The sequence below is a fragment of the Enterobacter sp. SENG-6 genome (assembly GCF_001605945.1).
Classification (GTDB): domain Bacteria; phylum Pseudomonadota; class Gammaproteobacteria; order Enterobacterales; family Enterobacteriaceae; genus Enterobacter; species Enterobacter cloacae.
The window spans coordinates 1-80,823 of the sequence record NZ_LOMM01000066.1 but is presented as its reverse complement, the minus strand read 5'-3'; the positions used below and the strand labels follow the sequence as shown (position 1 = coordinate 80,823).

Genomic DNA, 80,823 nt, shown 5'->3' with positions numbered 1-80,823 from the left:
TCCGTATGTCACTGGTTCGAGTCCAGTCAGAGGAGCCAAATTTGAAAAGCCTGCTTTTGAAGCAGGCTTTTTGCTTTTGTGCGTTCTGGAAAACTGCCGGGTGGCGGCTTCGCCTTACCCGGCCTACGGGACTGTAGGCCCGGTAAGCGCAGCGCCACCGGGCAAAGCAAGCTTAACCGGCATCCCGGATCGACGTTCCAGCTCTGCGCCCGCCCCCTCGTTTATTAGCTGTGCCCGCAACGCGGGGGTAATCGGCAGCGGCACTTTATTGGTTGATTCAAATTCTGCGCGGTTACGCGACAGCGGTTCGTGCACTTCCACCCAGCGGCTGCCGTCTGGCTCCGTCGTCACTTTTACAGGCTGATCGATAAGCTGCACGCGCGTGCCTGGCGACACATTGTCGAAAAGGTATTTGATATCGTTATTACGCAGACGAATGCAGCCCTGACTGACGCGCAGGCCGATGCCGAAATTCGAGTTGGTACCGTGAATGGCATAAAGCCTGCCAATATAGAGCGCATACAACCCCATCGGGTTATCCGGCCCGGCGGGCACGAATGCGGGCAACGTTTTTCCCTCTTTTGCATATTCACGCCGGGTGTTTGGCGTGGGCGACCAGGTTGGTCCTTCCTGCTTGCGCTCGACGGCTGTCACCCAGTTGCGTGGCGTTTCGCGCCCGGCCTGGCCAATACCAATGGGAAACACCTCAACGGTATTGCTGCCTGGCGGATAATAGTAAAGGCGCATTTCCGCCACGTTCACCACGATGCCTTTGCGAACCGTATCGGGAAGAATGAGCTGCTGAGGTACCACCAGTCGGGTACCGGATTGCGGTAAAAACGGATCAACACCGGGGTTTGCCTCAAGCATGTTGCTCAGCCCCTGCCCGTGCTGCGCGGCAAACGCTTCAAGCGGCAAGGTGTTGTGGTCCGGTACGGTAATAACCTGCGTGCTGCCCACCAGCCGACTCCCGGCGGGCGGCAAAGGATAACTCACCGCCTGGACACTCTGGCTTATGAGCAAGGCAGCCAGACAGCCCAGCACATTTCTACGACGCATATTCCCTTCCTTAGTCGCTTCACTATTTGCTAAGCATAGCGTAGCCGCTTTGCATTACCCATCAGGAAATAAAATCAGTTTCCTCGTGCCGCCCGTCGCGGTAGTCTCATAGATCGCGTCGTTATGACGATGGCTTTGTGAGTAACCTTTTCTTATACCAATAAATAAAAAATCAGTGCAGACAGGACAACTATGGACTCCACCCTCATCTCCACACGTCCCGGCGAGGGGACGCCTTGCCTTAACCGTGCCCGCCGCGCCGCCTTTGGCAGCTTCGCGGGGGCCGTCGTGGACTGGTATGATTTTTTGCTCTACGGCATCACCGCCGCTCTGGTCTTTAACCGCGAATTCTTTCCGCAAATTAGCCCCGCCATGGGCACGCTCGCCGCGTTTGCCACCTTTGGCGTCGGCTTCCTGTTCCGCCCGCTGGGCGGGGTGATCTTCGGCCACTTTGGCGACCGACTTGGCCGCAAACGCATGCTGATGCTCACCGTCTGGATGATGGGGATCGCCACTGCGCTCATCGGTATTTTGCCGTCGTTTGCCACGATTGGCTGGTGGGCTCCGGTACTGCTGGTCACCCTGCGCGCCATTCAGGGTTTTGCGGTGGGCGGCGAATGGGGCGGCGCGGCGCTGTTATCGGTCGAAAACGCACCGAAAAATAAAAAGGCGTTCTACAGCAGCGGTGTTCAGGTTGGGTACGGCGTGGGTCTGTTGCTCTCCACCGGGCTGGTGTCGCTTATCAGCCACTTCACGACCGATGAGCAGTTTCTGAGCTGGGGCTGGCGCATTCCCTTCATCTTCAGCATCGTGCTGGTTATCGCCGCGCTGTGGATCCGTAACGGAATGGAAGAGTCCGCCGAGTTTGAACAGCAGCGGGAAAACCCCGTTGCCAGAAAACGGCTGCCGGTGATGGAGGCGCTCATTCGTCATCCTGGCGCTTTTCTGAAAATTATCGCCCTGCGCCTGTGCGAGCTGCTGACGATGTATATCGTCACCGCGTTTGCCCTCAACTATTCCACGCAGAACCTCGGCCTCCCCCGTGAGCTGTTCCTGAATATCGGTCTGCTGGTGGGCGGGATCAGCTGTCTGACAATCCCCTGCTTCGCCTGGCTTGCGGATCGGTTTGGCCGCCGCCGCGTCTATATTACCGGTGCGCTGATTGGCTCCCTCAGCGCCTGGCCGTTCTTTATGGCGCTGGAGGCACAGTCGGTCTTCTGGATAGTCTTCTTTGCCATTATGCTCGCCAACATTGCCCACGATATGGTGGTCTGCGTGCAGCAACCGATGTTTACCGAACTGTTCGGCGCAAGCTACCGCTACAGCGGGGCGGGCGTAGGATACCAGGTGGCGAGCGTCGTGGGCGGCGGATTTACGCCGTTTATTGCCGCCGCGCTGGTGACGTTCTCCGGCGGAAACTGGCACAGCGTGGCAGGCTACCTGCTGGCAGGCTGCCTGCTGTCGGCCGCCACGGCGCTGGTGATGAAAGAGACACACCATCCCTGATCTCCCTTTTGTTTCACAGGCGTGTGACATACTATCGGGTATAGCAGCACACCTGTGGAACAAGGAGACAGACATGAATAATAAGGGCTCCAGCCTGACCCCGGCTCAGGCACTGGAAAAACTCGACGCGCTGTACGAACAGTCCGTCAATGCGCTGCGCAGCGCCATCAGTGAGTACATCGAAACAGGGAAACTTCCCGACGAAAAGGCCAGAACCCAGGGCCTTTTTGTTTATCCATCGCTCTCTGTCACTTGGGACGGCAGCGCCAGTACCACGCCAAAGACCCGTGCCTACGCGCGTTTTACCCACTCCGGCTGCTACAGCACCACCGTGACCCGCCCTGCATTGTTCCGTCCTTATCTTGAGGAGCAACTCACTCTGCTCTATCAGGATTACGGCGCGCACATTGCCGTTGAGCCATCACAGCATGAAATCCCCTATCCGTACGTAATTGACGGTTCGGCGTTAACGCTCGATCGCTCCATGAGCGCAGGGCTGACGCGCCATTTCCCGACGACCGAGCTGTCGCAGATTGGCGATGAGACCGCCGACGGCATTTATCACCCGGCAGAGTTTTCCCCCTTGTCACATTTTGACGCCCGCCGGGTGGATTTCTCCCTGGCGCGCCTGCGTCACTACACCGGGACGCCAGCCGAGCATTTCCAGCCGTTCGTACTGTTTACCAACTACACCCGCTATGTCGACGAATTTGTCCGCTGGGGCTGTAGCCAGATCCTTGACCCGGAGAGCCCTTATATCGCCCTCTCCTGCGCCGGTGGGATCTGGATCACCGCCGAAACCGAAGCGCCTGAGCAGGCTATCTCCGATCTGGCATGGAAGCAGCACCAGATGCCAGCCTGGCACCTGATCACCGCCGACGGCCAGGGCATCACGCTTATCAACATCGGTGTGGGTCCGTCAAACGCCAAGACCATCTGCGACCATCTGGCGGTGCTGCGCCCGGACGTCTGGCTGATGATTGGTCATTGCGGTGGGTTGCGTGAAAGCCAGCTGATTGGCGACTACGTGCTGGCCCACGCCTACCTGCGTGATGACCACGTGCTTGACGCCGTTCTCCCGCCGGACATCCCGATCCCAAGCATTGCCGAAGTGCAGCGCGCGCTGTATGACGCCACCAAAGAGGTGAGCGGCATGCCGGGTGAAGAGGTCAAACAGCGTCTGCGTACCGGCACGGTCGTCACGACAGATGACCGTAACTGGGAGCTGCGTTATTCCGCCTCTGCCCTGCGCTTCAACCTGAGCCGCGCGGTGGCGATTGATATGGAAAGCGCCACCATTGCCGCTCAGGGTTATCGCTTCCGTGTGCCTTACGGTACGCTGCTGTGCGTTTCCGATAAACCGCTGCACGGTGAAATCAAGCTTCCGGGACAGGCAAACCGGTTCTACGAAGGGGCTATCTCCGAACACCTGCAAATCGGCATTCGCGCCATTGATTTGCTGCGGGCAGAAGGTGACCGGCTGCACTCACGCAAGCTGCGTACCTTTAACGAACCGCCATTCCGCTGATAACAATAAGGAAAAATAATGCACACCCCATCACCGTTATCGGCCCTGCGTCAGTGGCTACAGGAAAATAAGCTCGACGGGATGCTCGTCCCACGCGCGGATGCCTGGCAGAGCGAATACTGCGCGCCGTATGATGAAAAACTGGCCTGGCTGACCGGCTTTGATGGCTCGGCGGGGCTGGCTCTGGTGCTAAAAGACAAAGCCCTGCTTTTTGTCGATGGCCGCTATCAGGTTCAGGCCCGCGTGCAGGTCAACATGGATGAAGTAGAGATCCACCATCTGCACAATGAGCCGCTGGCACAATGGCTGACAGCCAACATTGAGGCTGGCACGCGGATTGGTTTTGAAGCGCTGCTGATGACCAATGCCGATTATGAGACGCTATCTGCGACACCGTGTGAAATGGTGCCGCTTAACCAGTCACCGTTTGATACGTTATGGACCGATCGCCCTGCCGCTCCGGCGGGGCTCATCCGCGAGATGCCCGTTGAAATCAGTGGTGAAAGCAGCGCCGATAAACGTCAGCGCGTTGCCGCCGTGCTGGCCGCGAACAATGCCGATTATCTGGCCGTGACCCTGCCGGATAACATCGCCTGGCTGCTTAACGTGCGCGGTTCAGATATTCCCACCAGCCCGGTTCCGCTCTCTTTTGCCCTGCTCAGTCGGGACGGTAGCGTTGAATGGTTCGTTAACGACAATAAGCTAAGCAACCTGCCTGATAGCGTGCGAAACGCTTTCACCATTGCGCCGCAGGATGCCTTTATTGAACGCTGCCAGCGCCTTTCTCACGGTAAACGGGTGATGGTAGATGCCGATTCAGCGCCGGTGGCTCTGCGTTTTGCCATTGAGCCACACGGTGACATTCTCTGGCGCACCGACCCCATCACGCTGATGAAGGCCAATAAAAATCCGGTAGAACTGGCGGGTTACCGGGAGTGTCATCATCAGGACGGTGCCGCGTGGGTCAATTTCCTGGCCTGGCTGAGCCGTGAAGTGCCCGCACGTGCGGCAGCAGGCCAGCCGCTGACCGAGCTGGAGGCCCAGGCACAGCAACTCGCGTTTCGCGAGTTGCAGCCAGGCTTTATTGAGCAAAGTTTTGCGACCATTTCGGCCTCATCCAGCAATGCGGCGATGTGCCACTACCACTCAAGCGAAGCCAGCAACAAACCCATCGGCCATGACCACTTTTATCTAAATGATTCTGGTGGTCAGTACCATAATGGTACCACTGACGCCACGCGTACCCTGGCGTGGGGCAAGGTCAGCCCACCGCAGCGCTTACACTACACCGCCGTGCTGAAAGGTTTTCTGTCGCTGATTACCCTGCAGTTCCCGTCCGGCACCCAGGGGCATCAGCTTGATGCCTTCGCGCGTCGGCCGCTGTGGGAGATGGGACTGGATTTCGATCACGGAACGGGCCATGGCGTGGGTCATCAGTTGCTTATCCATGAGAACCCGCATCGCATCGCTAAAAAGGTCAACCCGTGGCCGCTGGTGGCGGGCAATATTATGACTATCGAGCCGGGATACTATCTGGCGGATAGCCATGGGATCCGCATTGAAAATCAGGTGGAGATTGTGGAAAGCTCTCCAGGATTCTGCAAATTTGCCTCGTTGACGCTGATCCCAATCGATCTTAGCCAGGTCGAACTCAATCTGTTAAACGAGCAGGAAAAGCAGTGGCTGGATGAGTATCATCAGCAGGTGCGCGAAGCGCTGTCACCGCTGGTGGAGAGCGACGCGCGTCCGTGGCTGGTGGAAGCGACGGCGCCGATTCGTGTTAACCGGTAGTGCGGTTTATTGCCCGGTGGCGCTGCGCTTACCGGGCCTACAGTCTCGTAGGCCGGGTAAGGCGAAGCCGCCACCCGGCAGTTTTCCAGAACGTACAAAAGCAAAAAGCCTGCTTTAAAAGCAGGCTTTTCAAATTTGGCTCCTCTGACTGGACTCGAACCAGTGACATACGGATTAACAGTCCGCCGTTCTACCGACTGAACTACAGAGGAATCGTGTGAACGGGGCGCATATTATCGATGCTACCCGGTGTTGTCAAAGGCAGAATGCAGATTTCCGATCGTTTGCCGATTTATTCAACATTTCGCACATTTGTCAGGCATTGTGCCGCGGATATTTCCAGAGCCAGCGCCCACTTACCATACGCCAGTAGAACAATGCCCCACGCACGGCCCAGTCAAGGAACATCCCCAGCCAGACACCGACGACCCCCATACCGAGCATGACCCCCAACGTATAACCCGCTACCACACGGCAACCCCACATGCCGAGCATAGACACCCACATCGCAAAGCGGGCATCGCGTGCCCCTTTTAACCCGGCAGGCAGTACCCAGGACGCCGCCCAGATCGGCATAAAAGCTGCATTGAGCCAAATCAGGATTTTAACGACCTCTTTAACATCATCTTCGTGGGTATAGAACGAGGCCATCAGCCCGGCAAAGGGCGCGCTCCCCCACGCAATTATCGTCAGACCAATGGTCGACAGCCAGAAGACATGGCGCAGTTGGCGCTCCGCCTGCCCTATCTGCCCTTTGCCGAGCCGTTTACCGGTGATAATGGTGGAGGCCGACCCTAAGGCGTTACCCGGCAGGTTAATCAGCGAGGCGATGGAGAAGGCAATAAAGTTACCGGCAATCACATCTGTCCCCATACCGGCAACAAACATCTGGGTAAGCAGTTTACCGCCGTTGAACAGTACCGACTCGATACTGGCAGGAATACCAATCCCCATCACTTCCCAGATAATGGCGAAGTTAAAGGGCCGGAAGTAGCTTTTTAACGTGAGGCGCAGCGATGGCGTGATCCCCGCCATCAACACCCCGAGGATGGCTGCCGCACCAATGTAGCGGGAGATTGTCAGCCCCAGCCCTGCGCCAACAAACCCCATTCCCTCCCAGGAGAAAACACCGTAGATCAGGACGCTACTGATCATGATATTCAGGATGTTCATTCCGCCGTTGATCAGCAGCGGAATTTTTGTGTTGCCCGCCCCGCGCAGCGCGCCGCTACCGATCAGCGCGATAGCCGCAGCAGGATAGCTTAAGACCGTCATTTCCAGATAGGTCAGCGCCAGATCCTTAACTTCATTCGTCGCTTCACCCGCGACAAAGTCAATAATCTCTTTGCCGAAATAGTGGATCACCGCCGCCAGGATGATCGAAAAAAGGGTCATGATCATCAGCGACTGCCGGGCGGCTTCGCGTGCACGCTTCGGATCCAGCTTGCCCAGGCTAAAGGCCACCACCACCGTGGTACCAAGATCGATTGCGGCAAAGAAAGACATCACCACCATGTTAAAACTGTCCGCCAGCCCGACCCCGGCCATCGCCTCTTTACCCAGCCAGCTCACCAGGAAGGTGCTCAACACCCCCATCAGCAGAACGCAGGTATTCTCCAGAAAAATAGGTACGGCAAGCGGGGTGATTTCACGCCAGAACAGAACACGATAACTTTTACGTTTTGCATACCATGGCGTGCGCATAATCGCCTGGCGGAGAGTGGCAGTAACGTTCAAAATGGACCTTAGCGAGAAAAGTTGAAACTCCATTTCAAATGATGGGGGAGAAAAGCTCATCCTGCAAAGTATTTTCCATAAAAAGATGTCTGGATTTGCAACAAACTGATGACAGAATCGGCAATCGATCGCTAATCACTAAGATCAGGTTTGACAAAACTTTTTTGGCCGCTAAGATAAGCCTCCACAACGATTCCTCTGTAGTTCAGTCGGTAGAACGGCGGACTGTTAATCCGTATGTCACTGGTTCGAGTCCAGTCAGAGGAGCCACATTCTGAAAAGCCCGCTTTTAAAGCGGGCTTTTTGCTTTTCTGGTGAGGAAAAATGGACGCTTTGTTTGTCTACGGTACGTTACGCCCGGGCCATTCAAATGCATATATTCTCGAAAGCATCGGCGGTGAATGGCAGGCCGGTTTTGTCACCGGGACATTTTATGCGCGTGGCTGGGGCGCTGCGGCAGATTTTCCGGGTATCGTGCTGCACGCCGATGGCCCGCGCGTTGAGGGTTATCTGTTTATCTCCAGTAACCTTGAGGCACACTGGCCGATGCTGGACGAATTTGAAGACGGCTACGATCGGGTCGAGGTCATGGTGACCACCGCCGAAGGTGACCAGGTTAAGGCCTGGATCTATCAGCTTCAGCCGCGCTCTGCGTAATAAAAAAGGCTCTCTGTCACCAGAGAGCCTTTTTTGCAATCAGCAGCGATTATTCGCTTTTGGCTTCAGCGTTTTTGATTTCGCCCATCACTTTCAGCTTTTTGGAGATGTCACGACGCTCTTTAGACAGCTCAGCGTTTTTGATGATGTAGTCATCAACGCGGTCTTCGTAGTCGCTCTTCATGCTGGCGATGATGCCCTGAATAGCTTCAACGCTCATACCTGGCTTAATGTAGTCGCTCAGGTTATCCAGCAGCAGAACACGTTTCTGGTTGTCACGGATCTTCTTCTCAACGTCCTGGATTTCACGCTGCAGTTTGTTTTTGCGGCGGAACAGGCGGACGAATTCCAGAACATCCTGGAACGAAGGCTTGGTAGTTTCCATTTTTACACCCCTGATAATGTGAGATTCGGATTCGTTAAAACAACCGTTGTACCAATAACCTTACTGACAGCGGCTGCGAATGACAATGAGTATATCGTTTAAAACTATCATAACCCCAATTGATGCTGAATCGAAGCAGCAGCCGTCACATATGGCAATAGCTGCTCTTTATTTGCGCAGTGCGCGGCAAATGAGATGCGACAGCAACTCAAGCTGACGCGCCAGCTCCATGCTCAGCCAGACGTAACCATGGATTGGGGTTTCCGCTACGTTATCGCCCTGTCGCTCGTTGATCAGCTGTTTCAGTTCGGCAACGATCTCATTCAGACGCTCGCTGTTTGCGAGGATGGGCTGCGGGTTACCTTCATAAAGGGCATGAGCGATGGTCAGCAGGGTTTGCTGCGTCATCTGCTGCGTCTCCTTCAGCGTCTGCGCGTTCAGCATTAACAGATGGCTGGGGCGCGAGGCCCAGTGCGCGTTGATTTGCAATTCAAGCATGCAGACCAGATTGCGGCTCACGGTCTGGATAGCTTCGAAAATCGATTTCTGAATATGGGTCTCTTTGCTGGCAGGGGTAATCAGACCGCGCATTTTGACCACGTCATTAAGGATCTGCTGAAGGTGCTTCTCCAGCCGGGGACGTTCGACAAGATTAGGTGAAAAACCGGCCTGGTAGACACGGTTAAAAGCGGTGACATAATTTGCCATCTGAATGCGCCAGTGCAGGAAAGCGCGCTGCGGCCAGATACCGGTGAAAAGCATCGCCAGCAGTGAACCAAGGATAACATCCCCGCTTCGCCACAGTGCCGTGGTCATATCACCCGCTGGCGCGCCGACCACCACCGCGAGGGTGATACCAATCAGCAGTGCCTGATAGGGCTTTTTACCCAGCGCCAGCCAGCCGCAGAGGAACATGGCGACACCGCACCAGGCCAGCATCACCGGAAATGAAATAAGCTCCAGCTTCAGGGCAATCAACCCAAGGGCTGAACCAAAAACCGTACCGCCAATGCGTTCGAAGGCACGCGGGACAACGTTCCCCCAGAACGAGATAGGCCCCATGACGACCACCAGCGTGATCAGTGGCCACGTTCCTTCAGGAACATCCAGTAAACGGACCAGCACAAACGTCAGAACGAATGCCAGCGCGATACGGCACCCATGAACCACGCGGTAGTGTTTATACAACCGAATTTCGAAAGACGTTAATGATTTGTCGGGACGCACACCCGCTCTCCAGCTACACGGCAAATCACAATTGTACTGTGTTTTCAGCCGGGCGGATCACACCCGGCTGAAAAACCCTGTATTTAACAGGACTACCCCGCTTTATGCTCTACAGCGATAAACATTTCGATGTCCCAGTACCCGTCGGCGTTGCCATCATTGAGATAGCGCTCGAAGCACGGTTTCAGAGCCATCTGGAATTTGTTGTCCTGCAAAAGGGAGTTAAAGAACTGGTACCACGGCGTGGCGAAGTCATAGTTTTCAACACGTGCTTTCGCAACGGCGTAATCTCCGGCCGCAATTTCCGTCATCATCACCCCTTCGCTGTTTTCCGGGATAACGAAATCATCCGGTACCGTAACGGCCGTATCGCAGCGCAATTTTTCTGCCGGGACTTCGTCCGGGTTATCGTAATAAACCGCAACCCACTCCAGCGGCTGAATGTGTCGGCCATCGACCCACATGACCAGCTGTTCAAAGCCCTGTTTTACCGTGTGTTCCCATGGCCCGACCAGGTGAAAACCGGCAATCTTACGTTTCTTTTCCTGCCTGATGCTGTAGTCCATACTGCCTCCGTTTATCACTGTATATTTATACACTATAAAGCAGAATTTCTATAATCGGCAATCAAGGAGTGTTTATTATGTGAGCAGACTCGCAACCCTGCCAGTCTGCCCAGAAAGGTTAGATTTTGTGGTGCAGATAATCACTCAGACGGGAGAAAAGGCCACCTTTATCAACGCGCTCCAGCGTCACCAGCGGCCAGTGAGCGACCACTTTATCGCGGTCGTATAACTGGATCTCGCCTACCCGCTGATGGGCGGCTATCGGCGCTTCCAGCTCTTTTGTATCCAGCACGTATTTTGCCTTGATGTTCGGTACTTCTGCTTTCGGTAATGCCAGCCAGAAATCCTGGTCGGTGCCCAGGTTCACCTGTTCTTTATCGCCGTACCAGATCCGCTCGGTGCCCACTTTTTTACCGTTGTGCAGGATCTGCACGGTATCAAAATTCTGTTGTCCCCAGTGCAGCAGTTTACGGGCCTGATCCTCACGCCCTTTCGGACTGTCTGCCCCCATCACTACGGCGATCAAGCGACGCTGACCGTCCACGGCGGAAGCAATCAGGTTAAATCCGGCCCCTGACGTGTGCCCCGTTTTCAGTCCATCCACGTTCATGGTCTTATCCCAGAGCAGACCGTTACGGTTTTGCTGCGTGATCCCATTCCAGGTCAGGCTCTTTTCACTGTACATGTGGTAAAACTCAGGCTCGCCGTGGATGATGGCTCTGGACAGCACGGCCAGGTCATACGCAGAGCTGTGCTGGCCTGGGGCATCCAGACCATGAACGGTTTCGAAGTGCGTATCGCGCAGATTCAGCTTTTGCACATAGTCGTTCATCATCTTCACGAACTGCGGCTGACCACCGGCCACGTGATCCGCCAGCGCCACACAGGCGTCGTTACCGGAATCAACAATCAGACCGCGGCTGAGGTCGCGCACAGAAACGCGGTCACCCTCTTTCAGGAACATCAGTGACGAACCGTCAAAGACAGGGTTACCTTTTGCCCACGCGTCGCGCCCGACGGTGACAATGTCATCCGGGGAAATGCGGTGGCTATCAATAGCGCGGTCAACAACGTAGCCGGTCATCAGCTTGGTGAGACTCGCCGGGTTGCGTTGTTGATGTTCGTTGCCCGCCGTTAAGATTTGACCCGTAGTGTAATCCATCAGTACCCAGGAGCCGGCCTGAATGGCCGGAGGCTGCGGCGAAAAATCCAGCGGTTCGGCCGCAAAAGCAGATGAGACACTCGAAGCGAGTAAAGAAACAGCAATAAACAGACGGCGTTTCAACGGTATATCCTCAGGTCATTAAAAATCGATGACCTTTTTACGGGAGTTCTGGTGTCGTTACCTGGCTTAATTGCAAAAAAATGTGACAGGAAGCATGTTTTTCCCGGAAGCACGCTCGCAAATTTGCGGTATGACGGCGCTTTTTATTCGGTCTGTCCCTCACGATCGTTTACCATAGTGACGTCACTTTTTAACAGGATGGTATTACTGGTGTCTGACTCTGCCGCACGCCCGACTTTTTTATTCCACGACTACGAAACCTTTGGCACCCACCCGGCGCTGGACCGACCGGCGCAGTTTGCCGCCATCCGCACTGATGACGAATTCAATATTATTGGTGAGCCAGAAGTCTTTTACTGCAAACCTGCCGATGACTACCTGCCGCAGCCCGGCGCGGTCATGGTCACGGGGATAACCCCCCAGGAAGCGCGGGAAAAAGGCGTTAACGAGGCAGAGTTCGCCCGCCGTATCCAAGATCTGTTCACCGTTCCCCATACCTGCGTGGTCGGGTATAACAATATCCGTTTCGATGATGAAGTGACGCGCAACATCTTCTACCGCAACTTCTACGATCCCTACGCCTGGAGCTGGCAGAACCGCAATTCGCGCTGGGATTTGCTGGATATCATGCGCGCCTGTTATGCCCTGCGTCCGGAGGGGATTAACTGGCCAGAGAACGAAGACGGATTGCCAAGCTTCCGGCTGGAGCACCTGACGCGCGCCAACGGCATTGAGCACAGTAATGCCCACGACGCGATGGCCGACGTCTACGCCACCATTGCCATGGCGAAGCTCGTTAAAACCGCACAACCACGCCTGTTTGAGTATCTGTTGAGTCATCGCAGTAAGCAGAAACTGATGACGCTGATTGATGTGCCGCAGATGAAACCGCTGGTGCATATCTCCGGCATGTTTGGTGCCTGGCGCGGCAACACCAGCTGGGTGGCACCGCTGGCCTGGCACCCGGATAACCGTAACGCGGTCATCATGGTGGATTTAGCCGGGGATATCTCCCCGCTGCTGGAGCTCGACAGCGATACCTTGCGTGAGCGCCTCTATACCCCGAAAGATGCGCTGGGAGACCTGCCCGCGGTGCCGGTCAAACTGGTGCATATCAATAAATGTCCCGTGCTGGCGCAGGCCAATACGCTGCGCCCGGAAGATGCCGACAGGCTCGGGATCAACCGCCAGCACTGCCTGGATAACCTTAAAATACTGCGCGAAAATCCGCAGGTGCGCGAGAAAGTCGTCGCCATATTTGCCGAAGCCGAGCCATTCGTGCCGTCCGAAAATGTGGATGCGCAGCTGTATAACGGCTTCTTCAGCGATGCCGACCGTGCTGCGATGAACATCGTCCTGCAAACCGAACCGCGTAACCTGCCCGCGCTGGACATCACCTTTGCGGATAAACGCATTGAGAAGCTGATGTTTAACTACCGCGCGCGTAACTATCCCGGCACGCTGGATGAAGCTGAGCAGGAACGCTGGTTGCAGCATCGCCGTAATGTGTTTACGCCTGAATATCTGCACGGCTATGCGCAGGAGCTGGAGATGCTTTACGGCCAATACGAAGGGAATGAAGAGAAGCAGGCGCTGCTGAAAGCACTGTTCAAGTACGTACAAGAGATAGTCTGAAATTCAACGATAAAAAAACCGGAGGCGATGGTCTCCGGTTTTTTTTGCCCGGTGGCACTGAGCTTACGCAGGCCTACGGGTTTTGTCGGTCGGGTAAGCGTAGCCGCCACCCGACACGGTATTACGCAACGTCTTCGTACTGAGGAACCGGGTTACGGAAGCTCTTCGTCACGCAGGCCAGGTAAACCAGACCAATACCACCCCAGATCAGCCCCAGAATCATAGAGCTCTCTTCCAGGTTAATCCACAATGCACCGACCGTCAGCGCACCGCACATTGGCAGAACCAGGTAATTGAAGTGGTCTTTCAGCGTTTTGTTGCGCTTCTCACGGATCCAGAACTGCGAGATCACGGAGAGGTTAACAAAGGTAAAGGCCACCAGCGCACCAAAGTTAATCAGTGCCGTTGCCGTCACCAGGTCAAATTTAATGGCCATCAGGGCGATTGCGCCAACCAGCAATACGTTCCACGCCGGAGTACGCCATTTCGGATGAACGTAGCCGAAGAAACGGGTTGGGAACACTCCGTCACGACCCATAACATACATCAGGCGAGAAACCCCTGCATGCGCAGCCATACCAGAAGCCAGAACGGTAACGCTGGAGAAGATCAGTACGCCCCACTGGAAGGTTTTCCCTGCTACATACAGCATGATTTCAGGCTGTGAAGCATCCGGCTCTTTGAAACGAGAGATATCCGGGAAGTAGAGCTGCAGGAAGTAGGAGGCACCAATGAAGATCATGCCACCAATCAACGCAGTCAGGAAAATGGCTCGTGGGATCACGCGTTCTGCATCTTTGGTCTCTTCAGACAGAGAAGAGATACCGTCGAAGCCCAGGAACGAGAAGCACAGAATAGTCGCACCGGTGATCATCGGCACCACATGTGCCCCTTCAGACCAGAACGGACGAGAGCTGACCAGCGTGCCCGCGCCTTCACCGTGAGAAACACCGTAAATGATCAAACCCACAATAACCGCAACAATACCCATTTGCAGAATAACAATCAGGGTGTTGAAGTTCGCCACGGTCTTAATGCTGCGCAGGTTAGAAATGGTCATAAAGGCCACTAACGCAACAACAAAGAGCCACGACGGTACGGAAGGTACCAGCGCTTCGAAGTAAATTTTTGCCAGCAGAATGTTGATCATCGGCATGAACAGGTAGTCCAGCAGCGATGACCAGCCCACCATAAAGCCAACCGCCGGGCTAATGGATTTCTGGGCATAGGTGTAGGCAGAGCCTGCAGACGGGAAACGGCGAACCAGTTTACCGTAGCTCAGCGCTGTAAAGAGAATAGCGACCAGTGCAAAGGCATACGCCGTTGCCACGTGACCGTCAGTAAGGCCTGATACGATACCGAATGTATCGAACAGCGTCATTGGTTGCATATAGGCAAGGCCCATCATAACAACCGGAATCAACGTAAGTGTTTTACGTAATTCCACGCGAGAGGTGTTTGGAGTTGCGTTATGCGACATAGTTATTCTCCTTTACGGTGATAACCGCCACGTAAGCGAAAAATTGCCCCATTTCTTTCTTCCTCAGCGACAACAACTGTCGGATTTTAGTAAATATCTATCCGGTACGAAGCCCGGCCTCTTGGTTTTTAGTTTCGTTTCATACATGCAAAAAAAAATAACCGACGCCTTTTATATCGTCGATTATTCCTTTGGTTGCTGCGGCGCATTTTGCCCCACATCAGATACAAAACGCAATACTTTACAAAGGCATTGTAAATATTCCTGCGCTAACTGGCTGATTTGTGGACGCTGCTCTGCGTATAGACAGCGGCGATAGCACTATTTGCTAAAATTTCGTCCCGCCACCAGGCGCTGGCTAACCCCGCCGTTTGTTCATTCCAGCCAACCCAGACCGATTCATTACTGCTTTGAGCCAGCACCTGTTTTTCAATCAGCGCGCCGCTATCAAGAAATCGCTGCGCCAGATAGCGAGGTAAATAGCCGCAACCCAGCCCACTGATTTGCAATTCCAGCTTGGTTTTAAAATCAAAAACGGTGATGGCCTCCTGCTCATCAAGCAGCTGCGACGATACTGCACATTCCGGCCGTGAGCTGTCGCCCACCACAATGGCACGGTAACCTTTAATAACGCGCCGGTTAATGGGCTCGGGCTCCCGGGCCAGCGGATGATGCGGAGCAACCGCAAAAACTTGCTCAAGTATCCCGAGGCGGGCAAACCCAAAATCGCTCAGTTGAGGAGGTTCATGTAATGCGCCGACGATGATATCCGCCCTCCCCTGAACCAAGGCCTCCCAGGAGCCGCCCAGTACACCATTAATGAAAATCAGCCGGGTCACGCTGTGGCGCTGATAAAACGCTTCAATCAGCGGCGTCAGAAGGGAAAACGGAAAAGTATCGTCAACGCCAATCACCAGTTCATTTTCCCAGCCCTGATGAAGTTTGATGGCCTGTTTTTCCAGTTCGCGGACGGTGTGCAGCACTTCACGCCCTTTTTCCAGCAGCATTTGTCCGGTGCGGGTAAAGCGGGCCCGGTGGCCAGAGCGATCGAGGATCTGGATATTCAGATCGCTTTCCAGTTTATGAACCGTGTAGCTCAGCGCTGAAGGGGTTTTGTAGAGCTTCGCTGAGGCAGCCGCAAAGCTGCCTTCTTTTTCCAGTGCATCCAGAATAATGAGAACATCCAGCAGCGGTTTCATGTTCGCCCCCTTCCGGTGTGCGATAGATTCCGCCGGAGGGCTTATGCCATGGGCATCACCAGCGGATCGGGATACTGATACTCAAAACCCAGCTCATGACAAATGCGGTTGCCATCAACAATTTTGCCTTTGCTTTCGTCCTTTGTCTCACCAAAAACGGGTGGCGCCAGGCCCAACTGACGCGCCATCAGCGGGTAAAATGTGCTTCGCGCAGGATGAGAGGGTGCACATATATTATAGATGTGCCCGCCCTTTGGAGCCTGTAAGAGGAGCTCAATTGCCCCGACAACATCGTCTAGATGCACCAGATTCACCACATGTTGCCCATCGGGGGCAGACTTGCCGGCAAAAAAGCGTCCCGGGTGTCGTCCTGGGCCAACCAGCCCCGCCAGACGCAGGATATCAACCTGCGTTCCCGGCAGGTTGTGCAGCCAGTCTTCCAGCTCTTTCAACACTTTTCCGCTCGCGGTAACAGGACGGCGCTCGGTAGTCTCCTTCACCACACCTTCAACATCACCGTAGACCGAGGTTGAGCTGGTAAAAATAATACGCGGCACATCGTGTGCCAGCGCGCTGTCGACAATCTCCTGCATCGCCTGCAGATAGAACGATTCGCCCGGACCGCTGCGACGCGCGGGAAGCGTAATGACCAGCGCATCCACATTCATCAGCGTGTCCAGATCGTCAGTATCACATACCAGCTCTGGTTCAAGACGCAGCTCGACGCCATCAATACCGCACATGCGCGCCGCCTCCACGCCATCCGCCGTGGTTTTGCTCCCGGTCACATGCCAGCCTTTCGCGGCTAATGACATCGCCAGCGGCATTCCCAGCCATCCTAAACCGACAATCGCGACCTTTTTCATGTGAATTCTCCTGACTCTCACTCGTCTCTCATAAGGCTACGCCAGCGCAGCAGAACACACAATTCATAGCATCAATATGAAATGAATTAATGATCAAAAAAAGCCCTTGCAATGTGTCACACAACTGGTTTAGGTTAAAAGACATCAAATGAATAAGCATTCATCGAGAATTTTTATGACACGCGTTCAATTTAAACACCACCATCATCACCATCATCCTGACTAGTCTTTCAGGCGATGTGTGCTGGAAGACGTTTGGATCTTCCAGTGGTGCATGAACGCATGAAAAAGCCCCCGGAAGATCTTCTTCCGGGGGCTTTTTTTTGGACCAAATTCAGACAGATTAAAACAGGTTAACGAGGAACACAGAATGTTAGATAACTCACGTTTACGCATAGCTATTCAAAAATCAGGCCGTTTAAGTGATGATTCACGCGAACTGCTGGCCCGCTGCGGGATTAAAATCAACCTGCACACCCAGCGCCTGATTGCCCTGGCTGAAAACATGCCCATCGACATTCTGCGCGTGCGTGATGACGATATCCCGGGACTGGTAATGGACGGTGTCGTTGACCTTGGCATCATCGGTGAAAACGTACTGGAAGAAGAGCTTCTGACCCGTCGCGCTCAGGGTGAAGATCCGCGTTACTTCACCCTGCGTCGCCTGGACTTCGGCGGCTGCCGCCTGTCGCTGGCAACACCGGTTGATGAAGCCTGGGATGGCCCGGCCGCGCTGAACGGCAAACGCATCGCTACCTCCTACCCTCACCTGTTAAAACGCTATCTGGATCAGAAAGGCGTGCAGTTTAAATCCTGTCTGCTGAATGGTTCTGTTGAAGTCGCGCCGCGTGCGGGCCTGGCGGATGCCATTTGCGACCTCGTCTCGACCGGTGCCACCCTGGAAGCGAACGGCCTGCGCGAAGTGGAAGTTATTTACCGCTCCAAAGCATGCCTGATCCAGCGTGACGGCGAAATGGCTGACGCCAAGCAGCAGTTGATCGACAAACTGCTGACCCGTATTCAGGGCGTGATTCAGGCGCGTGAATCCAAGTACATCATGATGCATGCACCAACCGAACGTCTGGACGAAGTGATCGCCCTGCTGCCAGGTGCTGAGCGCCCTACCATTCTGCCACTGGCGGGCGATCAGCAGCGTGTGGCGATGCATATGGTCAGTAGCGAAACGCTGTTCTGGGAAACCATGGAAAAACTGAAGGCACTGGGCGCAAGCTCCATTCTGGTGCTGCCAATTGAGAAGATGATGGAGTAATTGCCATGAGCTTTAACACGATCATCACCTGGAATGAGTGTACTGACGAACAGCAGCGCGAGCTGTTAATGCGCCCGGCCATCAGCGCCTCCGAAAGCATCACCCGTACCGTGACGGAGATCCTGAATAACGTCAAAACCCGTGGCGATGACGCGCTGCGGGAATACAGCGCGAAGTTTGATAAAACGGAAGTCGGTGCGTTAAAGGTAACCGGGCTGGAGATCGCCGAGGCGGAAAGCCGTCTTGGGGACGAGATCAAACAGGCGATGGCCGTCGCGGTGAAAAACATCGAGACCTTCCACGTCGCGCAGAAATTGCAGACCGTTGATGTGGAAACGCTGCCGGGCGTGCGTTGCCAGCAGGTGACCCGTCCGGTCGCCTCGGTGGGCCTCTACATCCCTGGCGGCTCCGCCCCGCTGTTCTCAACCGTATTAATGTTGGCCACCCCGGCGCGTATTGCCGGTTGCCAGAAAGTGGTGCTCTGCTCCCCACCACCGATTGCCGATGAAATTCTCTATGCTGCAAAACTCTGCGGCGTGCAGGAAGTGTTTAAAGTCGGCGGCGCGCAGGCGATTTCTGCCCTCGCGTTTGGCACTGAATCTATCCCGAAGGTCGACAAAATTTTCGGCCCGGGCAATGCCTTTGTCACCGAAGCCAAGCGCCAGGTCAGCCAGCGTCTTGATGGTGCGGCCATTGATATGCCCGCGGGTCCGTCGGAAGTGCTGGTGATTGCCGACAGCGGCGCCACGCCGGATTTTGTGGCGTCTGACCTGTTATCCCAGGCGGAACACGGCCCGGATTCGCAGGTGATTTTACTGACGCCAGATGCCGATATGGCCAAACGCGTGAGTGAAGCCGTAGAGCGTCAGCTTGCCGATTTACCCCGCGCCGACACGGCACGCCAGGCGTTATCCGCCAGCCGCCTGATTGTGGCACGCGATCTTGACCAGTGCATCGCTATCTCCAACCAGTACGGCCCGGAGCACCTGATTATTCAGACCCGCAACGCGCGCGACCTGGTCGACAGCATCACCAGCGCAGGTTCGGTTTTCCTCGGCGACTGGTCCCCGGAATCCGCTGGCGATTACGCCTCCGGCACCAACCACGTTCTGCCGACGTATGGTTACACCTCGACCTGTTCCAGCCTGGGTCTGGCCGATTTCCAGAAACGCATGACCGTGCAGGAACTCTCCCGTGAAGGGTTTGCCTCGCTGGCGTCCACCATTGAGACGCTGGCCGCCGCCGAGCGCCTTACCGCCCACAAAAACGCCGTTACGCTGCGCGTTGCAGCCCTGAAGGAGCAAGCATGAACATTGAAGAATTAGCGCGGGAAAATGTCCGTCGACTGACGCCTTATCAGTCTGCTCGTCGCCTGGGCGGCAACGGTGATGTCTGGCTGAACGCCAACGAATTCCCGACAGCGGTACAGTTTGAGCTGTCGCAGCAGACGCTGAACCGTTATCCGGAGTGCCAGCCAAAAGCAGTGATTGAAAACTATGCGCAATATGCGGGCGTGAAGCCGGAGCAGGTGCTGGTCAGCCGCGGTGCGGATGAAGGCATTGAGCTGTTGATCCGCGCGTTCTGCGAGCCAGGTAAAGATGCGGTGATGTATTGCCAGCCTACCTACGGCATGTACAGCGTCAGCGCGGAAACCTTTGGCGTGGCGTGCCGTAACGTGCTCTCCATGGAGAACTGGCAGCTGGACCTGCAGGGAATTGCCGACAAACTGGACGGCGTGAAGGTGGTCTTTGTCTGTAGCCCCAACAACCCGACCGGGCAAATTATCAACCCTCAGGATATCCGTACCCTGCTGGAGATGACCCGCGGCAAAGCACTGGTGGTCGCCGACGAAGCCTATATTGAGTTTTGTCCTCAGGCGACGCTGGCCGGCTGGCTGGAAGAGTACCCACACCTGGTGGTGCTGCGTACGCTGTCGAAAGCCTTTGCGCTTGCAGGTCTGCGCTGCGGGTTTACGCTGGCCAATAAAGCGGTGATTGATCTGCTGCTGAAAGTGATCGCCCCGTATCCGCTTTCTACTCCCGTGGCTGACATTGCCGCTCAGGCCCTGACCCCGCAAGGGATCAATGCGATGCGTGAGCGTGTGGCGCAAATCCTGGAAGAACGACAGTACCTGGTGACCGCCCTGAAAGCGATCCCTTGCGTAGAGCAGGTGTTCGACTCTGAAACCAACTACCTCCTGGTTCGCTTTACCGCCTCCAGTGCCGTATTTAAATCTTTATGGGATCAGGGCATTATCTTACGTGATCAAAATAAACAACCTTCTCTGAGCGGCTGCCTGCGTATTACCGTAGGTACCCGTGCAGAGAGCCAGCGCGTGATTGACGCACTGAAAGCGGAGAAAGTATGAGCCAGAAGATCCTCTTTATCGACCGAGACGGCACCCTCATTTCGGAGCCACCAACCGATTTTCAGGTCGATCGTTTCGACAAACTGGCTTTTGAACCAGACGTGATCCCGGTGCTGCTGAAACTGCAGAAAGCCGGATATAAGCTGGTGATGATCACCAACCAGGACGGTCTGGGTACCGACAGCTTCCCGCAGGCCGACTTTGACGGGCCGCATAATCTGATGATGCAGGTACTCACCTCTCAGGGGGTGGTATTTGATGAGGTGCTGATTTGCCCACATCTGCCTGCCGATGCGTGCGACTGCCGCAAGCCGAAGGTGAAACTGGTAGAGCGCTATCTGCTGGAAGATGTCCTGGATAAAGCTAACAGCTACGTTATTGGCGATCGCGCCACCGACATTACGCTTGCCGAGAATATGGGCATCACCGGGCTGCGCTACAACCGCGACGATCTCAACTGGGCGAAGATTGGCGAGCAGCTCACCAAACGTGACCGCTACTCGCACGTAGAACGCAACACCAAAGAGACACAGATTGACGTGAAGGTGTGGCTGGATCGCGAAGGCGGCAGCAAGATCCACACTGGGGTGGGTTTCTTCGACCACATGCTGGATCAGATTGCCACCCACGGCGGCTTCCGCATGGAGATTACGGTAAAAGGCGATCTTTACATTGACGATCACCACACCGTTGAAGACACCGGTCTGGCGCTGGGCGAAGCGCTGAAGCTGGCCCTGGGCGACAAACGTGGCATCAACCGTTTTGGGTTTGTTCTGCCAATGGATGAGTGCCTGGCGCGCTGTGCGATGGATATCTCTGGTCGTCCTCACCTGGAATATAAAGCCGATTTCACCTACCAGCGCGTGGGCGATCTCAGCACCGAAATGGTGGAGCATTTCTTCCGTTCATTGTCCTACACCATGGGCCTGACGCTGCACCTGAAGACCAAAGGCAAGAACGACCACCACCGTGTGGAGAGCCTGTTCAAGGCCTTTGGCCGTACCCTGCGCCAGGCAATTCGTGTGGAAGGTGACGCCCTGCCCTCATCAAAAGGAGTGCTGTAATGAATGTGGTGATTCTGGATACCGGATGCGCCAACCTGAACTCCGTGAAATCGGCCATTGCGCGCCACGGCTACGAGCCGGTGGTGAGCCGCGACCCGGACGTCGTGCTGCGCGCAGACAAACTCTTCCTGCCTGGTGTAGGCACCGCGCAGGCGGCGATGGATCAGATCCACGAGCGTGAACTGGTCGATCTCATCAAAGCCTGTACCCAGCCAGTGCTCGGGATTTGCCTGGGTATGCAGCTGCTCGGCCGTCGTAGTGAAGAGAGCAACGGCGTCGAACTGCTGGGTATTATTGAAGAAGACGTGCCAAAAATGGCCGATCACGGTTTACCACTGCCACATATGGGCTGGAACCGCGTTTATGCGAAAGCGGGTGACAGACTGTTTCGCGGCATTGAGGATGGCGCTTACTTCTACTTCGTGCACAGCTACGCCATGCCGGTGAATCCTTACACCATCGCCCAGTGCAATTATGGCGAGGCGTTTACCGCGGCAGTGCAGAAAGATAACTTCTTCGGCGTGCAGTTTCACCCGGAACGTTCGGGTGCCGCAGGCGCTCAGCTGCTGAAAAACTTCCTGGAGATGTGATGATTATTCCCGCTTTAGACTTAATTGACGGCACGGTTGTTCGTCTTCATCAGGGTGATTACGGCCAGCAGCGCGACTACGGTAACGATCCGCTGCCCCGCCTGCAGGATTATGCCGCTCAGGGTGCGCAGGTGTTGCACCTGGTGGATTTAACGGGCGCGAAAGATCCGGCAAAACGCCAGATCCCACTGTTAAAAAAACTGGTGGCGGGCGTGGATGTCCCCGTACAGGTTGGTGGCGGTGTGCGCACGGAAGATGACGTTGCGGCACTGCTGGACGCCGGCGTGGCGCGCGTGGTGGTCGGTTCAACCGCGGTGAAAGATCCTGAGACCGTCAAAGGCTGGTTCCGCCGCTTCGGCGCCGACGCGCTGGTGCTGGCACTGGACGTGCGTATTGATGAACAGGGTAATAAACAGGTGGCTGTCAGCGGCTGGCAGGAAAACTCCGGCGTGACGCTGGAAGCGTTGGTCGAGATGTATCTGCCCGTTGGCCTGAAGCACGTGCTGTGCACGGATATCTCCCGCGACGGCACGCTGGCAGGCTCTAACGTTTCTTTATATCAAGAAGTTTGCGCCCGCTATCCGCAGGTGGCGTTTCAGTCCTCTGGCGGCATAGGTGATATTAACGACATCGCCGCACTGCGCGGAACCGGCGTGAAGGGTGTGATTGTGGGCCGGGCCCTGCTGGAAGGAAAATTTACTGTGACGGAGGCGATTCAATGCTGGCAAAACGGATAATCCCTTGCCTGGACGTACGTGACGGCCAGGTCGTAAAAGGCGTGCAGTTCCGCAACCACGAGATCATCGGCGACATCGTCCCACTGGCAAAACGCTATGCCGATGAAGGTGCAGACGAACTGGTATTTTATGATATCACCGCCTCCAGCGATGGCCGCGTGGTGGACAAAAGCTGGGTCGCGCGCGTCGCAGAAGTCATTGATATTCCGTTCTGCGTGGCGGGCGGGATTAAGTCTGCAGAAGATGCGGCGAAAATCCTCTCCTTTGGTGCCGACAAAATTTCAATCAACTCCCCTGCGCTGGCCGACCCGGAGTTGATTACCCGTCTGGCCGATCGCTTTGGCGTGCAGTGTATTGTTGTCGGGATCGACACCTGGTATGACGCGGCCACCGGCAAGTATCACGTCAACCAGTATACCGGCGACGAAAGCCGTACCCGCGTGACCCAATGGGAGACGCTGGACTGGGTCCAGGAAGTGCAGAAACGTGGCGCGGGCGAAATCGTGCTGAACATGATGAACCAGGACGGCGTGCGTAACGGGTATGACCTCGAGCAGCTGAAAAAAGTGCGTGAGGTTTGTCATGTCCCGCTGATCGCCTCCGGCGGTGCGGGCACTATGGAGCATTTTCTGGAAGCCTTCCGCGATGCAAACGTTGACGGCGCGCTGGCGGCTTCCGTGTTCCACAAACAGATTATCAATATTGGTGAGTTAAAAACGTACCTGGCCGACCAGGGCGTGGAGATCAGGGTATGTTAACAGAGCAACAACAGGCGCAGCTGGACTGGGAAAAAACGGACGGATTACTGCCCGTGGTTGTCCAGCATGCCGTTTCCGGTGAAGTGCTGATGCTGGGATACATGAACCAGGAGGCGCTGGCGAAAACGGTCGACAGCGGCAAAGTGACCTTCTTCTCGCGCACGAAACAGCGCCTGTGGACCAAAGGGGAAACCTCTGGCCACTTCCTGAATGTGGTTAGCATTACGCCGGATTGTGACAACGATACTCTGCTGGTTCTGGCTAACCCCATCGGTCCGACCTGCCATAAAGGTACCAGCAGCTGCTTCGGAGAGGCAAGCCACCAGTGGTTGTTCCTGTATCAACTGGAGCAGTTACTGGCTGAGCGTAAAACGGCAGATCCTTCCAGCTCGTATACGGCGAAGCTTTATGCAAGCGGCACCAAGCGTATTGCGCAGAAAGTGGGTGAAGAAGGCGTTGAGACCGCGCTGGCCGCGACGGTGCATGACCGCGAAGAGCTGACCAACGAAGCGTCTGATTTGATGTATCACCTGCTGGTGCTGCTGCAGGATCAAGAGCTGGATTTGACGGCGGTGATTGAGAATCTTCGTAAGCGGCATAAATAAAAAAACCGGGGAATTTCCCCGGTTTTTTTATATAGGCCCGTGCAGCTAAGGTACTGCCGGACAAAAAGTCTTAGTCTTTTCGCTGATAGTTGCGGAGTGCCTGACGCCCCAATACCACACCCGATCCGATAATCCCACCGAGTAACACAGCCAGGATAAGAATAACTGCCTTTTTCGGGCTGTCGCGTCGAACAGGGAGATCCGGTTTCATCACGTAACGATAGACATGAATAGTGTCAGGGTTAACGTTCAGGTTCTGAATGTCCAACAAATTTTGTCTGGTCTGGTAATACGCCGGTGGAAAGACCAGCGGACGAGAAGCCTCGTTTTCAATCATAGATTTAAGCGCTTCGCTTCCCAAAAGAAACATAGTTTCCTGTGTTACGTCCTGGGTTTGCTGAATCTGCGGCGCGTTAATTTTAGCGGCTTCAGCATTCTTGAGGGCTTCAGTAATCTGCTTGACACGTAGATCTTTTTGTTCCTGTGATATCTTCACCTGGTTTTCCAGAGAATCGTTCAGGGTTTTTATCTGCTGCTTAATGTTGTCCTTAAGGTCAACGGAAAGCTCCTTCGCCGTCTGCTCATCAACCAACTGAATGAACTGCGCCAGTTGCTTTTGTGCGGCCTGCGCTGATTCACCGGTATAGGTAACACTTAATGGTAACGGCTGGCCGTTGACAGTCGGTGCAATAGTCAGCTTTTCAGGGCTCTCCTGATTCTCAAGTGCCTGAGATAAAGCAGAAAATGAGGAATTAAAACGACCAATTGCGCGCGTTTGAATATCTAACATTGAGGGCGCTGCGCTACCATAGAGAATATTCAAGGCATTTGAATAACTTGCAATTTGCGCTGCATCAGGCTGCGCAATAATGGCAGTTGAAATCCATTTTTCTTTTGCGACAGATAAATAGCCAACAGCAACAACGATAAAAACGACAATGAAAGCAACTACGGTCCACTTTCCACGCCACAGCTGCAACACTAAATCAAGTAAATCAATTTGCTCCGGGTCATTGTTTCGGTTGACCTGGCTATAGTTGTTTTGCGTCATACAATCCCTAACAGATGAAAAAGGGCAAACATAGTAATGTCTGCATAGTGTATCTCTTACTGGAGATTTTTCTATAAGAATCCGATGAGTTATATCGGAAAGATGGGTTATGTAACTTGCGCCCTTCGCGCTATCATAGACTCAATTCGGTGCTCGATGGCATCGGTAAGAACATGTGTTTATGAGGGAAGATATGAAGTTTCTGGTAACAGGTGCAGCTGGTTTTATCGGTGCGAATGTCAGTAAACGGCTCCTGGATGCGGGCCATCAGGTTGCTGGCATTGATAATCTTAATGATTACTACGATGTCAGTCTTAAACTGGCACGCCTGGAACTGCTTAAAGCCGATAATTTTACTTTCCACCAATTAGATTTAGCCGATCGCGAAGGCATGGCAGCCCTATTCGCCGAGGAGAGATTTGATCGCGTGATCCATCTGGCCGCTCAGGCAGGTGTTCGCTACTCTCTGGAAAATCCTCACGTTTACGCCGAAGCTAACCTTGTCGGTCATCTCAATGTCCTTGAAGGGTGTCGCCACAATAAGATTCAACACCTTGTATATGCTTCGTCCAGCTCCGTATATGGTCTTAACCGCAAGATGCCCTTCTCAACCGACGACTCGGTAGATCACCCAGTTTCGCTCTACGCGGCCACCAAAAAAGCCAACGAGTTGATGTCCCATACCTATTCGCACCTCTACAATTTGCCCACCACCGGCCTGCGTTTCTTTACTGTGTATGGTCCGTGGGGACGCCCGGACATGGCGCTATTTAAGTTTACGAAGGCGATGCTTGAGGGCAAAAGCATTGATGTATATAACTACGGGAAGATGAAGCGCGACTTCACTTACATTGATGATATTGCTGAAGCGATTATTCGCCTGCAGGAGATTATTCCTCAACCCGACATAAACTGGACCGTTGAGACCGGCTCACCTGCAACCAGCTCAGCGCCTTACCGGGTTTACAACATCGGTAACAGTTCACCAGTAGAACTGATGGATTACATCACTGCCCTGGAAGAAGCGCTCGGAAAAGAAGCAGAGAAAAACATGATGCCGATCCAGCCAGGTGATGTACTGGAGACCAGCGCGGATACTACACCGCTCTTTAACGTCACTGGCTTTAAGCCTCAGACATCAGTGAAAGAGGGAGTAAAAAACTTCGTCGACTGGTATCGTAAGTACTATAACGTGTAAAAACTCTTAAAATTAACGAGATTTCATTATTCAGAATGAATTTGAGGTTTAAAAGAATGAAAGGCAAATCGCACGAAGTTACCATCACTCAAGCAGAAAGCATTACCGGAAAGAACATCCGGTTAAGGAATGTCGCACCTTCTGATGCTGAATTTATCGTCAAAATCAGAACAAATGAAAAAAAAGGGCGTTTTATTAGCGCTACATCTAGTGACGTTAGTAAGCAAAGAAATTGGCTTGAAAATTATTTGACCAGTGAAGGGCAGGCCTACTTCCTGATTACCGATCTTGATAATAAGCCACTAGGAACAGTTCGAATGTATGATCAGCAAGGAGACTCGTTCTGTTGGGGATCATGGGTAGTCGCTGAAGATGCCCCTTCATACTGTGCAATAGAATCGGCGCTTTTACTCTATACATACGCCCTCGATTTAGGATTTAAAAAAGCACACTTCGATGTCAGGAAAGGCAATCTCTCAGTAATCAAGTTTCACGAACGATTTGGGGCAGAACGCACGGGGGAGACCGAGGAGGATTATCTTTACAGAATTTCGAAAGAGAAAATTCTGGCAACATTAGATAAATATAAGAAATATCTTCCAAAGAAAATTGAGATTGTTCGTTAGTTAAGAAGGGTGGATACCCACCCTTCCTATATTTTCTATTGTTAGTCATTACCAAATAGATCGCGAGTGTAGACTTTATCCGCCACATTCGTCAATTCATCAGCCATACGATTAGAGATAATCACATCAGCTTCCTGCTTGAAGGCTTCCAGGTCACGCACCACACGAGAGTGGAAGAATTCATCTTCCTTCATTACTGGTTCGTAGATGATAACTGTAACACCTTTTGCCTTGATTCGTTTCATGATCCCCTGAATCGAAGAAGCACGGAAGTTGTCAGAACCACTCTTCATAATCAGGCGATATACACCAACTACTTTCGGGTGACGCGCGAGAATAGAATCGGCGATAAAGTCTTTACGCGTACGATTAGCATCAACGATGGCGGAGATCAAATTGTTCGGCACCTGATCGTAGTTTGCCAACAGTTGCTTAGTATCTTTTGGTAAGCAATAACCACCGTAGCCAAAGGATGGATTGTTATAATGATTGCCGATACGTGGATCAAGGCAAACGCCTTCAATAATCTGCTTTGAATTTAATCCTAAACTTTCAGCATAGCTGTCGAGTTCATTAAAATAGGCAACACGCATCGCAAGATATGTATTGGCGAAAAGCTTGATTGCTTCTGCTTCTGTAGAGTCAGTAAACAGCGTAGCGATATTCTGTTTAATTGCGCCTTCCTGCAGCAGCGCAGCAAAACGTTTAGCACGCTCGGAACGTTCTCCAATTACAATACGTGACGGATGGAGGTTATCATACAGGGCTCGTCCTTCACGAAGGAATTCCGGCGAGAAGAAAATATTGTCAATACCAAGTTTTTCTTTAATTGACTTAGTAAAGCCTACCGGAATCGTCGATTTGATTACCATCACCGCTTTCGGATTGATTTCGGTGACATCGCGAATTACAGCTTCAACGGAAGAAGTATTGAAGTAGTTATTTTTTGGATCGTAGTCTGTAGGTGTCGCAATGATGACATAATCCGCATCGCGGTATGCATCTTCTTTATCTGTCGTCGCGCGGAAATTCAGCGGTTTATTGCTGAGATAGTCCTGGATTTCTTTGTCGACAATCGGCGATTTTTTCTGATTGAGCATGTCCACTTTGGTCTGCACGATATCCAATGCAACTACTTCATGATTCTGAGCAATCAGTATGCCGTTAGAAAGGCCGACATACCCTGTTCCGGAGATTGTTATTTTCATTCGCTAATGACTTCTGTGAGTTAACTGTACTGATGGTCGCCTGACCATCGCGATAAACATAACTGTTTGGCTTTGTACCTCCTGGCAAACAGAACTGTCAAGGCAAACCAGGAAGATTCACTTCGAGGGAGGTGAGATTCAGACTACTTCGAATAACATGCGGCATGTGTTTGCATAAAAAAAACCCGGAGACAAGCTCCGGGTTGTGATTACAAAGCGTTACTTCATTCCATCCATTCGGTATGGAACACACCTTCTTTATCTGTACGTTTATACGTATGCGCACCGAAGTAGTCACGCTGCGCCTGGATCAGGTTGGCAGGCAGTACGGCAGCGCGATAGCTGTCGTAGTACGCCACTGCAGCGGAGAAGGTCGGCACAGGAATACCATTCTGTACAGCGTATGCAACCACATCACGCAGCGCCTGCTGGTATTCGTCAGCAATCTTCTTAAAGTAAGGTGCCAGAAGCAGGTTCGCGATACCTGCATTTTCAGCATAGGCATCGGTGATTTTCTGCAGGAACTGGGCGCGGATGATGCAACCTGCACGGAAGATCTTCGCGATTTCACCGTAGTTCAGATCCCAGTTGTTTTCGTCAGAAGCCGCGCGCAACTGAGAGAAACCTTGCGCGTAAGAGACGATTTTGCCCAGGTACAGAGCACGACGAACCTTCTCAACGAATTCCGCTTTGTCACCAGCTGGTTTAGCCTGCGGACCAGACAGCACTTTGGAAGCCGCAACGCGCTGATCTTTCAGAGAAGAGATGTAGCGAGCAAATACGGATTCGGTGATCAGAGACAGCGGTTCGCCCAGGTCCAGAGAGCTCTGGCTGGTCCATTTGCCGGTACCTTTGTTCGCCGCTTCGTCAAGAATCACATCGACCAGGTATTTACCCTCTTCATCTTTCTTCGTGAAGATATCTTTGGTGATGTCGATCAGATAGCTGTTCAGCTCGCCTTTGTTCCACTCAGTGAAGGTCTCTGCGAGTTCTTCGTTTGAGAGGTTCAGGCCCCTCTTCAGCAGAGAGTAGGCTTCAGCAATCAGCTGCATATCGCCGTATTCGATGCCGTTGTGAACCATCTTAACATAGTGGCCTGCACCGTCCGGACCGATATAGGTCACACACGGCTCACCATCTTCCGCAACCGCAGCGATTTTAGTCAGGATTGGCGCAACAAGCTCGTACGCTTCTTTCTGGCCGCCAGGCATGATAGATGGGCCTTTCAGCGCGCCCTCTTCACCACCGGAAACACCGGTACCGATGAAGTTGAAACCTTCAGCAGAGAGTTCACGGTTACGACGAATGGTGTCCTGGAAGAAGGTGTTGCCACCATCAATGATGATGTCGCCTTTGTCCAGATAAGGTTTCAGGGAATCGATGGCTGCATCGGTACCTGCGCCCGCTTTCACCATTAACAGGATACGACGAGGCGTTTCCAGAGATTCAACAAACTCTTTAACCGTATAGAAAGGAACCAGTTTCTTGCCCGGATTCTCAGCGATGACTTCTTCGGTCTTATCACGGGAGCGGTTGAAAACGGAGACGGTATAACCACGGCTTTCGATGTTGAGCGCCAGGTTGCGCCCCATCACTGCCATACCGACAACGCCGATCTGTTGCTTGGACATTACATACTCCTGTCAGGTGTGGTCGCCGCGACTGAGCGCGGCTTGAAATGTGGCTTAGATGTTAACTCAGGAATAGACGAGATGAATAGCAGATATTGCTCTAAACATCTTTCTTTGAATGTTCATCGAATGCAAGCATCTAGAACATATGGACACTTTCATGACGAAAGAATTTCAGACTATTCAGCTAATTCAACTAACAATATTACCATATTCTTTTCTGATAAAACCTGTAATACCTTTAAAGACATATTTAAGCCGGGTGATTTTTTTGTCAAAAAACACAATAATTACTATTGGCTTTATGAGTAGTTTAAAAAACTGGGATACTCGCCATGCCAAAGGGACATAATGCCTGTTCATCATGTATAATATATTACGATACTGGTAATAATGTCGAATAGGTGCACCATAACCTGCATTAATAGCTTTAACCCGACCGTTACCTAATCTATGATTCAAAACTGCATTTTTTACGATAAAAATATTGACACCTAAACTTGCCGCACGCCAACCCCATTCGTAATCGACACAGTCAATGAATAATTTCTCTTCATGCAGACCGACAAGATCGAAGATACTTTTATTTATAAGTGTACCTGAACTGATCATATCACGATAAGCGAAAATACCATCGATTACTGGCTTTTGAAAATACGATAAAGTTTGACCATTTTCAGCGATGGCATTAGCACAAACAACAGGTATTGTGCCCGTTTTATGTACAAGTAAATTCCTTGCATCTAATAATTTTTTTAACATATCAGAAGATGGAAGGCTATCATCATCTAATAGCAGAACATCATCACACCCCTCTCTTAAAGCCAAAAGAATTCCTTCGTTTTGAGCTTTGGCAATACCCACATTACCATACATATCAATGAATGACGCATTTAGTGTATTACAAATATTTTGTATAGCTGACTTCTTTTCAAAATCAGTTGAATTATCGGAGACAAAATATTTTAACCCATGCCCCTCTAAGGAGGTTAAAATTAAGCCCAGGCGTTCTATATCTGAGTTATAAGTTACGATCACGATGCCGGTAAGCATTCTTTGTTGCACCTTTAGAAATAGTTATCAATACAAGAGATACGAAAAGTATGATATAGATATCAACCATGTAGGCAATACCAACAGAAGGATTAAGGATTAGAGGCAATGAGCGGCAATACAGTGCTGCAACAAATGCAACAACTACAGCAGAAGAGTTATCGCAATATAATTTCCAGCTATTGACCACCCCAATAACATAACCAATAACAGCAGAGAAAAGCAGCCCTCCTACATACCCAAAATATGCATAACCTGCAAGGTCAAAATGGTTGGTCGGTCCTCGCATTACCGGATCATCGGGATACCAGTATAACCATATCTGTCTGCCGACATCCAAATTCGAAAAATCTATATCGAAAAGTTTAGCCATTACTGAGTTACCAAAGGTATTAGACAGCAACTGTAGCCATGGATGTTCAACAATAACCGTATCGATAACATGTTCAGTTAAAGATAAATAGTAAGCATCTCCATTTGCCAATATACGTAACAAGAGGAGTTCCAATGCAACGGGGGCTCCGGGGATATACTGCGATGACGTATAACCAATCATCACTGACAATTTAGAAATGAAATAAAGAGAAAACAATAAAAAACATGATGCAATTATTAGTATTAAAAAAAGCGATCTGAGGTTAAATTTAAATGTTTTTCTTGTTGTAATGAACCCGACAACACAAAGTACGTAAATTTGCTCCAGGAAAGCAAACTTCGCGCCTGAAATAAGAGCTCCAATCGCAGATATAAGTAAGGCGATAATTAAAAAACGTTTTTTACGACCGCGAAGATAATAATAGAAATACCAACCAGCTAGAACTACTCGCAGTGCATCCATTAAACGCACAATAATTCCAAGTCCTCTATTCGCTTCAAAGCGAGAGGTAAAAAACATCGTTAGTGAAACCTGAGAAAGATAAAATACAAATAATGACAAATAAAGAATGGAAAGAAATTTCAGAAGAAACCTTTCCTGATCCATTATTGAAATACTAAGTCGGTTAAATAACGAGCGATTATATTTAGCTTTGGAACCTGAAGAGAAGCAGAAAATTAAAAAGAAAAATGTGCCACTTAAAAATAAATAACTAAAAAGGTAAAAATCAACTAATTCATGGACAAATAAAATTAAAATTATTGCATAGCCAGTGCCGTACGTAAAAGCATAATAATAATGAAAAGGATCCATAATATTCTTTACTTTCCAGTTTGATAGGAAGAAAAGACTGATGGATAAAAGAAGTGCATATGTTACATATTCAAGATAATTGCTGAACAAAAAATCAAAGAAAATATAATCTCTCATTTTTTCTTCCTATGGTACCACTGAATTATCTCTGCACCTAGATTATAAATTGTCATCAAAAGAACTTTTTCTCGTACAACGCTATTAAGAACATGACGTACAGATTTCAAATCCCGGGACTTCACCGCCAAAAGTAAATAAAATGCATACTGCCGAGAAATTGCTGTATCGTATAGTTCAGATGGCGCCAATTCTTTCATTGCCATCTCAATCATAGATAGCTGTTTTGGCAGATTCTTATATGCATTTGAATCATGCTGTCGATATTTTGCAACATTAACGTTGTCATAAAAAAAATAATCGCCATTAGACAAAGAAAATTTCTGAAATAGTTTAACAAACATAGGATAATCATCCCACGCAAGTTTTACGTCCCATCCTCCAATAATTTGCAATGCACTTTTTTTAAATATTGTGGCTTGTAATAATAAAGGCTTAGGATAATTGGTAAAAATTTTTTCGCGCAAGACATTATCGTTATATGCAAAGAAATCTTTATGCTGCTTTTTATATGCTACTTCTGTAGGTGTCTTACCGGTGTGATAGATCCATGCGTTACCCATCATAAATTGAGCGCCATTATTACTGCATAATTCACGATAAAGGGCAGTAAACCCATGTGCATCAACCACATCGTCTGATGCAATAAAATATATGTAATCTGAATGTGCCAGTTTCAGACCAGTATTAAGCGAATCAATTAGACCAACATTTTTATCTTTTATGATGACATTGGTATAATCAAATGCCTCGTGCTTAGCTATGGTATCCTGAATGATTTTCGCTGATGAATCTTTTGAACAATCATCAATGATGATCACTTCTTTTGGGATATTTAAACCATACACAGAGGTTAAGGTTTCACTTATATACTTCTCATGATTGTATGAAAGAACAACAATTGATATCACGATTACTCCAGAATAATTTATTACTCAATTTTATTGCTACGAAATAACTCGTTTAAGATTAAAGAATACAACGATTAAGTACATTATGTAATTTATAACATAAGCAATATTTGCGCCTGAAACGCCAAATTTCTCTATAAAGAAAAGACTTAAGAGTACCCAAGTAAATCCAAATATAATTTCTGTACTTATGAAGTATTTGGTTGCTTTTTTCGCTAACATCGGATATGCATATAACCAACTAATGACTTTTATAACATCACCAATTAATTGTATAGCGAATAACTCTCTCGCAGGTAAAAAATCCCGAGTGAATAATATAATAATCACATAATCACGAAGAAAGTAGATAAACAATGCAGCAAGTATAATTAAAGGTAATACAAATAAAACAACCGAATTTATTTCTTTTTTTATTTCATCCGGACTATTTATAGAAGCTAGCCTTGGCAAATAGTAAACTGAAAGCGCCATCGTTAGAACACCTAAGTAGACTTCTGAAATTTTCCATACTGCTTGCCATTGTCCTGCAGAATCCCATCCAGTATGTGAAACAAGAGAGTTTCTAATAAAAATCAAAGCAAAAGGAATAATCACTGCGCTAACAGCGGTCATTAGTACAAATTCTAAAATATTCTTGTTTGCTTTGCGGTCAGTTCGTCCGAACCAATAAGAAAACTTCATCCATGCTTGTCTGCAATTAATTATAAAGGCAATCAGACCTATAAATACGTACTGTAATGAAGCTGCAACCAAAGCGCCGTTTATCCCCCAGCATACTATCATAATGGAGATAAGGCCTCCTGAGAGCACCGCTGAAAGCATCCCCGTTAGAATATAAAACTTATAGTTCTGCAACCCATTTAACACTGATGTAATAGCAGTACCAAATGAAGTTATTGGTAACGTCAATATAGTAATAACAACGATCCATCGATATTGAATATCATGGAAAATCCATTCAGCTATATTTGATGAAAAAAATAAAAGAAACGGAGTAAAACACAGCGTAATAATAAATGTGTAATAAATTGATGCTCGCCACCAGGGCGAGCATTTCTCATAACTATCGTAATTTTCCGCAGTGTATTTTACTATACCTGTGCCTGTAGGGGCGTTGGCTATTCCATTAACACCTGTAACTAAACTCTGCAATTGTCCTAATAATGCCATACCTGTTGGTCCGGTATATAGCGCAATTAGTTTTGCTATTATAAACCCGATCCCAATCTTAACTAATGTCATTACACCGGACATAGCCGTTATGCCCAATAACTTTTTCATCCGGTATAGCCATTCAATATTTTTATAATATAATTTACATTATCATCGTTAAGCGTTGAGTCTAACGGTATTGATAACACTTCATTATGCATGGCTTCTGATATTGGTAAGCTTAAATGATTCCAGGAGGAATAAGCTTGTTGCTTATGCGGTGGAATTGGATAATGAATAAGAGTCTGGATGTTGTTCTGGGACAAATATCCCTGCAATTTATCACGATTATTTGTACGGATAACAAATAAATGCCATACATGGCTTTTTTCATCACCAGACGCAATTTCCGGTAAAGTAATGTGAGGATTTATAATAGATTTACGATATTTTTGTGAAATTTTTTGGCGAGAAATAGTCTCATCATTCAAATGCCGCAATTTTACTCTTAACATTGCTGCCTGAATCTCATCCAGACGGCTATTTACACCTTCGTAGATATTCTGATATTTCTTATGAGAGCCATAATTTCTTAATGCCTTTACTACCTCAAAAAATTCATTATCACTAGTAGTAATAGCACCTGCATCTCCCAGAGCGCCAAGATTCTTGCCTGGATAAAAACTAAAGCCCGCTGCATTTCCCCAGTTGCCTGCATTGCGGTCACACATGGAAGCACCATGTGACTGAGCACAGTCCTCAAGAACCAGCAGTCCATGTTCATGTGCGATATCCATTATTTCCTGCATCGGGCTCAATTGGCCATAAAGGTGTACAGGTAGAATCGCTTTCGTTTTCGGTGAAATAGCTTTTTTAATATTCTCGACAGAAAGGTTATAACTTTTCTCAGAAGGCTCAACCAGGACAGGAATGAGGTTATTAGCGGTAATTGACAATATGGATGCGATATACGTATTTGCCTGAACAATAACCTCGTCACCTTCTTTTAATTTGCCCATTAAAATCCAGGCTTTGAGCGAGAGAGTCAAGGCGTCCAGACCGTTGGCAACACCCAGGCAATACTTTGATCCTACATAACGTGCGAATTCTGACTCAAAATTGCTGAGCTCATCACCCATTATATACCAACCAGATTGGATCACTCGTGAGCATGCTTCCTTTAATTCCTCTTCATACTTACTATTGAGTTCTTTTAAATTTAAAAAATTAATCATTTTAGTCTCTTAAGCTTTGCTGTTTTCGTTAGCATGAATGGTGAATGTATCATAATCACGGATATAATCTTTTTCATCATAATGACTGTCTGCTAATACCATAAGAACACAATCACTTGAGAAATCATACATTTCACGCCAAATACATGACTCTATAAGAAGGCCTTGTGCTGGATTATCGAGCACCACCTCAATACGCTCCGTCCCATCATCTAACAGGAAACGACACGAACCTTTTACTGCAATAGCTACCTGCTTTAATTTCTTATGGGCGTGAAAGCCTCTCCGAACCCCCTCTTTAGTATCAAAGATGTAATAAACTCTTTTAATACTAAAAGGTATATTATTTTCTTCTTCTAAAGCGACTAACGAACCGCGGTCATCACCATGCTTTTGAAGTGGGATAAAATTTATTTTCATTATTTACCTTGAATATTTAGTGAAGCAAATGCTGAGCCATTTTGATCTTTCTCAGAAATAATATATTCCATTTGTGGCCATTCTATATTCAAGTCTTTATCATTCCATTTAATACAACGCTCATGAGTTGGCGAGTAATAATCAGTAGTTTTATAGAGAAATTCAGCATATTGACTTAAGGTAAGAAAGCCATGCGCAAATCCAGGCGGGATCCAAAGCTGTTTATTATTTTCCTCGGATAATACAACACCAACCCACTGTCCATAGGTAAGAGAACCTTTACGAATATCGACAGCCACATCAAAAACTTCTCCGGATACACATCTGACCAATTTTCCTTGTGCGAAAGGAGCCTCCTGATAATGTAATCCGCGTAACACTCCTTTAACTGAGCGGGATTGATTATCTTGTTTGAAGCTTACATCAGAATTTATTTTCTCTTTGAAATTTTTCTCATTGAAGCTTTCAAAGAAATAACCTCTTTCATCATTAAATACTCGAGGTTCGATAATCATGACACCATGGAGTGAAGTATTAGTAATTTTCATCAAACCCTCTATTCAAAACATGTAATACATAGAATAAATACTATTTTCGCGTAACATCGTAAATTCGCTTCAGAGCCCAAAGCGGCAATAATCTAGGAATGCTTCTTAAAATGAAATAATAGTATGACGTAAATATATTCTGAAAGTGCGTCTTTCTTTTGAGCTGCGCAAGCTTATATTCACTTGCAATATACTTTATACCTCGTCGTCGAACCAGCATATCGGCTCCAACTCTGACCAATACTAATGGCACGTCAAGATTACCTGCCTTAAATCCATTCCCCAGTAGCCTAAGCCATAAATTATAATCTTCCATAAGATAATGGTGCTGATATCCGCCAACAGCCTGAATACTCGATTTCTTAAAAATAACCGTCATATGATTAAACGGATTTTTAAGTCTTGCGAATTTTTTTATCTCATCGTTTATGAGGGGTACTTTCCTTTCAGAGACAATATTATTTTTATTTCCGATGAATTCATAAGTGCAACTTCCTGATATATCAATATCAGGATTCATTTCCATAAACTTTGTTTGTAGTTCAAAACGATTGCTTTTACATATATCATCTGTATCCATTCGCATAATATAATCGAAAGAACAATGCTTCATTCCTTCATTAAGCGCCTCTCCTAATCCTACATTATTTTTTAAAGCAACTATTTTAATTGGTAAGGACGATAACCACTTATCTACTACTGCTTTTAAAGCCTTATTAATTGGACCATCATAGACAAGCACAATCTCATCTGCCTGTAGCGTTTGAGAGGCCAAACTTTCTAAACATTCATCCAGGTAGGCAGATTTCTCCTTGTCATAAAGCGACATCAACACACTAAAACGCATATTATCCCCGCACAGCCGTACTGGTTTACTCATAAACACCAATGTTGTTTAATATAAGAGCAATTAGTTTAATAAAATAACCTGATATAACATCCTTGTTTTTATAAAGAGATGAACTACAAAAACAGGTTCTTATATTTTCTTATCAATCATTTTCAAAAGATATTGGCCATAATTATTTTTTGCTAGCGGTTTAGCGAGTTTCGCTATTTGGTCAGCATTAATAAACCCTTTACGATAGGCAATTTCTTCTGGACATGAAACCTTTAATCCCTGGCGTTCTTCAATAGTCGCAATAAAGTTACTTGCTTCTATCAAGCTTTGGTGAGTCCCTGTATCCAGCCAGGCATAACCACGTCCCATCATGGCAACTGAAAGTTTACCTTGTTCCATATATATACGGTTGATATCAGTAATTTCAAGTTCGCCACGTGCGGACGGTTTTAAATTCTTCGCCATCTCAACAACACTATTATCATAGAAATAAAGTCCTGTCACAGCATAATTACTCTTTGGTTTAAGCGGTTTTTCTTCGAGACTGATGGCCGTACCATTTTGATCGAATTCTACTACGCCGTAACGTTCTGGATCGTTCACGTGATACGCGAATACTGTCGCGCCACTGTCTTTATTAACGGCGGTATCCATCAGTTTTGGCAAATCGTGCCCATAAAAGATATTATCCCCTAGAACCAAGGCACAATCATCATTTCCGATAAATTCTTCACCGATGATAAACGCCTGCGCGAGGCCATCCGGGCTTGGCTGAATTTTATATTGTAAGTTTAACCCCCACTGACTACCATCACCCAGAAGTTGTTCAAAACGCGGAGTATCCTGTGGAGTACTAATAATCAAAATATCTCGAATACCAGCCAGCATTAATGTTGACAATGGATAGTAAATCATCGGTTTATCATAGATTGGCAGTAATTGTTTGCTGACAGCCATTGTTACCGGATACAGGCGAGTACCAGAACCACCTGCGAGAATAATACCTTTACGCGTTTTCATTTTATCATCTCTTAATTTACGAGATGCCCATTCCCGGGCATCTTATTCATTATTAAATCGCAGTTGCCGTAAACCATTCTGTCAGCATGCGTTTAACACCTATTTCCCATTGTGGAAGAACCAAGTTGAAACTCTGCTGGAATTTCTGTGTATTCAAGCGTGAATTTGCAGGGCGCTTCGCTGACGTTGGGTAAGCACTGGTGGGTACTCCATGAAGCTGCGTTAATGCCAGTTCAATACCCGCTTTTCTCGCTTCGTCAAAGACCAGCGAGGCGTAGTCGAACCATGTTGTAGTTCCACTTGCGACAAGGTGATAAGTACCGGCTACCTCTGGCTTTTCCAATGCAACCCGAATAGCATGAGCTGTACAGTCTGCTAACAATTCAGCACCCGTAGGCGCACCAACTTGGTCGTTAATTACCGAGAGTTCATTGCGCTCTTTGGCAAGTCGCAGCATGGTACGCGCAAAATTATTCCCTTTAGCCGCATAAACCCAGCTGGTGCGGAAAATTAAATGGCGCGTGCAGTTGTCGCTCAATGCTTTTTCGCCAGCAAGTTTAGTTTCACCATAAACATTTAATGGCGAAGTAGCATCCGTTTCCAGCCAAGGCGTATCCCCATTCCCCGGGAATACATAATCTGTGGAATAATGAACAACCCAAGCCCCCACTTTCTGAGCCTCTTTAGCAATCGCCTCAACACTCGTTGCATTCAGCAACTGAGCGAATTCAGGTTCTGACTCGGCCTTATCAACTGCAGTGTGCGCAGCCGCGTTGACGATCACATCAGGCTTAATACGGCGCACAGTTTCTGCAATGCCTTCAGGATCACTGAAATCACCGCAATAGTCCCGCGAATGGACGTCAACAGCAATCAAATTACCCAGTGGCACAAGAGCACGCTGTAGCTCCCATCCCACCTGCCCTGTTTTGCCAAACAACAGGATGTTCATTAAGTACGATCCCCATAATTTTCTTCAATCCACAATTTGTAATTACCGCTTTTCACGTTCTCTACCCACTGTGTGTTCGCCAGGTACCATTCTACGGTTTTGCGAATGCCACTTTCGAAGGTTTCCTGAGGCTTCCAGCCCAGCTCCTGGCCAATTTTTTTTGCGTCAATCGCGTAGCGGCGGTCATGACCCGGACGGTCAGCAACATAGGTTATCTGGTCGCGATAGGAGCCTTCCTTCGGCACAATTTCATCTAATAAGGAGCAGATGGTATTTACCACATCAAGATTTTGTTTTTCATTGTGGCCACCGATGTTGTAGGTTTCGCCAATCTTGCCTTGCGTCACCACGGTATATAACGCGCGAGCGTGATCTTCAACGTATAGCCAATCGCGGATCTGATCACCTTTACCGTAAACCGGCAGGGGATTTCCATCCAGCGCATTGAGGATTACCAGCGGGATAAGTTTTTCCGGGAAGTGGTAGGGACCGTAGTTGTTAGAACAGTTAGTAACAATCGTAGGGAAACCATAGGTGCGCAGCCAAGCACGGACTAAATGATCGCTGGATGCTTTAGAAGCAGAGTACGGGCTGCTTGGGGCATAGGCGGTGTTTTCAGTAAACAACGGCAGTTCATAACCCTTTGCAACTTCGTCCGGATGTGGAAGATCGCCATACACTTCATCTGTTGAAATGTGGTGGAACCGAAATACCGATTTTTTCTCAGAACTTAACTCGGACCAGTACTTGCGGCTTGCTTCCAGCAGCACATAGGTACCGACAATGTTAGTCTCGATAAAAGCTGCCGGGCCAGTAATTGAGCGATCAACGTGGCTCTCAGCGGCCAGATGCATCACAGCATCCGGCTGGTACTCTGCAAAAATACGCGCCATGGCATCGCTGTCACAGATATCGGCATGCTCAAAATGATAACGATCGCTCTGCGCAACGTCAGCCAGAGATTCAAGATTCCCTGCGTAAGTCAGTTTATCAACGTTAATAACAGAGTCTTGCGTATCATTAATAATGTGTCGTACCACTGCAGACCCAATGAAGCCTGCTCCACCAGTGACCAGAATTTTCACGTTTATTTCACTCTTAAGGTTTTCAGAAACAGTTTATTACATGCCAACACCCTGTAAACTTTCGAGAAGCTCCAGGGTGGAGAAGATAAAAGTCTGCTATGTCAACTTACCTTTTCATTCCAGAGTAAGTCGCAGATACCATCGGTTGGATTGAACGCTGCGGGTGCCTGCAATAGTATTTCACGCACGCGTTCGTAGTCGAACTCGCTGCAGGCATTGTCGAGGTCCTGGAGAATAATGTTCATCTCACTCCACGGCAACATCACTTCATTAGCGGTCCTGATACGTGGGTGCTGTGTTGTAGAAACATTGTCGCCGATAAGTAACTCTTCATACAGTTTCTCTCCCGGACGCAGACCCGTCGTTTTTATCGCAATATCACCATAAGGATTTTTATCATCACGTACCGTGAGCCCCTGGAGGGTAATCATGCGATGTGCAAGATCGATAATCTTGACAGGTTCCCCCATATCCAGAACAAAAACATCACCGCCGGTACCCATTGCTCCCGCCTGTATTACCAACTGCGCTGCTTCAGGGATCGTCATAAAGTAACGCGTAATATTCTCATGGGTCAGTGTCACAGGACCACCCGCAGCAATCTGTTTTTCAAACAACGGCACAACAGAACCCGACGAACCTAATACGTTGCCGAAGCGAACCATGCTAAAACAAGTATTGCTGGATTCTTTCGCCAGCGCCTGCAGCACTAGCTCAGCCATTCGTTTTGTCGCCCCCATTGTATTGGTAGGCCGCACGGCTTTATCAGTCGAAATTAAGACAAAGTTTTCTACACCGCAACTCGCTGCAGCCTGAGCGCAACTAAGCGTACCAAAGATATTATTGCGCACTCCGTCAAGAACATTGAACTCGACAAGCGGTACATGCTTGTACGCCGCAGCGTGATAAATCGTATTGACGTTGAATGTGTTGATTAATCTCTCGAGATGCTCTTTATCTTGTACGTTACCGAGAATTGGGTAAATTTTAACCTCATGATTCTGGCTGAGATTCAGATTACGCAGTTCCGAATCAATGGAGCACAGTGAGAACTCTGACAACTCGAACAGAATAAGCTGGTTCGGCTTATTTTTAATTATCTGTCTGCAAAGCTCAGAACCAATCGATCCCCCCGCCCCGGTAACCATAACCGTTTTTCCGTTGATATTTCGGGAAACCAACTCCGGAATCGGTGAGACGGGATCACGACCCAGCAGATCGGTAATAACCACTTTGCGCAACGAATCAATACGCGCTTTACCCTCTACCAGATCGACCATTCCTGGAATGGAGAGCACCTCGCACGGCAAACCTTCCAGTGTTTTAATGACTTCGTTTTTCCTTGCTCGACTGGCACTTGGCATGGCGAGCAGAATTTTCTTCGCTTCGTATTTCTCAACCAACCATGGCAGTTTTTCCGGCGCGAAAACGCTGACGCCGTGAATCACCTGCCCTTGCAAAGCGCGGTTGTCATCGACAAAAGCAACAGGATAATATTCGTCCATCTGGCTCAGCGCTGGCAGTAGCTGACGGCCCGATGCACCGGCACCATAAATCACCACTCGAGTGCCCAGATTTAACCCACGATTTACCAACATCCTCATACCAAGCCGCGAGCCGGCAATGAGCAGTAAACCGAACGAGAAATAAATGAATGGAATCGTTCTCGGCAAATAGAGATTGGTATAAAACGCTGCGATAATCAGCAAAATGGATGATATAACCATCCCTACTGTAACTACTAGTAATATTTTTGCAGTAATATAGCGAATGACGGCGCGATAAAGACCTAGCTTAACAAATATCGTCAGAGTGACGATAATTATTGAAAATATAAATAACCAATGTTCCCTGCTATCTATTGGAGTCATTGAATCGATGCGTACCCAAAATGCAAACCAAAATGCACATAAAAGAAGCACAACATCTATCGCAAGTGTAATAATACGTTTTATCGGTCTGGATAAAGATATTAAATAATTTAGCATACTAAAAACTGGTCGCCTCGTTAAAGCTTGCATTCAGTTTATAAAATAGTACCAGCTGAACACACTGAGTAATCATCTACTATTGCATTATAACCACCCACTGTACCCGCCTGCAGAAACGCTGATTTCCCAATAACAGCGCCGCCAGCAAGATGAACACCAACTCCTAAGTGGGCAAAATCACCTAAAGTAGAATCATGATCTACTGTCGAATGGCTATTTACGATCGTACCCGCACCTAATTTCACGTTGGCACCAACCACTGCCCCCGCTAATACAACAGAGCCGTCAGCAATTGTCGCTGATGGACTAATGAATGCAAAGGGATGTATAAGTGTTACGGGGTGAATACCTAAGCTGACAAGTTGCTGGTAGAGCTGTTCTCTTATTTTATTATTTCCAATACCAATAGCTACTTTACTGGCCTTTTCGATATGTAACTGTAGTTCTGAAATTTTTCCAATAATGAGTTTCTTTATGTCATGGAAAGGAGATGCATTATCGTCAAGAAAAACGATATCCGTATATCCCAGGAGTCTCGCCATCTCGCAGAGCGTACGCCCATGACCACCCGCCCCCAAAATCACCAATTTATGCATTTACGTTGCTCTCTTTGTCTTTAACGCCTGCACCGCATTTGAGCGCAACAGCTAAAAGGGGGAGCCAGGCGATAATCAGCCCAACAACACCATCAATTTTGGTTGAGGCAATAAGGAAGGCGATCGGGAAGAGCCACAGCAGGTTGACGGCAATCGCCATCATTGTCACCGGAACGTGGGTGCCATATTTTCTGGCAAGGATTTGATAGCCATGGCTGGCATGCGCTTCATAGACTTTTTTGCCCGCTACAACTCTCCTCAGCAAAGTTGTAGTGGCATCGACGATAAATACGCCCAGCAAGCATAATTCTGCAATAAAGAAATGCGTATCTATTTTCGCAACATGGAGGATCATCAATCCGATGGTTATCCCAAGGAAACCACTCCCGGCATCGCCCATGAAAATTTTCGCTACCGGGAAGTTCCAGACAATAAAGCCGGCAGCGGCACCGATAAGAGCTAGCGTAAGCGGATAAATACTCCCAGGCACGTCTGTGTACTGATTAACAACAATCAACACTGCGCTACATGAAGCAAATGTGATTGCCTCTGCACTGGCTAATCCATTAATTCCATCCATGAAATTATATAAATTCAGCATCCAGACCAGATATACGCAACCGAGAATCATACCAATCCAGGATAAGGAAAGATCGTAACCTAACAGTGTAACTACAGGGAAAGATCCCAAGAAATAGATGCCAATTGCCGCGGCCATAAAATGCATTAATAGACGCCAGCGAGCCGCGATATGACCATGATCGTCAAGGAAACCAATGATGGCAACCATTAACCCTGGAATAAATAAACCTAAGAAGCTATCTAATGTCAGCACGCGGCTGAAATAAAACCATACTAACGCCACCAGGAGCGTAAGGACAATAGCCACCCCGCCACCTCGCGGCGTCGGCACAGAATGCGAGCTCCGCTGGTTTGGACGGTCGATAACATTATGCTTTATCGCATATACACGTAACCCCCAGGTCAGCATGCATGATACTAAAAAAGCGAATATTACAATCCCTAAATTCACCATTATTTATTACCTTCGATATAATATTTCGCCGTTTTTTTCATAGTTTCATGAAGTGTTATCGGGGGTGTCCAGTGCAAATGTTCCCGCGATTTTGTGGCATCGACTTCCAGATTGCCAAATAACTGTTCGAAAATTCCACCTTTACCAATTGCGGATAGCAATACCTTCAGGATGAATTTAGGAAAATAGATATTTTTCGCGTTAATCCCCATACCTGAAGCAAAAGCGTTAATCATATCTTCGGTTGAAGGTTGTTCCATATCAGCGAGAAGATAGAGTTGATTTTTGGATTTTTCATTAACGACGCATTCATTGATAAAGCTAACGACATTACCTAATGATACAAGTGCCCGCTTGTTCCCGACATTTTTAAATGGCAACGGCAAGTTCTTCGACACCAGTTTTAAAAGACGCTGTATATTACCCGGAGCATTTTCACCACAAATTAATGCCGGACGGACAATAGTGATTGCCATATCACTCTCTGCGAAGCTTTTAAGTAAACTCTGCTCAGCTTCTAGCTTCGAAATTGCGTAATCAGAGGTTGGCCGGGGCTCCGACGCTTCAGAAAAAGGGATTCCCGCAGTAGCATTACCGTTGACACCGATCGAGCTTACAAAAATAAAATGTTTAACACCACTGGTCGCGGCATCTGTCGCTAATTTCATGGTCGCGTCGTGATTAACCCGACGAAATTCCGCCAAAGCATCCTGTGCATCATCATTAAGAATATGTGCCCTTCCTGCAGTATGAATGACTGTGTCGCATCCCTGAAGAAGATTTACCCAGTTGGTATCGGCTGAGATATCACCCAGGTTGTAAATTCCCTGTTCAGGGTTCTCCTGCTTGCGAGTTGTTACTAGTACCTCGTGTCCCGATGATTTCAACGCCCGGACTAAAGCAGTACCAAGAAACCCGGTTCCGCCCGTCACCAATACTTTCATTGATATCCCCTATCTGCTCAATCTGATATTTTTTTGCCCACGAGGAGTGCAGAATCGCGAGAAACTGTACAGACCTCGCTATTCCATTGAGAATGCCGGGCACGCTACCGCCCCTGGCTTAACAGCTACCAGTGCACTGAGCGAAGTTTGAATAAATGATTTTTCTGGTCTGGATTCAGACAAAAACTGGCGTTAATTGTCGTCCTAAATGACCTCAGAAACAAGTACAAATCGTTACAAATCTGACCAGATTTAAATCAGATAAATCCATGTTATCATTAGAATTAATAACAAAAAACGGCAGCTACCATTTTGGTTATGTTTCAACATACCCAAATGATGACTGCCGCTTGTGCAAATCAAGTAAGATAAAATCAGTCGTTAGCTAACAACTTCTCAATCCGGCTTCTGAACTTCGCCCCTTCCTTCAGGTTGCGCAGCCCATAGTTCACAAACGCCTGCATGTAGCCCAACTTCTTACCGCAGTCGTAGCTCTCACCGGTCATCAGCATCGCGTCAACAGACTGCTTCTTCGCCAGCTCGGCAATCGCATCGGTCAACTGGATACGATCCCAGGCGCCTGGCTCGGTTTTTTCCAGCTCGGCCCAGATATCTGCGTTCAGGACATAACGGCCAACCGCCATCAGGTCAGAATCCAGTGTCTGCGGCTGATCCGGTTTTTCGATGAACTCAACGATGCGGCTCACCTGCCCTTCTGTCTCCAGCGCTTCTTTAGTCTGGATAACAGAGTACTCGGACAGATCGCCTTTCATGCGTTTCGCCAGCACCTGGCTGCGGCCTGTTTCGTTGAAACGCGCCACCATCGCCGCCAGGTTATAGCGCAGCGGATCCGCAGAAGCGGTATCAATGATGATATCCGGCAGGACCACGATAAACGGGTTGTCGCCAACAACAGGGCGAGCACACAGGATGGAGTGGCCCAGGCCCAGCGGCTGCGCCTGACGCACGTTCATGATGGTCACGCCAGGAGGACAAATGGACTGCACTTCCGCCAGCAGTTGACGTTTAACACGCTGCTCCAGCAGCGCTTCGAGTTCGTAAGAGGTGTCGAAGTGGTTTTCAACCGCATTCTTGGACGAGTGCGTAACCAGAACGATTTCTTTGATCCCTGCAGCAACAATCTCGTCGACGATGTATTGAATCATCGGCTTGTCGACGATCGGTAGCATCTCTTTAGGAATGGCTTTTGTGGCTGGCAGCATATGCATGCCCAGTCCGGCTACCGGAATGACTGCTTTCAAATTAATCATTATTTCTTCCACCTTAAAATGGTTGACGAATTATAGCTCTTAAACCTGTTTTCGCCAGTATGATTTGCCGTAATCCTGAAATGATATTACGCCTTAGCACCACAAATTACAGTAGTTGTAATCTGAATAGAATGCGATTCCGTGCCAGGAATAGTCGCAAAAAGCCCACTGACGATTATCTGTGCGGCAGCGCAAAATTCAGCCGTTCCGTATTCACCACATGCTGATCTACCCGGTCAATATCCACCGAGCTCTGCCCTTTCTCATTCACTGCTTTGATGTTTGCCAGTGACAGCAACGTCTCGTCTTTCGCCATAAACTTACCCCGCACATCCTTACGCAGGTCGAAGTTCAGCTTCAGCGCGGGTCCGATTGCTGCTTCCTGCATCACGTTGATATTGCGTAAGAAAAGGTGCTGAGGTTTGTTATGCAGCTCAAGCGTCGCGCGCTGCATCTCGACGTTGGTGATGGCCACAAACGAGGTCGCATTACCGGATGAAATTTGTATGCCGCGCAGCTTATAGGCAAGCTGGCTATTATCCAGACGAATATCGTTAAGCTTGAAGTTCTGCGGAATCGACAGGTAGTCACCTTTAATCACGCCGTAACCGATTAACATGCCGGCACTATTGACCATATCGACATTATCAATAACGAAATTATCACAGCCATAAATTGCTACCGTGGCATTGTCTATTCCCGCCTTTTTACTGAAATCAGGCGTAATATTTTTGGCCTTAATATTGCGGATAATAAAGTGTTTACCGTTCTCAACGTGCACCAGCTGGCGGCAGTTGCTGCCGGTGATATTGGCAACCACAAAGTTCTTCACGGTCTGTTTTTCCGGGTAGTCGTTGTCGTAGGTACTGCCCGCAAGGCCAATACCAATCCCCCAGTTAATCTTCCCGTTGGTGCAGTTGATGTTGTCGATCACATGGTCGGAGATCAGAATATTGCGGTCATTGATGGCCACATTCCACTCGATCGCATCGCCCTGCAGGTGGCTGAATTTGCTGTTGGTGATGCGGGCGCCATCCACCTGGTTGTGAAACCCCTGGCGCAGGATGGCGTAATTGGCCTGGCTCACGCGGATGTTATCAATAACCAGATTACGCATCACGCTGGGCTTTTTGCCGCCAATGTAGATTTGCGTTACCGGGCCAAATCCGCTCATCGCCAGCCCTTTGATGACACAGTCAGAGCCACGAACGTCAAGGGTAATATTTTCGGTACGGCCTTCGCCCTCACCGATGACTTTGCTGCCCTCCTGCAGGACAAAGCGCCCCCGGCCATTGCCGGTTAACGCCCCGCGAATCAGCAGCGTTTTGCCGTCAGGAATGAAAATGCCCGTGTTGATGTTTTTGCAGGTGAGCCCTGCAGGCACTACGACGGTGTCGCCTTCGTTAAACGCCTGCTTAAAGGCGGCGATCCAGTCGTTGTTATTGTACTGATTTACAGAGACCGTCTTTCCGGTTGCCGCCCGCGCAACGCGGGGCGACAGTAGCGGCATTGCCGCCAGGACGGACAGAGAAGAGACAAAGCTGCGTCGGGTAATCTTTTTCAGCATACAACCTCGGCGTTACAACGTTTGCAGCAGGCTCGCTAACTGGCGATTGATCACCTGCTGGTTAAAATCTGCCTCGACTTTTTGTCGGGCATTGTGCAGCACGGGCTCCAGCGCCTGCTGGTCGATATCGCTAAACGCGGCCAGCCGATCGGCCAGGGCCATGGCGTTATTTTCGGGGACCAGCCAGCCGGAATGATCTGACTTGATCAGCTCCGGGATCCCGCTGTGCAGGGTCGATACCACCGGGATCCCCACCGCCATCGCCTCCATCAGCGCCACCGGTATGCCTTCCATGTCGCCATCGGCGCCGGTAACGGACGGCAGCAGAAACACGTCGGCTTCATCGAGCATGGCCTTCACCTCGTGGCTCGGCTTAAAGCCCGGCATCTCCACGTGCGTTTCCAGCTCATACTGTTCAATAAGCGTACGCAGACGACGCTCCCACGGGCCGATACCGAGTATGCGATAACGGAAATCCACCCCGCGCGCCTTGAGCTGGCGGCAGGCTTCAATCGCCACATGCAGCCCTTTTTTCTCGGTCAGTCGGGCAACGGAGATAATCTGCAGCGGTTTACCCGGCACCTTGACCGGACGGCGGGTAAAACGCGCCAAATCCACCCCCATCCGCGAGACGGTGATTTTCTCGCCCGGGCAGCCCATCTTTTTGAGGCGTCCGGCCCACAGGTCGCTGATGGGCAGCATCATGTCGCCGCGCTGGAACAGCTGCTGATACTCCGGCGTGTAGTGGTTCAGCACTTCACGGCTGGAGATATCAATGCCGTGGAAGATCGTGGCGATCTTCCCGTCAATCACCCCCAGCTCGCGCAGTTTGGCTGCGGTCACCCCTGCCGGGCCAAAGTGGGCGATAAAGACATCAGCGCGGTACGGCTGCGCCGTTTGTCCGCAGATGGCCGACAGGATCAGATTGCGCGACTCCGCGCCATAGCGGGAGATGTTCAGCGCTCGCCAGGTCGACGCGCGATGGAGCCCGCGTAAGGTCTGGCTGGCACGGTAGCGCAGCTTGTTCACTTTTCCGGATGGCTCATCCTGCAGCCAGCGGGTTTTCGCCTCCAGCCCATACTGGATATACGCCGCATGGGTATTTTGCGTATCGCCCTTTTGCAGGGCGATAATTTCCACGTCATATCCCATATCAATAAACGCGGTGATTTGATTGAGTACAAAGGTTTCAGACGACAGTGGGAATTTCAGTAAGAAGAAACCAACCTTCATTTCCCCTCCCGCACGCGGTCAAGCACCGACTTCACCATCCCCATTCCCTTTTCGCGCTCGGCTTTCACCGCCACGGCCAGGCGCTCATTCACGGCGGGCAGTTGCCCAAGGGTGTCGCCCACCATTGCGCCGAGCGAGCCATCCAGCAGATGACGGATATCCACGGCCATTTCCGGCATCCCCAGCTGCTGCATAATCCCGGCAGACTTGTGCTCATAGTTGATGGCAATGGCTGGCGTGCCAAAGTTCATCGAGATGATGGCAGAGTGCAGACGGGTACCCACGGTCAGGTCACAGGCTGAGAGCAGTTTGCCCATCTCCAGATCGTTCAGTTCGTCCATCACCACGTGATACCGGGACGGATCGTTCACCAGATGGCGCAGGTTCAGCGCCACCATGCGATCATCCTTGTTGTAGCTATCGATACCGGTACAGGTGGAGAGCGCCAGCACCTGATAACCGCTGTCCAGCACGCGGTTAACGACCTCGGCAAAGGCCTTCTCGTAGGCGGCCTGAGTGGTACCTAAGCGCTTATCAAAAGGTGCCAGCTCGCGCAGGGTAATGGCGACGGTTTTCTGTTTTGCCGCCACGTCCAGCCAGTGCTGCACCGCGTAGCTCGGCTGGAAGCTGTCGTCCTGGTGATCCACCAGCCACGCGGTATCCACCCCGTGCTCGACTTTCGAAGTGTCGATCTCGCTGCGCTTCATCATGTCGAGGCTGACTGACTCACGCAAAATCAGGGCATCGCAGTGGCCAAACACATAGTTTGCCAGCTGGTTGAACTGAGGTTCCTGGAATGGCCCGACACTGTGACCAATCATAAACAGCGGCTTCTTCGCCATAAAGGTGCAGAGGGCATGCTCAAACTGCGGCACGCCGTAGAGATCGACGAAGAACGAACCGCCCACCTGAATGATCGCGTCATAGCCGGACAGCAGACGCACAAAATCGGTAAAGCCCTGCGCGATGGCGATGTTGCGCAGCTTGCCGGTGTCGGTTACGCGAGAAAGCAGCACCTGATGCTGGTAGCGGCGACGCAACACTTTCTTCACGCGGCCCATCACGCCCGCAGCGTTATTGTGCTGTTTCATCTGGCTGTAGAGCGGGTCGCCCATCACCGGGCGGTTCAGTAACCAGGATGAGCTGACCGGGTAACGGCTCATCACGTCCACTTCTGTCTCAGGCTTAAGGGTGTTAATTGCATCCAGTAAACCGCGCAGGATGGCGCTGTCGCCACGGTTGCCGCAGGTATGGTTGCCAAGAATTAATAATTTCATAATGGCCTCTTAAATAACTAGCCTGCGCGAAGCAGCGTTTTCATTTTTTCGTTACGGCAAAACTGGCGCTTCATCTCCACCACCAGCGAATTGCGTGACAGCACAATCATCACCCCAAACGCCAGTGCGCCCGCAGCAACCTGCACTGCCAGCAGCGCGGCCAGCGGCAAATGGCCCTTCAGGAGCACGCCCAGACCGTAGCTCACCACCAGGGTCGGCAAGGAGAGATAAAACGGCAGCCACAGGCTCAGGATGTACTGACGGTAGCTGGAGCCCAGCACTGGCTTGATCATGATGAAGTAGCTCAGCACGGTGTTGATGATTTGCACCAGCAGAAAGCCCAGCGTGACGCCAATGGCGCCCGCCATGTGTCCGCCGACGATAATTGCCGGAATAAACAGGAAGGTTTTAAATACGTTGAATTTAAAGCTGATATCCACGCGCGCTTTCGCCATCAGCAGGGAGCCAATCGGGTTACCCACGGAGCGCAGCAGCCCCACCACGCAGAGCAACTGCAGGATCGGGATGATGCTGTTCCACTTCTCGCCAAATACCAGCGGCACAAAGTTGCTCGACACCACCATCAGACCCAGCAGTACCGGGAAGTTAATAATGCCGACCACGGAGAGCAGCTTGTAGAAGTTGACGCGCAGCTTTTCAGTGTCGTCCTGAATTTTGGCGAACGCCGGGAACAGCACGCGGGTGATAATCGGGTTGAGCTTCATCGGCGGGACGACCGCAACGTTGTAGGCCAGGTTATAGCCCCCCGCGACGCTCGCCCCCAGAATGCGCGCCAGCACCAGCGTGGAAAGATTGGTATTGACGTAGTTGATGATGCTGTCGGCCGTCAGCCAGGCGCCAAAACGCAGGTTCGAGGAGACGGACGCCAGGGAAAAATGCAGCCCCGGGCGGTAGATCTTGCGGCCAAAGTAGCCGAACAGCAGCGTGCGCACGGCAGAGTTAACCAGGTAACCGAGGATGGCGGTCATCGCCAGCGGCCAGAAATGGGCGCTCACCACCGTGAAGGTAAAGCCCGCCAGCACGGCGCTGGTTTCAATCATGCCGATCTTGTTGAACTCCAGCTCTTTTTGCATCAGCGCGCGGAACTGCTGCCCGTGCGGGATCACCACAAAGGCAAACGACAGCGTGCGCATCAGCGGGGCCAGATCCGGGTTGTGCAGCACGCTGGCGATCACATCGCTCAGCAGGAACACCAGCACAAAAACAAATATCCCCAGCCCCACGTTCAGCCAGTAGAGCGTGGTCAGCTCCAGCTGGCTAATCTCTTTGCGCTGGATAATCGAGTTGGCGATACCGAAGTCAGACAGCGTGTCGGCCAGCGCGATAATCACCAGCGAGACGGTCAGCAGACCGAACTGATGATTATCGATAATGCGCGCCAGCACGGTCATCTGCACCAGCCCCAGGCCAATGATGACGATAGTCGCCATCGCTGACCACTTGGCGCCGCTGATGGTTTTTTCACGTAAGCTCATCTTAGTACGCCGCTTTGTTCACGAAACCTTTGAAGATGGTCAGAAAAACAATTTTGATATCGAACCAGAGGCTCCACTCACGGATGTACTCAAGGTCGAATTCAATGCGTTTTTCCATTTTTTCCAGCGTGTCGGTTTCACCGCGCCAGCCGTTGATTTGCGCCCAGCCGGTAATGCCTGGTTTCACTTTATGGCGCAGCATGTAGCCTTCAATCAGCGAGCGGTACTGCTCGTTATGGGCAACCGCGTGCGGACGTGGCCCGACAATCGACATACCGCCGGTAAAGACGTTGATAAACTGCGGCAGCTCGTCCAGCGAGGTGCGGCGCAGGAAATTCCCCACGCGAGTCACGCGCGGATCGTTCTGCGTAGCCTGCGTCACCACTTTGTCGTTCTCCATCACCTTCATGGAGCGGAATTTCCACACCATGATCGGCTTACCGTCCATGCCGTAGCGCGTCTGACGGAAGATGACCGGGCCGGGAGAGCTCAGCTTCACCGCCAGGGCAATGCAGCACAGCACCGGAGAGATCAGCAGAAGGATCAGTGAAGAGAGCACAATGTCTTCCAGACGTTTGAGAACACGGTTGATTCCTGACAGCGGCGTGTCGTACAGCGGCACTACCGGTACACCGTTCACCTCTTCGATACGGGAATGGAGAATGTTGAAGGTAAAGACGTCCGGAATGAGGATCACGGAACAGGTGGTGTCCGCCAGGTCGCGCATCAGTTTCTTAATGCGGGACTCCTCTTTCATCTGCATGGCAATGTAGACGTTGTGAATTTTGCCCGCTTTCGCATCGTCAATAAGCTGATCGTAGTTGCCCGCCCAGTCCGACGGCACGCCACCCGGTTTCGCGTCGTGGTAGATCCCAACCACTTCAAAACCTAACCACGGCTCTTTGCGGAAGCTATCAAGCAGCACCTGGCCCACAGGCAGATCGCCGGCAACGGCGACATAGCGGCGGTTGTAACCACGGTTACGCAACCAGCCCGCGCCAAAGCGGATAAGGGAGCGGCAAACCACCATGCCGACGCTGGTTAACAGATACCAGCACAGATACGTCACCAGACGATTATCAAAATCATGGCTGAACGCCACCAGGCCCGCGCTGAAGATCAGGCTTAAGGTCCAGTTCTGCAGCAACAGCATCAGTTCGGTGGTCATCTTGACGCCACGCCACGAACGATAGAAATCCGTCATCCCGCCGATCATCTGAAACACGACCAGCGCAATCAGTGCCATCAGCAGATGCATGTATAAGAACGATTGCCCGCTGATCCAACACACCGCCCACAATCCGCCGACCATGATGGTGATATCAGAAAAACGCTGCACCATAGAGATTAACGATGCATTCGTTCTCGCTCGTTCGCGCTTTTTTAGATTCGTCATCGTTGTTCCTGTATTCGGTTTCCCCTCCCACCGGGAGGGGCAAATATTACTGATTCAACAGCGCCAGAATGTCCTTCGTTCGGGCTTCCATCAGCGCGGTGTCGGCGCGGGATTCCACGTTCAGGCGCACCACCGGCTCGGTATTGGACGAGCGCAGGTTAAAGCGCCACTGCGGGAACGCCATGCTGATACCGTCGGTACGGTCAATTTCCAGCGCGTGAATTGCAAAGTGCTGTTCCACGCGGGCAATGGCTTCAGCCGGCTGTGCCAGTTTGCTGTTGATCTCTCCACTTGCCGGGAAGGCCGCCATACGGTCGCGCACCAGCTCGCCCAGGGTCTGACCTTTCAGGCACAGCAGTTCGGTCACCAGCAGCCACGGGATCATCCCGCTGTCGCAGTAGGCAAAATCGCGGAAGTAGTGATGGGCGCTCATCTCGCCGCCGTAGATGGCGTCTTCTTCGCGCATACGCTCTTTAATAAACGCGTGACCGGTTTTGGACATCACCGGCGTGCCGCCTGCCGCTGACACCACGTCAACGGTGTTCCAGGAGAGGCGCGGGTCATGAATGATCTTCGCCCCCGGATTTTTCTCGAGGAACGCTTCCGCCAGCAGGCCGACAATGTAATAGCCCTCGATGAACTGCCCTTTCTCGTCGAACAGGAAGCAGCGGTCGAAATCGCCGTCAAAGGCGATGCCCATATCCGCACCGTGTTCAATCACCGCATTGCGGGTGTCGTCGCGGCACTCTGGCAGCAGCGGGTTTGGGATACCGTTCGGGAAGTTGCCGTCCGGGGTGTTGTGTACCTTGACGAAGGTCACCGGCACGTTCAGCGCCTTAAAGCGGGCTTCCAGGGCATCCACCACCGGGCCCGCCGCGCCGTTGCCGGAGTTGATGACCAGCTTCAGCGGCTTAAGGTTTGCTACGTTGATGTAACCCAGCAGGTGGTCAATGTACTCTTTACGCAGATCGATCTGCTTGTAGCTGCCGCGTGCAGACTCGTTCACTGGCGGGAAGTCGTTGGCTTCCGCCAGACGCTGCACGTCGCGCAGGCCGGTATCGCCGCTGATAGGGCGCGCACCCTTGCGCACCAGCTTCATGCCGTTGTAATCCATCGGGTTATGGCTGGCCGTGACTTCAATCCCGCCGTCCACGCCCAGGTGGAAGGTGGCAAAATAGATCTCTTCGGTACCGGAAAGGCCGATATCCAGCACGTCCACGCCCGCGTCCTGCAGCCCTTTCGCCAGCGCCAGCTTCAGGGATTCGCTGGTCAGACGCACGTCGCCGCCCAGCACGATAGTTTTCGGTTTCAGGTATTCGCCGTACGCACGGCCGATGCGCCACGCAATGTCTTCATTCAGCTCTTCACCCAGCTTGCCGCGAATATCGTAGGCTTTAAAACAGGTTAACTTTTCCATCATGACCCCTTTTTCAGGCAACAGTTGGCCCGCCCAATTAACAGGCAAAATATTTTTTATTCATTCGTAGGCCCGGTAAGCACAGCGCCACCGGGCATGATGCGAAGCGGTTACACCCGACCGTAGCGGTCCTGGAAACGGACAATATCGTCCTCTTCCAGATACGCGCCGGAGCGCACTTCAATTAAATCGAGAGGTATCTTCCCTGGGTTTTCCAGACAGTGTGTCGCCCCCAGCGGAATATAAATTGACTCGTTTTCACCCAGCAGTTTCACTTCACCGTCGATGGTCACTTTGGCGGTACCCGCCACCACCACCCAGTGCTCGGCACGATGGTGATGCATCTGTACCGACAGGCCTTCGCCCGGCTTCACGGTAATGCGCTTCACCTGGTAACGTTCGCCCGCATCGATGGAGTCGTATTTGCCCCACGGCCGGTACACTTCGCGGTGAATATGGTGCTCGTGGCGACCATCGGCTTTGATCTTCTCCACCACCTTTTTAACGTCCTGCACGGCGTTACGGTCGGCAATCAGCACGGCGTCTTTGGTCTGGACGACCACCAGATCCTTCACCCCCACCGTGGTCACGAGGCCGGATTCGGCGTAGACGTAGCTGTTCTCGGTTTTGTGGCTAATCACATCACCGTGATGGACGTTACCCTCCGGGGTATGCGCGCTGATCTCCCACAGGGAGGACCAGGAGCCAACATCGCTCCAGCCTGCATCCATCGGCACCACCACCGCATCCGCCGTGCGCTCCATCACCGCATAGTCAATGGACTCTTCCGGGCAGGCGAGGAAAGCGGCTTCGTCGACGCGAATAAAGTCGAGGTCCGGATCCACCACGTTCATGGCTTTTTCGCAGGCGCTCAGGATATCCGGACGATACTTTTGCAGTTCTTCCAGATAGCGACCGGCGCGGAACAGGAACATACCGCTGTTCCAGTAGTATTCACCGCTGGCAACGTAGGCCTGCGCGGTTTCCAGATTCGGTTTCTCAACGAACTGCGCCACGTCAAACGCCACGCTGTCGCCTTCGCCCGGCGTCACGCTGCCGCGGCGGATATAGCCATAGCCGGTTTCTGGCAGATCCGGCACGATGCCGAAGGTCACCAGCTTGCCGCTTTCTGCGTAAGGAATGGCCGCCCGCACCGCGTCGCGGAACGCCTCTTCCTGCTGAATGACGTGGTCTGCCGCCAGGACCAGCATCAGCGGATCGCAATCCGGGCTGCTGCGTTTTGCCGCCAGCGCCGCCAGGGCAATGGCTGGGGCGGTATTTCGTCCGGCAGGCTCCAGAATGATATTTTCTGTGAGTTTGTTCAGCTGGCGCAGCTGCTCGGCAACAATAAAGCGGTGCTGTTCGTTACAAATCACCACCGGGCTTTCACACTCCACACCCTGCAGACGGTTAACCGTTGTTTGCAGCATGGTGAGATCCCCTTTCAGGCAGAGGAACTGTTTTGGATAGAGCACGCGGGACAGCGGCCACAACCGGCTACCAGAGCCACCTGCCATCACAACCGGATACAACGTGGTTTGACTCATGATTTATCCCCGTATATCTGCAATAAATTGGCTCAGCACGTTCTCTTTCTCGAGCGTGCGTTCGGCATATTCACGTGCCACCGTGTTCACTTTTGGCATGGCGAGTGCCTGTTCAATTCCGGTCACCAGCGCCGGAACCGATTCCGGCTCCACGCAAACGGCGATCCCCGGGTAGCTGTCACACAGCTGGCCTAATTCGGTTTCGGCTTCTGCCGTGATCACAGCGTTCCCGCCCACGGCCAGAATGTTGGTCAGCTTGGACGGCAGCACCGCATCCGCCGCGCCGCGCTTTTGCACCACCAGATGGCAGTCACCCATCTTCAGCAGCGCAGGCAGCGCCTCGTAAGACTGAAGCGGGAAGAATTTCACGTTAGTCAGGCCGCGTTCACTGGCCATCTTCTCCAGACGCGCTTTTCCGCCGCCCTGACCGACAATCACAAACATCCACGGATGTTCGCTAAGCTGTTGAGCCGCCTCGATAACGTTCTCCAGCCCCTGCTTTTCGCCGATATTGCCTGAATAAAGAATGATTTTTTGGTCATCAGGCAAACCGAGCTCTGCGCGAAGCGCCTGCGCGTCGTGTTCTGTTACGTCACGGAAACGGGCCACTTCGGACCAGTTCGGGAAAAAGATCACCTTTTCCGGCGCGACGCCCTTCTCCTGCGCTTTGTTCATCATCGATCGCGAGATGGTGGAGACATAATCCACGTTATGCAGACCGCTGCGCTCAAAAGCGCTGGCGAGTTTCGCCACTTTGCCGCCCTTGCCTTTACCTGCCATCCCCAGGCCCAGCATGGCGTCGACTTCATAATCCTGAATGTGCAGCAACGTGCGCGCTCCGGAGAGCTTGCCCAGCAGCCGCATGCCCGGCGTGCAGAACAGCGTCGGTACCACGCCGATGATGCGATCCGGCTTCCAGCGACGCTGCGCCATCAGCGGGAAGAAACTGCTCAGGGCAAAGCTGCCCAGATGAATTAAACGTTTCAGCGTCGAGGGCTGTTTCGGCACGTACAGCGGGCAACGCCAGACGGTCGCAGCGCCCTCTTCGCGGCGATAGCGCCAGCTGGAGTAGCGCTCGCCCACTTTCCATTCCGGGTAGTACGGCGGCGCGGTAATGACCCGCACGTCATGTCCCTGGCTCGCCATCCACTCGACCATCTCGCCGGTGTATTTCCCGATACCGGTCAATTCCGGCGAGTAGTTGATTCCATATACGAGGATCTTCATAGTCCCGGCACCTCAGACTGACGATCGGCCAGGAAATAGGCACGACTGTTGTCATGCACATTGTCGCTGGCCAGCAGCACCTCTGGCGTCTGCCAGCGGTAGTCGTCGTGCTGAGAATCAGGCAGACGCAGGTCTGCCTCACTCACCTTCAGGCGGAACCCCAGCACAATGTAGTGCGTGGTGAAGCCGGTACCTGAAAAGTTATCGTCATAGAAGTGCTGCCAGACCCCGTAAAACTGGCCTGCTGCCATCGGCAGTTGCAGGCCCAGTTCCGCCAGAGTGAGACGCTCAAACGCGTTGGCCAGCGTCTCATCCTTCTGCACGCGCCCGCCGGGCACGAACCAGAAGCCCTGAGCAGGACGATTGGTTCGTTTCCCCAGCAAGAACTCGCCGCGTTCGTTCTCCACGATCAAATCAATTGAGATGAGCGGAGTGGAGCGCACTACCGTGGCAAAATCTTCCTGACTTAAAAACATTGTTACCCCCGGAAGCGGTGCTGGTTTTCCAGGAACCACTGGTAGGTACTTGCCAGCCCTTGTTCCAGCGACACCTCGTGATACCAGCCCAGCTGATGCAGACGGGTGACGTCCAGCAGTTTGCGCGGCGTGCCGTCCGGTTTGGTGGCGTCAAACACCACGCGGCCCTTGTAGCCCACCACCTGAGCGATGGTCTGCGCCAGCTCGCGAATGGTGCAATCCACGCCAGTGCCAACGTTGATATGCGACAGCATCGGCTCGGTGTTCTCCTGCCACACCTCGCGATCCAGCTCCATCACGTGAATGCTGGCCGCGGCCATGTCATCCACGTGCAGGAATTCGCGCATCGGCGTGCCGCTGCCCCACACCACCACATCCGGTGCGTTCTCGGCGGTCGCCTCGTGGAAACGACGCAGCAGCGCCGGGATCACGTGCGAGTTGCTCGGGTGGAAGTTATCGTGCGGCCCGTACAGGTTGGTCGGCATCACCGAGCGATAGTCACGGTTGTACTGACGGTTGTAGGACTCGCACAGCTTGATCCCGGCAATTTTGGCAATGGCGTACGGCTCGTTGGTTGCTTCCAGCGTCCCCTGCAGCAGTTCGCTCTCGGCGATCGGCTGTTTCGCCATTTTCGGGTAGATACAGGATGAGCCGAGGAACAACAGCTTGTTCACGTTGTGCAGATGTGCCGCGTGAATGATGTTGCTCTCAATCATCATGTTCTCGTAGATGAAATCTGCCGGGTAAGTGTTGTTAGCGACAATGCCGCCCACTTTTGCCGCCGCCAGATACACCTGATCGATACGTTCATTGGCAAAGAAGTCCTGTACCGCACGGCTATCGAGAAGATTCAGCTCGTCGCGGGTACGGACAACCACTTCCACGTCACCGCGCTGCTCCAGCTGGCGAACAATCGCGGAACCCACCATTCCGCGATGACCGGCGACAAAAATACGTTGTTTTGTCATTCTCAGGACTCCAGCGCGATGGCAACCTCGTAGCCATGAGATTTGAGCAGGGAGTGTTTTTTCGCTGCTTCAAGATCTTTGGCTACCATCTCAGAGACCATCTCCTGCAGAGTGGTTTCTGGTTTCCAGCCCAGTTTCTCGTGCGCTTTGGTTGGGTCGCCCAGCAGGGTTTCCACTTCCGCAGGACGGAAGTAACGCGGGTCAACCTGCACAATCACATCACCTGGTTTCACGCCCGGTGCGTCATGGCCGGTCACAGAGACAACGATCCCCTTCTCTTCCACGCCAGTGCCTTCGAAGCGCAGTTTGATACCCAGCTGTGCGGCAGCCATTTCCACGAATTGACGGACGGAGTACTGCACGCCGGTCGCAATCACGAAGTCTTCTGGCTGCTCCTGCTGCAGCATCATCCACTGCATCTTCACGTAGTCTTTGGCATGGCCCCAGTCACGCAGGGAGTCCATGTTGCCGAGGTGCAGGCAGGATTCCAGACCCTGGGCGATGTTGGCGATAGCGCGGGTAATTTTACGGGTCACGAAGGTTTCGCCACGACGTGGGGATTCGTGGTTAAACAGAATGCCGTTACAGGCGTACATGCCGTAAGATTCACGGTAGTTTACGGTGATCCAGTAGGCATACAGTTTGGCTACCGCGTAAGGAGAACGTGGGTAGAACGGGGTGGTCTCTTTCTGCGGGATTTCCTGCACCAGACCGTACAGTTCAGAGGTGGATGCCTGGTAGAAACGGGTTTTCTTCTCAAGGCCGAGGAAACGAATCGCTTCCAGCAGACGCAGCGTACCCATGGCATCAACGTCAGCGGTGTATTCCGGGGATTCGAAAGAAACCGCTACGTGGCTCATCGCGCCCAGGTTGTAAACTTCATCCGGCTGTACTTCCTGCAGGATGCGGGTCAGGTTGGAGGTATCGGTCAGGTCGCCGTAGTGCAGATGGAATTTCGGGTTCGCCGCATGCGGATCCTGGTAAATATGATCCACACGTTCCGTGTTGAAAGAAGAAGCACGACGCTTAATACCGTGAACTTCATAACCTTTTTCCAGCAGTAACTCTGCCAGGTAAGAACCATCCTGCCCGGTAACGCCGGTGATGAGAGCGACTTTAGACATGTTTATATTCCTCTACTTATGAATTTAATCAGTTTCAACGCGTTCGCGTATCACCACTGCGGGGTTGCCACGGCAAATTTTATTTGCCGGTAGCGATTTAAAAACGCTGCTGCGGGCACCGACTACCGTGCCATCGCCAACAGAAACACCAGGTGCAACAAATACATCTGTTGCCAGCCAGCATTTTTCGCCAATCACAATTGGCGAAGCGGTAATATCAAAATGCTGACTCATAAAATCGTGGCTGCCGGTACACAAATAACACTTCTGTGACACCACCGCGTTTGCACCAATCGTGATATCGCCAAGGGTATATAACACGGCGTCATCCCCTACCCAGGCGTAATCGCCAAGCGTTAATTTCCAGGGGTAAGTAATTTTTACCGATGGACGAATAACTACGTTTTTTCCGATTTTTGCGCCAAACAGACGCAATAAAAAGGCACGCCAGCGATACAGTATTTGCGGTGACCAGGCAAATAAGGTGGCCTGAACGGCCCACCATAACTGCACTTTAATTCCGTTCCCGCCCCGAAAACCTTTCGGCACGGTGAACCCGTTAAGATCCTGCATTACATTTCCTTATATTCAGGCTTTGTTATATAAGGTTTTCGTTTTACCCGTGGTGCGCAGGCGGAATAAATAAGACAATTCCGCCCAGAATGCGGGCACGCGTAATATCTTACGCTGTACGTTTTTTGCATCCTGGCACAATTCCAGATTATTCGAGGTGGATACACCGCCCATTGAAAATTCAGACACCAGCCCTTTAATTCGACGGAACGGGTAGCCTGATTTATACAGACTGGCGGCCAGGGCATAATCTGATGACACTTTATACTGCAGATCGTAAGGCTGTTTTTTCAGACCTTTTACCGGGAAGAAAATGGCCTGATGGCTTGCCGGTAAACTGTGATAGATATACCAGCCGGGTTTCGCGCTGCGGCAAATTTTATGCCCATCGCCAAAATCGAGCAGCGCATCACCAATATACATCGCGTCGTCTTTCTGGCGCGCCAGCTGACGGGCAAACTGGGCCACATCGTCATGGAACACATCGCCCGAGTTTAGGAAGATGGCATAACGGCCTTGCGCCATGTTAATGCCTTTGTTCATCGCATCGTAGATGCCTTTATCTTTCTCGCTAACGAAGCGTAAGTTGAACTCACCGTTGAGTTTTTCCAGAAACTCCGCCGTGCCATCGTTCGAGCCGCCATCGACCACGATCCACTCAAAGCTGAGACTCGGATCGCGCGCCAGGTTGCGCAGCGAGCGCCAGGTTTTTACCACCCCTTCGTAATTACGAAAGGCAACAGTAATGACGCTAAGAAACATAAATCACCTCATTTCGTCATACGTTCGTAATATTAAGCGCTTTGCGCAGAATAAACGGACAGACAATCAAGAAAGCATATTCCGGGCTAAATATTGACCCCGTAAAAAACAGCGACACTGGCGTAAACAGATAAAGCTGCACGCGAAAGTTCTGGTTATCTCCAAACGCGTTAATCATCATTTTGAAAACTTTAAACAGATACCAGAGCGTCAACAGTACGGCGAACCACGAAAAATAAATAATTAACAGATACAGGCCATTGTCTATGGTTTTACCGACATCCGCACCGTTAAAGATTCCGAATGATGCAACATATTCGTAAAGTGAGCCGAATCTTACTACACCGTCGATATGGGTTAAGGAATAACCCACCATCACCAGCGGCCCGATAATGCGATAATAGGACGATGAGCCTTCCGTTCCCAAATCTCCCAGACGCTCAGAGATATACGGGAATGCAAATATCACGCCTACTAAAAATACCGTCAGGGAGATGATCGCCAGCGGCAGCTTTTTCTTAATCGCATCTTTGTTCAGGTACTGGAATGCCCACTCCAGGAGGTAAAACAGGATAAATGTCATGACCCCTGAGAACGAACCAGACAGAACGATTCCTGCAAGAATCATAGCATCGGTCTTAGGGGTTTTGATACCAAACTGTTTGATGCTGAGCCAAATTGAGATTAACGCCAGAGCGAAAAACGCCGGTTCAAAATAGAGGGCTGTCGTACGCTTACCGCCAAACTTAATGAAGTTCAGTACATAGCTGTTACTGTAAATGAGATATTTCGAAATCATCTCCATCAGGCTGCTACCACCGGTGAGAATAATTTGCGCCATTTCCAGTGCAGCAAGCATAACAATTAACGCAACGGCAATATAAAAGAGCCTGAGGATTTTCCGATAATTGTGCGGAGAAATAGTTTTAAAACGAATACTCCAGACCATGCCAATAATAATGACAATATAAACAAACAGCATGGTAGAGGTGACGTACTTGCTGGGATCCAGCGACTGGCCAAAGATGTAGTTAAACAGCGTCAGGCCAAAGCCCATCCCTAAGGCAATCATCAGCTTCTTGAGGTTGATTTTATCGACGTACAACAGAAGCAGAGCAGGCAAGAAGGTCACAATGGTTATCGGGAAGCTTTCGCCAAGCTGGGCAATTTTGACGTTGACCAGCAGATAGATCAGCGGCAGCAGCAGATAACTACAGACTCTGATAGAACGAGACATATTCCTCCAGCATCTGTTGTCCACTGTAGGCCTTGCGGCTGCGGTTGCGGAACGATTCCAGGTCAGTGCCAAAAACGGCCTGCGCAATCTGCGGCTTCGGCAGTTGCACCAGCGGCAGCACCTCCTGTTCCGCGAACGTTTTCCCGCCCGATTTTTCCAGCACTTCACGCGCCGCATCGCTGTGGGTGGCGATCACCGGCACGCCAACCGAGAGCGCTTCGCAGAGAATCAGCGGGTAATTATCCACGCGCGAGCTGAACACCAGCGCATCCATCCCGTTGAGGGCGCTCATCAGCTTGCGCTTATCCGTTTCAAACCCGTGATTCACCACGTTAGCGCCGTCGAACGGCGAGAATTTGCCGAAGGTATGCAGTTCAATTTTGTCACCCAGCGCCATCATGTCGCGCACCAGCTGCTGGTTGGTTTTGCCGTCGTAACGCAGGTCATGCGCGACGATTGCGATTTTCGGTTTGCCTGCGGTTTCCGCAACCGGGGTCAACTCGGCCAGAATCGCTTCCGTCGCCACGTCGATCCCGTTGTTGATGATCTGACACCGCCCTGCCCCATACAGACTGTTAAAAGCATCGGCCACATGCTGGCTTGGGGAGATAAACGTGCAGCCGAGCGACAGCATGTCGCGGAACAGCTGACGTTTTCCGTCCACCAGCTGGTGAGCGCGATCCACTTTCACCGGCGGGTAATTGGTTAATGTCGGACACTTCTGGCAGGCGTTTTTCCAGCCTTCGCAGCCGTCGGTGAACGCGCAGCGCCCGGTCACGCTCCAGTGGTCGTGCAGCGTCCAGATGAAGCGGGTATCCGGCTTGTGAGCCTGTACCTTCTGGCAAAACGTCACCACCTCTTGCAGGTTCAGCCAGTAGCTGTGCAGCACGTGAAAATGGAGCACAACCGGGCCGGAGGTTCGCGTGACCGTACGATAGAGGTTGTTCAGGTTGCCAAACAGATCGCGGTTAAACAGACGAAACAGCGCAATGTTGGCGACAGACGTCAGACGTGGCGTCTGCTTGTGCACCTGCGGATAGCTATCGTGGCTGACGCTTTTCTTACCGCCTTTGCCATAGCCGTAGATAAAACGAGACTGAAGCCCTTTTTGCAGCGCACGCTGGTGCAGATCCAGCGCCACGCCAGCCGCCCCGCCCTCGGCGAGACGGACGTTAAATTGCAGAATGTTCATTTGATCACCTTCACGCGGGCTTTTTCGCCCACTACCAGCGCGTTATCAGGAATGCTGTCCAGCACCACGCTGCCTGCACCAATCGTGACGTTGTTACCAATGGTAATGTCGCCAATGATCACCACGTTCGCCCCCAGCTCGACGTTGTTGCCGATGACCGGGCAGGCCAGGCTCTCCGGCCCCCGGTTGCCGATGGTGACCGCATGACGAATAGTGAAATCATCCCCGGCGACCACGAACTTATTGATGACCACCGCATAGCCGTGGTGAATGGTAAAGCGGCGGCCGATGGTGGCCGCAGCCTGAATTTCATAGCCAAAAATGCATTCGGTGATAATTCGGTACAGCACCAGAACCGGTGCCGCCCAGAGGTTGTTCAGAACATTTTTCTTACGCCACACCGAGCAGAAATGCGCGATGCGGTACGCCAGAACCATGCAGCACGGGCGCAGGCTCCAGCTGTTAGCGCGGCAATCTTCCAGAAACATTATTTCCCCCGCAGTCCATCAGCCAGTCGCTTGCCGTTGCGTACAGAAAACAGCGTCAACAAGGTACGCCAGGTCATCCGCTTATTGCGGATCTGATAGAGGGTAAAGAGCTGGTACTTCCGGCTGGCACGGTCAAACTTATCCTTGTGCTTGCGGTAGAAATGGAAGTAACCCGAGAATTTTTTTGGTGAGGAGGTGATTTGCATCTCCCCGTGGTTGATGTGCAGGATCTGCGTGGCCTCTTCCACCTTCCACGGCTCGCCATACTCCACCACCATTCGCAGGAAGATGTCGTAATCCTGCGCGGCCTTCAGTTCGGTATCGAACAGGCACTCTTTAAAGCGCCACGCCCAGGTGAACACCTGATTGCCGATGATGTTGCGCTTGTAGAAGAGGCGGCGAGAGTATGGTGATTTCGGATACAGCGGCAGGCTGGCTGGCTGCGAGTAAACCTCGCCCTGACAGACATAGTCGTTGGCATACAGGAAAGCGTGAGTGACCAGTTGTTCCTTGTGCGACAGGAAAATGGACAGACGGTTTGGTGTCCACTCGTCATCGTCGTCGATGCCGGTCAGATACTGCCCTTTGGCCTGCATAATTGCCTGATTACGCACCGCACACGCCCCGGAGTTGATCGCGTTATGGGTATAGCTGACACGCGGGTCATTGAGGTCAGTGACAAACTTTTGCAGCTGCTCATACGAAGAGGAACAGTCATCAACAATGATCAGCTCCCAGTTATCGTAATCCTGGCGCAGCACCGATTTGATTGCACGGATCGCCAGCTGCTGACGATTCCATGTCGGCATATAAATAGAAACTAAAGGGCGTTGTGTGGTCATAGTCTTCCCCTGATCCCTCACCCCGCCTCTCTCCCAAAGGGAGAGGGAGAATAGCTGCACCGGGCAGTTCCCTCTCCCCTCGGGAGAGGGTTAGGGTGAGGGGGATTGTTATTTGCTGTCAGACTTATATTCGTACTCGTAATACCCGTAATCCTGGTACCCGGTCGCACGGCGGAAGATGGAGTTCAGGATCACCCCTTTCACCTCAATGCCGTTCTGCTCGAAGCGGCTCAGGCTGGTTTCCACTTCCTTCAGGGTGTTCACCGCATAGCGCGCCACCATCAGCGTGGTTCCCGCCAGGCGACCGACCACGGCCGCATCGGTCACGGCCAGAATTGGTGGTGTATCGATCAGCACCAGGTCATAGTTTTTGCTCGCCCACTCCACCAGCTCGGCAAAGCGGTCGCTCATCAACAGTTCGGATGGGTTTGGCGGCACCTGACCACGTGGGATGAGGTCAAATTTCGGGATGCTGGTCGGTTTTGCGCTCTGGCTAATCTCACCCTTGCCAAGCAGGATTTCCGACAGACCGTTGACGTTATTGGTCCCCAGCAGCTCGTGGGTATAGCCCTTACGCATATCGCAGTCGATCAGCAGCACCCGTTTATTGGTCTGGCTGACCACCGCCGCCAGGTTGGCACAGACAAAGGTCTTACCTATCGACGGGCTGACACCGGTTAACATCAGTACGTTGTTTTTGGCCTGCATCATGGCGAAGTGGAGACTGGTACGCAGGCTGCGCACCGCTTCAATTGCCAGGTCCGTCGGGTTACCCACTGCCAGCAGCTGGCTCTGCTTGTAACGCTTGACGCCTTTGACGCTTTTGACCCGGTCATGCGATTTCTGCCATTCGGAGAGCGGGATACTGGCGTAAACGTTGATACCATTCTCTTCCAGCACCTGCGGGCTTTCGATACCGCGGTTGAACAGCGAACGCAGCAGCACACCAACAATGGAGAGCATCAGGCCGAGGATAATGCTGCCGAGAATAATCAGCGCTTTCTTCGGCTTCAGTACGCCAGGCTGGGTAATGGCCGGGTCAACAATACGCACGTCGCCGACGGTGCTGGCTTCGGTAATCTTCAGCTCCTGCTGTTTGTTCAGCAGCTGCATATAGACCTGCTGGCCGGATTCCACGTCGCGGGTCAGACGCACAATTTCCTGCTGCGTTTTTGGCATCGCGGTGACGCGGTCATTAAGCTTCGCTTTCTCCTCTTCGAGGGTGCGACGTTTTTCCAGCAGCGTGCGATAGGCCGGGTGACGTTTGGTGTAGAGCTTAGAAATTTCCGCCTCTTTGAAGGTCAACTCATTAAGCTGCGCATCAATGTTGACCATCGAATCGAGCACCGATTTCGCTTCCAGCGGCAGATCGACGGAGTCTTTATCCTGACGAAACGCGTTCAGTTTGTTCTCTGCATCATCCAGACGTGCGCGTACTTCCGGGAGCTGTCTGGCGAGGAAGGCCAGGCTTTTCGCCGCTTCAGCCGACTTGCGTTCGACGTTCTGCTCAAGGTAGTTGCGGGTAATGCTGTTGAGAATTTCGCGGATTTGATCTTTATCTTCACCGGTAAAGGTCATGCTCAGGACACCCGTGTCCTTGCCATTTTCGGTGACCGTCAGGTTGTTTTGCAGATTGTTGATCATCCCCAGGGTGGAGAATTTGGTGACGGTAAACTCGCTGCCTTCCTGCGCCTGAATAGCGCTCACCTTCATGCTGACGCCATCTTTTGTCAGCATCTGCCCCACTTCACCGCGCGCGCTGAAGCCTGCGTCGCTGGTCAGCTGATACTGCTTCGGCCCTAGCACGGTCAGGGTAAAGGTTTGATCCGCGCTCCCTTTCGGCAGCACAAAGTCGGTAACTTTTACCGTGTCGTTGCTGTGCCCGGTCAGGCGATCCCAGCCGGCACCAAATATCGGGAAGGTATTTTTGGTGACGGAGATATCAAGCCCCAGATCGTGAACCGTTTTGCCCAGCACCAGACGCGACTGGATCAGCTGAATTTCGGCCTCGGAGGCAGGCGGTTTGTTCGCCAGGGCAGAGCCAATATCCTGCACCAGCGAGTTGCCGGTGTTCTGCTCAATCTGCACCAGCGCATCGGCGCTATAGATGGGTGTCGCAAACAGCGTATAGACGATCGCCGCGGCGGCAAACACGGCGGTGATCCCAAGTACCCACCACTTCGCCTCTATGACGGTGCCGACCAGGCGACCAATATCGATTTCATCACTGCCCGAAATCGGGGCGGCAGAAGGTTTTGTTTTTTCTGTCATTGTTATCCCTGCTGAGCTTTCAGTGCCTGCGCCCACTGACGGGCAGACTGGTCAAGTAAGGTATACACCGCCTCAAAGGCCTCACGGCTTTTGCGATAGGGATCGGGGATTTCGCGTTCGTTTTCCCAGTGACCAAACAGCATCACTTTGCCGCGCATCTCCGGTGCGATTTCGCATAGCGAGTGAATATGGCGTTTTTCCATCGTCAGGATCAGGTCATATTCCCGGCACATGCGGCCGGTGACCTGGCGGGCGCAGTGCCCGTCAAGAGAAAGGTTGTGATCGCGGGCCACGCTCGCGGCGCTTTCATCGGCACCTTTACCGACCAGCGCGCCCAGCCCTGCAGATTCGACGGTGAGCTCGGGCTGGTAGTGTTTCAGCAACCGCTCAGCCGTTGGGGAACGGCAAATGTTCCCCACGCATACCACCAGAATTTTATTAAACATCGCGGATTACCAGGTATGAATGTCGCGCGCCGTATCCGTCATGTAGCGAACGCCACTGATGGTTGGCAGCAACTGGTTGATCAGACGGTTCCAGCGGGCAACCGGTGCGGTGGTGACATACACCACGTCATAAGGCTGGAGGCGGAACTCAGTTGCCATTACCAGAGAAGTCGCATCGGACATATCCAGCTGGTAAATATTGGCAATCTTGCCTTTCGCACTGCCCTCGCCTTTCAGCGGACGAATCACGAAGATACCGGTGGCATTAGAGGTGGTGAGATCGATACCCTCTGCATTGCCCAGTGCTTCGGTCAGGGTCATGCCGCTGAAGTCCATTTTGAGGGTGCTCTGTTTCTTCACTTCACCCATCACGAAGACTTTCAGATCGTCATTACGCGGTACATACAGAATGTCGCCCGGATAGAGCAGACGGTTCTGCGTCAGGTCGCCGTTTTGCATCAGCGCCTGCAGAGAAATGCGTTGTTCTTTACCGTTGTGGGTCAGAACGACGTTGCGCCAGTCGGCACCGTCGGTTAAGCCGCCCGCGGCGTTAATGGCGTCCAGCACGGTCAGCGGCACGTTGGTGATGGCCTGCTGGCCAGATTTGTTCACCTGTCCGGAGATATAGGCTTTTTGCGAACGGAATGCGGCGATATTAACGTCCACCTGCGGATCGGCGATGTACTGCGCTAAGCGGCCGGTAATATCACTACGGATTTCGGCAAGGGTTTTCCCGGCAACGTGTACTTTGCCGATATAGGGATAGAACATGGTGCCATCAGACTGCACCCAGTTACCGGTGTCGCTTGAGCTGCGGTATTGGCCCGCTGGCGTGGTCAATTCCGGATGGTCCCACACGGTAACGTTAATCACGTCACCCGGACCTACGCGGTACTGGTAGGAGGCAATTTCCTGGTCCAGAGACATATTCGGCTGCGCAACATTTGGACGTGGACGTAATTGTTCGACCAGACGTGGTGTCAGTGGATAAACATTCACCATTTTGTCGAGATCAAAATCAGCATCTTGTTGTTTGATCACATCCTTACCCATTGTTGACATATTGCTGCCGGGAAAGACTGTACAACCACTCATCAAGGTCACAGACACCAATAATGGCATCAATTTCATTTTGGATTTCATCATTGATTATTTATCACTTTGGCAGAGTAATTATCCTGTGCAATTAAATAAGCCGGGTCGATTTGGCTTTCAGCATGCAGTTGTTCAAATAGAAATATAACTGGCATCAGTCCTAAAAAAAGCTTATTCATCCATTGGCTATTGACAGAATAATCGAGGCTGATTCACACGCTTTCAGGCACGCTACCGCCCTTGGCTTTCAGTTACCAATCCACTGACTAAACAATGCGTTATGGATAGACACCCTCTTTGATAAGGCCTTCTGGAAATATATCAGCCGCTTGCGATACACGGCAGATAATGAATAACCATCACTGAAGGCCGGAACAATAATAGCAACAAGGAGATTTAACATTCGATGCTGGGAGAATTGTTGCAGCTAACCTAATAGCAGGCAAGGAGACAACTGTCCTAATAACGGTTTTTAAGATTAATATTAAGAGCAAAGTTTTGACGTTTTAGGATTTTCTTTATATTGACAAAATTAAAATAAAAACCATTTATTGCGATATATCCTAAAATGCGTTCACCGTAATTAAATCTACGTATTTAGCTTATTTACAGATTCCGCATTGTTCTTCCTTTTTGCCGGATCGTATTAAGAGAAATCTCAGCCCGGCATTGCAATTTCCCCTGGCTTTATCCATGATCGAAGTGTGACATTGCTCATATAACAGAAGGTATTGCGATTACTATGGAATGGATTGCCGATCCATCAATCTGGGCCGGGCTGGTTACGCTGGTCGTCATCGAATTAGTGCTCGGTATTGATAACCTGGTCTTTATCGCCATCCTCGCCGAAAAACTCCCCCCGGCGCAGCGCGACCGTGCGCGCGTAACGGGCCTGCTGCTGGCGATGGTGATGCGACTGCTGCTGCTGGCCTCAATCTCCTGGCTGGTGACCCTGACAAAGCCCCTTTTCTCCGTTCACGGCCTGAGCTTTAGCGCGCGTGATTTGATCATGCTCTTCGGCGGGTTGTTCCTGCTGTTTAAAGCCACGGTAGAACTGAACGAGCGTCTCGAAGGCAAAGACAGCGAAAACCCCACCCAGCGGCGTGGGGCTAAATTCTGGCCGGTGGTGGCGCAAATTGTGGTGCTCGATGCGGTCTTCTCCCTGGACTCCGTCATTACCGCCGTCGGGATGGTCGACCATCTGGCGGTGATGATGGCTGCGGTGATCATTGCCATTACGCTGATGGTGATGGCGAGTAAAGCGCTGACCCGGTTTGTGAACAGCCACCCGACTATTGTGATTCTCTGCCTGAGTTTCCTGTTAATGATTGGCTTTAGCCTGGTGGCAGACGGCTTTGGGTTCCACATTCCGAAAGGCTATCTCTACGCCGCCATTGGTTTCTCCGTCATGATTGAGGCGCTTAACCAGCTGGCGATTTTCAACCGCCGCCGTTTCCTCTCGGCAAATCAGACATTACGTCAACGCACCGCCGACACGGTGATGCGCCTGCTCAGCGGGAAGAAAGAAGATGCGGAACTGGATGCTGAATCTTCCGCGATGCTGGCCGATCACAGTGACGGGCAGATCTTCAACCCGCAGGAGCGGCTGATGATTGAGCGGGTACTCAATCTTAACCAGCGCACGGTCAGCAGCATCATGACGTCGCGCCATGACATCGAACATATCGACCTCACCGCCCCGGAAGAGCAGATCCGCGCCCTGCTGGACAGAAACCAGCATACCCGGGTGGTCGTGACGGGGGGTGACGAGGAAGAGGAGCTGCTGGGCGTGGTGCACGTCATTGACCTGCTGCAACAGCAGTTGCACGGTGAGGCGCTCAATCTGCGCGCCCTGGTGCGCCAGCCGCTGGTGTTCCCGGAGGGGCTGCAGTTGCTCTCTGCCCTTGAGCAATTCCGTAACGCGCGTACGCACTTTGCCTTTGTGGTGGATGAGTTTGGTTCGGTTGAGGGGCTGGTTACGCTCAGCGACGTGATGGAAACCATCGCCGGTAATTTGCCAAACGAAGTGGATGAAATCGATGCGCGCCACGACATTCAGAAAAACGCGGACGGTTCATGGACGGCCAACGGCCATATGCCGCTTGAAGACCTGGTCCAGTATGTTCCCCTGCCGCTGGATGAAAAGCGCGAGTATCACACCATTGCAGGTATGCTGATGGAGTATCTGCAGCGCATTCCCCAGCCGGGTGAAGAAGTTCAGGTAGGCGACTATATGCTCAAGACGCTGCAGATTGAAAACCATCGCGTGCAGAAGGTGCAGCTGATACCGCTGCGCGACGAAGACGAGATGGATTTTGAGGTGTAAAAAAGCCGGGTGGCGCTTCGCTTACCCGGCCTACTGTGCCCGGCTTTTGTAGGCCGGGTAAGCGAAGCGCCACCCGGCACAACAGGCATCACAGCTTATCGAGCAGCTTCTTCACGTCCTTCCCGTTTTGGGTATCTTTATTGCGATCCGCCCAGTCGTTCAACCGACGTTTGGCTTCATCCTGCAGATGCTTGCGCAGGATCTGATCCACCTGCAGGCTGTAGTTCAGCGACTGCCATTGGCCATATACGCTCAGCGGTACCGGCGTCTCTTTCAGGAAGTCGATCAGCTTACCTTCACCCTGCCAGCCGGACAGCACCTGAACGTTGAAGTGGGTATCCGCCGTCTCTTTTACCAGATCGAGCTTGCCCTCGCCGGTTAATGACAACAGTGAGGAGGTCCCCTGCATGCTGTTCAGAGAGAGCTGCCCATTGTCGAGCGTCAGGTCACTGCTAAAGCTGTCGAGACGCGTGGCGCTGTCGTAATTTTCCTGCGCTTTAACTTCGCTGCTACGCTCCACCGCCTGCTGTACCAGCTGCTGGAAGTTGAGCCCTTCCATGCGGGCATCTTTCAGTTCAAGGTGAGCCTGCCCCTGCCAGTCGCGGCGGAAAGCATCAGCATCGATCTTCGTGCCCGAGAAATCCCCCGCCAGCGTCAGTTGACCCGTCATGGAGATGGGGTAGTCAAAGGCTTTCAGGATGGTGCCAATCTCAACGTTGTCGAGACGCGGCTGAAATTCCGCAGTCGAGGCCTCTTTACGCACATCCAGCGTGCCCGGCAGGGAAAGGTGCCCGGCGCCCATTTTGCCGCTCAGTTCGGAGATCACCAGCAAACCGTTCTGGTTGAACATCTGGCTGCTCACGTCGGTGAAATCGATACCGCGCCAGCGCAGGCTGTTGGCCTTCAGCAGAATGTCCGCCGTGAAGCCCCGCAGACCGTTATAGTCCGGCTGATCGAGATTAGACGAGATAACCGGACGCGTCTGTTTCCCCTGGTTTTGCCCGAGCTGCGCGGGATCGTTGTCCGTAGCGCTCGCCGGAGGCGGAGGAAGCAGGTTTTCCAGGTTGAGCTTGTCAAACTGCAGATTGAGCACCCATTTCGGCTTCGCCTCCAGAATGACGCTCGCCTGCCCTTTCAGGCTGCTGTCGTTCGCCTGCAGGTTGAGATTATTCATCTCCAGCTGTTTTAACTCTTCACGCCAGACGGCCTGCATCGTTCCCTGACCGGCAATCCCCTGGGCAGGGAGATCGGCTCCTGTCAGTTGCCAGTTTAGCTGCTGAATGTCGGCGGTAAGCTGGTGCGGATAATCCGACGCATTGACGCTGGCATTCAGAGACAGGGTGAGATCGCGCTGATCGCGGTTGACCCGTCCGCTAAACTCCAGCGAAGCAAGATGGTGCTCATCCTGCTCCATTTTGAGGTTGATATTCCGTACGGTGACCTGCTCATCGTCTTCATGCTGGAAAACCAGCACGCTATCGGCCACCTTCAGTTTGCCGATATCGAATGACCAGCCCGTATCTGACGGTTCATCAGGTAAGGTATTTTCCCGCGGCGCAACCGGCGCATCCGCGTTACGCACGGCTTCAGTTTGCTGGGTAAGCTGAATCACCGCGCCTTTTAACATCACCTGGTTGACCTGCAACTGGTGCGAAAAGAGCGGAACTAACGCCACATCAAGGCGCATGTTCTCGGCAGACACCAGGGGCTGCGCAGCCCCCGGCGCGGTTAACGACATGCGGCCAGAGAGAATGCTGAGCTGGGGCCAGACGTGCCAGCGCAGCGGCCCATCCAGCTTCAGTTGATAACCACTGCGGGCTTCGACCTGCCGCACCATATAGGCGCGAAAATCATTCGGGTTAACCAGCAGAACCAACGCTGAAAGGCCAGCAACCAGCACCACCAGCAAAATCATCAGCGTTGTCAGAACTCTTCTCATGGCATCCTCAATGGACTAACGATCAGTCTTTATCAATACGGCTGGCAACCGCACCCTGCTGGTCGCGGTATTTTGCGTCCTGACGGCGGTTGTAAGGACGATCGGCCGGACCCGTCAGCGGTTCAAAGCTCAGCGCACCAATCATCATGCCCGGGCGCAGCGCCAGCGGCAGTTTACCGGCGTTGAAAAACTCCAGCACGATTCGGCCCGACCAGCCTGGATCGATACGGTGCGCGGTCACGTGTACCATCAACCCCAGACGCGCCAGAGAGGAACGGCCATCGAGCCAGCCCACCAGATCCGCGGGCAGCGTCACCGATTCAAAGGTCACCGCCAGCGCCAGCTCGCCCGGATGCAGATAAAAGGCCTCGCCTTCGTCGATAACGATTTCGTCACTCATCACGCGATCAAGCGCGGCGCTGACTTCATCCTTCGGCCCGCTAAGGTCGATGAACGGTGCGGTATGGCCGCTGAAGGTGCGGAATTTATTCCCCAGTCGCACATCAACGGTGACACCATTGATACGCTCCACGGGTGGACGTGGGGTAATAGACAGGCGGCCTTCATCCAGCCAGGCTTCTATATCGCGATCACAAAGACGCATGGCACTCTCTCCTTTCGTGCATCGTGCCCTGAGGATAACGACTCAGGGCAAAGCAGGTTATCTCTGAACGGTACACAATTCGCGCGGCTTATTCAAAAAACTGGCTGATTTTCGCTTTTAAGATATCAATGGCAATGCGGTTTTTGCCTCCGCGCGGCACGATAATATCGGCGTATTGTTTGGATGGTTCAATAAATTGCAGGAACATTGGGCGAACGGTTTTCTGGTACTGCGCCATGACGGAGTCCATTGAACGGCCACGTTCGTTCACGTCACGCTTGATGCGGCGCATCAGACAGATGTCCAGCGGGGTATCAACAAAGATGGAGAAGTTCATTGACTCGCGCAGACGCGCGTCGGTCAGAAGCAGGATGCCTTCAAGGATAATCACCTTCTTCGGCTCAATGCGAATCGTTTCCTGCGTACGGGTATGTTCCACGTAACTATAAACAGGCAGTTCAATCGCCTGGCCGCTCTTGAGCGCTTCTAAATGCTGGAACAGCAAGCTGTGATCCATGGCATTAGGATGGTCATAGTTCGTTTTTACGCGCTCTTCCATCGACAGATGGGATTGGTCTTTGTAATAACTGTCTTCGGGAATGACGCCGATGTGCTCATCACCAACTTGTTCACGCAGTTCGCGGTAAAGCGTACTGGCAATAAGACTTTTACCTGAAGCCGATGCGCCGGCAATGCCTATAATGACGCACTGATGAGACTTATCAGTCATAAATTTAGCGACCTGATTAACCTGGATGTTAAGGAAGGACGACGCCGGAGCGTCAAACGCGGCAATTATAGGGATTTCACGGGCGTGATACCAGTCGAAAGCGCAGGTTATGCGAGACAGGCTGAAAAGTGACGCCATGTTCCCTGAGTGAAATTTTTACGCGCGTTTTTTCAGCGTTTAACAGGATTTTTTTACACACTAACTATTTAATAAATCTATGATGTCAAATTATGAGCAGTCGCCATATGAATTGTAAATTGTTTGTACTAGCATAAACCAAATTAGCACATTCACTCGTCCGGACCTTACTCCCGACGGCATGGCGTCTCTGGATAAAGCGGTAATGAATAAACAACACCAGCGGGTTTTGGTTACCACCCCACATCCTCTTATGCGACTTGTCTGTCTGGGCCTGGTCACCTTTATCTTTACCCTTTTTTCGCTGGAGTTGACCCGCTTCGGCGCGCTGCTGGCTCCGCTCTGGTTTCCCACCGCCATTATGATGGTGGCGTTTTATCGCCACGCCGGAAAAATGTGGCCCGGTATTGCCCTGGCCTGTTCGTTTGGCAATATTCTGGCCTCGTGGATGCTCTTCTCCTGGTCGTCGATTAATCCGACCTATACCGCCATTAACGTGGTGGAAGCGGTAGTTGGTGCATTATTACTGCGCAAACTGCTCCCCTGGTACAACCCGCTGCAGAATCTGAATGACTGGATCCGCCTGGCCATCGGCAGCGCGCTGATCCCCCCGCTGGTGGGCGGTGTGCTGGTGCATTTACTGATACCCAGCCCGGAGCCGCTGCGTAATTTCCTCGTGTGGGTCTTGTCTGAAGCGGTTGGCGCACTGGCCCTGGTGCCATTGGGTTTGCTGTTTAAGCCGCACTATCTCCTGCGTCATCGAGACCCGAAACTGCTGCTGGAAACGCTGGTAACCATGGCCGTGACGCTGGTCCTTAGCTGGGCGGCCATCGTCTGGCTGCCATGGCCTTTTACCTGCGTCATTGTTCTGCTGATGTGGAGCGCAGTACGCCTGCCGCGCATGGAAGCCTTTATGGTGTTTCTGGTCACCGTGATGGTGGTTTCACTGATGATTGCCCGTAACCCGGAGGCATTGACCACGCAGCACACCGGCGCGATGCAGAATGCCCCCTGGCTGCCGTTCCTGATGCTGCTTCTGCCAGCTAACGTCATGACCATGGTGATGTATGCCTTTCGCGCAGAGCGAAAACACATCACTGAAAGTGAAGAGCGTTTTCGTAATGCGATGGAGTATTCAGCTATTGGCATGGCGCTGGTCAGCATTGACGGCCAGTGGCTGCAGGCCAATAAAGCGCTGTGTAACTTTCTTGGCTATAGCCAGACGGAGCTGCAGTCGCTCACCTTCCAGCAGCTAACCTGGCCGGAAGATCTGCACACCGACCTCGAACAGCTTGAACAACTGGTCAACGGGGATATCAACACCTACACCCTTGAGAAACGCTACTACACCCGCAGCGGCGAAGTGGTCTGGGCGCTGCTTGCGGTCTCGGTTGTACGTCATGCCGACGGTTCACCGCTCTATTTCATTGCCCAGATTGAAGATATTAACGATCTGAAGCAGACCGAATGGGTCAATAAACGGCTGATGGAGCGCATTACCCTTGCCAATGAAGCGGGCGGCATTGGCATCTGGGAGTGGGATCTTGAGCCGGACATCATCAGCTGGGATAAGCGGATGTTTGAGCTGTATGAAATCCCGCCGCACATCAAACCTACATGGCAGCTCTGGCACGATACGATGCTGCCTGAAGATCGCGCCCATGCGGAAAAAGTGCTTCGGGAATCACTCATTTCACGGCTGCCGTTTAAGCTTGAATTCCGTATTCGCGTGAAAGAGGGGGTACGCCATATTCGCTCCCTGGCGAACCGGGTCCTGAACAAACAGGGGGAAGTCGAACGCTTGCTCGGTATCAATATGGACATGACCGAAGTGAAGCAGCTCAATGAGGCCCTGTTCCAGGAAAAAGAGCGTTTGCACATTACCCTCGACTCCATCGGCGAAGCAGTGCTGTGTACCGATGTCGACATGAATGTCACCTTTATGAACCCGGTCGCCGAGAAAATGAGCGGCTGGCTGCAAACCGAGGCCATCGGCCAGCCGGTGCTGAAGGTTCTGCATATCACCTTCGGCGAAAAAGGGCCGCTGATGGAGAATATTCACAGCGGCGATATGTCCCGTTCAGATATCGAGCAGGATGTGGTGCTGAACTGCCGTACCGGCGGCGTTTTTGATATCCATTACAGCATCACCCCGCTCAGCACGCTGGACGGGCAGAATATCGGCTCGGTGCTGGTTATTCAGGACGTCACCGAATCGCGCAAAATGCTGCGTCAGCTCAGTTATAGTGCTTCTCACGATGCCCTCACCCATCTGGCAAACCGGGTCAGTTTCGAAAATCACCTCAAACGGCTGCTGCAAACCGTGCAGGAGACGCGCCAGCGACATGCGCTGGTGTTTATCGATCTCGATCGCTTCAAAGCCGTCAACGATACCGCAGGCCACGCGGCAGGCGACGCCCTGTTGCGGGAGCTTGCGTCCTTGATGCTGACCATGCTGCGCTCCAGCGACGTGCTGGCGCGTCTGGGCGGGGATGAATTCGGGCTGCTGCTGCCGGACTGCAATATTGAAAGTGCCCGCTATATTGCGGGTCGGCTGGTCCATACCATCAACGACTATCACTTTATGTGGGAGGGCCGCCTGCACCGGATCGGCGCCAGCGCGGGGATCACGCTGATTGATGAAAATAATCATCAGGCCTCGGAAGTCATGTCCCAGGCCGACATTGCCTGCTACGCCTCGAAAAACAACGGTCGCGGCGTGGTGACGGTGTACGAGCCCCAGCAGGAGCGGGCCCACAGCGCGCGCAGCATGATGTCGCTTGATGAACAGTGGCATATGATCAAAGACAACCATCTGATGATGATCGCCCGCAGCGTGGCCTCCCCGCGCATCCCGGAAAGCTGCAACTTCTGGCTGATTTCGCTGCGCCTGTGGACCAGCCAGGGAGAAGTGCTGGAAGAGCACGCCTTCCGTTCCGGCCTGGCGGAGCCTGAGCTTTTACATGCGCTGGACCGCCGTATATTTAGCGAATTCTTCCGCGCGTATGCCGCTCCGGTTGCCAAAAAAGGCCTCGGGGTCGCCCTTCCCCTGTCCGCCGCGGGTTTAGCCAGCGCCACGCTGATCGACGAATTGCTCGACCTGCTGGATAAAGGACCTTTACCGGGCCGTCTGCTGCATCTGGTCATCGCGATCGACGTTGTGGCAAACCCGGATCCGAACGTCCAGACGGGGCTGCAAAAGCTCCGCCACGCTGGCTGCCGCGTGGTGCTCAGCCAGGCGGGACGCAACATGGAGCTCTTTAGCCACCTTGGTGCCAACGTGGCTGATTATCTGATGCTGGACGCCGAAGTGGTGACCAATGTGCACGGCAACCTGATGGATGAGATGATGGTTACCATTATTCAGGGCCATGCTCAGCGTCTGGGGATGCGAACCATCGCCGGTCCGTGTAACCAACCCATCATGATGGATACGCTCTCCGGCATCGGCGTTGATTTTATTTTCGGTGACACCATCGGTGAGCCGCAGCCGCTGGATCTACTGCTGAACACCAGCTATTTCGCCATCAACTGATGGCGTCCAGCCGTCGGTATACCAGATGTGCAACAGGGCGTAAGAGCGCCACGGCTGCCAGCGCTGGGCGTAGCGGCGAATTTGCGCAGGCGTCATGCCGGCAAAGCGTTGCTTAATCAGGTAGTCATCCGGCAGGAACACATCTTTCGCCTGCCAGCCGCGCAGGGCAAGGTAATTTGCCGTCCAGCGCCCTATCCCCGGACGCTGCTGTAAGGCTTTCATCCCGGCCTCAATATCCGCAGGCGGGAACAGGGGAAACGTGCCGTCGACCACGGAGCGGGCCAGATGAATCAACGACTCCGCCCGTTTGACCGGCATGCCGAGGGCCTTCAGCGCCAGCGGATCCACCGCAGCCAGCACCTCAGGTGTGGGAAAGCACAAATAGCCCGGCGCATCTTTTACCGGTTCGCCGCACAGGGCTACCACCCGTGAGGCCAGCTTCGCCGCCATCGCCACGCTGACCAGTTGCCCCAGGATCGCTCTCACGCCCTGCTCGTAGGCATCCATCGCCCCCGGTAAGCGCAACCCTGGTCGCGCAGCGCCAAGGTCGCCCAGCGCCTGCTGAATTTGCTGCGGATCGCAGGCAAGATCGAACAGACCTGCGATGCGTTCAAGACAGGTCTGCGCAACCGGGATTAACCCCGGGCTGAGCGTGACGTTGAGCGTGTGGGCGTTCAGATCCGGGGTGACGCGAAAGATCCCCTGGTGTCGCTGGCAGGTGAAACTGCGCTCGTAGTAGCGTTCGGTAACCGTCTCGATCCCCTCCACCGCACGCGCACCAAGAAAGCCAAACATCCATTGCCAGTCATAAGGGGGTTGCCAGGTCAGGGTATACATCGTCACTCCTTTTTTGTTCACCTCAGCATAAACCGAAAGGCCTTGTTTCGCCTTGCTTTCATATTCCTGTTGTCGCCGGTCGGGCATTCCGCTAAAGTCTCGCCCCTTCTCACTGGCATGGGGATTAATCGTGTTTATTGGATTCGACTACGGTACGGCGAACTGTTCGGTTGCGATTATGCAAAACGGACAACCACTGCTCCTGAAAATGGAAAACGAGAGTACGCTGCTGCCGTCAATGCTCTGCGCACCAACCCGCGAAGCGGTCAGCGAATGGCTGTTCCGCCACCATCAGGTTCCGGCCACGGCGGCGGAATCACAAGCGTTGCTGCGCCGGGCCGTCAGTTTTAACCGCGAAGAAGATATCGACGTCACACCGTCGAGCGTCCAGTTCGGCCTCTCGTCGCTCGGACACTACATTGACGACCCGGAAGAGGTCTACTTCGTTAAATCGCCAAAATCGTTTCTCGGCGCCAGCGGGCTGAAGCCGCAGCAGGTGGCGATGTTTGAAGATCTGGTCTGCGCCATGATGCTGCACATTCGCAATCAGGCGCAAACCCAGGTACCGGAGACAATCGATCAGGCGGTCATTGGCCGTCCGATCAACTTCCAGGGGCTGGGTGGCGACGAGGCTAACCAGCAGGCGCAGGGGATCCTTGAGCGTGCCGCGCACCGCGCGGGCTTTCGCGACGTGGTATTCCAGTATGAGCCGGTGGCGGCGGGGCTGGATTTTGAAGCCACGCTGACAGAAGAGAAGCGCGTGCTGGTCGTCGACATCGGCGGGGGCACCACCGACTGCTCACTGCTGCTGATGGGGCCGCAGTGGCATAACCGTCGTGACCGCGAAAACAGCCTGCTGGGGCACAGCGGCTGCCGCGTGGGCGGTAACGATCTGGATATCGCGCTCGCCTTTAAGAGCCTGATGCCACTGCTGGGAATGGGTGGGCAAACGGAAAAAGGGATCGCTCTGCCGATCCTGCCCTGGTGGAACGCTATCGCCATCAACGACGTCCCCGCGCAGAGCGATTTTTACAGCAGCGCGAATGGCCGCTTCCTGAACGATATGGTGCGCGATGCCCGGGAGGCCGACAAGGTCGCCCTGCTCTACAAAGTCTGGCGTCAGCGTCTGAGTTATCGCGTGGTGCGTACTGCCGAAGAGAGCAAAATCGCCCTCTCCGATCGCCCGGAGCACGCGGTTTCCTTGCCGTTTATCAGTGAAGATCTGGCAACCGCCATTTCTCAGGAAGGACTGGAAACCGCGCTCGCCCAGCCGCTGCAGCGCATTCTGGAGCAGGTGCAACTGGCGCTGGAGAACGGCAAAGAGAAGCCGGACGTGATTTACCTGACCGGCGGTAGCGCCCGTTCGCCGCTGATCAAGAAAGCGCTGGCAGAACAGCTGCCGGGCATTCCAGTTGCCGGCGGCGATGACTTTGGCTCCGTCACGGCGGGGCTGGCGCGCTGGGCGCAGGTGATGTTTAGTTAAATACACAAACTGAGGCCCCTCGATCATCTCGTGGGGCCTCAGTATCGGTATCTATATTGAGCGACAACGCTCCACTTGCATTGGGTCTGAATTTAGTCTTTTTCTCCTCCATGCAGACCCTATGGCACTGTTGCAAATAGTCGGTGGTGATAAACTTATCATCCCCTTTTGCTGATGGAGCTGCACATGAACCCATTCAAAGGCCG

72 protein-coding genes, 2 tRNA genes and 1 other annotated feature are annotated in these 80,823 nt (G+C 51.9%); of the genes, 20 read left to right on the top strand and 54 right to left on the bottom strand.

Annotated features, from left to right (window positions below):
- Positions 1-123 precede the first annotated feature (123 nt).
- Complete coding sequence (gene ldtA, locus AX755_RS20835) at positions 124-1,059, bottom strand: L,D-transpeptidase (protein WP_029881837.1); 936 nt, start codon at positions 1,057-1,059, stop codon at positions 124-126.
- 192 nt (positions 1,060-1,251) lie between these two features.
- Between ldtA and shiA the strand changes: the two genes are divergently transcribed.
- From shiA to AX755_RS20820, 3 genes are all read left to right on the top strand, one after another.
- Positions 1,252-2,565, top strand: coding sequence for a shikimate transporter (shiA, locus tag AX755_RS20830; RefSeq protein ID WP_062857366.1), 1,314 nt, complete (start codon positions 1,252-1,254; stop codon positions 2,563-2,565).
- A 73-nt stretch (positions 2,566-2,638) separates the two neighbouring features.
- Positions 2,639-4,093 (top strand): AMP nucleosidase, encoded by a 1,455-nt coding sequence (locus AX755_RS20825; protein WP_062857365.1) that lies wholly within the window; start codon positions 2,639-2,641, stop codon positions 4,091-4,093.
- 18 nt (positions 4,094-4,111) lie between these two features.
- Positions 4,112-5,884, top strand: a complete 1,773-nt coding sequence (locus tag AX755_RS20820; RefSeq protein WP_062857364.1) for an aminopeptidase P family protein — start codon at positions 4,112-4,114, stop codon at positions 5,882-5,884.
- A gap of 136 nt (positions 5,885-6,020) precedes the next feature.
- On the opposite strand, the gene AX755_RS20815 is transcribed toward AX755_RS20820, so the two are convergent.
- Positions 6,021-6,096, bottom strand: a tRNA-Asn gene (locus tag AX755_RS20815).
- Between the two features lie 103 nt (positions 6,097-6,199).
- Complete coding sequence (gene emmdR / locus AX755_RS20810) at positions 6,200-7,654, bottom strand: multidrug efflux MATE transporter EmmdR (protein ID WP_120727113.1); 1,455 nt, start codon at positions 7,652-7,654, stop codon at positions 6,200-6,202.
- Positions 7,655-7,815: 161 nt separating this feature from the next.
- Between emmdR and AX755_RS20805 the strand changes: the two genes are divergently transcribed.
- Positions 7,816-7,891 (top strand) — tRNA-Asn (locus AX755_RS20805).
- 54 nt (positions 7,892-7,945) lie between these two features.
- Positions 7,946-8,278, top strand: a complete 333-nt coding sequence (locus AX755_RS20800) for a gamma-glutamylcyclotransferase family protein (RefSeq protein ID WP_062857363.1) — start codon at positions 7,946-7,948, stop codon at positions 8,276-8,278.
- Positions 8,279-8,327: 49 nt separating this feature from the next.
- Here the strand turns inward: AX755_RS20800 and AX755_RS20795 are convergent, their stop codons facing one another.
- The 4 genes from AX755_RS20795 to dacD form a co-directional block, all read right to left on the bottom strand.
- On the bottom strand, positions 8,328-8,663 hold the full coding sequence (locus AX755_RS20795; protein ID WP_010432067.1) for a DUF496 family protein: 336 nt from the start codon (positions 8,661-8,663) through the stop codon (positions 8,328-8,330).
- Between the two features lie 168 nt (positions 8,664-8,831).
- Entirely contained in the window at positions 8,832-9,890 is a 1,059-nt protein-coding gene (locus AX755_RS20790; RefSeq protein WP_013097836.1) for an FUSC family protein, read from the bottom strand.
- Between the two features lie 92 nt (positions 9,891-9,982).
- The gene (gene sbmC, locus AX755_RS20785) at positions 9,983-10,456 is read right to left on the bottom strand and encodes a DNA gyrase inhibitor SbmC (RefSeq protein WP_013097837.1); all 474 of its coding nucleotides are present in this window, start codon (positions 10,454-10,456) and stop codon (positions 9,983-9,985) included.
- A 118-nt stretch (positions 10,457-10,574) separates the two neighbouring features.
- Positions 10,575-11,741: a serine-type D-Ala-D-Ala carboxypeptidase DacD gene (gene dacD, locus AX755_RS20780; RefSeq protein WP_062857362.1), complete on the bottom strand. Its 1,167-nt coding sequence runs from the start codon at positions 11,739-11,741 to the stop codon at positions 10,575-10,577.
- A 198-nt stretch (positions 11,742-11,939) separates the two neighbouring features.
- Here dacD and sbcB point away from each other — a divergent pair, with 198 nt between their 5' ends.
- Complete coding sequence (gene sbcB, locus AX755_RS20775; protein ID WP_373371641.1) at positions 11,940-13,376, top strand: exodeoxyribonuclease I; 1,437 nt, start codon at positions 11,940-11,942, stop codon at positions 13,374-13,376.
- Positions 13,377-13,497: 121 nt separating this feature from the next.
- Here sbcB and AX755_RS20770 read toward each other — a convergent pair whose 3' ends face one another.
- From AX755_RS20770 to AX755_RS20760, 4 genes are all read right to left on the bottom strand, one after another.
- On the bottom strand, positions 13,498-14,856 hold the full coding sequence (locus AX755_RS20770; RefSeq protein WP_013097840.1) for an APC family permease: 1,359 nt from the start codon (positions 14,854-14,856) through the stop codon (positions 13,498-13,500).
- On the bottom strand, positions 14,846-14,908 hold the full coding sequence (gene yoeI, locus AX755_RS25475) for a membrane protein YoeI (RefSeq protein ID WP_099458931.1): 63 nt from the start codon (positions 14,906-14,908) through the stop codon (positions 14,846-14,848). Before yoeI ends, AX755_RS20770 begins: the two co-directional genes overlap by 11 nt.
- Before the next feature lie 217 nt (positions 14,909-15,125).
- Positions 15,126-16,055 (bottom strand): LysR substrate-binding domain-containing protein, encoded by a 930-nt coding sequence (locus tag AX755_RS20765; RefSeq protein ID WP_013097841.1) that lies wholly within the window; start codon positions 16,053-16,055, stop codon positions 15,126-15,128.
- A gap of 41 nt (positions 16,056-16,096) precedes the next feature.
- A complete protein-coding gene (locus AX755_RS20760; protein WP_013097842.1) occupies positions 16,097-16,921 on the bottom strand; it encodes an SDR family oxidoreductase in 825 nt (274 codons plus the stop codon).
- Between the two features lie 175 nt (positions 16,922-17,096).
- Here AX755_RS20760 and hisL point away from each other — a divergent pair, with 175 nt between their 5' ends.
- From hisL to hisIE, 9 genes are all read left to right on the top strand, one after another.
- On the top strand, positions 17,097-17,147 hold the full coding sequence (gene hisL, locus AX755_RS25470) for a his operon leader peptide (protein WP_001364200.1): 51 nt from the start codon (positions 17,097-17,099) through the stop codon (positions 17,145-17,147).
- Positions 17,123-17,246 (top strand) — a sequence feature (His leader region). It overlaps the preceding gene by 25 nt.
- Positions 17,247-17,291: 45 nt before the next feature.
- Complete coding sequence (gene hisG, locus AX755_RS20755) at positions 17,292-18,191, top strand: ATP phosphoribosyltransferase (protein ID WP_000886595.1); 900 nt, start codon at positions 17,292-17,294, stop codon at positions 18,189-18,191.
- Positions 18,192-18,196: 5 nt separating this feature from the next.
- Complete coding sequence (gene hisD, locus AX755_RS20750) at positions 18,197-19,501, top strand: histidinol dehydrogenase (RefSeq protein ID WP_062857360.1); 1,305 nt, start codon at positions 18,197-18,199, stop codon at positions 19,499-19,501.
- Complete coding sequence (gene hisC, locus AX755_RS20745) at positions 19,498-20,559, top strand: histidinol-phosphate transaminase (protein ID WP_062857359.1); 1,062 nt, start codon at positions 19,498-19,500, stop codon at positions 20,557-20,559. The genes hisD and hisC overlap by 4 nt, the downstream gene beginning before the upstream one ends.
- A complete protein-coding gene (gene hisB, locus AX755_RS20740; protein WP_020686233.1) occupies positions 20,556-21,623 on the top strand; it encodes a bifunctional histidinol-phosphatase/imidazoleglycerol-phosphate dehydratase HisB in 1,068 nt (355 codons plus the stop codon). Before hisC ends, hisB begins: the two co-directional genes overlap by 4 nt.
- On the top strand, positions 21,623-22,213 hold the full coding sequence (gene hisH / locus AX755_RS20735; protein WP_001103580.1) for an imidazole glycerol phosphate synthase subunit HisH: 591 nt from the start codon (positions 21,623-21,625) through the stop codon (positions 22,211-22,213). The genes hisB and hisH overlap by 1 nt, the downstream gene beginning before the upstream one ends.
- The gene (gene hisA / locus AX755_RS20730; RefSeq protein WP_062857358.1) at positions 22,213-22,950 is read left to right on the top strand and encodes a 1-(5-phosphoribosyl)-5-[(5-phosphoribosylamino)methylideneamino]imidazole-4-carboxamide isomerase; all 738 of its coding nucleotides are present in this window, start codon (positions 22,213-22,215) and stop codon (positions 22,948-22,950) included. Before hisH ends, hisA begins: the two co-directional genes overlap by 1 nt.
- A complete protein-coding gene (gene hisF / locus AX755_RS20725) occupies positions 22,932-23,708 on the top strand; it encodes an imidazole glycerol phosphate synthase subunit HisF (RefSeq protein ID WP_023620900.1) in 777 nt (258 codons plus the stop codon). The genes hisA and hisF overlap by 19 nt, the downstream gene beginning before the upstream one ends.
- Positions 23,702-24,313, top strand: coding sequence for a bifunctional phosphoribosyl-AMP cyclohydrolase/phosphoribosyl-ATP diphosphatase HisIE (hisIE, locus tag AX755_RS20720; protein ID WP_000954830.1), 612 nt, complete (start codon positions 23,702-23,704; stop codon positions 24,311-24,313). Before hisF ends, hisIE begins: the two co-directional genes overlap by 7 nt.
- A gap of 70 nt (positions 24,314-24,383) precedes the next feature.
- Here the strand turns inward: hisIE and wzzB are convergent, their stop codons facing one another.
- Complete coding sequence (gene wzzB / locus AX755_RS20715; RefSeq protein ID WP_062857357.1) at positions 24,384-25,364, bottom strand: LPS O-antigen chain length determinant protein WzzB; 981 nt, start codon at positions 25,362-25,364, stop codon at positions 24,384-24,386.
- A 193-nt stretch (positions 25,365-25,557) separates the two neighbouring features.
- On the opposite strand from wzzB, the gene AX755_RS20710 reads away from it, so the two are divergent.
- Positions 25,558-26,562, top strand: a complete 1,005-nt coding sequence (locus AX755_RS20710; RefSeq protein ID WP_062857356.1) for an NAD-dependent epimerase — start codon at positions 25,558-25,560, stop codon at positions 26,560-26,562.
- Positions 26,563-26,618: 56 nt separating this feature from the next.
- Complete coding sequence (locus AX755_RS20705) at positions 26,619-27,188, top strand: GNAT family N-acetyltransferase (protein WP_062857355.1); 570 nt, start codon at positions 26,619-26,621, stop codon at positions 27,186-27,188.
- 41 nt (positions 27,189-27,229) lie between these two features.
- Here the strand turns inward: AX755_RS20705 and ugd are convergent, their stop codons facing one another.
- The 38 genes from ugd to AX755_RS20515 form a co-directional block, all read right to left on the bottom strand.
- Positions 27,230-28,396, bottom strand: a complete 1,167-nt coding sequence (gene ugd / locus AX755_RS20700) for a UDP-glucose 6-dehydrogenase (protein ID WP_062857354.1) — start codon at positions 28,394-28,396, stop codon at positions 27,230-27,232.
- 224 nt (positions 28,397-28,620) lie between these two features.
- Positions 28,621-30,027: an NADP-dependent phosphogluconate dehydrogenase gene (gene gndA / locus AX755_RS20695; protein WP_062857353.1), complete on the bottom strand. Its 1,407-nt coding sequence runs from the start codon at positions 30,025-30,027 to the stop codon at positions 28,621-28,623.
- A gap of 192 nt (positions 30,028-30,219) precedes the next feature.
- Entirely contained in the window at positions 30,220-31,080 is an 861-nt protein-coding gene (locus AX755_RS20690) for a glycosyltransferase (protein ID WP_062857352.1), read from the bottom strand.
- On the bottom strand, positions 31,049-32,386 hold the full coding sequence (locus tag AX755_RS20685; protein ID WP_058678691.1) for a hypothetical protein: 1,338 nt from the start codon (positions 32,384-32,386) through the stop codon (positions 31,049-31,051). Before AX755_RS20685 ends, AX755_RS20690 begins: the two co-directional genes overlap by 32 nt.
- The gene (locus AX755_RS20680) at positions 32,383-33,297 is read right to left on the bottom strand and encodes a glycosyltransferase family 2 protein (protein WP_062857351.1); all 915 of its coding nucleotides are present in this window, start codon (positions 33,295-33,297) and stop codon (positions 32,383-32,385) included. The genes AX755_RS20685 and AX755_RS20680 overlap by 4 nt, the downstream gene beginning before the upstream one ends.
- Before the next feature lie 36 nt (positions 33,298-33,333).
- The gene (locus AX755_RS20675; RefSeq protein WP_062857350.1) at positions 33,334-34,581 is read right to left on the bottom strand and encodes an O-antigen translocase; all 1,248 of its coding nucleotides are present in this window, start codon (positions 34,579-34,581) and stop codon (positions 33,334-33,336) included.
- Entirely contained in the window at positions 34,578-35,687 is a 1,110-nt protein-coding gene (locus tag AX755_RS20670) for a DegT/DnrJ/EryC1/StrS family aminotransferase (protein ID WP_062857349.1), read from the bottom strand. Before AX755_RS20670 ends, AX755_RS20675 begins: the two co-directional genes overlap by 4 nt.
- Positions 35,688-35,696: 9 nt before the next feature.
- Positions 35,697-36,107: a sugar 3,4-ketoisomerase gene (locus tag AX755_RS20665; protein WP_058678687.1), complete on the bottom strand. Its 411-nt coding sequence runs from the start codon at positions 36,105-36,107 to the stop codon at positions 35,697-35,699.
- On the bottom strand, positions 36,107-36,655 hold the full coding sequence (gene rfbC / locus AX755_RS20660; protein ID WP_058678686.1) for a dTDP-4-dehydrorhamnose 3,5-epimerase: 549 nt from the start codon (positions 36,653-36,655) through the stop codon (positions 36,107-36,109). Before rfbC ends, AX755_RS20665 begins: the two co-directional genes overlap by 1 nt.
- Positions 36,656-36,695: 40 nt before the next feature.
- Positions 36,696-37,535, bottom strand: a complete 840-nt coding sequence (locus AX755_RS20655; RefSeq protein ID WP_224085266.1) for a glycosyltransferase — start codon at positions 37,533-37,535, stop codon at positions 36,696-36,698.
- Positions 37,536-37,634: 99 nt separating this feature from the next.
- Positions 37,635-38,516, bottom strand: a complete 882-nt coding sequence (gene rfbA, locus AX755_RS20650; RefSeq protein ID WP_058678684.1) for a glucose-1-phosphate thymidylyltransferase RfbA — start codon at positions 38,514-38,516, stop codon at positions 37,635-37,637.
- A gap of 52 nt (positions 38,517-38,568) precedes the next feature.
- A complete protein-coding gene (rfbD, locus tag AX755_RS20645; RefSeq protein WP_058678683.1) occupies positions 38,569-39,468 on the bottom strand; it encodes a dTDP-4-dehydrorhamnose reductase in 900 nt (299 codons plus the stop codon).
- Positions 39,468-40,553: a dTDP-glucose 4,6-dehydratase gene (gene rfbB, locus AX755_RS20640; protein WP_058678682.1), complete on the bottom strand. Its 1,086-nt coding sequence runs from the start codon at positions 40,551-40,553 to the stop codon at positions 39,468-39,470. The genes rfbD and rfbB overlap by 1 nt, the downstream gene beginning before the upstream one ends.
- A 101-nt stretch (positions 40,554-40,654) precedes the next feature.
- Positions 40,655-42,424 (bottom strand): polysaccharide biosynthesis protein, encoded by a 1,770-nt coding sequence (locus AX755_RS20635; RefSeq protein ID WP_442856036.1) that lies wholly within the window; start codon positions 42,422-42,424, stop codon positions 40,655-40,657.
- A gap of 155 nt (positions 42,425-42,579) precedes the next feature.
- Entirely contained in the window at positions 42,580-43,140 is a 561-nt protein-coding gene (locus tag AX755_RS20630; RefSeq protein ID WP_062857346.1) for a PglD-related sugar-binding protein, read from the bottom strand.
- Positions 43,133-44,176, bottom strand: coding sequence for an MraY family glycosyltransferase (locus AX755_RS20625; protein WP_062857345.1), 1,044 nt, complete (start codon positions 44,174-44,176; stop codon positions 43,133-43,135). The genes AX755_RS20630 and AX755_RS20625 overlap by 8 nt, the downstream gene beginning before the upstream one ends.
- A complete protein-coding gene (locus AX755_RS20620) occupies positions 44,176-45,120 on the bottom strand; it encodes an NAD-dependent epimerase/dehydratase family protein (protein ID WP_058678678.1) in 945 nt (314 codons plus the stop codon). Before AX755_RS20620 ends, AX755_RS20625 begins: the two co-directional genes overlap by 1 nt.
- A gap of 374 nt (positions 45,121-45,494) precedes the next feature.
- Positions 45,495-46,391 (bottom strand): GalU regulator GalF, encoded by an 897-nt coding sequence (gene galF, locus AX755_RS20615; protein WP_013097865.1) that lies wholly within the window; start codon positions 46,389-46,391, stop codon positions 45,495-45,497.
- A gap of 175 nt (positions 46,392-46,566) precedes the next feature.
- Positions 46,567-47,958 (bottom strand): colanic acid biosynthesis protein WcaM, encoded by a 1,392-nt coding sequence (gene wcaM, locus AX755_RS20610; RefSeq protein WP_048971164.1) that lies wholly within the window; start codon positions 47,956-47,958, stop codon positions 46,567-46,569.
- Between the two features lie 12 nt (positions 47,959-47,970).
- Positions 47,971-49,191 carry a colanic acid biosynthesis glycosyltransferase WcaL gene (gene wcaL, locus AX755_RS20605; protein ID WP_062857344.1) on the bottom strand — a complete coding sequence of 407 codons (1,221 nt, stop codon included), beginning with the start codon at positions 49,189-49,191 and terminating at the stop codon, positions 47,971-47,973.
- Complete coding sequence (gene wcaK, locus AX755_RS20600) at positions 49,188-50,468, bottom strand: colanic acid biosynthesis pyruvyl transferase WcaK (protein WP_021558691.1); 1,281 nt, start codon at positions 50,466-50,468, stop codon at positions 49,188-49,190. The genes wcaL and wcaK overlap by 4 nt, the downstream gene beginning before the upstream one ends.
- A gap of 17 nt (positions 50,469-50,485) precedes the next feature.
- Positions 50,486-51,964 (bottom strand): colanic acid undecaprenyl disphosphate flippase WzxC, encoded by a 1,479-nt coding sequence (wzxC, locus tag AX755_RS20595; protein WP_062857343.1) that lies wholly within the window; start codon positions 51,962-51,964, stop codon positions 50,486-50,488.
- A 1-nt stretch (position 51,965) separates the two neighbouring features.
- On the bottom strand, positions 51,966-53,360 hold the full coding sequence (wcaJ, locus tag AX755_RS20590; RefSeq protein ID WP_014832616.1) for an undecaprenyl-phosphate glucose phosphotransferase: 1,395 nt from the start codon (positions 53,358-53,360) through the stop codon (positions 51,966-51,968).
- A 46-nt stretch (positions 53,361-53,406) separates the two neighbouring features.
- Positions 53,407-54,777, bottom strand: coding sequence for a colanic acid biosynthesis phosphomannomutase CpsG (gene cpsG / locus AX755_RS20585; RefSeq protein WP_013097871.1), 1,371 nt, complete (start codon positions 54,775-54,777; stop codon positions 53,407-53,409).
- 110 nt (positions 54,778-54,887) lie between these two features.
- Positions 54,888-56,324 carry a mannose-1-phosphate guanyltransferase gene (gene cpsB, locus AX755_RS20580; RefSeq protein ID WP_000084309.1) on the bottom strand — a complete coding sequence of 479 codons (1,437 nt, stop codon included), beginning with the start codon at positions 56,322-56,324 and terminating at the stop codon, positions 54,888-54,890.
- A 3-nt stretch (positions 56,325-56,327) separates the two neighbouring features.
- Positions 56,328-57,551, bottom strand: coding sequence for a colanic acid biosynthesis fucosyltransferase WcaI (gene wcaI / locus AX755_RS20575; protein WP_013097872.1), 1,224 nt, complete (start codon positions 57,549-57,551; stop codon positions 56,328-56,330).
- The gene (locus AX755_RS20570) at positions 57,548-58,027 is read right to left on the bottom strand and encodes a GDP-mannose mannosyl hydrolase (protein ID WP_062857342.1); all 480 of its coding nucleotides are present in this window, start codon (positions 58,025-58,027) and stop codon (positions 57,548-57,550) included. Before AX755_RS20570 ends, wcaI begins: the two co-directional genes overlap by 4 nt.
- A gap of 2 nt (positions 58,028-58,029) precedes the next feature.
- Positions 58,030-58,995 (bottom strand): GDP-L-fucose synthase, encoded by a 966-nt coding sequence (gene fcl, locus AX755_RS20565; RefSeq protein WP_013097874.1) that lies wholly within the window; start codon positions 58,993-58,995, stop codon positions 58,030-58,032.
- 2 nt (positions 58,996-58,997) lie between these two features.
- Positions 58,998-60,119 carry a GDP-mannose 4,6-dehydratase gene (gmd, locus tag AX755_RS20560; RefSeq protein ID WP_003863514.1) on the bottom strand — a complete coding sequence of 374 codons (1,122 nt, stop codon included), beginning with the start codon at positions 60,117-60,119 and terminating at the stop codon, positions 58,998-59,000.
- Positions 60,120-60,143: 24 nt separating this feature from the next.
- On the bottom strand, positions 60,144-60,692 hold the full coding sequence (wcaF, locus tag AX755_RS20555) for a colanic acid biosynthesis acetyltransferase WcaF (RefSeq protein WP_013097875.1): 549 nt from the start codon (positions 60,690-60,692) through the stop codon (positions 60,144-60,146).
- Positions 60,693-60,707: 15 nt separating this feature from the next.
- Positions 60,708-61,454: a colanic acid biosynthesis glycosyltransferase WcaE gene (wcaE, locus tag AX755_RS20550; protein WP_013097876.1), complete on the bottom strand. Its 747-nt coding sequence runs from the start codon at positions 61,452-61,454 to the stop codon at positions 60,708-60,710.
- Positions 61,455-61,470: 16 nt separating this feature from the next.
- Entirely contained in the window at positions 61,471-62,691 is a 1,221-nt protein-coding gene (wcaD, locus tag AX755_RS20545) for a colanic acid polymerase WcaD (RefSeq protein ID WP_023622452.1), read from the bottom strand.
- A complete protein-coding gene (gene wcaC, locus AX755_RS20540; protein ID WP_062857341.1) occupies positions 62,666-63,883 on the bottom strand; it encodes a colanic acid biosynthesis glycosyltransferase WcaC in 1,218 nt (405 codons plus the stop codon). The genes wcaD and wcaC overlap by 26 nt, the downstream gene beginning before the upstream one ends.
- Positions 63,880-64,371 carry a colanic acid biosynthesis acetyltransferase WcaB gene (wcaB, locus tag AX755_RS20535; protein ID WP_013097879.1) on the bottom strand — a complete coding sequence of 164 codons (492 nt, stop codon included), beginning with the start codon at positions 64,369-64,371 and terminating at the stop codon, positions 63,880-63,882. The genes wcaC and wcaB overlap by 4 nt, the downstream gene beginning before the upstream one ends.
- A complete protein-coding gene (wcaA, locus tag AX755_RS20530; RefSeq protein ID WP_013097880.1) occupies positions 64,371-65,213 on the bottom strand; it encodes a colanic acid biosynthesis glycosyltransferase WcaA in 843 nt (280 codons plus the stop codon). Before wcaA ends, wcaB begins: the two co-directional genes overlap by 1 nt.
- 108 nt (positions 65,214-65,321) lie before the next feature.
- A complete protein-coding gene (wzc, locus tag AX755_RS20525) occupies positions 65,322-67,484 on the bottom strand; it encodes a tyrosine-protein kinase Wzc (RefSeq protein WP_013097881.1) in 2,163 nt (720 codons plus the stop codon).
- Between the two features lie 2 nt (positions 67,485-67,486).
- Positions 67,487-67,930 (bottom strand): low molecular weight protein-tyrosine-phosphatase Wzb, encoded by a 444-nt coding sequence (gene wzb, locus AX755_RS20520; protein WP_013097882.1) that lies wholly within the window; start codon positions 67,928-67,930, stop codon positions 67,487-67,489.
- Between the two features lie 6 nt (positions 67,931-67,936).
- A complete protein-coding gene (locus AX755_RS20515; protein WP_014170829.1) occupies positions 67,937-69,076 on the bottom strand; it encodes a polysaccharide export protein in 1,140 nt (379 codons plus the stop codon).
- Between the two features lie 691 nt (positions 69,077-69,767).
- On the opposite strand from AX755_RS20515, the gene AX755_RS20510 reads away from it, so the two are divergent.
- A complete protein-coding gene (locus tag AX755_RS20510; protein ID WP_062857340.1) occupies positions 69,768-71,351 on the top strand; it encodes a TerC family protein in 1,584 nt (527 codons plus the stop codon).
- An 88-nt stretch (positions 71,352-71,439) separates the two neighbouring features.
- On the opposite strand, the gene asmA is transcribed toward AX755_RS20510, so the two are convergent.
- The 3 genes from asmA to udk all read right to left on the bottom strand — a co-directional run bounded on the left by asmA (position 71,440) and on the right by udk (position 74,624).
- Complete coding sequence (gene asmA, locus AX755_RS20505) at positions 71,440-73,290, bottom strand: outer membrane assembly protein AsmA (protein WP_062857339.1); 1,851 nt, start codon at positions 73,288-73,290, stop codon at positions 71,440-71,442.
- Positions 73,291-73,312: 22 nt separating this feature from the next.
- Positions 73,313-73,894 carry a dCTP deaminase gene (dcd, locus tag AX755_RS20500; RefSeq protein WP_013097886.1) on the bottom strand — a complete coding sequence of 194 codons (582 nt, stop codon included), beginning with the start codon at positions 73,892-73,894 and terminating at the stop codon, positions 73,313-73,315.
- Between the two features lie 88 nt (positions 73,895-73,982).
- Positions 73,983-74,624 carry a uridine kinase gene (gene udk / locus AX755_RS20495; RefSeq protein WP_008500855.1) on the bottom strand — a complete coding sequence of 214 codons (642 nt, stop codon included), beginning with the start codon at positions 74,622-74,624 and terminating at the stop codon, positions 73,983-73,985.
- A 343-nt stretch (positions 74,625-74,967) separates the two neighbouring features.
- Here udk and AX755_RS20490 point away from each other — a divergent pair, with 343 nt between their 5' ends.
- Positions 74,968-78,297, top strand: coding sequence for a diguanylate cyclase (locus AX755_RS20490; RefSeq protein WP_062857433.1), 3,330 nt, complete (start codon positions 74,968-74,970; stop codon positions 78,295-78,297).
- Here AX755_RS20490 and alkA read toward each other — a convergent pair.
- A complete protein-coding gene (alkA, locus tag AX755_RS20485) occupies positions 78,262-79,134 on the bottom strand; it encodes a DNA-3-methyladenine glycosylase 2 (protein WP_038979546.1) in 873 nt (290 codons plus the stop codon). The genes AX755_RS20490 and alkA overlap by 36 nt on opposite strands.
- A 130-nt stretch (positions 79,135-79,264) precedes the next feature.
- Here alkA and yegD point away from each other — a divergent pair, with 130 nt between their 5' ends.
- Positions 79,265-80,617 (top strand): molecular chaperone, encoded by a 1,353-nt coding sequence (gene yegD, locus AX755_RS20480; RefSeq protein WP_062857338.1) that lies wholly within the window; start codon positions 79,265-79,267, stop codon positions 80,615-80,617.
- Positions 80,618-80,823 lie beyond the last annotated feature (206 nt).

Bases quoted from the DNA above. Each gene is read 5' to 3' on its own strand.
- asmA (WP_062857339.1), bottom strand. From the start codon at position 73,290: ATGAGAAGAGTTCTGACAACGCTGATGATTTTGCTGGTGGTGCTGGTT.
- shiA (WP_062857366.1), top strand. From the start codon at position 1,252: ATGGACTCCACCCTCATCTCCACACGTCCCGGCGAGGGGACGCCTTGC.
- wcaJ (WP_014832616.1), bottom strand. From the start codon at position 53,360: ATGACGAATCTAAAAAAGCGCGAACGAGCGAGAACGAATGCATCGTTA.
- AX755_RS20635 (WP_442856036.1), bottom strand. From the start codon at position 42,424: ATGACTCCAATAGATAGCAGGGAACATTGGTTATTTATATTTTCAATA.
- AX755_RS20705 (WP_062857355.1), top strand. From the start codon at position 26,619: ATGAAAGGCAAATCGCACGAAGTTACCATCACTCAAGCAGAAAGCATT.
- wcaI (WP_013097872.1), bottom strand. From the start codon at position 57,551: ATGAAGATCCTCGTATATGGAATCAACTACTCGCCGGAATTGACCGGT.
- wcaE (WP_013097876.1), bottom strand. From the start codon at position 61,454: ATGTTTCTTAGCGTCATTACTGTTGCCTTTCGTAATTACGAAGGGGTG.
- AX755_RS20825 (WP_062857365.1), top strand. From the start codon at position 2,639: ATGAATAATAAGGGCTCCAGCCTGACCCCGGCTCAGGCACTGGAAAAA.
- cpsG (WP_013097871.1), bottom strand. From the start codon at position 54,777: ATGGAAAAGTTAACCTGTTTTAAAGCCTACGATATTCGCGGCAAGCTG.
- AX755_RS20820 (WP_062857364.1), top strand. From the start codon at position 4,112: ATGCACACCCCATCACCGTTATCGGCCCTGCGTCAGTGGCTACAGGAA.
- sbcB (WP_373371641.1), top strand. From the start codon at position 11,940: ATGGTATTACTGGTGTCTGACTCTGCCGCACGCCCGACTTTTTTATTC.
- wcaB (WP_013097879.1), bottom strand. From the start codon at position 64,371: ATGTTTCTGGAAGATTGCCGCGCTAACAGCTGGAGCCTGCGCCCGTGC.
- AX755_RS20510 (WP_062857340.1), top strand. From the start codon at position 69,768: ATGGAATGGATTGCCGATCCATCAATCTGGGCCGGGCTGGTTACGCTG.
- gmd (WP_003863514.1), bottom strand. From the start codon at position 60,119: ATGTCTAAAGTCGCTCTCATCACCGGCGTTACCGGGCAGGATGGTTCT.
- alkA (WP_038979546.1), bottom strand. From the start codon at position 79,134: ATGTATACCCTGACCTGGCAACCCCCTTATGACTGGCAATGGATGTTT.
- AX755_RS20655 (WP_224085266.1), bottom strand. From the start codon at position 37,535: ATGAGTAAACCAGTACGGCTGTGCGGGGATAATATGCGTTTTAGTGTG.
- AX755_RS20570 (WP_062857342.1), bottom strand. From the start codon at position 58,027: ATGTTTTTAAGTCAGGAAGATTTTGCCACGGTAGTGCGCTCCACTCCG.
- rfbD (WP_058678683.1), bottom strand. From the start codon at position 39,468: ATGAACATCCTGTTGTTTGGCAAAACAGGGCAGGTGGGATGGGAGCTA.
- wcaD (WP_023622452.1), bottom strand. From the start codon at position 62,691: ATGTCTCGTTCTATCAGAGTCTGTAGTTATCTGCTGCTGCCGCTGATC.
- AX755_RS20620 (WP_058678678.1), bottom strand. From the start codon at position 45,120: ATGAAAGTATTGGTGACGGGCGGAACCGGGTTTCTTGGTACTGCTTTA.
- AX755_RS20760 (WP_013097842.1), bottom strand. From the start codon at position 16,921: ATGAAAAAGGTCGCGATTGTCGGTTTAGGATGGCTGGGAATGCCGCTG.
- AX755_RS20710 (WP_062857356.1), top strand. From the start codon at position 25,558: ATGAAGTTTCTGGTAACAGGTGCAGCTGGTTTTATCGGTGCGAATGTC.
- hisIE (WP_000954830.1), top strand. From the start codon at position 23,702: ATGTTAACAGAGCAACAACAGGCGCAGCTGGACTGGGAAAAAACGGAC.
- hisF (WP_023620900.1), top strand. From the start codon at position 22,932: ATGCTGGCAAAACGGATAATCCCTTGCCTGGACGTACGTGACGGCCAG.
- AX755_RS20670 (WP_062857349.1), bottom strand. From the start codon at position 35,687: ATGATTAATTTTTTAAATTTAAAAGAACTCAATAGTAAGTATGAAGAG.
- hisG (WP_000886595.1), top strand. From the start codon at position 17,292: ATGTTAGATAACTCACGTTTACGCATAGCTATTCAAAAATCAGGCCGT.
- dcd (WP_013097886.1), bottom strand. From the start codon at position 73,894: ATGCGTCTTTGTGATCGCGATATAGAAGCCTGGCTGGATGAAGGCCGC.
- AX755_RS20665 (WP_058678687.1), bottom strand. From the start codon at position 36,107: ATGAAAATAAATTTTATCCCACTTCAAAAGCATGGTGATGACCGCGGT.
- AX755_RS20765 (WP_013097841.1), bottom strand. From the start codon at position 16,055: ATGAAACCGCTGCTGGATGTTCTCATTATTCTGGATGCACTGGAAAAA.
- udk (WP_008500855.1), bottom strand. From the start codon at position 74,624: ATGACTGATAAGTCTCATCAGTGCGTCATTATAGGCATTGCCGGCGCA.
- sbmC (WP_013097837.1), bottom strand. From the start codon at position 10,456: ATGGACTACAGCATCAGGCAGGAAAAGAAACGTAAGATTGCCGGTTTT.
- AX755_RS20490 (WP_062857433.1), top strand. From the start codon at position 74,968: ATGAATAAACAACACCAGCGGGTTTTGGTTACCACCCCACATCCTCTT.
- AX755_RS20795 (WP_010432067.1), bottom strand. From the start codon at position 8,663: ATGGAAACTACCAAGCCTTCGTTCCAGGATGTTCTGGAATTCGTCCGC.
- hisA (WP_062857358.1), top strand. From the start codon at position 22,213: ATGATTATTCCCGCTTTAGACTTAATTGACGGCACGGTTGTTCGTCTT.
- ugd (WP_062857354.1), bottom strand. From the start codon at position 28,396: ATGAAAATAACAATCTCCGGAACAGGGTATGTCGGCCTTTCTAACGGC.
- AX755_RS20625 (WP_062857345.1), bottom strand. From the start codon at position 44,176: ATGGTGAATTTAGGGATTGTAATATTCGCTTTTTTAGTATCATGCATG.
- AX755_RS20770 (WP_013097840.1), bottom strand. From the start codon at position 14,856: ATGTCGCATAACGCAACTCCAAACACCTCTCGCGTGGAATTACGTAAA.
- wcaC (WP_062857341.1), bottom strand. From the start codon at position 63,883: ATGAACATTCTGCAATTTAACGTCCGTCTCGCCGAGGGCGGGGCGGCT.
- wcaF (WP_013097875.1), bottom strand. From the start codon at position 60,692: ATGCAGGATCTTAACGGGTTCACCGTGCCGAAAGGTTTTCGGGGCGGG.
- AX755_RS20800 (WP_062857363.1), top strand. From the start codon at position 7,946: ATGGACGCTTTGTTTGTCTACGGTACGTTACGCCCGGGCCATTCAAAT.
- AX755_RS20630 (WP_062857346.1), bottom strand. From the start codon at position 43,140: ATGCATAAATTGGTGATTTTGGGGGCGGGTGGTCATGGGCGTACGCTC.
- ldtA (WP_029881837.1), bottom strand. From the start codon at position 1,059: ATGCGTCGTAGAAATGTGCTGGGCTGTCTGGCTGCCTTGCTCATAAGC.
- AX755_RS20515 (WP_014170829.1), bottom strand. From the start codon at position 69,076: ATGATGAAATCCAAAATGAAATTGATGCCATTATTGGTGTCTGTGACC.
- wcaA (WP_013097880.1), bottom strand. From the start codon at position 65,213: ATGACCACACAACGCCCTTTAGTTTCTATTTATATGCCGACATGGAAT.
- rfbA (WP_058678684.1), bottom strand. From the start codon at position 38,516: ATGAAAACGCGTAAAGGTATTATTCTCGCAGGTGGTTCTGGTACTCGC.
- hisC (WP_062857359.1), top strand. From the start codon at position 19,498: ATGAACATTGAAGAATTAGCGCGGGAAAATGTCCGTCGACTGACGCCT.
- hisB (WP_020686233.1), top strand. From the start codon at position 20,556: ATGAGCCAGAAGATCCTCTTTATCGACCGAGACGGCACCCTCATTTCG.
- wcaK (WP_021558691.1), bottom strand. From the start codon at position 50,468: ATGAAATTATTAATTCTTGGCAACCATACCTGCGGCAACCGTGGCGAC.
- galF (WP_013097865.1), bottom strand. From the start codon at position 46,391: ATGATTAATTTGAAAGCAGTCATTCCGGTAGCCGGACTGGGCATGCAT.
- hisD (WP_062857360.1), top strand. From the start codon at position 18,197: ATGAGCTTTAACACGATCATCACCTGGAATGAGTGTACTGACGAACAG.
- wzzB (WP_062857357.1), bottom strand. From the start codon at position 25,364: ATGACGCAAAACAACTATAGCCAGGTCAACCGAAACAATGACCCGGAG.
- emmdR (WP_120727113.1), bottom strand. From the start codon at position 7,654: ATGGAGTTTCAACTTTTCTCGCTAAGGTCCATTTTGAACGTTACTGCC.
- wzc (WP_013097881.1), bottom strand. From the start codon at position 67,484: ATGACAGAAAAAACAAAACCTTCTGCCGCCCCGATTTCGGGCAGTGAT.
- AX755_RS20675 (WP_062857350.1), bottom strand. From the start codon at position 34,581: ATGAAAAAGTTATTGGGCATAACGGCTATGTCCGGTGTAATGACATTA.
- wzxC (WP_062857343.1), bottom strand. From the start codon at position 51,964: ATGAGCTTACGTGAAAAAACCATCAGCGGCGCCAAGTGGTCAGCGATG.
- AX755_RS20690 (WP_062857352.1), bottom strand. From the start codon at position 31,080: ATGCTTACCGGCATCGTGATCGTAACTTATAACTCAGATATAGAACGC.
- wzb (WP_013097882.1), bottom strand. From the start codon at position 67,930: ATGTTTAATAAAATTCTGGTGGTATGCGTGGGGAACATTTGCCGTTCC.
- cpsB (WP_000084309.1), bottom strand. From the start codon at position 56,324: ATGAGTCAAACCACGTTGTATCCGGTTGTGATGGCAGGTGGCTCTGGT.
- hisH (WP_001103580.1), top strand. From the start codon at position 21,623: ATGAATGTGGTGATTCTGGATACCGGATGCGCCAACCTGAACTCCGTG.
- fcl (WP_013097874.1), bottom strand. From the start codon at position 58,995: ATGACAAAACAACGTATTTTTGTCGCCGGTCATCGCGGAATGGTGGGT.
- gndA (WP_062857353.1), bottom strand. From the start codon at position 30,027: ATGTCCAAGCAACAGATCGGCGTTGTCGGTATGGCAGTGATGGGGCGC.
- wcaL (WP_062857344.1), bottom strand. From the start codon at position 49,191: ATGAAGGTTGGTTTCTTCTTACTGAAATTCCCACTGTCGTCTGAAACC.
- rfbC (WP_058678686.1), bottom strand. From the start codon at position 36,655: ATGAAAATTACTAATACTTCACTCCATGGTGTCATGATTATCGAACCT.
- wcaM (WP_048971164.1), bottom strand. From the start codon at position 47,958: ATGCTGAAAAAGATTACCCGACGCAGCTTTGTCTCTTCTCTGTCCGTC.
- AX755_RS20685 (WP_058678691.1), bottom strand. From the start codon at position 32,386: ATGAGAGATTATATTTTCTTTGATTTTTTGTTCAGCAATTATCTTGAA.